This is a genomic window from Mesorhizobium sp. M0991 (assembly GCF_040318915.1).
Taxonomy (GTDB): Bacteria; Pseudomonadota; Alphaproteobacteria; order Rhizobiales; family Rhizobiaceae; genus Mesorhizobium.
Genome location: NZ_JAMYNE010000002.1, coordinates 227157 through 342499 on the forward strand (window position 1 = coordinate 227157; position 115343 = coordinate 342499).

The 115343-nt window shown below is 61.7% G+C and carries 100 protein-coding genes and 1 pseudogene (1 of these 101 only partly in view); 50 read left to right on the plus strand and 51 right to left on the minus strand.

What is annotated here, in order from left to right; genetic code table 11:
- From NKH70_RS04950 to NKH70_RS04970, 5 genes are all read right to left on the minus strand, one after another.
- A protein-coding gene (locus NKH70_RS04950; protein ID WP_352912882.1) for an SDR family NAD(P)-dependent oxidoreductase crosses the window boundary here: on the minus strand, window positions 1–505 show its 5' portion. 278 nt of this gene lie to the left of the window's left edge; only the first 505 of its 783 coding nucleotides appear in the window; the start codon lies at window positions 503–505; its stop codon lies off the left edge, out of view.
- 108 nt (window positions 506–613) lie between these two features.
- Window positions 614–1519, minus strand: coding sequence for a PfkB family carbohydrate kinase (locus tag NKH70_RS04955; protein ID WP_352912883.1), 906 nt, complete (start codon window positions 1517–1519; stop codon window positions 614–616).
- A complete protein-coding gene (uxuA, locus tag NKH70_RS04960; RefSeq protein WP_352912884.1) occupies window positions 1516–2715 on the minus strand; it encodes a mannonate dehydratase in 1200 nt (399 codons plus the stop codon). The genes NKH70_RS04955 and uxuA overlap by 4 nt, the downstream gene beginning before the upstream one ends.
- A 150-nt stretch (window positions 2716–2865) precedes the next feature.
- Window positions 2866–3525, minus strand: a complete 660-nt coding sequence (locus NKH70_RS04965; protein ID WP_353024874.1) for a ThuA domain-containing protein — start codon at window positions 3523–3525, stop codon at window positions 2866–2868.
- A gap of 11 nt (window positions 3526–3536) precedes the next feature.
- A complete protein-coding gene (locus NKH70_RS04970) occupies window positions 3537–4634 on the minus strand; it encodes a Gfo/Idh/MocA family protein (RefSeq protein ID WP_352715284.1) in 1098 nt (365 codons plus the stop codon).
- 266 nt (window positions 4635–4900) lie between these two features.
- On the opposite strand from NKH70_RS04970, the gene NKH70_RS04975 reads away from it, so the two are divergent.
- A complete protein-coding gene (locus NKH70_RS04975) occupies window positions 4901–5809 on the plus strand; it encodes a dihydrodipicolinate synthase family protein (RefSeq protein ID WP_352715285.1) in 909 nt (302 codons plus the stop codon).
- Here NKH70_RS04975 and NKH70_RS04980 read toward each other — a convergent pair whose 3' ends face one another.
- The 6 genes from NKH70_RS04980 to NKH70_RS05005 all read right to left on the minus strand — a co-directional run bounded on the left by NKH70_RS04980 (window position 5810) and on the right by NKH70_RS05005 (window position 8288).
- Window positions 5810–6208, minus strand: coding sequence for a DUF1801 domain-containing protein (locus tag NKH70_RS04980; RefSeq protein WP_292654454.1), 399 nt, complete (start codon window positions 6206–6208; stop codon window positions 5810–5812).
- 91 nt (window positions 6209–6299) lie between these two features.
- Entirely contained in the window at window positions 6300–6734 is a 435-nt protein-coding gene (locus tag NKH70_RS04985) for a DUF1801 domain-containing protein (protein WP_353024876.1), read from the minus strand.
- Window positions 6735–6774: 40 nt separating this feature from the next.
- Window positions 6775–7005 (minus strand): hypothetical protein, encoded by a 231-nt coding sequence (locus NKH70_RS04990; protein WP_292654431.1) that lies wholly within the window; start codon window positions 7003–7005, stop codon window positions 6775–6777.
- An 85-nt stretch (window positions 7006–7090) separates the two neighbouring features.
- Window positions 7091–7483, minus strand: coding sequence for a VOC family protein (locus tag NKH70_RS04995; protein ID WP_352715291.1), 393 nt, complete (start codon window positions 7481–7483; stop codon window positions 7091–7093).
- Window positions 7484–7557: 74 nt separating this feature from the next.
- The gene (locus NKH70_RS05000; RefSeq protein ID WP_352912885.1) at window positions 7558–7968 is read right to left on the minus strand and encodes an SRPBCC family protein; all 411 of its coding nucleotides are present in this window, start codon (window positions 7966–7968) and stop codon (window positions 7558–7560) included.
- Window positions 7965–8288 carry an ArsR/SmtB family transcription factor gene (locus NKH70_RS05005; RefSeq protein WP_023716560.1) on the minus strand — a complete coding sequence of 108 codons (324 nt, stop codon included), beginning with the start codon at window positions 8286–8288 and terminating at the stop codon, window positions 7965–7967. The genes NKH70_RS05000 and NKH70_RS05005 overlap by 4 nt, the downstream gene beginning before the upstream one ends.
- 198 nt (window positions 8289–8486) lie before the next feature.
- On the opposite strand from NKH70_RS05005, the gene NKH70_RS05010 reads away from it, so the two are divergent.
- The 3 genes from NKH70_RS05010 to NKH70_RS05020 are packed head-to-tail and all read left to right on the plus strand — an operon-like array spanning window position 8487 to window position 9312.
- Entirely contained in the window at window positions 8487–8729 is a 243-nt protein-coding gene (locus NKH70_RS05010; RefSeq protein WP_352715296.1) for a type II toxin-antitoxin system Phd/YefM family antitoxin, read from the plus strand.
- Window positions 8729–9154: a type II toxin-antitoxin system VapC family toxin gene (locus NKH70_RS05015; protein WP_352715834.1), complete on the plus strand. Its 426-nt coding sequence runs from the start codon at window positions 8729–8731 to the stop codon at window positions 9152–9154. The genes NKH70_RS05010 and NKH70_RS05015 overlap by 1 nt, the downstream gene beginning before the upstream one ends.
- The gene (locus NKH70_RS05020) at window positions 9151–9312 is read left to right on the plus strand and encodes a hypothetical protein (protein ID WP_352715298.1); all 162 of its coding nucleotides are present in this window, start codon (window positions 9151–9153) and stop codon (window positions 9310–9312) included. The genes NKH70_RS05015 and NKH70_RS05020 overlap by 4 nt, the downstream gene beginning before the upstream one ends.
- 87 nt (window positions 9313–9399) lie before the next feature.
- Here NKH70_RS05020 and NKH70_RS05025 read toward each other — a convergent pair whose 3' ends face one another.
- From NKH70_RS05025 to NKH70_RS05065, 9 genes are all read right to left on the minus strand, one after another.
- A complete protein-coding gene (locus tag NKH70_RS05025; RefSeq protein ID WP_352715301.1) occupies window positions 9400–10656 on the minus strand; it encodes an RNA polymerase sigma factor in 1257 nt (418 codons plus the stop codon).
- Window positions 10657–10741: 85 nt separating this feature from the next.
- On the minus strand, window positions 10742–11143 hold the full coding sequence (locus tag NKH70_RS05030) for a YciI family protein (RefSeq protein ID WP_352475767.1): 402 nt from the start codon (window positions 11141–11143) through the stop codon (window positions 10742–10744).
- Window positions 11144–11348: 205 nt separating this feature from the next.
- Entirely contained in the window at window positions 11349–12131 is a 783-nt protein-coding gene (locus NKH70_RS05035) for an ABC transporter ATP-binding protein (RefSeq protein WP_292654399.1), read from the minus strand.
- A 10-nt stretch (window positions 12132–12141) separates the two neighbouring features.
- Window positions 12142–12939: an ABC transporter permease gene (locus NKH70_RS05040; protein WP_353024878.1), complete on the minus strand. Its 798-nt coding sequence runs from the start codon at window positions 12937–12939 to the stop codon at window positions 12142–12144.
- 97 nt (window positions 12940–13036) lie between these two features.
- Window positions 13037–14038 (minus strand): ABC transporter substrate-binding protein, encoded by a 1002-nt coding sequence (locus NKH70_RS05045; protein ID WP_502908316.1) that lies wholly within the window; start codon window positions 14036–14038, stop codon window positions 13037–13039.
- Window positions 14039–14263: 225 nt separating this feature from the next.
- Window positions 14264–14995, minus strand: a complete 732-nt coding sequence (hutC, locus tag NKH70_RS05050) for a histidine utilization transcriptional repressor HutC (protein ID WP_352715306.1) — start codon at window positions 14993–14995, stop codon at window positions 14264–14266.
- Window positions 14996–15026: 31 nt separating this feature from the next.
- Window positions 15027–16049 carry a zinc-dependent alcohol dehydrogenase gene (locus tag NKH70_RS05055; RefSeq protein ID WP_352912888.1) on the minus strand — a complete coding sequence of 341 codons (1023 nt, stop codon included), beginning with the start codon at window positions 16047–16049 and terminating at the stop codon, window positions 15027–15029.
- Window positions 16050–16064: 15 nt separating this feature from the next.
- Window positions 16065–17387 carry a histidinol dehydrogenase gene (gene hisD, locus NKH70_RS05060; protein WP_352715310.1) on the minus strand — a complete coding sequence of 441 codons (1323 nt, stop codon included), beginning with the start codon at window positions 17385–17387 and terminating at the stop codon, window positions 16065–16067.
- Window positions 17388–17467: 80 nt separating this feature from the next.
- Entirely contained in the window at window positions 17468–18241 is a 774-nt protein-coding gene (locus NKH70_RS05065; protein ID WP_352715312.1) for an SDR family NAD(P)-dependent oxidoreductase, read from the minus strand.
- Between the two features lie 196 nt (window positions 18242–18437).
- Here NKH70_RS05065 and NKH70_RS05070 point away from each other — a divergent pair, with 196 nt between their 5' ends.
- Window positions 18438–20501: a N,N-dimethylformamidase beta subunit family domain-containing protein gene (locus tag NKH70_RS05070; protein WP_352715315.1), complete on the plus strand. Its 2064-nt coding sequence runs from the start codon at window positions 18438–18440 to the stop codon at window positions 20499–20501.
- A gap of 58 nt (window positions 20502–20559) precedes the next feature.
- On the opposite strand, the gene NKH70_RS05075 is transcribed toward NKH70_RS05070, so the two are convergent.
- Window positions 20560–21414, minus strand: coding sequence for an SDR family oxidoreductase (locus NKH70_RS05075; protein ID WP_352715318.1), 855 nt, complete (start codon window positions 21412–21414; stop codon window positions 20560–20562).
- A 134-nt stretch (window positions 21415–21548) separates the two neighbouring features.
- Here NKH70_RS05075 and NKH70_RS05080 point away from each other — a divergent pair, with 134 nt between their 5' ends.
- From NKH70_RS05080 to NKH70_RS05110, 7 genes are all read left to right on the plus strand, one after another.
- Window positions 21549–21899: a winged helix-turn-helix transcriptional regulator gene (locus NKH70_RS05080; RefSeq protein ID WP_353024880.1), complete on the plus strand. Its 351-nt coding sequence runs from the start codon at window positions 21549–21551 to the stop codon at window positions 21897–21899.
- 486 nt (window positions 21900–22385) lie between these two features.
- Window positions 22386–22739, plus strand: coding sequence for a hypothetical protein (locus NKH70_RS05085; RefSeq protein ID WP_352488411.1), 354 nt, complete (start codon window positions 22386–22388; stop codon window positions 22737–22739).
- Window positions 22740–22843: 104 nt separating this feature from the next.
- Complete coding sequence (locus NKH70_RS05090) at window positions 22844–23206, plus strand: ArsR/SmtB family transcription factor (protein WP_352912889.1); 363 nt, start codon at window positions 22844–22846, stop codon at window positions 23204–23206.
- Window positions 23187–23705, plus strand: coding sequence for an SRPBCC family protein (locus NKH70_RS05095; protein WP_352715324.1), 519 nt, complete (start codon window positions 23187–23189; stop codon window positions 23703–23705). Before NKH70_RS05090 ends, NKH70_RS05095 begins: the two co-directional genes overlap by 20 nt.
- 869 nt (window positions 23706–24574) lie before the next feature.
- Window positions 24575–25789 (plus strand): glycosyltransferase family protein, encoded by a 1215-nt coding sequence (locus NKH70_RS05100; protein ID WP_352468839.1) that lies wholly within the window; start codon window positions 24575–24577, stop codon window positions 25787–25789.
- A gap of 1 nt (window position 25790) precedes the next feature.
- Window positions 25791–27035: a glycosyltransferase gene (locus tag NKH70_RS05105; protein WP_352715326.1), complete on the plus strand. Its 1245-nt coding sequence runs from the start codon at window positions 25791–25793 to the stop codon at window positions 27033–27035.
- Complete coding sequence (locus tag NKH70_RS05110; RefSeq protein WP_353024882.1) at window positions 27032–28228, plus strand: glycosyltransferase family protein; 1197 nt, start codon at window positions 27032–27034, stop codon at window positions 28226–28228. The genes NKH70_RS05105 and NKH70_RS05110 overlap by 4 nt, the downstream gene beginning before the upstream one ends.
- 195 nt (window positions 28229–28423) lie before the next feature.
- On the opposite strand, the gene NKH70_RS05115 is transcribed toward NKH70_RS05110, so the two are convergent.
- Both NKH70_RS05115 and NKH70_RS05120 read right to left on the minus strand, forming a co-directional pair.
- Entirely contained in the window at window positions 28424–29095 is a 672-nt protein-coding gene (locus NKH70_RS05115; protein ID WP_352715836.1) for a class I SAM-dependent methyltransferase, read from the minus strand.
- A gap of 144 nt (window positions 29096–29239) precedes the next feature.
- The gene (locus tag NKH70_RS05120) at window positions 29240–29533 is read right to left on the minus strand and encodes a hypothetical protein (RefSeq protein ID WP_352715329.1); all 294 of its coding nucleotides are present in this window, start codon (window positions 29531–29533) and stop codon (window positions 29240–29242) included.
- A gap of 29 nt (window positions 29534–29562) precedes the next feature.
- Between NKH70_RS05120 and NKH70_RS05125 the strand changes: the two genes are divergently transcribed.
- The 3 genes from NKH70_RS05125 to NKH70_RS05135 all read left to right on the plus strand — a co-directional run bounded on the left by NKH70_RS05125 (window position 29563) and on the right by NKH70_RS05135 (window position 33861).
- A complete protein-coding gene (locus NKH70_RS05125; protein WP_352715332.1) occupies window positions 29563–32277 on the plus strand; it encodes an ABC transporter transmembrane domain-containing protein in 2715 nt (904 codons plus the stop codon).
- Window positions 32278–32435: 158 nt separating this feature from the next.
- On the plus strand, window positions 32436–32885 hold the full coding sequence (locus NKH70_RS05130; RefSeq protein ID WP_352468857.1) for a cyclic nucleotide-binding domain-containing protein: 450 nt from the start codon (window positions 32436–32438) through the stop codon (window positions 32883–32885).
- Between the two features lie 121 nt (window positions 32886–33006).
- Complete coding sequence (locus NKH70_RS05135; RefSeq protein WP_352912891.1) at window positions 33007–33861, plus strand: MBL fold metallo-hydrolase; 855 nt, start codon at window positions 33007–33009, stop codon at window positions 33859–33861.
- Between the two features lie 90 nt (window positions 33862–33951).
- Here the strand turns inward: NKH70_RS05135 and NKH70_RS05140 are convergent, their stop codons facing one another.
- Both NKH70_RS05140 and NKH70_RS05145 read right to left on the minus strand, forming a co-directional pair.
- Window positions 33952–34728, minus strand: coding sequence for a polysaccharide deacetylase family protein (locus NKH70_RS05140; protein ID WP_352715334.1), 777 nt, complete (start codon window positions 34726–34728; stop codon window positions 33952–33954).
- On the minus strand, window positions 34725–35813 hold the full coding sequence (locus NKH70_RS05145; RefSeq protein WP_353024884.1) for a glycosyltransferase family 4 protein: 1089 nt from the start codon (window positions 35811–35813) through the stop codon (window positions 34725–34727). Before NKH70_RS05145 ends, NKH70_RS05140 begins: the two co-directional genes overlap by 4 nt.
- Window positions 35814–35905: 92 nt before the next feature.
- Here NKH70_RS05145 and NKH70_RS05150 point away from each other — a divergent pair, with 92 nt between their 5' ends.
- From NKH70_RS05150 to NKH70_RS05185, 8 genes are all read left to right on the plus strand, one after another.
- Window positions 35906–37066 (plus strand): DUF3095 domain-containing protein, encoded by a 1161-nt coding sequence (locus NKH70_RS05150; RefSeq protein WP_352468858.1) that lies wholly within the window; start codon window positions 35906–35908, stop codon window positions 37064–37066.
- 105 nt (window positions 37067–37171) lie between these two features.
- Window positions 37172–38515, plus strand: coding sequence for a nucleotide sugar dehydrogenase (locus tag NKH70_RS05155; protein WP_352715337.1), 1344 nt, complete (start codon window positions 37172–37174; stop codon window positions 38513–38515).
- Window positions 38516–38566: 51 nt separating this feature from the next.
- Window positions 38567–39907, plus strand: a complete 1341-nt coding sequence (locus tag NKH70_RS05160) for an adenylate/guanylate cyclase domain-containing protein (protein WP_352715338.1) — start codon at window positions 38567–38569, stop codon at window positions 39905–39907.
- 149 nt (window positions 39908–40056) lie between these two features.
- Window positions 40057–41952 carry an ABC transporter ATP-binding protein gene (locus NKH70_RS05165; RefSeq protein ID WP_352715340.1) on the plus strand — a complete coding sequence of 632 codons (1896 nt, stop codon included), beginning with the start codon at window positions 40057–40059 and terminating at the stop codon, window positions 41950–41952.
- Window positions 41949–43847, plus strand: coding sequence for an ABC transporter substrate-binding protein (locus tag NKH70_RS05170; RefSeq protein WP_352715342.1), 1899 nt, complete (start codon window positions 41949–41951; stop codon window positions 43845–43847). Before NKH70_RS05165 ends, NKH70_RS05170 begins: the two co-directional genes overlap by 4 nt.
- Before the next feature lie 2 nt (window positions 43848–43849).
- Window positions 43850–44848: an ABC transporter permease gene (locus NKH70_RS05175; protein ID WP_352570080.1), complete on the plus strand. Its 999-nt coding sequence runs from the start codon at window positions 43850–43852 to the stop codon at window positions 44846–44848.
- Window positions 44845–46026, plus strand: a complete 1182-nt coding sequence (locus NKH70_RS05180) for an ABC transporter permease (RefSeq protein ID WP_352715344.1) — start codon at window positions 44845–44847, stop codon at window positions 46024–46026. Before NKH70_RS05175 ends, NKH70_RS05180 begins: the two co-directional genes overlap by 4 nt.
- Before the next feature lie 208 nt (window positions 46027–46234).
- Entirely contained in the window at window positions 46235–46714 is a 480-nt protein-coding gene (locus tag NKH70_RS05185; RefSeq protein ID WP_352715347.1) for a class I SAM-dependent methyltransferase, read from the plus strand.
- A 37-nt stretch (window positions 46715–46751) separates the two neighbouring features.
- On the opposite strand, the gene NKH70_RS05190 is transcribed toward NKH70_RS05185, so the two are convergent.
- Window positions 46752–48167 (minus strand): adenylate/guanylate cyclase domain-containing protein, encoded by a 1416-nt coding sequence (locus NKH70_RS05190; RefSeq protein ID WP_352715349.1) that lies wholly within the window; start codon window positions 48165–48167, stop codon window positions 46752–46754.
- Between the two features lie 203 nt (window positions 48168–48370).
- On the opposite strand from NKH70_RS05190, the gene NKH70_RS05195 reads away from it, so the two are divergent.
- The 3 genes from NKH70_RS05195 (at window position 48371) to NKH70_RS05205 (ending at window position 51386) form a co-directional block, all read left to right on the plus strand.
- Entirely contained in the window at window positions 48371–49195 is an 825-nt protein-coding gene (locus NKH70_RS05195; protein WP_352715350.1) for a hypothetical protein, read from the plus strand.
- Window positions 49196–49269: 74 nt separating this feature from the next.
- Window positions 49270–49794, plus strand: a complete 525-nt coding sequence (locus tag NKH70_RS05200) for a GNAT family N-acetyltransferase (protein WP_352715353.1) — start codon at window positions 49270–49272, stop codon at window positions 49792–49794.
- A gap of 206 nt (window positions 49795–50000) precedes the next feature.
- Window positions 50001–51386, plus strand: a complete 1386-nt coding sequence (locus tag NKH70_RS05205; RefSeq protein ID WP_353024888.1) for a hypothetical protein — start codon at window positions 50001–50003, stop codon at window positions 51384–51386.
- 496 nt (window positions 51387–51882) lie between these two features.
- Here the strand turns inward: NKH70_RS05205 and NKH70_RS05210 are convergent, their stop codons facing one another.
- Both NKH70_RS05210 and NKH70_RS05215 read right to left on the minus strand, forming a co-directional pair.
- Window positions 51883–54351 carry an adenylate/guanylate cyclase domain-containing protein gene (locus NKH70_RS05210; RefSeq protein ID WP_352715357.1) on the minus strand — a complete coding sequence of 823 codons (2469 nt, stop codon included), beginning with the start codon at window positions 54349–54351 and terminating at the stop codon, window positions 51883–51885.
- An 80-nt stretch (window positions 54352–54431) separates the two neighbouring features.
- Window positions 54432–55526, minus strand: coding sequence for a branched-chain amino acid ABC transporter substrate-binding protein (locus NKH70_RS05215; RefSeq protein WP_352482327.1), 1095 nt, complete (start codon window positions 55524–55526; stop codon window positions 54432–54434).
- A 278-nt stretch (window positions 55527–55804) separates the two neighbouring features.
- Between NKH70_RS05215 and NKH70_RS05220 the strand changes: the two genes are divergently transcribed.
- On the plus strand, window positions 55805–59104 hold the full coding sequence (locus NKH70_RS05220; protein ID WP_352715360.1) for an ATP-binding protein: 3300 nt from the start codon (window positions 55805–55807) through the stop codon (window positions 59102–59104).
- A 19-nt stretch (window positions 59105–59123) separates the two neighbouring features.
- Window positions 59124–59804 carry a redoxin domain-containing protein gene (locus tag NKH70_RS05225; protein WP_352715363.1) on the plus strand — a complete coding sequence of 227 codons (681 nt, stop codon included), beginning with the start codon at window positions 59124–59126 and terminating at the stop codon, window positions 59802–59804.
- Window positions 59805–59890: 86 nt separating this feature from the next.
- On the opposite strand, the gene NKH70_RS05230 is transcribed toward NKH70_RS05225, so the two are convergent.
- Together NKH70_RS05230 and NKH70_RS05235 are read right to left on the minus strand one after the other, a co-directional pair.
- Window positions 59891–62863 carry a trifunctional glycosyltransferase/class I SAM-dependent methyltransferase/polysaccharide deacetylase gene (locus tag NKH70_RS05230; RefSeq protein ID WP_352715366.1) on the minus strand — a complete coding sequence of 991 codons (2973 nt, stop codon included), beginning with the start codon at window positions 62861–62863 and terminating at the stop codon, window positions 59891–59893.
- Between the two features lie 81 nt (window positions 62864–62944).
- Window positions 62945–63076, minus strand: coding sequence for a glycosyltransferase family A protein (locus tag NKH70_RS05235; RefSeq protein ID WP_353024891.1), 132 nt, complete (start codon window positions 63074–63076; stop codon window positions 62945–62947).
- A 409-nt stretch (window positions 63077–63485) separates the two neighbouring features.
- Here NKH70_RS05235 and NKH70_RS05240 point away from each other — a divergent pair, with 409 nt between their 5' ends.
- The 5 genes from NKH70_RS05240 (at window position 63486) to NKH70_RS05260 (ending at window position 71418) form a co-directional block, all read left to right on the plus strand.
- Complete coding sequence (locus tag NKH70_RS05240; RefSeq protein WP_352715370.1) at window positions 63486–64151, plus strand: DUF3450 domain-containing protein; 666 nt, start codon at window positions 63486–63488, stop codon at window positions 64149–64151.
- Window positions 64152–64245: 94 nt separating this feature from the next.
- Window positions 64246–67224: an OmpA family protein gene (locus NKH70_RS05245; protein WP_352715372.1), complete on the plus strand. Its 2979-nt coding sequence runs from the start codon at window positions 64246–64248 to the stop codon at window positions 67222–67224.
- Window positions 67225–67240: 16 nt separating this feature from the next.
- Entirely contained in the window at window positions 67241–67732 is a 492-nt protein-coding gene (locus NKH70_RS05250) for a Rab family GTPase (protein WP_023716509.1), read from the plus strand.
- A 3-nt stretch (window positions 67733–67735) separates the two neighbouring features.
- Complete coding sequence (locus tag NKH70_RS05255; RefSeq protein ID WP_352715374.1) at window positions 67736–68806, plus strand: adenylate/guanylate cyclase domain-containing protein; 1071 nt, start codon at window positions 67736–67738, stop codon at window positions 68804–68806.
- Between the two features lie 320 nt (window positions 68807–69126).
- Window positions 69127–71418 (plus strand): mechanosensitive ion channel family protein, encoded by a 2292-nt coding sequence (locus NKH70_RS05260; protein WP_352912893.1) that lies wholly within the window; start codon window positions 69127–69129, stop codon window positions 71416–71418.
- Window positions 71419–71940: 522 nt separating this feature from the next.
- On the opposite strand, the gene NKH70_RS05265 is transcribed toward NKH70_RS05260, so the two are convergent.
- Entirely contained in the window at window positions 71941–72837 is an 897-nt protein-coding gene (locus tag NKH70_RS05265) for a LysR family transcriptional regulator (protein WP_352912894.1), read from the minus strand.
- A gap of 268 nt (window positions 72838–73105) precedes the next feature.
- Here NKH70_RS05265 and NKH70_RS05270 point away from each other — a divergent pair.
- The 4 genes and pseudogenes from NKH70_RS05270 (at window position 73106) to NKH70_RS05285 (ending at window position 76105) form a co-directional block, all read left to right on the plus strand.
- Window positions 73106–73819: pseudogene (locus tag NKH70_RS05270) on the plus strand (SDR family NAD(P)-dependent oxidoreductase).
- A gap of 204 nt (window positions 73820–74023) precedes the next feature.
- Window positions 74024–74623, plus strand: a complete 600-nt coding sequence (locus NKH70_RS05275) for an NADPH-dependent F420 reductase (protein ID WP_352912896.1) — start codon at window positions 74024–74026, stop codon at window positions 74621–74623.
- 3 nt (window positions 74624–74626) lie between these two features.
- Window positions 74627–75130: an SRPBCC domain-containing protein gene (locus NKH70_RS05280; protein WP_352912897.1), complete on the plus strand. Its 504-nt coding sequence runs from the start codon at window positions 74627–74629 to the stop codon at window positions 75128–75130.
- Between the two features lie 162 nt (window positions 75131–75292).
- On the plus strand, window positions 75293–76105 hold the full coding sequence (locus NKH70_RS05285; protein WP_352912898.1) for an SDR family NAD(P)-dependent oxidoreductase: 813 nt from the start codon (window positions 75293–75295) through the stop codon (window positions 76103–76105).
- Between the two features lie 117 nt (window positions 76106–76222).
- Here the strand turns inward: NKH70_RS05285 and NKH70_RS05290 are convergent, their stop codons facing one another.
- Complete coding sequence (locus NKH70_RS05290) at window positions 76223–77134, minus strand: LysR family transcriptional regulator (RefSeq protein WP_352912899.1); 912 nt, start codon at window positions 77132–77134, stop codon at window positions 76223–76225.
- An 88-nt stretch (window positions 77135–77222) separates the two neighbouring features.
- Between NKH70_RS05290 and NKH70_RS05295 the strand changes: the two genes are divergently transcribed.
- Both NKH70_RS05295 and NKH70_RS05300 read left to right on the plus strand, forming a co-directional pair.
- Window positions 77223–78242, plus strand: coding sequence for an NADP-dependent oxidoreductase (locus NKH70_RS05295; RefSeq protein ID WP_352912900.1), 1020 nt, complete (start codon window positions 77223–77225; stop codon window positions 78240–78242).
- 34 nt (window positions 78243–78276) lie between these two features.
- On the plus strand, window positions 78277–78579 hold the full coding sequence (locus NKH70_RS05300) for a putative quinol monooxygenase (protein ID WP_352912901.1): 303 nt from the start codon (window positions 78277–78279) through the stop codon (window positions 78577–78579).
- Between the two features lie 110 nt (window positions 78580–78689).
- Here the strand turns inward: NKH70_RS05300 and guaA are convergent, their stop codons facing one another.
- Together guaA and NKH70_RS05310 are read right to left on the minus strand one after the other, a co-directional pair.
- A complete protein-coding gene (guaA, locus tag NKH70_RS05305; protein ID WP_352912902.1) occupies window positions 78690–80252 on the minus strand; it encodes a glutamine-hydrolyzing GMP synthase in 1563 nt (520 codons plus the stop codon).
- Between the two features lie 55 nt (window positions 80253–80307).
- Window positions 80308–80841: a MarR family winged helix-turn-helix transcriptional regulator gene (locus NKH70_RS05310; protein WP_352912903.1), complete on the minus strand. Its 534-nt coding sequence runs from the start codon at window positions 80839–80841 to the stop codon at window positions 80308–80310.
- A gap of 101 nt (window positions 80842–80942) precedes the next feature.
- Between NKH70_RS05310 and NKH70_RS05315 the strand changes: the two genes are divergently transcribed.
- Entirely contained in the window at window positions 80943–81239 is a 297-nt protein-coding gene (locus tag NKH70_RS05315) for a hypothetical protein (protein ID WP_352912904.1), read from the plus strand.
- Here the strand turns inward: NKH70_RS05315 and NKH70_RS05320 are convergent.
- The 3 genes from NKH70_RS05320 to NKH70_RS05330 all read right to left on the minus strand — a co-directional run bounded on the left by NKH70_RS05320 (window position 81211) and on the right by NKH70_RS05330 (window position 83900).
- Window positions 81211–81861 (minus strand): 5'-methylthioadenosine/S-adenosylhomocysteine nucleosidase, encoded by a 651-nt coding sequence (locus NKH70_RS05320; RefSeq protein WP_502908319.1) that lies wholly within the window; start codon window positions 81859–81861, stop codon window positions 81211–81213. The two genes, NKH70_RS05315 and NKH70_RS05320, sit on opposite strands and share 29 nt — an antisense overlap.
- A 164-nt stretch (window positions 81862–82025) precedes the next feature.
- The gene (locus NKH70_RS05325) at window positions 82026–82484 is read right to left on the minus strand and encodes a PaaI family thioesterase (RefSeq protein ID WP_292654248.1); all 459 of its coding nucleotides are present in this window, start codon (window positions 82482–82484) and stop codon (window positions 82026–82028) included.
- A 126-nt stretch (window positions 82485–82610) separates the two neighbouring features.
- Window positions 82611–83900, minus strand: a complete 1290-nt coding sequence (locus tag NKH70_RS05330; protein WP_353024894.1) for an RsmB/NOP family class I SAM-dependent RNA methyltransferase — start codon at window positions 83898–83900, stop codon at window positions 82611–82613.
- A gap of 347 nt (window positions 83901–84247) precedes the next feature.
- On the opposite strand from NKH70_RS05330, the gene NKH70_RS05335 reads away from it, so the two are divergent.
- On the plus strand, window positions 84248–84925 hold the full coding sequence (locus tag NKH70_RS05335; RefSeq protein ID WP_352912907.1) for an MIP/aquaporin family protein: 678 nt from the start codon (window positions 84248–84250) through the stop codon (window positions 84923–84925).
- A 79-nt stretch (window positions 84926–85004) separates the two neighbouring features.
- On the opposite strand, the gene katG is transcribed toward NKH70_RS05335, so the two are convergent.
- A complete protein-coding gene (gene katG / locus NKH70_RS05340) occupies window positions 85005–87203 on the minus strand; it encodes a catalase/peroxidase HPI (RefSeq protein ID WP_353024895.1) in 2199 nt (732 codons plus the stop codon).
- A gap of 147 nt (window positions 87204–87350) precedes the next feature.
- On the opposite strand from katG, the gene NKH70_RS05345 reads away from it, so the two are divergent.
- Both NKH70_RS05345 and NKH70_RS05350 read left to right on the plus strand, forming a co-directional pair.
- On the plus strand, window positions 87351–88259 hold the full coding sequence (locus NKH70_RS05345; RefSeq protein ID WP_353024897.1) for a hydrogen peroxide-inducible genes activator: 909 nt from the start codon (window positions 87351–87353) through the stop codon (window positions 88257–88259).
- 504 nt (window positions 88260–88763) lie between these two features.
- On the plus strand, window positions 88764–90005 hold the full coding sequence (locus NKH70_RS05350) for a coiled-coil domain-containing protein (RefSeq protein ID WP_353024899.1): 1242 nt from the start codon (window positions 88764–88766) through the stop codon (window positions 90003–90005).
- Between the two features lie 893 nt (window positions 90006–90898).
- Here the strand turns inward: NKH70_RS05350 and NKH70_RS05355 are convergent.
- Window positions 90899–91501 (minus strand): cupin domain-containing protein, encoded by a 603-nt coding sequence (locus tag NKH70_RS05355; protein ID WP_352912909.1) that lies wholly within the window; start codon window positions 91499–91501, stop codon window positions 90899–90901.
- A gap of 370 nt (window positions 91502–91871) precedes the next feature.
- Here NKH70_RS05355 and NKH70_RS05360 point away from each other — a divergent pair, with 370 nt between their 5' ends.
- From NKH70_RS05360 to NKH70_RS05375, 4 genes are all read left to right on the plus strand, one after another.
- Complete coding sequence (locus tag NKH70_RS05360; RefSeq protein WP_353024901.1) at window positions 91872–93638, plus strand: adenylate/guanylate cyclase domain-containing protein; 1767 nt, start codon at window positions 91872–91874, stop codon at window positions 93636–93638.
- Window positions 93639–94574: 936 nt separating this feature from the next.
- On the plus strand, window positions 94575–95717 hold the full coding sequence (locus NKH70_RS05365; protein WP_292663629.1) for a TRAP transporter substrate-binding protein: 1143 nt from the start codon (window positions 94575–94577) through the stop codon (window positions 95715–95717).
- 107 nt (window positions 95718–95824) lie between these two features.
- Window positions 95825–96493 (plus strand): TRAP transporter small permease subunit, encoded by a 669-nt coding sequence (locus NKH70_RS05370; protein ID WP_292663631.1) that lies wholly within the window; start codon window positions 95825–95827, stop codon window positions 96491–96493.
- Window positions 96490–98241, plus strand: coding sequence for a TRAP transporter large permease (locus tag NKH70_RS05375; RefSeq protein ID WP_292663634.1), 1752 nt, complete (start codon window positions 96490–96492; stop codon window positions 98239–98241). Before NKH70_RS05370 ends, NKH70_RS05375 begins: the two co-directional genes overlap by 4 nt.
- Window positions 98242–98525: 284 nt before the next feature.
- On the opposite strand, the gene NKH70_RS05380 is transcribed toward NKH70_RS05375, so the two are convergent.
- The 6 genes from NKH70_RS05380 to hisS form a co-directional block, all read right to left on the minus strand.
- A complete protein-coding gene (locus NKH70_RS05380; protein ID WP_353024903.1) occupies window positions 98526–99629 on the minus strand; it encodes a calcium:cation antiporter in 1104 nt (367 codons plus the stop codon).
- 40 nt (window positions 99630–99669) lie between these two features.
- On the minus strand, window positions 99670–99888 hold the full coding sequence (locus NKH70_RS05385; RefSeq protein ID WP_353024905.1) for a cysteine rich repeat-containing protein: 219 nt from the start codon (window positions 99886–99888) through the stop codon (window positions 99670–99672).
- 60 nt (window positions 99889–99948) lie between these two features.
- Window positions 99949–101715 carry an AMP-binding protein gene (locus tag NKH70_RS05390; RefSeq protein WP_353024907.1) on the minus strand — a complete coding sequence of 589 codons (1767 nt, stop codon included), beginning with the start codon at window positions 101713–101715 and terminating at the stop codon, window positions 99949–99951.
- A 403-nt stretch (window positions 101716–102118) separates the two neighbouring features.
- A complete protein-coding gene (gene hisG / locus NKH70_RS05395) occupies window positions 102119–102820 on the minus strand; it encodes an ATP phosphoribosyltransferase (RefSeq protein ID WP_353024909.1) in 702 nt (233 codons plus the stop codon).
- Complete coding sequence (locus NKH70_RS05400) at window positions 102817–103938, minus strand: ATP phosphoribosyltransferase regulatory subunit (protein ID WP_353024910.1); 1122 nt, start codon at window positions 103936–103938, stop codon at window positions 102817–102819. The genes hisG and NKH70_RS05400 overlap by 4 nt, the downstream gene beginning before the upstream one ends.
- A 178-nt stretch (window positions 103939–104116) precedes the next feature.
- Window positions 104117–105679: a histidine--tRNA ligase gene (gene hisS, locus NKH70_RS05405; RefSeq protein WP_353024911.1), complete on the minus strand. Its 1563-nt coding sequence runs from the start codon at window positions 105677–105679 to the stop codon at window positions 104117–104119.
- Between the two features lie 209 nt (window positions 105680–105888).
- Here hisS and NKH70_RS05410 point away from each other — a divergent pair, with 209 nt between their 5' ends.
- Window positions 105889–106140 (plus strand): hypothetical protein, encoded by a 252-nt coding sequence (locus NKH70_RS05410; RefSeq protein ID WP_353024912.1) that lies wholly within the window; start codon window positions 105889–105891, stop codon window positions 106138–106140.
- A gap of 4 nt (window positions 106141–106144) precedes the next feature.
- Here the strand turns inward: NKH70_RS05410 and NKH70_RS05415 are convergent, their stop codons facing one another.
- Window positions 106145–106780, minus strand: a complete 636-nt coding sequence (locus NKH70_RS05415; RefSeq protein WP_352715425.1) for a DNA-3-methyladenine glycosylase I — start codon at window positions 106778–106780, stop codon at window positions 106145–106147.
- Window positions 106781–107002: 222 nt separating this feature from the next.
- Here NKH70_RS05415 and NKH70_RS05420 point away from each other — a divergent pair, with 222 nt between their 5' ends.
- Entirely contained in the window at window positions 107003–107737 is a 735-nt protein-coding gene (locus NKH70_RS05420) for a L,D-transpeptidase (RefSeq protein WP_353024913.1), read from the plus strand.
- A 281-nt stretch (window positions 107738–108018) separates the two neighbouring features.
- Window positions 108019–108939, plus strand: a complete 921-nt coding sequence (locus NKH70_RS05425) for a bifunctional 5,10-methylenetetrahydrofolate dehydrogenase/5,10-methenyltetrahydrofolate cyclohydrolase (RefSeq protein ID WP_353024914.1) — start codon at window positions 108019–108021, stop codon at window positions 108937–108939.
- A gap of 12 nt (window positions 108940–108951) precedes the next feature.
- On the opposite strand, the gene glcF is transcribed toward NKH70_RS05425, so the two are convergent.
- The 5 genes from glcF to NKH70_RS05450 form a co-directional block, all read right to left on the minus strand.
- Window positions 108952–110283, minus strand: coding sequence for a glycolate oxidase subunit GlcF (gene glcF / locus NKH70_RS05430; RefSeq protein WP_353024916.1), 1332 nt, complete (start codon window positions 110281–110283; stop codon window positions 108952–108954).
- A gap of 68 nt (window positions 110284–110351) precedes the next feature.
- On the minus strand, window positions 110352–110735 hold the full coding sequence (locus NKH70_RS05435) for a DUF4870 family protein (protein ID WP_353015884.1): 384 nt from the start codon (window positions 110733–110735) through the stop codon (window positions 110352–110354).
- Window positions 110732–111988 carry an FAD-binding protein gene (locus NKH70_RS05440; protein ID WP_353015882.1) on the minus strand — a complete coding sequence of 419 codons (1257 nt, stop codon included), beginning with the start codon at window positions 111986–111988 and terminating at the stop codon, window positions 110732–110734. Before NKH70_RS05440 ends, NKH70_RS05435 begins: the two co-directional genes overlap by 4 nt.
- A 193-nt stretch (window positions 111989–112181) precedes the next feature.
- Entirely contained in the window at window positions 112182–113678 is a 1497-nt protein-coding gene (locus NKH70_RS05445; protein WP_353015880.1) for an FAD-linked oxidase C-terminal domain-containing protein, read from the minus strand.
- 136 nt (window positions 113679–113814) lie between these two features.
- On the minus strand, window positions 113815–115149 hold the full coding sequence (locus NKH70_RS05450) for a DUF3422 family protein (protein ID WP_353015878.1): 1335 nt from the start codon (window positions 115147–115149) through the stop codon (window positions 113815–113817).
- Window positions 115150–115343: the final 194 nt, after the last annotated feature.

Below are 115343 nucleotides of genomic sequence, written 5' to 3' on the forward strand. Positions count from 1 at the left end.
CGGCCATCGATTTGACCAGGCCGATCAGGCCATGCTTGGCCGTGCTGTAGGCCAGAACCCCTTCCTGGCTGGCCAGGCCTTGCACCGAGCTCATATGGACGATGGCGCCGCGGCTTTGGCGCAACAGCGGCATCGCTGCGCGCGACAGCAGGTAGGCGGCTTTGAGGTTGACGTTCATCACCTCGTCCCAAAGCGCCTCGTCCGTGGTCTCCACCGTTCCGTAACGCTGGATGCCGGCATTGTGGGAAAGCATGTCGAGCCCGCCGAACGTGGAACGGGCAAGCTCGACGGCGCGGCCGCAGGCTTCAGTGTCGGCGGTCGAGCCAAGCACGGTGTGCACGGTCACGCCGCGCGCCGAAAGCCGTGCCGCGACCTCGTCCAGCTGATCGCCCGCCCAGTCGAACAGGATCAGGTCGACGCCTTGCTCGGCCAGCCTTTCGGCGACAGCACGGCCGATGCCCATGGCTGCCCCGGTGACCAGTGCGCGTTTTTTGAACTCAGCCATTTATCCTCCCACGAACAGTTGCGCAGCGATTGCCATGGTAGTCGATCAGCGACGCATGGCGTACCCTTTTCCGCCGAGCCGGCCCAAGCGTGTTCGGCATCATGTCGATCATTGCATGAAAGCCAGTGTTTCGGCGCGCGTCGGTGCGCCAAGACGTCCGCCAAAGCGTAGGCATTTCAGGGCGGCGGCAGCGCTGGCCACTGCTATGGCCCGCTCTTCGTCCCAACCTTCGGCCAGACCGAGGGCGAAGGTGCCGTGAAACACGTCGCCTGCCGCCAGGGTGTCGACGGCTTCGACCCGCGGCGACGGTAGATGACGGACATCATTGCTGCCCGAGTAGCGGAACGCGGTGCCGTTCGCCCCATCGGTGACGGCCACGAAGGCGCCGGTCCGTTCGCCGATAATGGCGACGGCGGAACCGGCGGATATCTCCGGACCGCAAAGGATGCGTGCCGCCGGCAGCGATGCAACGACGTGCGAGGCGAGCGGCAGCAGCCGGTCGAGCACCGGTCGCGACGCGACATCGGCGTCAAGGACCGCCGGAATGCCGCATTCTCGGGCCTTCGCCAGCGCCAGGGCGGCGGCTCCGGGCCAGCGGACATCAACCAGCACGGCGTCGAAGCGGGAAAAATCCGCGGGCGGAAGACGGTCCGGATCGGATTGCGTGACGGCATCGTAGAACGGCACAATCATACGCTCGCCGGCGGCATCGACCAGGATCGTGGCAATGGCCGAGCGGCCACCTTCAACCCTGCGCACGAGCGAACAGTCGACCCGCTCCGCCTCCATCTGGCCGATGACATCGCGGCCGACGGCATCGTCGCCGACGCTTGCCCATAGCCAGACCTGCCCGCCCTGGCGGCTGGCTGACGCGGCGGCGCTTGCCGCCATGCCGGCCGCGATCTGCACGGCCTCGCTTGGCAGGAACTTGCCGGCGCCGGAGGGCAGGACATCAAGGCGCAAGATCGTGTCGTAGGTGAGCGCGCCGACGCAGAGCAGGCGGGGCGCCGTCATTGCAGCCGGTAGCCGCGCTGATGGGCAATCGCCGTCATCACGCCTCTCAGTTCGGCAAGGCCGCGAAGACGGCCGATCACCGGGTAGCCGGGATGGGTGTGCCGCGTGGCATCATCGATCAGCTCGTGGCCATGATCCGGACGAAACGGCAACAGCGCCGCCTGTTCGCCGGCGTCGCGGCGGCGTTGCTGCTCGTCGAGCAAGATCGAGACCACCGACACCATGTCGACATCGCCGCTCAGATGCTCGGATTCCATGAACGAGCCGTCCGGGTCCTTGCTGACGTTGCGCAGATGCACGAAGTTGATCTTGTGCGCAAAACGTCTGGCGATGGCGGGCACGTCATTGGCCGGGTTGGCGCCCAGCGACCCCGTGCACAAGGTAAGGCCGCTATGGGCCGATGGCACGGCGTCCAGGATAAAGGCGATGTCGTCGGCGTTCTTGACGATCCGGCACAGGCCGACGAGATCGCGCGGCGGATCGTCCGGGTGGATCGCCAGCGTGACGCCCGCCTCTTCGGCCGCCGGCAACACGTTTTCGAGAAAACTGACGAGGTTCTCGCGCAGCCGGTCGTGCGACAGGCTCGACTGCTCGGCAACCACTTCGCGCAATTCCGCTATGTCGTAGCGCTTGAAGGCGCCCGGCAGGCCGGCCATGATGTTGGCGAGCAGACGCTCTTTTGACGTATCCGGCGTCGTCTCGAACCATTCGCTCGCCCGCTGGAGAACATCGGACGCATAGTCGCGCTCAGATCCCTTGCGCTGCAGTATGTAGCAATCGAACGCGGCAAGCTCGTGCATGTTCATGCGGAGCGCCCGTCCGCCGCCCGGCAGCGGCGCAGCCAGGTCGGTGCGGGTCCAGTCGAGGATCAGCATGAAGTTGTAGCAGACCGTGCGCACACCGCAGGCGCCGAGATTGCGTAAAGTCTGCCTGAAATTGTCGTAGAGCCGATCGAGATCGCCGCGGCCGAGCTTGATGTCCTCGTGCACGGGGACGCTCTCGACGACGCTCCATTTGAGGCCCATCGCCGGATCCGCCTCGATCAGCGCCTGGCGCTGCCTGATGGCGTCGATCGGCCAGACTTCGCCGTAAGGGATGTCGTGCAGTGCCGTCACTATCCCGGTCGCGCCGGCCTGCCTAGCATGGGCAAGCGTAGCCGCGTCGCTCGGGCCAAACCATCGCCACGTCTGCTCCATTCGACCCCAGCTACGGAATTCCTTATGAGACCGCAAATGTATTGAATACTACCATGGCAGTCAATCGGCTGCAGTTCGGGCCTGTGTGTCAGCCTTCGGACGGCCATTCTTTGAAAGATTACAACGATACGTGGCGTTCAGATCGAATGGCTACGCAAGATCCGCGTCTCGGCTGGCCCAAATCGCGCCGCGTTCGAACATCGTGCCCATTTGCGGCACGGTGAACTCGTCGGCGGTGTGGCCGAGCGCGCTGTAAAAGACGCAGCCGTTGCCGTAGCGGCGCTTCCAGACAACCGGCATGACGACGCCAGCGATGAAATCGAGATGCTCGCCGGTGAAAGTAGTCGTCGCCAGCACCTCGTTGGTCGGATCGACATGCATGTAATACTGCTCTGAACGGTAGGCGAAGCCGTCGATGCCTTGCATGATCGGATCGTCTGGCCTGGTGATGTCGACGTGATAGTCGATGATGTTGCCGGGATGGGCGACCCACTGGCCGCCCGTCATGAACTGATATTCCGGTTCGTTGCGGAAGCTGTCGCACATGGTGCCGTGAAAACCCGCAAGGCCGGTGCCGGCCCTGACGGCGCTGGTCAGGTTTTGCAGCTCCGACTTTTCGATCGTCGACATGGTGATCACCGGGACAATGAGATCGAGCTTGCCCAGCTGCGGATCGGCAAGTGCCGAAGTCCCCTGCTCCAGCTGCACGTCGAAGCCGTTGCCGGCCAGCATCTCCTTGACGATTTCGGCGCTTCGGGCCGGGGTGTGACCTTCCCAGCCGCCCCAGAAAATCAGTGCCGTCTTGCTCATCGCATTATTCCCTATTCCAGAATTCCGAAAGGCAGGTCGGCGCGCATCGGCGCCGGCCGGGCGCAGCCATATCTCAGGTCGATACGCTGCCCTATCTCTGCTGAAGAGATGATCGATTCCATGATTTCCAGGACATGGAGGGAAAGATCGAGACTAGCACGGTGCTGTCTGCCGGAGACGATCGCCTGCGCCATGTCGGCAAGGCCGAGGCCCCGGTAATTGCCGTCGCCATAGGAATGGATCTGATCGGCCACGGTCCAGTCGCCCTTGCGCTGGCTGGTCCTGATGTCGCCCTGGAACTGATTGGGATCGGAGACGATCATCGAGCCGGTGGTTCCGTAAAGTTCGATGTGATTGTGTTCATGCTTCCAGACGTCGAAGCTGGTGGTGATCGAGACCGCGGCGCCATTCTCGAATGTGAGCAGGCCGGAAATATGGGTCGGCACCTCGACCTGGATCGTTTCGCCCTGGCGCGGTCCAGAACCGATGGTGCGGGTGGGATAGGATGACTTTGCCTGCCCGATCACCGATTTTGCCGGACCCAGAAGGTTAACCAGGCAGGTCAGATAGTACGGTCCCATGTCGAGCATCGGCCCACCGCCGGGCTGATAGTAGAAATCCGGATTGGGATGCCAGAGCTCGTGGCCGGGCACCTGCATGAAGGCAGTGCCGGCGACAATGGTCCCAACCGTATCCTCATCGACCAGCCGCCGCGCCGTCTGGTGGGAGCCGCCAAGAAAGGTGTCGGGTGCGCAGCCGACACGCACGCCCTGTTCGCGTGCGGCCGCAACGAGCCGCTCGGCGTCGTTGAGCGTCGTTGCCAGCGGCTTCTCCGAATAGACGTGCTTGCCTTGCCCGACAGCCTGCAGGCCGACCGGCACATGATGCTGCGGCGTCGTCAGATTGACCACGATCTCGACGCGCGGATCGGCCAACAGCGCGTCGACCGGCATGGCAGCCAGGCCGTAGGCCGCTGCCTTGGCCTCGGCCGCCGTCCGATTGATGTCGGCGACGCCGACAATGTCGAGCACCGGAAATTGTGGCGACGCCTTCAGATAGGCATCCGAAATGTTGCCGCAGCCGATAATGCCGACACCGATCCTCCGCATGGGCTTCTCCTCAAAAGGCGGCATTGATGAAACAGCAGAACTCGTTTGTCACCCCCCTTTCGGCCAGACGACGTTGTCCCGTGACAAGGATATACCTCGAGGGCCTCAGAACCGCCGCCCGATCACAATCGCGCGTCTATGCGCGAGCCGCTTGCTTTCGAGGCCGAACGGCCGGTACTCAGCAACACTGCTTCATGTAGCTTGCTCGACACTCTTGTTGCCGGGCGTTGAGCACTGCACAGATTTTCACCGGTAGAAGGACGCACATGATCCGCCCGCAAGGAACCATCGCACCGATCCTGACGCCGTTCGAGAACGACGGCCGCATTGCCCGCGACCTCTGGATATCACACGCCAAGTGGGTGCTGGATCAGGGAGCGCATTTCCTGTCGCCGTTCGGTACCACGGGCGAGGCGTTGTCCGTCTCGTTGCGCGAGCGCATGCAAGCGCTGGAGTGGCTGGTCGAGGCTGGCATTTCGCCGGGCAGTCTGATGCCCGGCACTGGCGTCACAGCACTTGCCGAAACCGTCGAGCTGACCGCGCATGCGGTCGGTCTCGGCTGTGCCGGGGTGATGGTGCTGCCGTCGTTCTTCTATACGGCCGCCGGCGACAACGGTCAGGCCCGCTACTACAGCGAGCTGATCGGACGGGTGGCGAACCCGGCGATGAGGATGATCCTCTACCATATCCCGCAGAATTCCGGCGTACCGGTGAGCCCGGCGCTGACCGCCCGATTGAGCGAAGCGTTTCCCGATGTCGTGGTGGCTTACAAGGACAGCGCCGGCGATTGGAACAACACCGCCGAGGTCATTGCCGCGGCACCAAGGGTCGCGGTCTTCCCGAGCTCGGAAGCACAGCTGACCAAAGGCCTCGCCCACGGTGCTGCCGGCTGCATCTCGGCGACAGTCAATCTGAATGCCGCAGCGATCCGGGCCCTCTACGACGCAGCGCTGGCGGGAGAGGACACTACCGACGCGGATGCCGCCATCAAGGCGTTCCGCAAAATCATCCAGGACGCCGGCCTCATCTCCGCGATGAAGGCAGTGCTGGCGGTACGGTCTGGCGACAGTCGCTGGCTGAACCTGCGCGCGCCGCATGAGAACGCGACGCAAGCCACCGGCGAAGTTTTGCTCGCCGCTCTCGGCCCGCTAGCCGACCATATCGGCCGGAGCTGACTATCGGGCCGTGTTCAGGGCGGCAGCAGCGCGTATCAGCGCCTTGAACGCATTCTCATCTATGTCCTCGCCCTCACGGATATCGATGGCGCGCCTGGTGTTGCCTTCAAGGCTGGAGTTGAACAGGCCTGAAGGATCCGGCAGGGAGGCGCCCTTTGCGAAGGTCACCTTCACGACGTTCTTGTAGGTCTCGCCGGTGCAGATTATTCCGGCGTGCGACCACACCGGAACACCTCGCCACTTCCACTCCTCGACCACTTCCGGGTCAGCCTGCTTGACGAGAGCGCGGACATGGGAAAGCGTCTTGCCTCGCCAATCGCCCAGCTCACTGATCCTCGCATCGATCAGCTGAGAGGGAGAGCTCTCTGCATTTCCTTCCATAGAGCCACTCTTCATCATCATTGTCGCTTTCCCTGCGGTTGTTGCCGCTCGCCCGTCAGATGAATACCGCTAGTCGGCACCGGGTTTGCGGGAATGACTGGCATTCCACTCACATTCGCTCGCCAGGCAACTGGCTGGCTTGCTTTACCCAGTCGGTGAGTTGAGCTTCGTCGAGCTGGTCGTCCTCGCGGATGTCGAGGTAGCGCACGTCCTTGTGCTTGGACTCGCCTGGAGGGACAGGCTGCAGCGACGTGCCGCGGAAGAAGGCCAGCTTGATGTACTTTGTGAAGCAATGGAAGTTGAGGAACCAGCCTTGACCCTCTACGCCATAGAAGGGCGAGTTCCATTTGACGGCCTTGCGCAGGTTGGGAACGTTGTGCTCGATGAGTGCGTCGAGGCGGCGCCCGACGTCGCGTTTCCAGCCCGGCATGGCCGCGATGTAGGCCTGCACAGGAGCGTCACCATCACCCTTCGGGATCTGCGGGTTGCCGCCTGCGAGGAGGACCGGCTTTGCGGCTGCAGGCTTCGCGGCTGGCTTCTTCACGACCGCCGATTACTCGATAGACGTCTTATTGGCCATGCATTCACTCCAGTGCGCCGGTGCCCCCCGCGCTGCGCCACTTGGGCGCGTAAGGCAGCACGAACATGTACAGACCGGTAAGCAGGAGCAAGCCTAGCGGAAGCAGCGGCAAGAGGTATACCCAGTAGGCGGGTTCCTTGCCTGCTCCCAAGCTGATGAAGATAGCGGCGACGACCGCCGCAAAGATAATCGACAGCCAGCGGTGGATCTGCCGAACCCATTTGTTCCAATCCATTGAGACCTCCTCTGAAGACGAACGAGCGGATCGGGCGGCCCGTTTGGCGGCTCTCGCCGGGCAGCCACGCCACTGAACGCGTGCTTTACCAGCGCGCCAGCTGGGTGATTTGAACGAGATTGCCGCAGTTGTCGTTCAGCTGGGCGATGGTCGAGCCGGTTACTTCGGTCGGCGGCATGGTGAACTCGGCGCCGCGCGCTTTGATGCGCTCGTAGTCGCCCTTGATGTCGTCGGTGAAGAACATGACCGCGGGCTGGCCCTGCTGGAAAATGGCTTTCTGATAGGTCTTTGCGGCCGGGTTGTCATTGAGCGCGAGTTGCAGCTCGGCACCGTCCGGCCCGTCGGCTGATGCGACGGTCAGCCAGCGAAACGGCCCATTGCTGAAATCGGCCTTCTTCGTAAAGCCGAGCGTTTCGGTGTAGAAACCCAGAGCCTTTTCCTGGTCGTCCACGTATACTTTGGTCAACTTGATCTTCATTGGCTTGCCTCCATTATCGCCCCGCCATCTGCCGCTCTGTAACAGAGCCCTTGCTTGAATAGCGCCCGCGGATCTCAGTCCGTCCGCGCCAGAACCTGCTCCAGATCGTCAAAGAACCTCGGCCAGCCGACTTTGGCACCCCGGAAGTAAGGCTGCTGATCCGGCCGGAAGCCCGACTGTTCCATGCGCAAGCGGGCTCCGGTGCTCGTGGGGGTCAGGGTCCAGGAGACGACACTCTTGAGATCCTTGGTATCCCACGTGTAAGTCAGCGTTCTGTTCGGCTCGACCGTCTGGACCTGACATTCGACAGAGCCCCAGGCTGCGTGAAGATTGAAACGGTGGTCCGCGACAGGTTTGAAGTCGTTTTTCATGAGCCACTCTTCGATCAGATGTGGTTGGGTGAGTGCGCGCCAGATCTTCTCGGGCGGATAAGCGATTTCCCGTTCGACAATGACGGAGAGCGTTTCGGTCGCCATTTCGTTCACTGGTCCATCCTTTTGAGCAGGTCTTCGAGGTCGTCGAACCGGCTCTGCCAGAACCCGGTCATCTGGCTTGTCCAGTCGATCAGGGGGGCAAGCGCAGCAAGCTGCGCGCTATAATGGGTCTGCCGTCCTGCATGGCGGTCGCGCACGAGCCCGGCTTGCCTCAAAACGCCGAGATGTTTTGACACGGCCGGTTGCGAGATCCCGGCCTGAGCCGTCAGAGCCCCGACCGTCTGCTCTCCTTCACGACACAGTCGCTCAAAAATAGCGCGCCGAGTCGGATCGGCAAGCGTTCTGAAGAGCACATCGTGAGCGTTTGGCATTGGGATCGATAACCCTTCGGCTATTGATCGATGTATAACCATCGGGATATGTATGAGTCAAGCGGGAAGCGGCATAATTCTCGTTGCAGGAGCGATCACCTGCTTCGCTCACGCAGCCAGTTGCTCATTCGCCGTGCTCTGCACTGGAATTGTCACGCGTTATGCGCTACATGACCATCTACATGGTCAGGAGCTGAGATGGACGCGGTCAATTTGGCGGACGCCAAGGCACATCTGAGTGAGCTCGTCGACCGGGTCGAGGCTGGAGACTCGATCGACATAACCCGGCGTGGCAAGCCGGTCGCCAGGCTCACGGCCGTGGCCCGCCCTCGCAAACGGATCGACGCCGGCCTGCTCCAATCCCTGACCGCAACCATGCCTCTGCAGGCCCAGGTTGCCGCCGATCTGGTGCGATCGATGCGAGATGGCGATCGCTATTGATGTTCTATCTCGATACTTCGCTGATCGTCGCGGCGCTATCCAACGAAGCCATCACCGCGCGCGTTCAGGGCTGGCTGGCGGAGCAGGACCCAGCGCAACTTGTGATCAGCGACTGGACCATCACCGAGATATCCTCCGCCATGGCGACCAAGCTTCGGACCGGACAGATCGACCTGGAGCAGCGCGCTGCAGCGCTCGCGATGTTCAATAAGCTGGTCGCTGAGAGCTTCACCATGCTGCCGGTGACGGGCGGGCATTTTCGGGTCGCCGCGAAATTCGCCGATCAACATATGCTCGGGCTTCGTGCTGGCGACGCCCTGCACCTCGCGGCGGCATCGGAGCATGGCGCCACGGTGTGGACCCTCGACCAGCGGCTCGCCGAGGCAGGACCGATTATCGGCGTGCCGACGCAGTTGCTGGCATGATCGAGGCCCTCTCCTCCAAAATGAATATACCCAAGCCGCGAAAACCGATTGGCTCGATTCACGCTGGCTGCGATACACTTTTGTCAGAGGACATGCAGCACGCAATGGCGCTCGACGAAGGCTTGCGCATCGTTAATCCCTTTCGCGTTGCGAGCTGATCGCGCTCATTGAAGGGAGCTGGCCGTGAGCGAACTGGCGGCTTTCGATGTTGCCGAGCGGCGCTTCAGGCACGGAGAGCGATGCTGTCAACCACAAGCGTCTGCGCGGGCGAGGAGAAAGGCCGCCTCGCGCACGTTGCGGGTGAGCTTGGCCGCAGCCTCGAATTCGGCGCGGGCCTCGGCCAGCCGGCCGGCCCGAAACAGAAAATCGCCCCTCGCCGCTGGCAATGGCGCATAATTGCGCAAGGCGGCGGCGTCGGCAATCTCGTCTACCAGCCGCAGGCCCGCTTCGGGCCCGAAGGCCATGCTGTGGGCGATCGCCCGATTGAGATCGACCACCGGCGAGGGCATCACTGCACGCAGCCGGTCGTAGAGCGCTGCGATGCGGGGCCAGTCGGTATCGGCCGGACTGCGCGCCCGCGCGTGACAGGCTGCAAGCGCGGCCTGCAACACATAGGGGCCATCGCCCCCGAGGGCTTCGGCACGGGCCAGCGCGTCAAGGCCTCGGCGGATCAGCAACTGGTCCCAGCGCGCGCGGTTTTGCTCGGTCAGGGTCAAGAGGGCGCCGTCCGGCCCGATGCGTGCCGGCAGGCGCGATGCTTGGATTTCCATTAGAGCCAGCAGGCCGAACACCTCGGCATCCTCGGCCATCAGCCCCGCCAGCATGCGGCCCAGCCGTTGTGCCTCCAGGCACAGGCCCGGCCGGACAAGGTCGTCGCCGGCCGTGGCAGCATAGCCTTCATTGAAGATGAGATAGATGACCTCCAGCACCGAGGACAGACGCGCCGCACGCTCGGCGCCGCGCGGCACCTCGAAGCTGAGCCCGGCCTTTCCGATCGTCCTCTTCGCGCGGACGATGCGCTGGGCGATCGTCACCTCGCTTGACAGGAAAGCACGGGCGATCTCGTCCGTCGTCAGGCCGCCGATGACGCGCAGCGTGAGCGCCGCGCGGGCGTCGGCCGAAAGTATGGGGTGGCAGGCTGTGAAGATGAGGCCCAGCAGCTCGTCGCCAAGATCGTCGTTCATGGCCATTTCGTTTCCCTCGGCCGTACCGTCGCACTCGCCGTCCAGCTCCCGCGCGATCTCCTCATGCTTGCGCTCGCGCATCTTGTCGCGACGGATCGCGTCGATGGCGCGGCGTTTGCCGACCGTCATCAGCCAAGCGCCGGGATTGGCCGGAACGCCGGCCCTGGACCATTCGGACAGGGCTATGACGAGGGCGTCCTGCACCAGTTCCTCTGCAAGGTCGACATTGCGCACGAGGCGGACCAGGCCCGCAATGAGCCGGGCCCGTTCAATGCGAAAAATCGCCTCGATCGCCTGCTGCGTCTCGCCTGCGGTCATGCTGCCTTGTCGGCCAAAGCCATAATGGAGGCAAGCAGGTTGCGGCCGACAGTCTCAGTTGCCGCTGCGCTTCTCGCGCGTCCGGTCATGGATTTCCGTGACCTCCGGCGTCAGATTCCCATTGCCAATCAGCCATCTCGTACAGCGGCCGGATTTCAATCTCGCTCGGTCCCGGCATGGGATTGGGGCAGCGCTTCACCCAGGCGACCGCCTCGTCCATGTCCTTGACTTCCCAGAGCCAAAAGCCGGCGACCAGTTCGCGGGTCTCGGCGAAAGGCCCGTCGATGACCGTCCGGCGGGGACCATCGAACGCAACGCGCTTGCCCTGCGAGGAGGGCTTGAGGCCGTCGGCGTCGAGCAAGATGCCGGCATTGCGCAGCTCGTCGTTAAATCTGCCCATCGCCTCCATCGCTTCCTTCGCCTCGGGCGTGGGGAGAAAGCCCTTTTCGCTGTCCTCGGTAGCCTTCACGAGCACCATCACACGCATCGTCTGTCTCCTTGTTGAGCCGGCCTCACCGGCCGGCATCGAAACGACGAACGGAGTTTAGGAAATCGACATTGTCCTGCAAATTTTTTTCGAGGTTGAGGAGCAGGACGCCAATGGCGGCTCCCCTGGTCGGGAATTTGCGATGGCGCGATATCGAGATTGGGCGCAACGCTGGTCGCCGATTGTAAGTAATTGAGTGGCCCGCCTAAACCATTTCGGGACGTTTTGAGGCCTCGCGGATCGCCTTGTGCACGCTGCGCTGCAAATCCATGAAGGCCGGGGTTTCCATGACCTCTTCCCGGCGCGGGCGCTCGATGTCGACATTGAAGGTCTGCATGATGCGTCCCGGGCCGATCCCCATCACGATGATGCGGTCCGACAAGTAGACGGCTTCTTCCACATCATGGGTGACGAAGAGCACGGTGAGCCTGTGCTCCTCCCAGATCTGCGTCAGGAGTTCCTGCATCTGATGCCTGGTCAAGGCATCGAGCGCGCCAAAGGGCTCGTCCATCAGAAGCATTTTGGGTCGATAGGAAAGAGCACGCGCTATGGCCACCCGTTGCTTCATGCCGCCCGAAAGCTCGGACGGATAGCGATTGGCGCTGTGCGGGAGCTTGACCAGATCGAGATGCTCGCGTGCTATCCTGCGGCAGGTCGCGCGATCATGACCCGCGGCCTTGAGGGCGAACTCGATGTTCTGCTGCGCCGTCAGCCAGGGAAGCAGGGTGTAGGACTGGAAGACGACGCCGCGGTCGAGGCCCGGCTGCAGGATCGGCGCGCCATCGATGGCAAGATCTCCGGCGTCGAAATCCTGCAGTCCGGCAACGATCGACAGCAGCGTGCTCTTGCCGCAACCCGACGTGCCCACCAGCGAGACGAACTCGTTGTCGGCAAGATCGAGATTGATATCGCGCAGCACTTCCGTGCGCCGCGCGCCAGTGCCGAAGCTCTTGTGGAGACCTTTGATCCGCAGTTTGGGCAAACTCATCGGCCTGGCCTCATTGCACGTGGCCTTCCTGCCGGAACAGCACTTTTCCCAGTGCCTTCATGACCTGGTCGGTGATGAGACCAAGCACGCCCAGCAGCAGGATGTACCCAATGATGGTGTTGGTCTGGAAATAGCGCTGGGACACGGTGATGCGGTAGCCGAGGCCTGATGTCGCCGCGACAAGTTCCGCCAATACCAGCCAGGTCCAGGCCCAGCCGAGACTGATGCGCAACGTATCCCAGATGCCCGGCAAGGCGCTGGGAACCACAATGCGCGTCAGGATCTTGCGATCCGGCAGCCCGAGCGTCCTGCCAAGGCCAATGAAATCAGCGGGAACCCGCTTCACATTGTCCATGATCATCAGCACCTGCTGGAAGAAGGTGCCTATGAAGATGATCAGGAACTTCTGGGCATCGCCTGTCCCCGACCACAGGATGGAGAGGGGCACGAAAGCGACCACCGGCATGTAACGGATGAAATCCACAAGCGGCTCGATCGCCGCTTCCCAGGTCCTGAAGCTGCCGATCAGCACGCCAATCGGAATCGCCAATGCCGAGGCGATGAGGAAGCCAATGGAAATACGGTATATCGAGGTCCTGAGATCCAGCCACAGCGTGCCGTCACCCGAGAGCTTGCCGAGTTGGGTCACCACGCTTCCCGGCGAGGGCAGGAAAATTGGCTTTACCAGTCCCAGCCCCGTTGCCGCCCACCAGGCGAGGCCGAGGCCGGCAAAGACGGTCACTGCTATCATCTGGAAGCGCGAGCGTGCGATGGCCGCGCCGATCCCGGAGGAGCGGCGACGGAGCATCGGTTGCTTGGTCACCGGCCTCGGTACTGCGTGAGACGGGCTCGTTTTGGTGGCACGCTGCTCGGACATTTGCGTCACCACCGCGAGCCGGCCCTCGTCATTTCGCGGCCTTGACGAATGACGGGTCGATCATCTGCTCCGGCGTCACGTCCGCCTGAAGCAGCCCGGCGTTCTTGGCGGCCGCTTCGACATCGGCGAATATCTTGGTGGAGAATTCGCCCATCAGCGCATCCTTGTTTTCGGCGAGACTATAGTAACGCACGCCATCAAAGGCGGTGTTGAGGTCTTCGACGCTCGAACCAACCGCCTTGGAGATGATCGCCCGGCCGTCGGGCGTGTCGGCGTTGTAGGCCTTCAGGGCCGCATCCCAGGTCTTGATCATGGCAAGCACCTGGCCAGGACGCGACTTGATCACCTCATCGCGCACCACGAACACGTCGCTGATCAGGCCGGGATCTTCGCCTGCGGTGAAGAGTAGCTTGACATCCTTGTTCTGTGCCCTGGCGGCGGTGAGATAGGGCTCATAGGTCACCGCGACCGGGACCTGGCCGGCGATCAACGCACTGCCGGCATCCGCCGCCGGCATTGGTACCGGCTGGACATCGGCGATGGACATGCCGTTCTTGGCGAGCGCGTATTTGAGCAGGATGTCGCTCGTCGTGCCTTCCTCGAAAGCGACCTGTTTGCCCTTGAGGTCGGCGACGGAGGCGACGTCCTTGCCGGCGATCATGGCGTCTGCCGTCATGCTGACGTCGAGCAGAAGCACGATCTTCACCGGCAGGCCGGCCGCAACCATGCCCATAGCCGTGTGGGTCGCGATGTTGGCGGCATCGAGCTGGCCGCTCGCCAGGGCGGCGTTGATGTCCTTGTCCTCGGCGAAGTTCACGATCTGCACGTCGGACAGCCCGCTTGCCTTGAACAGGCCCTTGGCCTCGGCGACGTGCCACTGGCCATAGCCAAGCCATGGCTCGATGCCGATCTTGAATGTTCCTGCCTCAGGCGTCGCCGGAATTGTCGTGTCGGCCGCGTAGGCCGCCGGGGCAAACCCGACGGCAGCAGCCATAACGAGTGCCCGAAATTGTCCTGCTAGGTTACGCATCATCTTGTTCCCCTTGATGATCAGGCCGCTTTTTTGAACCAAACATCCGGCCTGGTGAGAATGCGGGCTTCTGCTCTTGCAGCACCGTGCCTCGGCATCTTAGCTGTCCGTTCAACGAAAGTGCGACGACACTTCAACGTCAGCAACGGCGGATGTCAAGGCTAAATACATACATGCATATACAAGTTAGACCCCTCCTTCCAACTCTGATTCGCTTCACTGCGATCAGGTCTTTTTGGACGGAGAATACCGACTGCCAAGCGAGTAGCGGCTTCCAACGTAAGTCAGCTTGCTGATCGTGGCAACGACGGCGCCCGTCCATGTCCGGCGATGCAGAAACAGGCAGCAGCTTGCGACATCGATGCCCAGATGCCGCGCCGTCTCGGCATCGGCAGGAGTCGCCGAGATGATGTGCTCGACCTCCGTCACCGGGGTTTTTTGCATGAGATAGTCGTAGGTCGCCGTCTTGGAAAAGTCCTGCTTGTCATAGTCGGGTATCAGGCTCGGGTTGACGAAGCGCTCTTCCAGTTGCACAGGCAGGTCGTTCTCGAAGTTGACGACGATGGAATGATAGACCGACGCGCGCCTTGCGAACTCGAAAGAAAGCGCGAGCTCCTTTGTCGGCATGATCTTTTCGAGGACGATAACCTCGGAGCGATGCCTGTTTCCCCGCGCGACAATTTCCGCCGCGATGTTGTTGATCTCGATCAGTGCGGATTGCGGTCGAGGTGGCGCGATGAATGTGCCGACGCCCTGGAGCCGGATCAAAAAACCCGCAGAGGTCAACTCCCGCAAGGCACGGTGGACCGTCATCCGAGACACGCCGAGTGTCGCCACGAATTCATTTTCGGACGGCAGCTTCCGGTCCTTGCTCCATCGCCCCGTTCCGATGTTCGTCAGGATGTAGTCCTTGACCTTCTCGTAAAGAGGGCTGGCGGTGTCGGGCAAAGTGATCATTTCAAAAATCCTTTCCGGCAACGTTCGGAAATCACACGCGCCCGGCAGACCGCATCTGGATGATTGTTTTCAAGCCATCGCCCTGCCCCGCCAACAACCGCTCATAGGCTGCGGGAACATCATCCAGGCCAATCTCGCGGTCGATCAGTTCGACCATGGGCTCGGTCAACTCGCCGAGCATCCGGATGGCGTCGGGAAGCTCATCGGCAAAGGCGTGGCATCCCAGCAATGCGATTTCGCGTTCAACCAGGATGTTGGGATCGATATCGAGGCGCCCATGGAATATGCCGACCATCGCAACGGTGCCGCCGGCATCGAGAACGCCGAGCAACTGGCTGAGTGCTGCGATGCTGCCGGTCGCTTCGACGGCAGCGAGCAAGGGGGCATCCGCGGTGGCGGCGGCAATGGCGTCCCGGTTCAAATCGACGATGCTGGCGCTGGTCACCCGCGCCACCCGAGCGCAGCGGCCCTGATTGCGATCGGCGACGAGCACGGTACCTGCGAATGTCCGGGAAAGCAGCAGTGCGGCAAGCCCGCCGATAGTCCCGCAGCCGACGACAAGAACGGAGCCGGCCGTTTTCGGCAGACGCCGCACTGCGTGCAACGCTACAGCCAGCGGCTCGGCCATCGCCGCGATCCGTTCGTCCAGCGCGGCATCGATGATGTGCAGGAGGCGCGCGGGCAGGACCGCCTGTTCGGCAAATCCGCCGTCGCATATCTCGCCGACGAAGCCCAGCGACGTGCAAAGATGCCGCCTGCCTGCATGGCATTGCGCGCACTCTCCACACCAGAAACGGGAATCGGCGACCACTCGGTCGCCAACGGCGACGGTATCCACGCCCTCGCCGATGGCGATCACCGTGCCTGTCAGCTCATGGCCAGCCGTCGAAGGCGATCGGCTTATCCATTGGCCCGTGCGAAAGTTGTGAAGATCGGAACCGCAAATGCCTGCGGCATCGACCCTCAGCTTCACCCAGCCTGGCTCGGGAGCGCCTGGCGCGGCGATATCCTCGACGCGCAAGTCGCCGGGTCCATGGAGTCGCGCCGCCCTCATCATCATCGTTTCCGCTCAGCCGGCGAGATAGCGATCGCGGATCTCCGAAACCGCGTTCTCATGCGAGCTGAATCCTTCGTAGCGGGCGAGCCTGCGGGCATGCAGGGCGAGTTCCGGATAGGCCGCCGAGGTCACATAGCCGACCGACGATCTCTTGACGAAATCCGTCACGGAAAGCGGTCCAAAGGTTCGCGCCCACCGGCTGGTCGGCAGCACCGCATTGGGCCCGAGGACGAAGTTGGCAAGGGTCACCGGCGTATGCGGACCCATGAGGATCTCGGCGGCTTCCGTAATACGTCCGAGATGCGCAAATGGCTCCGTTGACAGAATCTCGAGGTGCTCCGGCGCATAGTCGTTGATGAACCGGTAGCTGTCCTCCAGCGACTCGGTCAGCACGATGCCGCCGCGCTTCCCAGTCAGCACCGCGCGTGAGAACTCCACACGCTGTTCGCTCATCCTCGACCAGTGTTCCGGTATCGCAATCAATGCGGCTTCGGCGACCTTGCGGCTGTGCGTCACCAGGTAGGCCGAGGAATCCGGCCCGTGCTCGGCTTCGATCAACAGGTCAAGAGCGGCCAGGCCGCCGTCGACGCTGTCATCGGCAAAAATAATCGCTTCGGACGGACCGGCCGGGAGACCTGTGTTGATGATTGGGGACAACACGCTCTTTGCCGCCACCACCCACGGGCTCCCCGGCCCGACGATCTTGACGGCGGGCTTCACAGTCTCGGTTCCATAGGCGACGGCGGCGACCGCATGGGCGCCGCCGCACTTGTACACGGTCTCCACGCCGGCGAGGCGGGCAGCAACCAGCGTCGCGGCGTCGACGGAACCATCCGAAGTCGCAGGCGTCACGATCGCGATCTGGGGAACCCCGGCAATCACCGCCGGAACCGAGGTCATCATCGTCACCGAAGGGAAGGCGCCTTTGCCGCGCGGAACATAAAGCGCAACCGAAGCGATCGGTGTGTATCGGTCACCCGCATAGGCGCCCGGCCGAACTTCCTTGAGCCACATTGTTTCCGGACGCTGCTCCTCGTGAAAATGCCGGATGTTGTCGATGCCGAACCGGATACTCTCGACGACATCCTTGTCGACCTTGTCGAACGCCGCGTCGAATTCCGCCTCCGAAACTTTCAGTTCACCGTCGGCAACATCGGCTTTGTCGAGCTCGCGTACAAACCGGAGCAAGGCCGCGTCACCTTCATCCTTGACGGCCTGGATGATCGGACGGACCTTTTCGATGAAGGAAGACAGATCTCCTTCGGCACGTTTCAGTAAACTGGCCCGCTGATCGACACTGAGGGATGACAGGCGGTGAAAGCTGACGTCAGACATGGCGGCTCCTTTTCTTAGGACGCAATTACGATTAGCGCTTGTCGATCACTTCTGGGACACGTCTCCAGCCCCTGAAGCCTTCAAATCGATGCGAGAAAGCCTCCATCCACGGGAATGGACTGGCCGGTTATGTAGGCCGCCGCATCCGAAGCGAGGAACACCGCGATTCCGTGCAGGTCCGAGAGATCGCCAAAACGGCGCTGCGGAATCTTGGCGAGCATCGATTGTTGCCATGCCTCGTTGCTGTAGAACACGTCTGTCATCGCTGTCCTGAAATAGCCAGGCGCGATGGCATTGACCCGGATCCCGAGATCGGCCCACTCCGCTGCAAGCGCCCGCGTCATGCCGAGGAGGCCTGATTTCGACGAGCCGTATGGCACCGCCGTGGGAACCCCGACCTCGGAGGTCAGCGAGCAGAGATTGATAATGACGCCGGGCCGTCCGGCGTCTCTCATCTGCCGCGCGGCGGCTTGGGCGCAGAAGAAGGCGCCTTTGAGATTCGTATCGACAATCCTGTCCCACAGCGCCTCATCGACGTCGAGCGAGGGCCGGACCTCTTCCATACCTGCATTGTTGACGAGAATATCGAGACCTCCGAGCAGGCTGCCGGCCTCGGCTGTCGCCGCCCGGCACCGGTCGACATCGGTGACGTCCAGAGCGACGGCATGCGCGACCCCGCCGGCGATGCGGAGGGCGGCCATCGTCTCCTCGAGCGAGGCCACGCTGCGCGCCGTGATCGCTACGTCGGCGCCGGCCGCGCTGAGCGCCTCGGCGATGCTGCGCCCGATGCCGCGGCTTGCGCCGGTTACAAGCGCCTTCCTGCCTGACAGATCGAAGAGAGATGCGTTGCGCATGTCGTCCTCCTTGGTAATGTGGCGCTTGGACCGATCGCGTCGAGACTATCCGAATGCAGCTTATCTATACAAGCATGTACATCATGGCGGTAGTGCGCCATGCGGCCTTTGCTTGTCAGAGCGGCAGCGCATTGGCCGACATCGGACCGGTCTACGCGGTTCGCCCCAGCCCATCTGGAGTTCATCGGGAGGATAGATGAAGCGCGCAGTAGACCACGACGCGATGAGAGTGGTTGGTTATACCACCCCCTGGAGTGCCAAAGCAGGCCAGCAGATCAACCTCAGCCTGTCTTGCGATCGGCCGATAAAGGCCACACGAATTTGCCGGCTTGACAAGCCGGCTCCGGAATTTCTCGCTTGGCCCTTCGAAACGATAGGTGAACCACAGCATCGGTATTTCGACCAAGGGTCGTTCCTGTTCGTCCGACCCGGCGAGCTGGCCAAAGTACAAGCCGTCCACGGCATTCGTTTTGAGCTGTTCCTCACGCGCAACGAAGGTGCGCGTACGATCCTGGAAGCAGGCGTCCTCGGGCTGCGCCTCCGCGACGGCGCATTTGTCCTGGAAATCGGTGACGAAACCTTTGTCCAGAAGAAGGCGCCAACTGGTGTGTGGCTCACTGTCGAGTTGGATCTGCGGCAGGAGCAGCCGCGCCTGCGCATCAAATCGCATGATCTTCTCGCGCCTTACGAACTCCATGAAGGTTTTGGCAGCCCGGCGCGGAACCTCCAGGCGCACGGCATCCATTTCGGCGCAAGTGCTACCCACCACGAACCTACCCTCAACGCGAAATTTGCCGCGATCCGGCTCGACACACCACAGGGGACCGTTGCCTGGGATTTCCCGACGCTGTTGCCAACGCAGCCGATCCTGTCGTCGGGCGGAGCAGATCCGCTGCTCCTCGATGTGATCAATCAGCCAGCCTTCTGCATGACTTCGGCACGCTGGGACGGATCGAGCTTCGAGCCTCGCTTCGTGCCGTCGCACTACGACGCTATCCATTGCCACGACGACGACATCGGCCCGCTTGAGTGGCCGGCATCGCACCGCTTGACGATCCCTGAAAACGTACGCCCAGGCGTCTACGCGTTCCAGATCGAATGGGATGGTGGCTACGAACGCGTGGTGTTCTTCGTCACCTCTTCACAGGTTTCGTCGCCGCTGTTGTATCTCGTGCCGACGGCCACCTATCTCGCCTATGCGGACGAATATCTCCCAGATCATCTTTATGAATGGAAAAGCGACGACCGGGGACATCGCTTCGCGGTCGCCAACAATCTGAAATCTCTTTACGACTACCATTCCGACCTTAGCGGCGTTTCCATCTGCTCCTACAAAAAGCCGAAAGTGACGCTCAGGGACGATTACGATTATCCGCTCTGCGGCTGCCCACATAATTTGCCGGTCGATCTGCACTTCCTCCGCTTCTGCCACGACAATGGAATCGTGTTTGACGTCATGACCGATCACGATTTGCACGAATGCGGCATAGACGGTCTGCGTCGACATCAAGCCGTCGTCACCGGCAGTCACCCCGAATATATGTCGATCGAGATGGAGCAGGCGCTGCGGCAGTTTGTGGCCGAAGGCGGCAGCATCGCCTATCTCGGCGGAAACGGCTTTGCTGCCACTGTGGCTTTCAAGGACGATCTGATGGAGCTGCGGCGCTCGCCGCTGGAGGCCGGCCGAACCTGGGACGGCCCGGTCGCCGCACAGGCGCTGTCGATCACCAACGAACCAGGCGGCTATCTCCGCTCCCGCGGCCGAGGCGAATTCTCGCTGATCGGCGGCGCGATCTCACTGATGGGCTTCGAAGGCGCGCGTCCCTTCACGCGCACTGAGGAAAGCCATGAAGCAGGATGCGCATGGCTGTTCGAAGGCGTTGAAGATGCGACCTTCGGCACGGACGGCATCGTGCTGGGCGGTGCCGCGGGCTACGAAGTGGATGCGACGGATCCAGCCCTCGGCACTTCCGCTGACACCGTCGTGATCGCGCGTGCGACGGGATTTCCCGACAGCTTCTTCCAGGATCCGACGCGTTGGTATGAGGGCGGGGATACGCAACGCATCGCCTGCCGTTGCGCCGAAATGACCCTGCGAAAGCTCGCAGCAGGCGGCTTGATCTTTTCGGCAAGCTCGGTTGCCTGGTGCGGCGCGCTGCCAGCCGCAGGCGCCATGAACGATGCGGGCAGGATCACGCTCAATCTGCTCAACCGCCTCGGTGCGACGAAAGGAGAACCCAATCCAGTCGAGAAAATCTAAAGACCCGTATCCGCTTTCGACCGGCGGCGCTATGCACGTCGAGTTCTGAGCCCCGGCTTCAACCGCGCAATGCGGCCGCGACAAGGCTCTGCATCGAGGTGGTCGGACGACCGATCAGCCGCCCCAGGGCGCCTCCGTCATCGAACAACGCTCCGCGTGCGGCTGCAGCGTCGGTATCGGCCAGAAGCGCAGCGAAGTCGGCCGGTAGCCCGGCCCCCGTCAACACATCCTGATAAGCGGCCTGGGAAAGATCGTTGTAGGCGATAACCTTGCCCGATTGCCGCGAGACCTCCGCCGCAAGCTCGGCGAGCGTGAAGGCCTGGTCTGCGGCGAGCTCGTATGTTTTCCTCGCCTGGCCGTCGGTCGTCAGCACCACGGCTGCGGCCTCGGCATAGTCCCGCCGCGCGGCGGACGAGAAGCGCACGTCTTGCGCGGCGCCGACGAAGGCGCCGTGCTCCAGAGCCGCCGGAAGCGCCAGCAGATGGTTCTCGGTGTACCAGCCATTGCGCAGGATGACGGCGGGAAGGCCCGAGGCCGCGATGACCTCCTCCGTCTGGCGATGCTCGATTGCGAGCGTTGCGGGAGACGTGTCGGCGTGCAGCATGCTGGTGTAAGCGATCAGCGAAACCCCGGCGCGTTGGGCTGCCTCGATCACCGTCTGATGCCGCGGCAGGCGGCCGCTGACCTCGGTCGACGAAATCAGCAGCAGTTTCTGGACACCGGCGAAGGCTGCGGCGAGCGTGTCGGGATGGTCGTAGTCCGCCCCCCTTACGATGACACCGCGCTCTGCCAGATCGCTGGCCTTCGCCGGATTGCGAACCGCCGCGACGATCCGGTCGGCGGGAATGGTCTTCAGCAGTGCCTCGATCACCAGGCGGCCAAGCTGTCCCGTTGCTCCAGTTATTGCGTACATCATTCAGTCCATTTCGTGGTTTCGTGGATCGGAGAGCCTTCGAATAGCGGCCATCGTTACCATTGGAAACCACGTATCTTGTGGTTACCACCATTTTCCGGTAACCAACTGGAAACTCCCCATGGCGGACGGCGATGGTTCTCAAGACGCGAAAAAAGGTGAAGGCTCTCGCCGGCTGCCCCTTGTCGAGGTGCATGGCGCTGCTTGGCGGCTGCTGGACACCCGAGGTGCTCTGGTCCCTGAGCGAAGGCCCGCGTCGGTTCTCGGAACTCCGCCGCGATACCCCAGCCGTTTCGGCGAAGGTACTGACCAGCAGACTGCGGGACCTCGAGGAGCGCGGCGTCCTCTATCGCAACGTGATGCCGACATCGCCGCCGACCGTGGAGTATGAGCTGACGTCGCTGGGGCAGGAACTGCTTCCCGCTATCAGGTCTATTGTGGACGTCGGGTCGCGCCTGCTGCTCCGTGATTCTTCGGCTGAATGATCGTGAGCACATCGTTTGGCGGCCGGACTGCATTCGGGCTGTCCCCCGAACAGGGATGACGCTTGATGTGCCCGTTGATCTGGTGGTGGAGCAGTTCCGCCCGCCGGCAGGTCGGGCGTTCCAAATGGATGCCAGCTTCAGCCTCGGGTCATTGTTGGCCTGAACGCCCCTTCAGACCGGCCCGACGCAGCAATTGGGAGATCGGAGAGTGTGGCGAGGGTTACTTCGCCGAAGCGGGAAATCAGGAGTTGCTCCGCTCAAGCAAAGACTGGTCGAGGTGTGTTTACGGCAATGCGGCGCGCCGGAGCGATCGCCGAGGGTGAACAAGGCAGGGCCCGTAAACTCGGACCTGCGCTCACTGATAGGCATCGACAGGACTGACGCAAATAGCGGGCGGGCATTTAGAGGGTGGTAATGCGCAGTGACTTGGGTCCTCCAGGAGACTAAGCTAGCATGCTTCTGCCAGCATGAAGAAAAAACCGCCGCATGCCCCGTTTTCTTGCCGTCTACACCATGAAGCCCGAAGACCTCGCCCGCTTTCGTAGCCTGCCTAAGCCCGAGCAGGATGCGATTGATGCCGTCGGCCTACAGCAGTGGGCGGACTGGGAGGAGAGAAATGCCGCATTTTTCCCCGATCGCGGCGGCATGGTCGGTAAGACGAGGCGCGTTACCAGGGACGGCATCGCCGACGCCGTGAACCCTTTCTGCGGCTATATTGTCGTCGAGGCCGATACCATCGATGCCGCCGCCCGCCTGTTCGAGAACCACCCGCATTTCACGGTCTTCCCAGGAGACGGCGTGGACATCATGCCCTTCCTCACCGACCCTGCTCCGACTTGAACATCCGCTAATCGCTTGCGATTTACCAGAAGGGGCGGCCGGCAACGCAGCCCACTCGGCCTCCCCTTGCACGCCGCCAACCCGTCTGGTAAATACTGAACCATATGGTTCAGTATATTCAGACCCGTCTCGATGCCTCGTTCGCCGCACTCTCGGACGCCACCCGACGCGGCATTCTGGAGCAGCTCGGACGTACAGACGCTTCGATCACGGACCTTGCCGAAAAGTTCCACATGACCCTCACGGGCATGAAGAAGCATGTCGGCGTCTTGGAGCAGGCGGGGCTCGTCACCACGGAGAAGATCGGGCGCGTGCGGACCTGCAAGCTCGGCCTACGCGCACTGGAGGAAGAGGCGGCATGGATCGAGAGGCACCGCCAGCTCTGGGACGCACGCTTCAACGAGTTGGACAAGGTTGTCGAGGAATTGAAACGGAAGGAGAAAGTCGATGGACGAAACAAGAGCTAGTGAGCCCACCCCCATGAAGAACCGCACGACAGTGGAACGGAAGTCCGACCGGGAGCTGGTCGTTACGCGAACTTTTGACGCGCCGGCGCGCACCGTGTTCGAGGCTTGGACCAAGCCCGAGCTGTTCATGCGGTGGTGGGCACCGAAGTCGATGGGCATGTTCCTGCGTTCCTGCGAGATGGATGTTCGTGTCGGGGGCAGGTACCGTTTGGTGTTCGGCCACGATGCCTCAAACCCTGACGAGTTCTTCGGTAGGTATATCGAAGTGACACCGCACTCGCGCCTCGTCTGGACCAATGACGAAGGTGGTGACGGTGGACCCATCACCACGGTGACCTTCGAGGAAAAAGGTGGCAAGACGCTGCTGGTCATGCACGAGCTCTATCCCTCAAAGGAAGCTCTCGACGCTGCCGGCACCGGGGCGGCGGATGCGATGGGCGAGACGTTCGAGCAACTGGACGAGCTTCTCGTCACGCTAGGCGCGAGCGTGCGATGGTGATGAAGTCGTCGATCTCCCGGTCGGCCGCCTGGATCTTCAACTAGGCGGAAGAGAACCCCGACGAGATCGTCGCCGCCCTCTGTGAACCTACGAGGCCAATCATCAAACTCATTGAGGTTTCGCCAACTATCGGGACCAATCGAGCGATTTTCGCACCTCGCGACGTTCGGCGACGCGCTCAGGTCGTCTCAAAAAGTACCGTCACCGCCCCAGCTAAGGCATTAGCCAGAGGCCATAGCGATCGACAAGCAACCGGTGTTGCACACACCCTGCTGCAGGCGGTGTGTTGTGAGCGCTGGCATCCACTCGATTCCTGCCGAAATTCCGGCTAGCTTGGGCGATAGATGGCTCAGTTCTGGTCGGTGAATCATAATCAGACCGCCCGTCAAGAGATTGATGGGCAGCACCTTTGGTCCCCCAAGACCGAGAGCAATGGCGCGCGAAATGAGTTCTACAACAACATGCGCCGTGCGACGCCCGGCGACCCTGTCCTTTCGTATACCGATCAGGCAATTGACTATATGCGCAGGATAGCGGAATTCGCTTTCACCGCTCCGAGACCAATCGAGTTCGGAGAGACCGGAGCTTATTGGAATCAAGAGGGATGACTTCTGCCGATCTTTTGGACACCGCTTTCCCCGTCCATCCATCCCAAAACAACAACAGGGAGTCTCGGCCCGCTCCCGCCGAGGCGATATTCGCCAATCCATCTAGTTTCGGACTCAGGCAATCAGAAAGTTATCTGACAGGCATTCCACAGAAGTAATACAAATTGAAAATCGCGGCCTCATGTTTCAAAACCAGGATGGTTTCGAAGCCGTCGGGTCGCTCACGGTCCTCAAAGCGAGAATTCTAAGAGACGTTCAACAATGACCCAGCACGCAGAAAACGCTCGAATTCTCATGTACAGCCACGACACGTTCGGGCTCGGCCATTTGCAGCGCTGCCGGACTATCGCGCATTCGCTGGTCGAGGATTTCCGCGGACTTCAGGTGCTTATCATTTCGGGTGCGACTATCGCTGGCGCCTTCGACTACCGCGCCCGTGTCGACTTCGTGAAGATCCCCAGCGTCATCAAGCTGCGCAACGGCGAATACACCTCGCTGGAAAAGGACATCGATCTGCATGAGACGCTAAGGATGCGTCAGTCGATCATCCGCCATACAGCTGAGACCTTCCGGCCGGATATCTTCATCGTCGACAAGGAACCGCTCGGCCTGCGCGGTGAGATTGAGGACACGCTGTCCTACCTCAAGACGCGGGGCACTACTCTGGTGCTTGGCCTGCGCGAGGTGATGGATGCGCCGCATCTGCTCGAAGCAGAGTGGGCACGCAAGGATGTGATGCGCAAGATAGGCCTCTTCTACGACAAGGTCTGGGCCTATGGCCCGCCGGATTTCTACGATCCGTTGACCGGCTTGGATGTGCCGCCGGCTGTCAGGGCAAAGATGAGGTTCGTCGGTTTCTTGCAACGGAGCCTGCAGCGGAACGAGTTGCCCGGCCACCGGCCAGAGGGCGACTATATCCTCGTTACCACCGGTGGCGGCGGTGACGGCGCCGAACTGATCCACGACGTCATCGATGCCTATCAGCAGGATCCGCAATTGCAGCATAGAGCCCTGATCGTGCTTGGGCCTTACATGCCGGCGCGCAAGCGCAACAAGCTGCTCAAGAAGGGGTCCAAGATCCCCTACATCAAGATCATCGAGTTCGACAACCGCATGGAAGACCTGATTGCCGGCGCCAAGGCGGTAGTGGCGATGGGCGGCTACAACACCTATTGCGAGATACTGTCTTTCGACAAGCCGGCGCTGATCGTGCCGCGCGTCGAGCCCCGCCAGGAACAATTGATCCGCGCTCGGCGCGCAGCCGAACTCGGCCTCATCGAGATGCTTTTGCCGGAGGAAGCCAAGGATTCCCAGCGGTTTGCCGATGCACTGGTGGCGCTGCCGGACCGGCCCCACCCATCACAGAGCAATCCGCATCTGACGCTGGAAGGGCTGCCTCATATTTCCGAAATCGTCGCGGAACTGCTCGACCGGCGGGCCGGCCATCACCTTTCGGTCATTGAAGGAATGACCTGAGTTGCAACATCGCAAGATCGTCGTGGTTCTGAAGGGCTATCCGCGGCTGTCCGAAACCTTCATCGCGCAGGAACTCCTTGGTCTTGAGCGTGCGGGGTTCGACCTGATACTCGTCGCGCTCAGGCGGCCGACCGATGAAAAACGCCACCCTGTGCATGACGAGATCAAAGCGCCCGTCCATTATCTGCCAGAATATCTGCATGAAGAGCCGCTGCGCGTGCTTCGCTCGCTGTTTGCCTATCTGCTGCGGCCGGGCTTCTGGCGCGCGCTCGGATCGCTGGCTGCCGATATGCCCCGCGACTTTACGCGCAATCGCGCGCGCCGCTTCGGGCAAGCGCTCGTGCTGGCGGCCGAGTGGCCGGAAGACGCGGGCTGGCTGCATGCACATTTCGCGCACACACCGGCATCGGTGACGCGCTATGCCAGCCAGCTTCGTGGCCTGCCCTGGAGCTGCTCGGCCCATGCCAAGGACATCTGGACTTCGGCCGACTGGGATCTGGCTGGGAAGCTTTCCTCGGCGCGCTGGACGGTCACTTGCACGAAAACCGGCTTTGACCGTCTGAAAAAACTCGCTAACGGCAACTCGTCTGTGCATCTGAGCTATCATGGGCTCGACCTTGATCGCTTCGGCAGTTTCAGCGAGGCGCGAAAGCAGCATGACGGCTCGGCGCCGGACGAACCCGTTATCGTTCTGAGTGTCGGGCGCGCCGTTGAAAAGAAAGGTTACGACACGTTGCTGGAGGCCCTTGCCCTCTTGCCCGGTGATTTGGCGTGGCGTTTCGAGCATATCGGCGGCGGCGAGGAACTGGAACGGTTCAAGGCGCTGGCGCAAAAGCTCGGCCTGGATGGTCGAGTCTCTTGGAAAGGCGCGCTTGCGCAGGAGGAGGTGCTTGAGCACTACCGCCGCGCCGACATCTTCGCCCTGGCCTGCAGGATCACTGCAAATGGCGACCGGGACGGTCTGCCGAATGTTCTGGTGGAGGCGGCTAGCCAGCGGCTTGCCTGCGTGTCGACCGATATTTCCGGCGTGCCGGAGCTTTTATCGCCGGATGAAACCGGGCTGCTGGTTCCGACGGAAAACCCAATTGCCCTGGCACAGGCGCTGGAGCGCCTGATCCGTGATCCCGTGCTGCGCGACCGCCTCGGCGACGCCGCAGAGCGGCGCGTGCGCGGCAATTTCGATCATATGGCAAGCATTGGACAGCTCAAGGAACTGTTCGAGCGGGAGTGGCGGGCCGCCGAATGAAGCGGCTGCGCGCTTTCTTCTATGTCCAGCACCTGCTCGGTATCGGCCATCTCGCGCGCGCCAGCCGCATTGCGGCGGCTCTGGTCGATGACGGGTTTGACGTAACCGTCGTGACCGGCGGAGCGCCGATCGCCGGGTTTCCGGGACCCGGTGTAAAATCTGTAACCCTGCCACCTGTCACCTCCGGTGATGAAGGATTTTCCGGACTTGTCGACCTGCAAGGCAAACCCATCGACGATGATTTCAAGAAATGGCGTTCAGAGATGCTGCTGCAGGCATTCCGGGATTGCAGGCCTGATATCGTCATTGTCGAGGCGTTTCCATTTGGACGCCGGCAGATGCGTTTCGAACTCTTGCCGCTGATCGAGGCCATCGACGCGACGTCGCCCAGACCGCTGCTGGCGACGTCCGTCCGTGATATCCTTCAGGAGCGCGTCAAGCCGGGCCGAAACGAGGAAACGGTCGATCTCATCAACAGGCATTTCGACCTTGTTATGGTCCACGGCGATCCGGCTTTCGCAACCATCGACAAGACATTTCCACTGGCTGGGGCGATCAGGGCCGAGGTCACCTACACAGGGCTCGTTGCCGCGCCGCCCTCGCCCGCGGCCTCCGAGCGCTTCGACGTTCTGGTGTCGGTTGGCGGCGGGGCTGCCGGAAAGAGCCTTGTCAGCTCCGCCATCGCAGCGGCGCAGGATGCCAACAACGCTTGGAAATGGTGTTTGATCACCGGCCCAAACCTGCGGAAAGACGAGTTTGACGCGATCGCACGCGATGCCACGCCGGGCCTGTCCATCTTCCGGTTCCGCGAGGATTTCGCTAGCCTGCTGACCGGCGCGTGCCTGTCAGTCTCGCAGGCGGGTTACAACACGGTCTGCGATGTCCTGCGCGCGGGTTGTCGCTCCCTGCTGGTTCCATTCACAGCCGGCGGGGAAACCGAACAGACGGTTCGCGCCCTGATGCTCGAAGAACTCGGTCTTGCAACGGTGCTGATGGAAAAGGACCTAACGCCTGAAGGTTTGGTGCAAGCGATCGAACAGGCGCTTGTAGGACCGACGCCATCTGCGCATCGTCTCGATCTGGAAGGCGCGCGTCGCTCCGCGCAAATCCTGCACGAGCGATATCGAACATGGTCCCTAAAAGTGGGGCCCGGTTTCGGAAAAGTTCATGATCAAACAGACGATAGATCCTAGAGCGGTTCATCGTTTCACGCAGAACCGCTGTATCTCTTTGTTTTGATGCAATTCCGGACGGAAAACCGTTTCACACTTTTCCTGGAATTGCTCTAACGCGCGTCGCGTCTGGTGAGATTCGTACGACGCGCTTCAAGTCCTGTTTTTATGCATGTCGTTGTCCCAAAACCGCTACGCACTTTTGGGCGAAATGCATTAAACAGTTCCAATCAGCATGAAGCGCGTATAGTTTTTTGTCGGCAGTTCGCCGGAGAACCGCACCTCCCGTAGCGCCGCCATTGCTTCGAAGGCTGCAAGTGAAGCCACGCAGTTGATGTGCGTCGGCTCGCTGAAATAATCGTTCGATTGCAGCAGTACATTCGTGCCCCGCGGAAGCAGAGCAAGCCAGGCGCGCAGATCGGCTATGTGTTCGCAGCTCGTATTGACCATCAGGTCGGACCGCCCGGCCGCATAGTCGAGTGCGTACATATCTGCCGTTAGCGCCCGGAACCGGTCGCCGGCTTCCCGGTTGAGGGTCCGGGCGACCGGCGCGACTTCGGGATCGATGTCGATGCTATCGATCGCCGCGATGTCGAAGCGGGCGTCGTTGAAAAGCATTGCCGGCAATACGCCGTACCATCCACCCAGAACCCATATGCGCCCGAACCGGCCGCCGCAGCTTTCGAACAGCCTGTCGAGCGCCCACATCTTGCAGGCGACCTGCTTGTGGTTGAAGGCGTTGGCGATATCGGCCTTCGGATGCTTGGTGACGACGCGCGCCAGCCCTGCCACGAGAGGGCAGTTGACATAAGCAGCAATTCCCCGCGTGAGGTCCAAGGCTTGCTCGTGCCAGTCCATACCGGCATTGCGTGGTTGCGTGACATCCATCATATTTGTCTTGTATGTTGGGATTTCGGGCGACACAACGCAATCTTGCCTCCCGCAAGACTGTTTGATTCCGCGGACGTGATTATGCTGCAAGCCGCTTGGCTATTGCCCGGTGCCGGAGAGAGCCTGTTGCATCTGTCCGGATCATCGGCGTCCATCCACCAGCACCAGCCGCGCAGCTGCGGCCTCGTGCTGCTCAGCTATTCGCCAAAACCCTGCCGAAGCCGCGAACCGTTTGGCCAGCTGCTTTCTTCGCTGGTCAACAGTGCCCGTGTCGTTGTCATCGACCATGCGCCGGAACTGGATCGCGCCGCCTCGCGGGTCCCTTGCATCGTTGAGCGCAGGACAATGTCCGTGCACAGCAGCTTCGAACTTGTCGTTGGCGACGAAGAAATTGCCGATACGCCATTCGCCAGCAGGTGCTTTTACATCCTGCATCCTTTCAACTGAAGGGTCCGCAGTCGCATATGGAACCCAGCCTAGCCCGCTATATCTGGACGCACACCAAGAAGCAGCAGCTCTGGATATTGATGATCGTCGTGCTTTCGATGATCCCGTATTTCATGTCCTTCGACCTACCGAAGCTGATCGTCAACGGCCCGATCCAAGGTAGGGGCTTCGAGCAACCGGGCGCGACCCAGCCATTCATGAGGCTACACTATAACCTGCCGTTCATTGGAGAGGTCCAGTTCTTCTCCGGTTTTCAGCTCGATCGCACGGAGACCCTGTTTGCCCTGAGCCTCGTGTTCCTCTTGCTAGTCGTCATCAACGGCCTGTTCAAATTCTACATCAACACCTACAAGGGCCGCCTCGGCGAACGCATGCTGCGACGTATCCGCTTCGATCTGGTCGACCGTGTGCTGCGTTTTCCGCCGGTTTACTTCAAGCGGGTGAAGTCCGCCGAAGTGGCGACCATGGTGAAGGACGAGGTGGAGCCGCTGGGCGGCTTCATCGGCGACGCCTTCCTGCAGCCGGTACTGCTCGGCGGCCAGGCGCTGACGGCCATGCTGTTCATCATGATCCAGAACGTCTGGCTCGGAATGATAGCGGTCGTGATCGTGGTGATCCAGATCGTGCTCATCCCGCGAATGCGGCGGCGGCTGATCGTGCTCGGGCGCCAACGGCAGTTGACGGCGCGCGCGCTTTCGGGCCGGGTTGGCGAAATCGTCGACGGCATCGGCGCGGTTCACGTCCACGATACATCAAACTACGAGCGCGCCGACATAGCTGCCCGGCTCGGGCTCATCTTCAAGATCCGCTTCGATCTTTACCAATGGAAATTCATGGTGAAGTTCCTCAACAATTTTCTCGCGCAGCTCACGCCCTTTCTGTTCTACATGATCGGCGGGTATCTGGTCATCCAGGGGCGGCTGGACGTCGGCCAGCTCGTGGCCGTGATCGGCGCCTACAAGGACCTGCCCGGACCGATGAAGGAACTGATCGACTGGGATCAGGATCGGCAGGATGTCCAGGTCAAATATCAACAGGTCGTTGAACAGTTCACCGTCGAGGGTCTCATCGCGCCGAAAATCGGGGCATTGACGATCGACGATCCCGATCCGATGACCAGCCCCCTGTCGGCGATCAATCTGTCCATAGCAGACGATGGCGGTGCAATGCTCCTCAACCGTATCTCCCTCCAGGTCAAGCCGGGTGAGACGGTGGCGCTGGTCAGTACCGCAACAGGTGGAGCGGAGGCGCTTGCAGAAGCCTTCGCGCGGCTGAACTGGCCGGACAGCGGAAGGGTCGCTTCGGGCACCGACGACCTGCTTGAACTCCCCGAAGCAGTAACCGGCCGGCGCATGTCGTATGCCTCTTCGGATGTTTTCCTGTTCCAGGCAAGCCTCCGCGACAACCTGCTCTACGGGTTGAAGCATGCGCCGCTGACATCGGTGCCTTATGACGGTGCTGCGGCAGACCAGCACCGCTGGAACATCCACGAGGCGCGCCGGTCGGGCAATCCGGATCTTGATATCCACAGCGACTGGATCAACTATGCTTCCGCTGGCGCTACCGGCCCGCACGACCTCTTTGAAGCCGTGCGCCGGGTGCTCGACGCGGTTGTTCTGTCGCGCGACATTCTGGATCTTGGCTTGCGCTCTTCGGCCGACCTCACGCGTCACACGGAGCTTGCCAGGCGGATCGTCGAACTGCGTGCGGCGCTGCGAACCCGGCTGGAACAAGAGGGGCTGAGCGGACTGGTGGTTCCTTTCGAACCGGGCGCCTACAACAAGGAAGCAACGATCGGCCAAAACCTGCTCTTCGGCGCTGCCGCCGGCCCCGAACTGGCCGACAGGGCCCTGGCGGCCAATCCCTATTTTGCTTCTGTGCTGAGGCAAGCCGGCCTCGACCGCACGCTCTACGAAATGGGCTTGGAGATCGCCAAACAGGCGATCGAGCTGTTTGCCGACCTGCCGCCCGATCACCAGTTCTTCCAGCAGCTCGCCTTCATGAGCGCCGAGGAGATACCCGCCTACGAAACCTTGCTGCAACGGCTCAAGAACCGTCCTCACGAGGCGGTTTCGGAGAACGATCGCGCCATGATCGTCACCTTGAGCTTTGCCTACATCGAGCCCCGGCACCGCTTCGGCCTGCTGAGCGACGAGCTGATGAGCAAGATCGTCGCTGCACGCAGCCGGTTCTATGAAAACCTGCCGCCCGAACTGCACAATGCGGTCGAACGGTATGATCCTGCCAAATACATTGCCGCGGCCACCGTCATGGATAACGTCCTGTTCGGGCGTGTGGGCAACAACCATCCCGACGCGCCGGACCGCATACGCTCCATCGTCTATGACATTCTTGACGAACTGGGGCTTTATGCCGAACTTCTGGATGTCGGCCTGGACTTCAACGTCGGCTCCGGCGGCAGGCGGCTGACCGGTGGACAGCGACAGAAGCTCGATGTTGCCCGGGCCCTGCTCAAGCGTCCCGATTTTCTCATTCTCAACCGGCCGCTGTCGGCGCTCGACCAGCGCATGCAGGATAAGGTGCTGCGAAATGTGCTGGAGGAAGCCAGGTGCGACGGCCATTCGCCGGCAATTGTGTGGGTCGTGACGAATCCGGCAATGGCGATGATGTTCGATCGCGTTATCGTCTTCGACTCGGGTCAATTGGCGGAAGACGGAACACACGAGACACTTTTGGCAGGGAACGGTATCTTCAAGGAACTGCTGTCATAGAGCAACGGACATTCAGATGGGATCATTCTGCCGGTGCACGACATCGGGCTCGCCACCTTTCGCGTGGTTTGTCTCGCCATCCCGAAAAGAGAATTGATTCCATCTGGGCGTCCGTTGCTCTAGTCTGGCAAACGCGAATTTTGGGAAGGTTTGCGACAATGCTGCTCAAGGATGAAGTTGGAATGCTGCAACGCATTCCCTTGTTCTCTGCCATCGAGCCGACAAAGCTCAAGCTGCTTGCGTTCACATCCGATCGTGTCAGCTACAGCGCCGGCCAGATCCTTTTCCGGCAGGGCGATGAGGGAGACGCCGCCTATGTCATCCTTTCAGGCAGGGCGGATATTCTGGTCGATTCCGACAGCGGGCCGATAAAAGTTGCCGAACTGGAGCCAAATTCGATTGTTGGCGAGATCGCCATATTGTGCAACAGCTCCCGCACTGCCACCGTCAGAGCGGCAAGTCCGCTGGAAGTCTTGAGAATCCGCAAGGATCATTTCCTGAGGCTTATGAGGGAGTTCCCGGAAATGACCATCGAGATATTGCGGGTTCTTGCCGATCGCCTAAGCCATACGACCGCGGATCTGATCGACGCACGAAGTGCCAAATAACGAAGACGTGCGCTCGATCCTCGTCGTCGTGATGGCACTGTCCTCTTGCTGAGAAGGTCACCCGGAGAAAGCCTGTCTCGCGTAGCAGCAGTTGTTTGGCTAAGATGGGCGAAGGGGTAGCATGGTCGACGACGTTTTCCTGGTCAGGTTTTGGGGTGTCCGCGGCAGCATTTCGGTATCAGGGCCAGAATTCTCTCGCTATGGCGGCAACTCAATCTGCATTGAGATGCGATGCGGTAAGCATACGCTTCTGTTCGACGCAGGCTCTGGCCTACGGCCTGCCGGCGGGGCGCTTCAGGCGTTGGGCGTGACCGATTTCGACCTGCTGTTCACCCATTGCCATTACGATCACATCATCGGGCTGCCGTCTTTTGCGCCGATCTATGACCCGGGCGTCAAGGTTACGCTTTGGTCCGGGCATCTTGCAGGACACATGACGACCCGGCAGATGGTCGATGAGTTCATGCGGCCGCCGTGGTTTCCGGTGAAACTGGAGATCTGCAAGGCAAGCCTCGACTATCGCGATTTCGTATCCGGAGACGTGCTTCGCCCGCGCGAAGGGGTGGTGGTCCGAACCGGCAGTCTTATCCATCCGGGCGGTTGCATAGGCTACCGGGTCGAATGGGGCGGCCGCGTCGTGGCGGTGATCACAGACACTGAGCACGAGCCGGACAAACTCGATCAGGCGGTGCTCGGCCTGATCGAAGATGCCGACCTCGTCATTTACGATTGCACCTACACCGAGGAGGAAATGGAACGCCGCCGCGGTTACGGGCACTCGACATGGCAACAGGGCGTCAAGCTCTGTGAGGCGGCCGGTGCGCGCGGGCTTGCGCTGTTTCACCACGATCCGACACGCACCGACAAGGAACTGGACAAGATCGAGAAACTGGCCAAGGACAGGTTTACCGGCGCTTTTGCCGCGCGGGATGGCCAGACGCTCAAACTTCCAGTCTCATTGCGCAAAAAGCGCTGAGCTATTTTCCTCTAGAGCGCTTCACCGTTTCACAGAAACGGCGAAGCGCTCTATCTCTTTGTTTTGACGCAATTCCGGACGGAAAACCGTTCACACTTTTCCTGGAATTGCTCTACCGGCGCTGCGCCCGATCAATGTCCTGATCGGAAGCCATGCGCAGGCTTCAGTCTGTACGGTGACGGTGAACAGCCGTTCGAGGAAAAGCCAGGCCGATTCATCATGTACGAGATGATGGGTGAGCAGGCCGACCGGTTCGCCGCCATCGAATGCATGCTGCAATTGCGCGATGATAGCCTGAACCAATAGGCCGTGATCGCGGCAGCCGCGCGTGCCATGCCAATCCATGATGTCGACATTGCTGTTGATGACCGCCAGTGAAGCCCGCCTCGGCGGCCCATAGACCGACAATGCCGCAAATCCTATCGATCCAAGGTCGGATACCAAGCCGGCGTCGATCCTGTTCCAGGGTGGCACCAGCATCGGCACGGCACGTGCGCCGTGCAGGCCGGTTACGTGCGACAGCCCGCGAGCCAGATCATCGAGCACCGCCTCGCGTGGCCGATGCGCGCCGAGCTCCTGCTTTTTCTGGCCCTCGGGCGCATGATTTCGGTGCGCCCAGCCATGGATGGCGACCGTGGCATGCGGCGCCTCGTCAAGCCGAACGACAAGCTTCTCGTCGGTCAGGGCGGGAATGACGGCCAGAGTCACCGGAACCGCGAATTTACCGGTGAGGTCGAGCAGCCGATCAAGCGCAGGCGTCGGATCCACGGCGTCATCGTCGCGCAGCCAGAACTCTGCCTTACGGTCCGCCCGTTGCCGGCTCGCCAGTTCCTCCACCAAGGGTTGCCAGATCTGGTCGGATGTCATGAAACCGGGATCTTCGCGAGAAGTTCGGCCAGACGCGCCGCCGCAGCACCGAGAGAACGTTCTACGAGGATGAAACGTCTGGCTTCTGTGGCCATGATGGATCTTTCGTCGTTACGGGCCAGAAGCCTTTCAATGGCAGAAGCGAACGCCGCCACATCGCCCGGCGGGGTGAGAAACCCGGCCTGGCCATCCCGCACGACCTCCGGCACGCCGGCGATGTCCTGAGCCACAACCGGAAGGCCGGCGGCCTGTGCTTCAAGATAGGCAACGCCAAAGGCCTCGCCGAAACCCGGCCAGACGTAAATTCCCCCACTGTAGAGGACATCCGGCACGGCGGCTGGCTCAATCGCGCCAAGCCATTCGATACGGTCGGCGGGCAAGCCGGCGAATTGCGCTTTGACCTCTTCGCGGGCAGGTCCGTCCCCGACGACCGACATGGTCCAGGGCAGGTGACCGATCGAACCGAGCGCTTGCGCCAGCATGCGATAGCTTTCGACTTTGTCGCCCAGGCGCATCATGGCGACGGTAACGAGGCGCGTCGGACAACCCCGTGCCGGCGTTTCCCGGAATACCGATGTGTCGATGAAGGGCGAAAGCATGCCGAAAGCGGCGTCGGGTATCGCATCTGCCAGTCCCTGACGATCCCTTTGCGTGAAGCAGATGTTCAGCGCCGCCTGTTCGACGGCTCGCGCCACCAACGCTTGCGTATCGGCCCACAAACCGGTGTTGCGCCGCCTCGAATATGAGGCTTCCGCTGTCACATAGGGGACACCAAAGGCCAACGCCAGCTCGGGCCCGATCAGGTCGGGCGCCTTGTAATAGGGATGATAGGTGAACCACAGATCGGGCTTGCCGTCACGATCCCAAAGCCTTGCCAGCCGCGCGGCTTCCTCCCGGGCCTCGATCTTGAGCGCATCGAAACTTTTCGAATCCGGTTCGCGTAGATAGAAGCGTAATTCGGATGCCAGTTCGACGCTATGCCCTCCATGCTCCAGCGCCTTGACCAGCATCCGTGCCATCTGGCGGTCGCCGGAGGCAACGGGATGGTTGGGTGACTTTAGCGGCGCGTAGAAAGCAATTCGCATCGCCGGACCGTATCATCGGAAAGCCTGCGCAAGTCAATTTCGAAGCATGATCGACTTCACCTTCAAGCAGTGGAATGTGCTATCTGATGCTCATGGAAACAGTTGCCGCGTCCGATCCGTTTGTCGCTTCCCTGCCGGTCTTCGCAAAGTTCGAAAGCGTTGCCGATATCGATAACTATCGGCCTCTCCCCGATAACTGGGCGCTGGCCACCGCCGACATCGTCGGCTCGACCAAGGCGATCGAGGCGGGGCGCTATAAAACCGTCAATATGGCCGGCGCCAGCGTCATTTCGGCGCTGCTCAATGCGCTGGGTAGGCAAGATCTTCCCTTTGTCTTCGGCGGCGACGGCGCGCTCGTGGCGTTTCCCGGCTCGGCGCTGGAGATCACCCGCAACGCGCTGGCGGCTGTCCAGAGATGGGTGGCGGACGAACTGGATCTGACCTTGCGTGCCGCAATCGTGCCGATAAAGGATATAAGAGCGCAAGGCCTCGACGTTCGCGTGGCGAGGTTCCAGGCCTCCGATGCGGTCTTCTATGCCATGTTCGCCGGCGGTGGCGGCAGTTGGGCGGAAGCCGAGATGAAAGCGGGGCGCTACCGCATCGATCCTGCGCCGGCCGGCACGCGGCCGGATCTGACCGGCCTCTCGTGCCGCTGGAACCCGATCGAAGCCCGGCATGGCGAAATCGTCTCGATCATAGCCATACCGGGGGCGTCGCGCGACTTGCGCGGTTTTCAGTTTCTGGTTTCCGACATCATCGCCCTTGCCGGCAGGCAGGAACGCGATGGCCACCCGGTGCCGGTGAACGGGCCGGACTACAGTGTGCTGCCCGCCGGCCTCGATATCGAGGCGCGTGCCACGGCGCCGGCAGGACGGCGGTGGCTGTCGAAGCTGTGGATAGTGTTCCTGATGACGCTTACGGCCGTCACCGATAGATATGGCTGGACGATCGGCAGATTCGATCCGAAGATCTACAAACGCGACGTGGCCAGCAATTCGGATTTCCGGAAGTTCGACGACGGCTTGAAGATGACCATCGACGTTGACGCGGATGTGTTGCGACGGATCGAGAACCGGCTGAAGCAGGCGGAAGAGGCGGGCATCTGCAACTATGGCCTGCACCGCCAGAAATCGGCCTTGATGACATGCCTCGTCGCCTCGCCGCTGCAGCGCGATCACGTTCATTTCATCGATGGCGCCGCCGGCGGCTATGCGATGGCTGCCGCAAGCCTGAAGGCGAAGGTGCCGGTCTGACGGCTTGCGGACATCGATTTTCCGCAATATGCCTCGGGGTTCTTGGGACCGGTGAGCCTCGCCATGGGCGCGGACAGCCTGTCCGAATTGACGGGAAGCAGATTTTTGGACGCCTCACGATCGACATATGACCGTCTTCTGAACCGGATTTCGACGCGTGCCGCGCAAGTCGGCGTGATCGGACTGGGCTATGTCGGGCTGCCGCTGGCGGTTGCGATCGCACGCGCCGGCTTCCCGGTTTCCGGCTTCGACGTCGAAGCCCAGAAGGTCGAGAGCCTGAACAACGGCCAATCCTATATCGAGGCGGTGACGTCGACAGCCCTTGCCGGCCAGGTGGCGAGCGGACGGTTCCGCGCCACTGCGGATTTTGCCGAACTGGCCGTCTGCGATGTCATCATCATCTGCGTTCCGACACCGCTGACGAAACACCGCGAGCCGGACCTCTCCTTTGTCAGGAACACGGCAGGCACCATCGCGAAGCATTTACGTCTCGGCCAGCTGATCGTGCTGGAATCGACTACCTATCCTGGCACCACCGACGACGTGATCAAGCCCATCTTGGAAAAAACGGGCTTGCGGTCGAAGATAGACTTCTTCCTCGGCTTCTCGCCCGAACGCGAGGATCCCGGCAACCGCAGCTTTGAAGTCGCGACGATTCCCAAGGTCGTGGCAGGTGACGGCATCGAAGCGGCGACGCTCGTGCAGGCTTTCTACCAGGGCGTGGTCAAGACCGTCGTTCCGGTTTCCACCACGGCGACCGCCGAGGCGGTCAAGCTGACGGAAAACATCTTCCGCTCGGTCAACATAGCCCTCGTCAACGAGTTGAAGGTCTTGCTCGGTGCGATGGGAATCGACATCTGGGAGGTGATCGAGGCGGCAAAGACCAAGCCCTTCGGCTACATGCCTTTCTATCCTGGCCCTGGACTTGGCGGGCACTGCGTTCCGATCGATCCCTTCTACCTGACGTGGAAGGCGCGCGAATACGAACTGCCGACCCGCTTCATCGAGCTGGCGGCAGAGATCAACACGGCTATGCCGCGTCATGTGGTCGACGAACTGGCGAAGGCGCTGGACCAGCGCTGCGGCAAGGCGCTCAGCCGCTCGCGCATTCTCATCATCGGGCTCGCCTATAAGAAGAATGTGCCCGACATCCGCGAAAGCCCCTCATTGCGGCTCATTGAACTCATCGAGGAATGGGGCGGCAAGGCGGAATTCCACGATCCGCATGTTACCGAAATCCCGACCACACGGGAGCATATGGCGATCAAGGGGCGTCGCTCGGTCGAATTGACCGACGTGGCCTTGAAGGATTTCGACGCTGTCGTCGTTGCAACCGACCACGACGCGATCGACTATCAGGCGATCGCGGATCACGCTCTACTGATTGTCGACACACGCAATATTTTTGGCCGCCTCGGGCTAGCCCGAGAGACGGTGGTGAAGGCCTGACGGCGTCCGAGCCGGCGAATTTGTGGCGAATCAAGGAGATTTCGAGATAGCATGAGCACAGCGCAAGCAGAAATTTCTGCCATTCTCATGGACAAGGTTGCCGATTGGCTGACCCAATCGGCGTTGGCCGGCGACGACCTGGAGACACTGGTAAAGGGCTTTTGTGAACGGCTGGCTGCTGCCGGCCTGCCGTTGAAGCGGGTGCATTTGAGCTTTTCGATGCTCCATCCGCTTTATGACGCGCTTGGCTTCACCTGGCTCCGCGGCCAGGGCCTGGAAGTGGAAGGCTTCCGCCATGAGGACGGCGTTCCTTCCGACAGATTCCTGACCAGCCCATACTACCATCTGCTCAGCCACAAGCTCGACCATCTGCGGCGCCGGCTCGACCCGTCGGTGCCGTCGGAATTTCCTGTTTTCGATGACCTCAAGCTTATGGGCGTCACCGATTACATGGCTTTCGTCCATCCCTTCAGCGGCAACACCAGTCAGGGCATGATCGGGTCTTGGTCCACCGACAGTGCTGCAGGCTTCAGCGACAACATGATTTCGGCGCTGCTGCGGATCCAGAACCATCTCGCTATCGCAACCAAGATGGCGGTGCTCACCAAGCTTGCCGACAACATGATGACCACTTATCTCGGCGGCGACGCCGGCAGGCGGGTGCTGGACGGCCAGATCAAGCGCGGCGAGGGCGACACAATCCGGGCTGCACTGGTCATGGCCGATATGCGCGGGTCGACAAGGCTTGCCGAAACCTCCGGCCGCGAAATCTATATCGATACGCTGAACCAGTTTTTCGATGCCATTGCTGCACCTTTCAATCGCAGAGGCGGGCAGATCATGAGTTTCCTGGGGGATGGCTTCATTGCCGTCTACCCTTGCGAAAGGCACCGTGCGCAGTCCGAGATCGCCTGCCGGGCTGCCCTTGCGGCAGCGCACAAGGCCACCGCGCGCATGATGGATCTCAATCTGCGCAGAAAGGAGCAGCGGTTGGGCGACATTAAATTCGGTATCGGCCTGCATGTCGGCAATGTGATGTTCGGCAATGTCGGGCTTACCGACCGGCTCACATTCTCTGCCTTCGGCTCGGCTGTAAACGAGGTCCAGCGCCTTCAGACCCTGACCAAGAAATATTCGCACAGCGTTCTCGCCAGCGAAGATTTCGCCGGCTATTGCAGCGCCAATAGCTGGCTGACGCTCGGCAAGGAGGAACTGGCGGGCACCAAGAAGAAGCTGACGGTGCTTTCACCCGATTTGTCGGGTGCTCTCGCACTCGATGAAGACGGTGCGCTGGAGCCGATTTACGACCGAATATCGGACGCCGAGCAGGTCATGCTGCTTCATCGCGATGCCGCGCGGCTGTCGGCGGGCGACCCGAGGAAGCTCCAGTAACCGCCACGATCTGATCCGAACGCGTTTGGTATGCAGTCCGGTCGCCGGTTCCGCCAGGGAACTGGCGACTGTTCGAATCCAAGTTGCTCTAGGCTGGCAATGCGGTAGTCTCGCCTTCTGGACCTGCCAGAGTGGGGGCTGGTGTGAGAATGAATTTGGGCGTTGATCTGCTGCGAATCGAGGATGTTGGCATCTCTTTTGCCATTATAGGGGGACCGTTGCATGCCGTCAGGCGTGCAAATCTTCGCGTCCTGCCCGGCAAGGTTACCGCGCTTGTGGGCGAGTCCGGTTCCGGAAAATCGGTTCTCAGCCAGGCAGTGATGGGCATTTTGCCGAACACAGCCCATGTTCGCGGCCGTATCCTGTTTTCCGATCCTGAAAAGCCCGGCACGACGCAGGATATCCTGCAGATGCCGCGTGACGGACCCGAAATCCGGGCGTTGAGAGGCAGCCGCATCGGCAAAATATTTCAGGAGCCGATGACATCACTGTCGCCGCTGCATACGATCGGCAATCAGGTGAGCGAATCCCTGCAGATTCATACGCCCATGGCTCGGGTGAAGCGCAAGGCGCGGACCGAGGAAATGCTCGGACTTGTCGGCTTTCCCAACCCCAAGCGCGCCTATGACATGTATCCCTTTGAACTTTCGGGAGGATTGCGTCAACGCGCAATGATCGCCATGGCGCTTATCTGCCGGCCCGCCCTGTTGATCGCCGACGAGCCGACGACGGCGTTGGACGTCACCATCCAGGCGCAAATCCTGCAATTGCTGCGCGAGCTTCAGACGAAGCTGAACATGGCGATGCTGCTGATCACACACGACCTTGGCGTAGTCGCCAATGTCGCCGACGAGGTCGTGGTCATGTACCATGGCGAGATCATGGAAGCGGGACCTGTGGAGGCGATATTCCGCCGGCCAGGCCACCCTTACCTGAAGGGCCTGATGGCAGCCGTTCCGCATTTCGACCTGAAGCCCGGCGAAAGGCTAAAGGCGCTCCGCGAGGTGCCGGTGAATGTCGGGAACCTGCTCGGCAAGCAGACGGCGCCGGCATCGAAGGGGCCGGACGACCTCCTGCTGTCGGTCAGGGATCTGACAAAGACCTTCACGATCCGCAAGTCCGGATGGTTCGGCGGAGATCATCAAACCTCTGTTCGCGCCGTGGACGGCGTGAGCTTTGATATCAGGCGGGGTGAGTGCCTGGGTCTTGTCGGCGAAAGCGGCTCCGGCAAAACCACCGTCAGCAAGATCCTCATGCGGGCTGTCACCCCTAGCGGCGGCTCTGTGATCTTCAACGGCCGGGATGGTCCGATCGACGTCTTGGAAGCCGAGGGAGACGCGCTGCGCCTGTTGCGCGCGAAAATCCAGATGGTCTTTCAGGATCCGGTTTCGTCGCTTTCACCTCGCATGACGGTGGAGAACATCTTGAGCGAGCCGCTGGAAATCCATCAACGCGGCAATGCCGCGTCCCGACTCGCCACGGTCAAGAGCCTGATGGAGGCAATCGGGCTCGATCCGCGCTTCATCAAGCGTTATCCGCACAGTTTCTCCGGCGGGCAGCGTCAGCGTATCGGCATCGCGCGCGCGTTGGCGCTGGGGCCTGAACTCCTGATCTGCGACGAGCCGGTTTCGGCGCTCGATGTCTCTGTCCAGGCGCAGATCCTAAACCTCCTGAAGGACCTGCAGAAGGAGCTGGGCCTGACCTACCTGTTCATATCCCACAACCTGGCGGTGGTGGACTACATGGCAGACCGCATCGCGGTGATGTGCGGCGGGCGTATCGTCGAGCTCGCGCCGCGCGAAATTCTGCTTAGGAAACCTATCCACCCCTACACGCGCTCACTGGTCGCCGCAGTACCTTTCCCCGATCTCGACAGGCCGATGGATTTCAAGACGCTGAAACTCAGCGGCGCTTCCGACACCAGCGCATGGGGGCCGCAATTCCGCGACGAGGGCGACGAGGATATGCTGTCGCCGCTCGATCTTGGCGGCGGCCACCTCGTGCTGGCCCGACGTTCGGCCGATGTCAGCGAGCTACGCCATTGATCAGCCGGCGCACCGTCCTTGGACTCATGGCTTCGGCATTTCTGCCGGGCACGTTGCACGCCGGCGATTTGGAGCCGGAATTTCTTGAGCCGCAGCTGAAGGCCAGAGCGCTGCCGGCACTCGCCGAACGCCTGCCCAAGCGCCCGCGCGCGTTGAATCTCGCTGCGATGGGCCGGCAGCCCGGCCAATATGGCGGCACGCTGCGCACGATCATCGGCAGCCAGAAAGATATCCGGATGATGACGATCTACGGGTACGCTCGCCTGGTCGGCTATGACGAAAAGCTTAACCTGCAAGCCGACATTCTCGAAAGTTTCGATGTAGCGGATGATCGTGTATTCACTTTCAAGATACGAGAAGGACATAAATGGTCTGACGGTAGCCTGCTGACGTCGGAGGATTTTCGCTATTGCTGGGAAGATGTCTGGCTGAACGATGAGCTTTCGCAAGGCGGGCTCGCCCCGGCCCTGCTGGCGGACGGCAAGCCGCCACGCTTCGAGATCGTCGATCCGTTGACGGTCCGCTATAGTTGGGATGCGCCCAATCCCGACTTCCTGCCCAAGCTCGCCGCTGCTTCGCCCCTATCGCTTGTTCTGCCAGCCGCCTATCTCAAGCAGTTCCACAAGAAATACCAGGATCCATTCCGGCTCGCCGGCCTAATGAAGGAGAACCGGGCCCAGAAATGGACGCTCTTGCATATCCGCATGTCGCGGCAGTATCGCCCGGAGAACCCGGAACTGCCGACGCTCGATCCCTGGCAGAACCGGACCAAGCCGCCGGCTGAGCAGTTCGTCTTCGAGCGGAACCCGTTCTTTCATCGAATAGACGAGAATGGCCGGCAACTGCCCTATGTTGACCGGATTGTCATGAATGTCAGCTCGTCGGCGATCATTTCCGCCAAGACCGGTGCGGGCGAGAGCGACCTGCAAGCCATGGGAATTGACTTCAGCGATTACTCCTTCCTGAAGGATACGGAGAAGCGCTACCCGGTGAAGATGCATCTCTGGAAACGCACACAGGGTTCGCGGCTGGCGCTGCTGCCCAATCTGAATTGTGCCGACCAGGTGTGGCGTGGCCTTTTTCGTGACGTGCGGGTGCGCCGCGCACTTTCGCTCGCTGTGGACAGGCGCGAGATCAATTTGGCTGTGTTCTACGGATTAGCGCAGGAAAGTGCCGATACGGTCCTGCCTGAGAGCCCGCTCTACCGGCCGGAATTCGCGAAAGCCTGGGTCGCCCATGATCCCGACCAGGCCAATGCCCTGCTCGACGAGGTCGGGCTTCAGGCGCGTGACGATGACGGCCTGCGGATACTTCCCGACGGACGCTCGGCGCAGCTGGTAGTGGAAACGGCCGGCGAAAGCACGCTGGAAACCGACGCGCTCGAGCTCATCACCGATCACTGGCGCAAGATCGGCATCGCCCTGTTCATCCGGACTTCGCAGCGCGACATCTTCCGCAGCCGCGCGCTTGGTGGCCAGATCATGATGTCGATGTGGTCGGGCATCGACAATGGTGTGCCGACCGCCGACATGAACCCGTACCAACTGGCCCCCACCGTCGACGACCAGCTGCAATGGCCGCTCTGGGGTGCTCACTACTTGTCCCGTGGCAAGGTCGGTGAAGCGCCCGATCTTCCGCCTGTGGTCGAGTTGATGGCTTTGCTCAAGCGCTGGAACGCATCGACCGAAGCCACGGAGCGCGCCGAAATCTGGAATTCAATGCTGTCGATCTATACCGATCAGGTGTTTTCGATCGGCACGGTGAACGGGACGCATCAGCCGATTCTGGCATCCTCGCGGCTGCGCAATCTGCCTGACAAGGCGCTCTACGGCTACGACCCGACCGCCTATTTCGGTGTCTACATGCCGGATACATTCTGGCTTGGAGAGTCCTGAGCGTGCTTCGATATTTTGTCTGGCGCATCGCCGTGATGGTTCCAACGCTGCTGGTCATATCGGCACTGGTGTTCACGATCATCGAACTTCCCCCAGGCGACTATTTCGACAGCTATGTTGCCGAGCTTCGGGCTCAGGGCGAAGCGGTGGATTCCGATCGCATCGAGATGATGCGCAAGGAATATGGTTTCGACAAGCCACCGGTCATTCGCTACTTCTACTGGGTCGGCGGGATGCTGCACGGCGATTTCGGCTATTCCTTCGAATATGAGCTGCCGGTTCGCGACGTCGTCGGGGACCGAATGTGGCTGACGGTGCTGGTTTCCTTCGTCACGATCATCTTCACCTGGCTCATCGCCTTTCCGATCGGCATGTACTCCGCCACGCATCAATACAGCTGGGGCGACTACGGCCTGACTTTCTTCGGCCTTCTCGGCCTTGCCATTCCGAACTTCATGCTGGCGCTGATCCTGATGTATTTCGCCAACATCTGGTTCGGCACGTCCATCGGCCATCTCATGGACCAGCAATATCTCGGCGAGCCGATGAGCTGGGCCAAGGCGAAGTCGATCCTCGCCCATCTCTGGATCCCGGTCTTGATCATCGGCACCGGGGGCACGGCAAGCATGATCCGGCGGCTGCGCGCCAATCTGCTCGATGAGCTACATAAGCAATATGTCGTGACCGCGCGCGCCAAAGGCCTTCATCCCTTCAGGGCGCTGGTCAAATATCCGCTGCGCATGGCGCTCAATTTCTTCATTTCAGACATCGGCTCTATCCTGCCCGCCATCATCTCCGGCGCCGAAATCACGGCGATCGTGCTGTCTTTGGAAACGACCGGGCCGATGCTGATCAAGGCGCTCCAAAGCCAGGACATGTATCTGGCAGGGTCGTTCCTGATGTTTCTCGCCTTCCTGACGGTCATCGGCGTCCTGATTTCCGACCTGGCGCTGGCGCTACTTGATCCGCGAATTCGTTTGCAAGGCGGCAGCACCAAATGAACACGCAATCGCCGCTGCCCGCTCCGGGTGCCCCACTGCAACACTACGTTTCCATCGAGCCCTTTGACCTGCAGTCCGTCGAGGCGATGACGCCGGAGCAGGAGAAGGTCTTTCAGGCGTCGCAGTTGCGGCTGATGTGGTGGAAATTCCGTCGGCACCGGCTTGCCCTTGTATCCGGCATATTCCTGGCAGCGCTCTATTTCGGGATACTGATCTGCGAGTTCCTGGCGCCCTACGATCTGCACACGCGCAACATGGACTACATCTATTCGCCGCCGCAGCGGGTGCACCTGTTCCACAACGGCCAGTTCGTCGGGCCGTTCGTCTATGGCCGCCAGATGAGGCTGGATATGGACACGCTCAAGCGGAACTACATCGAGAGACAGGATGATGTTCAGCGGATCCGTTTCTTCTGCAAGGGCGACAGTTACCGGTTCTGGGGCCTGATCGAAGGTGACAGGCATTTTGTCTGCCCCGCCGAAAACGGCCAGCTCTTTCTAGCCGGCACTGACAGGCTGGGGCGCGATGTGCTCTCGCGCATCATCTATGGCGCACGCATTTCACTGACAATCGGCCTCGTCGGCATCAGTTTCAGCTTCCTGCTCGGCATTGTCATCGGCGGACTGGCCGGCTATCACGGCGGTATCTTCGACCTGATCGTTCAACGGATAATCGAAGTTCTGCAATCGATCCCCAGCATTCCGCTATGGCTGGCTCTGGCGGCGATCATGCCGATAACCTGGAGTCCGATCCTGATCTATTTCGGCATCACCGTCATCCTCGGGCTGCTCGACTGGACCGGACTGGCGCGGGCCGTGCGTTCAAAGCTTCTAGCCTTGCGCGAGGAGGATTACGTTCTGGCCGCGCAGTTGATGGGCGCCAGAAGCAGCCGCATCATCGGGCGGCATCTCATTCCCGGCTTCATGTCGCATCTGATCGCGACGGCGACGATCTCCATACCCGGCATGATCCTGGGCGAGACGGCGCTGAGCTTCCTCGGGCTCGGCCTGAGGGCACCGATAACCAGCTGGGGCATCCTGCTCACCGAGGCGCGCAGCGTCAGCGTGATCGCGTTCTATCCATGGCTGCTTTTGCCGATGCTCCCCGTCGTTCTCGTCATCTTGGCGTTCAACTTCCTCGGCGACGGCTTGCGGGACGCCGCGGACCCGTACAAGTGACATCGCTATTCCGCCGCGCCAGTGCCGCCGACTCCACCCGGTACGATCCTTGTCGGCAGCCTGTTCGCTTGTTGCAGTGTTCATCGTTCGCCTCTACACGCGGCAAGACTCGATCGGGGTTTAACACGTCGGCCTCCGGTTTCAGCCGCGAAACGCTCTGGTCGGGGGCATTTGATTTCGTGGACTGGTTCAGGACATACAATCGCACATGAGTCGCCTCGACAGTTTCATCCGGAGGATGACCGCACAGCGCGACATACTCGATCATGTCTGCGCCGAGGTGGCGAAGATGGAGGGACCCGTGCTCGAGCTCGGCCTCGGCAATGGCCGGACGTTCCACCATCTGCGGGAGCGCCTGCCCGGGCGCCGGATCGTAGCGTTCGACCGCGCACTTGCCGCACACGCCAGCTCAATTCCTGAAGCTGAAAACCTCGTGCTCGGCGAAATACGCGAGACCGCGAGCAGGTTCATTGGCATCGACGCCGCTCTTGTTCATGCCGACATCGGCACTGGCTATGAAGATCGCGATGCAGTGACCCTTACCTGGCTTCCCGATCTGACCGCGCGCCTGCTTCGCGTCGGCGGCATCGCGGTCAGCGGCATGCCGCTCGATCACCCGCAGTTGCAACGCCTCCCGCTGCCCCCTTCGGTGCCCGCCGATCGTTATTTTATCTGTAGGCGCGTGTGAGGGGCCGAGACGACCCAAATCTTCAGGGGCCAAGTCTTCAGGGGATCGTATAGACTGCTATCTCCCGCTCAATGCCGCGCAGCGAGACATCGTGGGGCACGGGCGTCAGCGCGTTCCTGCGCAACAGATCGGCGGTGAGATTGTCGTCGACCACCGCCCGAGTGGCGAAGATCGCCTGTGCGTTGGCAAGGTTCTGGACCCGCGAAGCAATGTTGACCGTCTGGCCGAAATAGTCCTGTCGCTCGTTCATAGATACGGCGATGCAGGGGCCGGCATGGACTCCGATCTTGAGCAGCAGATCCTCGCGCCCGCTCTTGTCGTTGAGCGTACGCATGGCATCGCGCATCCTGAGGGCCGCAGCAATCGCACGATCAGGCGTCGCGAAGGTCGCCATCACCGCATCACCGATCGTCTTCACCACGGCGCCTGCCTCCGCCGCGACGATCTCGTGCAGAACCTGGAAATGCTCGCGCACGAGATCGAAGGCTGAAAGGTCGCCCACCCGCTCGTAAAGCTCGGTCGATCCGCGCAGATCGGTGAACAGGAAGGTCAGGCTGGTGATTTTCAGGCGCTGATTGATGTCGAGCGTATCCGTGCGATAGAGATCGCGGAACGTCTGGTTGGTGAGCAGGCGCTTGGCGGTCAGGAAGGGCCGGCGTTTACCCAGGAAATCATGCAATACCTGGCCGGCGATGAAGACCGTCGGCAGCACGCGGGTGTCGGTCCTGTTCTCCAGCGAAATGCGCAACGGGCCGGGTTGCATCTCCAGCGTCTGGTTCTGGACATGGTCGCGATCGAAGACCAAAGAGAGGCTCCGGCGCTCCTTTGTTGGTTCGCCCTTCCCGTCGATGAACTGCGCTGAATGGGTGACCGGCTCGAAGACGATGATGAATTCAGACGGAAGCTGTATGGGCAGAACCGCCTTTTCACCGGGGGCAAGCTCGATATCCTCCAGCGAGAACGCTTCTATCTTTTTCGCGAAATCCTCTTCCGGCAGATCGACGCCGGACGCCCAGTAGATCTGGCGGAAATATTCCACCAACGGCAGTTCGTGTGGATTGTGGGCGGCAATCCTGCGCACGCGGGGACTGACGGTGAATGTCACCTCGACCATCTCGTCGAGGGTCGGCGAATAGCCCTCGGAGCACAGCGCGCAGGTGTATTCGTCCTTCTGCAGGGTTTTCAGCGTGGCGTTGGTGTCGAGCACGCCGCCACAGCCGGGGCACAGAACATTCCAGGAAATGTCGAAGATGCCCACCCGTGCCGCATGGAGAAAGGCGCTTATGGCGCGTTCCTCGTCGAGGCCATGCTTGCTGGCGAAGGCTGGCGCATTGATGCGGCAAAGTTCGCGGTCCTCGCCCTCCGCGATGGTTCGCTTGATCGCGTCGATCGCCTGTGGATCGACATCGGCCGATTGTCGCAGAAGCGAGAACAGATCCTGAGCTTCGTTCATCGTGCAGGCTCCGGAAAATGCGCCCCGAGGCGTTTTGACCCGACCGGTCTTTGGTCCGACTGCTCCATCTTACTTCGAAACGGACCGTACGGCCATTCGAATGGCTAAGCCTGGTGACCGTTCAATTCCATTCGGCGGATTTTAACCGGCCGCAAGCAGCACTATGATGCTCCATGGAGCATTCATCTTTGGGATTTTCTCCCATGCCGACATCCGACAACCCGCCATTTCCCGCGGCCCTGCGCCTTTTCTCTGTGGTGGTCATCATCGTCCTGATCGTAGGCGCCGGCCTGTTTTTCGTGCCTGTTCTGGTCAAACCGGGCTGGCCTTGGGCCGTCACGCCGTTCAATGCGCGCTTCCTCGGCGGCTTCTACACCGCCGAAATGGTCGTGATGGCGGCACTGCTGGTCTGGAATCGCTGGTCGCCCGGCAGGCTCGTGCTCGTCATGGCCTTCATCTTCACCGTCATCGTGTCGGTGGCTTCGTTCATCAATCTCGGCTATTTCAACTTCGAACGCAAAGCGCCCTGGCTGTGGTTTTTGGTCTATCTTGCTTCCGTCGCGGTATCCGGGCTGTTCCTGTGGCGGGCCAGGGCCCGTCCTTCTGCAAAAGGCGTGACCTTGAATCCCGCATGGCGCGGCTACATGCCGGCGGAATCCGCGATCCTTGGGCTGTATGGCGTCGGCCTGTTGCTGTTTCCCCTGACATTCAGTGGCATCTGGCCATGGCCGATCGATGCCTTCCACGCTCAGGTCTACAGCGCCATCTTCCTCACCGGTGCGGGCGGTACATATCTCGTCTGGAGAAGCGCCCCGCGCGAGGAACTGCTGGTGCTCGGGTTGGCGCAGTTTCTGGTTGGCCTGCTTGCCATCCTCGGCGTGGTCATCACCGACGCTGCGGTGCACCGCATCGACTGGACGGCGACCGGGACATTGTGCTGGCTCGCCCTTTTCGGCTGGATCGGCATCAGCGGCGTCTTCAAACTCTACACCGCCTCCCGGTATTTTAGCTCGCAATCGGCATCATAGGTTGCAGAGACGGCTGGATTTTCAGGTGACGTCCGGTGCATCGTACCGGGCCGATTGCCTTCGCCGGGAACGCCATGACCAGCACGACCTCGCCACCCTCCGAGAAAATCCAGCCGCTGCTCCGGTCCGTCCGGCCAAGCGATGCGGAGGCGCTTTGCGCTATCTTCAACATGCCGGGCTTCCGCTGGGGCACTCTCAGGATGCCTTTCGAGATGGTGGAGCAGGTGGCGCGGCGCATCGCCAAGTCCGGCCAGGAAACCACCTGGATCGTTGCCGAGCTGGACGGCAAGGTCGTCGGCCATGGCAGCCTGGTCGTGCAGGGTTCGCCGCGCCGTTCGCACATCGGCGAGATCAATATCGGCCTTGACGATGCCTTTGTCGGCAAAGGTATCGGGTCTGCCATACTTAGCGCGCTGCTTGACGTAGCCGACAACTGGCGCGCCCTGAAGCGGGTCGAATTGACCGTCTATGCCGACAACGAACCGGCCCTCCGTCTCTACAAAAGCCACGGCTTTGAGATCGAAGGCCGGCATGTGAAGGCCGGCTTTACCGACGGGCAGTACCACGACCTCCTGAGCATGGCCCGGCTGCGGTTCTAAGATCAGCTGTTTGCCTTAGCTGTTTAGCCAATCTGACAATTCGTGCCTGGTCAGCGAACAGGTGATTGCTCATGGAGAACTGCGTAGGATACGGCCATTTCGTCTCACACCATCTTAATCGAGTTGACGATCTATGTGTGGGCCGGCCGCATCGGGCAAGTCTGGTCTCGCTTGGCGTTTGCACCGCAAGCGGCTAGACGGGACCAATGACCGCCGTCTTTGACCCAAGCCCTACGCCTCCGGCGGAAATTCTGGCTGTGCTGTCGCTGCTCTGCCCGGAGGTCGTGCGCGACATCGAGCAGAACTGGAATGCACCGATTTCCGACTACGCCCGCCATCTGTGGCGGCCGGTGGCAAGGCCTGCATCCGGCCCGGCGATCGCTGCCCGCTCGATCCTGCGCGAAGTCCTGCATCAGCGCCTCGGTAGGATCATGCAGCCTGAGGAGATCGGCAAAGCCCTCGACGAGTTCGAGCACAGACCGGTGATTCAGTCCGGCCTGCACTGCCTGCTTCTGATGGACCGGATCACCTTCGATGCCCTCCTGCTTGCCTGGCTCGGCGCGGTCGAAAACGGGCTGTCGGCCTTCGTCGGCTTCATGGGAACGACGATGACCATGGAGACAGTTGGCCGGGAGGGGCCGGGATGGCTCGATGTCGGCGACGACAAGGTCAACCTGTTTGGCATGGGGCGCCACAAACTGTGCCGTAAAAGCGCCTGCGTGGCCGGTCCCGTCTCCCTCAACAAGCGCGCGCTCGAAGCGGTGGGCGATGAAACGGATGCCAGCCGCTGGCTGGGCACACTGCTTGCCAGCCAGGACAAGGTGTTTGAAACCGCCGCCGATGCGCTGACAGCCCTCAACGAGGATCTGGTCGCCAATTGGGATCGTGCCGGCATGGCCCTGCCGGTTTTCATCGATGATCGGGCCGCCGCGGCTGCCATGGCGCGGCATCTAGAATATGACGGCGGCCTTCTTTCCAGGCTGCTCCTTGAACCCGCAAGACGCCAGCGTCTCGAACATGCCCTGCAAGAGGCCGCATCGAGCCCATTTGGCAGATTCCTGCCCAATGCTACGGACTATTTCTGGGGCATCCGCGAGGAGCGCGTGCGCAAGCTCGTTCTCGAGAACGGGCACCTGATCGAGCCCGACAGGCCGCAAGGTCTTTCCATCCCGTTCGAGCGGCCGCATCTCAAGCAGGCGCTGCTGGACGGCGTGCTGCTGCCGAACTTGTTCCTGACATTCCTCGTCCTTGCCATATTGCCGCGCGTGCGGGTTGTGGGCGGCCTGAGACAGATTGGCTATGTAGCACTTTTCCACTCGATCCTTCTGGCTGTGCTAGACGAAAACGCGCCGGAAGAGCGCGATCTGGCCGCGGAGCTGCAGGTTCGGGAAAATGCCTGGGGCATGCGGGTCATCGATGAAAAGATCTCGGTCCGCGAGCAGCTTGCCAGCCTGCCGGAAGGGGCGCTCTTCCCGGACCTGCTCCGACAATACCGTTTGCGGACATTTGCCGAGACGACCGACGACCTGAAACTGCTTTGCGAAAACGCCCGATGGCGCAAGATCGGCCGGGCAGAGATCAAGGCGACCTGAGCCTTACTTCAGGTTGATTTTCTGGTGCGCAACCGCAAGCGACGGCGATTTATCGGTGAGCCTCTGGCGTCTGATCCGGCCGCTTCCTTGACGCTGATGCCTGCCTGCGAGCTGTCTGCAGTTCAAGGCCTGACCTGACATAGCCTCACCTGTCATTGCACGACACCGGCCTTGCGGAACCCGTCCACCACGAGTTCGAAATCGGCAACGACAGCTCTATCACGCTTTCGGACGTACGACACTGTCGCGCCGAGCGGCCGCTCTGGGTCAAACTTTGCCGTTTAAGGCGGCGCCCCAGAACGGGCAACTTGCGCCATATCCGGACCTTGCCAGTGATGCCGTGAATGTTAAGTCTCGGCTCCGATGCGGACGTTCCGCCTGAGTTCGAAGACTGACCGCGACCGTTCTGCGGCCTTCGCATCGATAGCGCCAATGAGCGGCGTCCCACATCCCACTTCTTGCGTCCATTGGGAGGGTCATTGTGGACCAAGCCCTACTACCCGGGCTTGTGACAAAGCCGATCCAGCGCGTCTCGAAGTGCAGTGGCGGCATCGCCACGCTCGTCAGGGGACATCAGCTCCGGTTCAAGTTCCAGCCTGAAGTGCGGCAGCTCGGTTCGAACGGCGCGACAAGCGCCGGCTAGATTGGCCTTCAGATCGATGACGCGGTAGGTGGCGACGGGATAGGCGATCCCCTTGACCTGGACATGCCCCATCTCCTCACAGTCGATCGTGTTCTTCACTTGCGCAAACGTCTCGTAGGAAATGAGGACGGTCCCCGGTGGCGCCTCCTGTTCCAGGCGCGAGGCGAGATTCACGGCGCCGCCGATTATCGTGTAATCCATCCGGTCCTCGCTGCCGAAGTTACCGACAGTGCAGTAGTCGGTATGGATGCCGATGCGGCAGCGCAGCGGTGTCTCAATTCCAATGTCACGCCAGATTTCGGCAAGTTCGCTCATCCGCTTTTGCATGGTGAGAGCCATCTGCACACACGCCAGCGCGTCCTCCTTGACGCCGCGCGTCTCAGGGTCGCCGAAAAACATCAGGATCGCGTCGCCGACATATTTGTCGATCGTCGCGCCGTGATCCGAAGCAATTTTCGACATTTCCGTCAGATAGTGATTGAGGAGCTGGGTGAGATCCTCGGATTCCATTTTGTCAGTGGTCTCGGTAAAGCCGGCGATATCGGAGAAGCATATTGTCAGTTTCTTCCGCTGGCTGGCGATTCTAACGTCTTGGCGGCCGGCGAATATCGAGCTGTACACTTGCGGCGCCAGGTATTTGGCCAGCTTGTTGGAAAGCGCCTCGAGAGCCGTGGATTTCTCTGCGAGGTTCTCCTCTCGTTGCTTCAGCTCAGTGATGTCCGAATAGACCGCGACCGTGCCGCCGGCGGTGATCCGCCGCTCGCTTATCATGATCCATCGCCCGTCGCCTCGCCGCTGCACCCACGGTTCGCCTGGGTTGCGGTGCCGGGAGAGCCGCTCGGCGACCCATTCCTCGAGCCGCCCCTCGGCATCCTTGATGTAGCCGCGCTCAGCGGATCGGCGAATAATGTGCTCGAATGTCGTGCCGGGCATCAGTTCGATCGCAAGGTCGCTGTAGAGCAGTTCGCGGTAGCGGCTATTGCTGAGGACAAGCCGGTCCTCCCCGTCGTACAGCGCGAATCCCTCGGAGATACTCTCGATCGCATCGATGAGCCGTTGGCGCGCCTCAGCGACATCGCGCAGGTTCTTTTCCTCGACCTCGACTGCGGTGTCCCGGAAGAGCCTAAGCGCTTCGGCCATCCGGCCGATCTCGTCGCGGCCCGCGGCAGGCAGCGGCGCACGAAGATCGCCGCCGGCGATTGCGAACATGCTTTGGCTCACCTCTCCCAGACGGGCGAGAAGGCTACGGTCGACATAGAGCCAGACAACCAGAACGGAACTCAAGAGGGTGAGAAAGGCGGAGCCAAGGACAACTCCGGTACCGTAGCGCTGGACCGTCGCGGCTTCGAGACCGGACGCGGTGATCTCGCGGTCTGCCGCGGCGACCAGGCGATCGACGGCAGCGGTGAGACTGCGCGACAGCCGATTGTTTTCGGCCAGAAGCTTTTCGCCCTCTGCGAGCACTGCTAGCTCGTCCTTGCGCGCCTTCGGGATGCTGTTCCCGCCGTCGATCAATGCCTTGAACTCGCCGACCCGCTGTTGGAAACGGGTTCGCAGCCTCTCGTCGATCTCGGTGGAAACCGTGTCGAGAACGGCGAGCGACCGGCGCAGCGGAAACAGGATCAACGTCAGATCGTCTGGCGTTGGCGCGTCCGTCGTCTTGACCAGCACGTCATTGACCGCCGATATCTCCTGCTGCGCTTTCTGCTGCGGAATGTAGGCCGCAATTGCCTGGACCAGGTCGGCCGCCGCCGCCGCACCGCGATCCGGCGCGAGCGACGTGTCGGCTGTAACCGCCTGCCATTGCTGGAGCTTGGAATTCATCACGAGGATACCGGGCGCCACAAGACGCTGGCTTGCATTTGTCGTAGCCGACAAGCGGCGTAACAGTTCTTCTTTGCGCGCCACCACTGTGAGGCGGGCGACAACAAGGTCGTCGAGGGCGTTGAGGTTGCGCCGCAGACCAAGAACTGCAGCCTCGATCTCAGCCACCACCGCCGTGCTAAGCGTGGCACCTTTGAGTGCGGCAAGCAGTTCCTCGAGGCGCGTCATCTCGACCCCGACCGCAGCGGAAACCTCGCCGTGCTGAGCTTTGCTGGTCGAAGTAAGTACGGCGGGCGCAGAGGCGGCTACCCGCTCTGCCTGGCGCGACAGCTGGAGGGACGCGAGCGCCAACGGTACCCGATCCTTGGTGATGCGGTCGACGACCTCTCCTACCTGGAGGAAGGCATAGAGAGCGGCCGCTGTCGCGAGTACGGCGAAGGTGCTGATGCCGAAAAAAGCGAGCAACAGACGGCCACGTATGCCGAAGCGTTCAAGCATAACGGCGACACATAGCTCTGAACGGTCCAGCTAACTCGATCTCCATCAGCTGTCTCAAGCGGCGACGGCATCGGCGGTCCTTATTCGACCGGCACGTACTCTCCACCTCGCCAGACGTACCATACCCAGTTTTGGCTCGTGAGATCGCCCTTGTTGTCAAAGTCGATACGGCCCAACACAGTATCAAATTGATTGCCGCGCAGCGCCGCTATCACGGCTTGGAGCTCTAGTGAGCCGGCCTTGTCCACTGCCTGCGACCAGGCCTGGACGGCGGCGTAACTGAGCAGCGTGTAGCCTGCGGGCTCGAAGTTTTCAGCCCGGAACCGCTCGACGACCGAGGCGGCTTCGGGATTCCGGCGAGCGTCCGCGGGGAACGTGAAGAGGGTACCCTCAGCCGCGGGGCCGGCGATCAAAGCAAATTCCTCGGTCGCCATGCCATCGCCTGAGACTAGCTGAACCGTGTAGCCGCGGTCGCGCGCAGCGCGAACCATGAGTGCGACCTCGGCATGATATCCGCCGACATATGCCACGGCGATGTTCGCAGCCTCTAGCGCAGCGATCTCGGCCGAATAGTCGTTCTTCGCGGGTGTGTATTCCTCGTAGATCGCTTCGACTACGCCGCGCTTGTTCAGCTGTTTTCGAGTCTCGTCAGCAAGACCCTTTCCATAAGTGGTGCCGTCATGAAGGATCGCAATCTTGCTGTTGCTCCAATGCTCGGCCAGGTAGTTGCCGGCCACGATCCCCTGCGTGTCGTCGCGACCAATGACTCGAAAAACGTTGGCGCGGCCTTGTTCAGTCAACAGCGGATTGGTTGATCCTGGTGAAATCTGCAAAACGCCCGCCGCCTCGTACACCTTCGATGCTGGGATCGAGGCTCCAGAGCAGTAGTGCCCGACGACGAGCACCACACCATCACCCACCAGTTTCTGGGCTGCGGCGACCGCTTGCTCGGGATCACAGAAGTCGTCGGCCGTGATGAGCCTCATCTGCTGGCCGAGTACGCCACCCGTCGCATTGATGTCGGCCACGGCCATCTCGGCGCCACGCTGCGCCTGCTCGCCGAACCAGGCGAGCCGTCCCGTCATCGCAGATGAAACCCCAATCAGCACCTCCGCCCGCGCGGAGCTGAACGCGGCCGCGAGAACTAAGATCGCCATGGCAATGATGCGGTGCATGTGTGCACCCCCTTAACTGTAGCTTACGCCAATCCCGTCAGAGCCGACAGCCCCATCGGCAAGCGCGGCTGTCTCGGCGGCGTTCGCGGATCCGACAACTATTGCGCCTTCAACAATGCCTGCCCGCAGCGCTCTGCCGCAGGACCCGCACGAATCGCTCGATGCCCGTTTGCGCTGCCGCTTGCCCGTCGACGGCTATCGGTGCATCCTTGTGAATAGCCTGGCCGTGAAGTGCGGGCGAGATCACGCCGTCACGGCCACTAGTGAGGTCTTGTTCGATGGACTGCTCGGGCTGCGGTTTCGAGATTGAGGGTGGTTACGCCTTCTGTCCGAGGTGTGGCAGGCGCCAGCCCGTGCCATGCGCCAGTTGCGGCTATCCCTGCGCACCTGATTTCGAGTTCTGTCCGAAATGTGGGGCAAGCGTCGGTGCGTCCGCAAAAGCCGTCGAACGGCCTGCTCCGACACCAAGCCGGACCATTGTGCCGCCTTCTCGAACTCCGTCGCTGCTTCCGAACATCGAAAGCGAAGAAGGGCTGCATCCCGTCTCTGACGCCGATCGCCGGACGGTAACGGTGCTGTTCGCCGACCTTTGCGGCTTCACGACACTCAGCGAGCAGCTCGACCCCGAGGTCATGCAAGCGCTGCAGAACAAACTGTTCAAGGAATTGACGTCGGCCGTGCGAAACTTTGGTGGTTTCGTCGACAAATTCATCGGCGATGCGCTGCTGGCTTTGTTCGGTGCGCCGGTCGCGCATGAGGACGATCCGGAACGTGCGCTTCACGCCGCTCTCGACATGATCGCCCGGACGGCGCGGCTCGGCGAAAGCACCTCCCACTCCGGCTCGCCTCTGTTACTCCACATCGGCATAAACACTGGTCCGGTCGTTACTGGCGGATTGGGCATCGGCACCGCCAAATCCTATTCGGTGACCGGCGACACAGTGAATACGGCGCAACGCCTGCAATCGCTGGCCGCACCGGGTGAGGTGCTGGTAGGCGAGCTCACTCACAGGCTGACCCGGCATGCCTTCTCTTACGAGTCGATGGGTGATGTCGTGCTTCGCGGCAAGGCTGGCAGTGTGCTCGTCCATCGACTGGACGCACCGCTAGCGGTGCCGCGTGCAGCGCGTGGGCTCGAGGCGCTCGGCCTCAGTGCGCCGCTAATAGGTCGTGGTGCGGAGCTCAATAGAATGCTGGCGAGCCTTGACCAGGCGTGCGGCGGCTCGGCCCAACTTGTCCGCCTCGTCGGAGAAGCCGGCATCGGGAAATCGCGGCTGGTGAAGGAGTTCGTCGCCCGCGTCGGCGACGAGGATCGTTTTCGCAACGTCGCCGTGCGGCAGGCCACGTGCTCACCGCTGGGCGAACAATCTTTTGGCGCCTTGGGCGCAGTGGTGCGCAGCGCTGCCGGGATGATGCAAAACGACAATGGGGACGAAATGCGGGGGAAGCTCGCAGGCTTGCTTACCGATCTCGGCCTGCAGGGCGAGGAGGCGAAGCGGCTGATGCCTTTGCTCTACCATGTGCTTGGCCTTGGCGACCCCGATGCCACCTTGCAGCATGTCGAACCCGAGCAGCTGCGGCGGCAAATTCTCTACGCAGTCCGCACAATCATCGAACGACGGCTTGCGTTGTCGCCGCTGTTGATTGTCGTCGAAGACCTGCACTGGGCCGACGCCGTCTCGCTTGAGGCACTACGTTTCGTGATGGACCGGTTGGAACGCACGCGGTTGATGTTGCTGGTCACGCATCGTCCGGCGCCGGCCAACGACCAGCTCGACTCAAGTCGGGTCAGTCACACAGCGCTCAGGCTTCCGCCGCTCAACAGTGATGACGGACGCAGCCTGCTGGCGGCGCTTTTCGGCGAGAGCTGGGTAAACTCCGCAGGAGGGCTTCTCGACCAGATCCTCGAGCGCGCGGGCGGCAACCCCCTTTTTGTAGAGGAGATCGTTCGCGGCCTTATCGATCGCGGTGTATTGATGCGAGAGGGCCAGCGATGGCGGACTGTGGCAGGCGAAGTCGCAACCGGCATTCCCGCCACTATCCAGGCAATGTTGCTTGCTCGCGTCGACCGGCTGCCCCAAGAGGTGCGCCGGTTGGCACAGGAAGCTGCGGTAATCGGCCCGCGCTTCGACGCCACATTTCTGAAAACCGTGACAGCCGACCCCGCCCGGCTTGAAGCCGGCTGCGAACTGCTTTGCGATGCGGAAATCATCGAGGAAGTTGCCGGATCAGGCTCGGTCTCGTCGCAAAGCTACCGCTTTACGCAAACATTGCTGCAGGACGTGATCTACCAGAATCTGCTCCTGCAACGCCGGACCGACATCCACGGGCGGGTCGGTGCTGCCTTGGAGCAACTGTACGGCGACAAGCCGGAACGGCTCGAGGATTTGACCGTACTCGGTCATCATTTCGCACTGAGCGCCGAGCGGGAGAAGGGCGCGCACTACCTGCAGGCGGCAGGCGATCGCGCTCGCATGATATACGCCAACGACGACGCCCTTCGTTTCTACGAGCGAGCACTGACTGCATTGGACGCGATCGGGCAAACACCGCTCAAACTGGCAATTGCAGAGCGCATTGCCGATTTGAGCGGCCCGGCGGGCCGCCGCGAGATCGCGCACCACCACTACGAGACGGTGTTGCAGGCATACCGCGAGTCAGCCAATCGCGTCGCGTCGGCGCGAGTTTTGCGTAAGATCGGTCGGCTGCTCTGGGACGTCGGCAAGCGGGACAAGGCAGAACCCCGCTATGCTGAGGCGGCAGCGCTCCTCGATGGAGCGGATGCCCCGATCGAGCAGGCGCATCTGTGGCAAGAGCGTGGCCGACAGGCGTTCCGTAGCGGAGATCACGCTCTCGCGGCAAAATGGGCAGACGCGGCGCTGGATTGCGTACGCACTCTGACAACGGAGCATGTCTCCGAGGTAGGGCGTGATGCCACTCTTGTGACCGCCGAGGCACTCAATACCAAGGCTGTCGCGCTGGCTCGCCTTGGGCGAAACCGTGAGGCCGTGCGTCAGGTTGAGCGTAGCATTGAATTGGCCGAAGCCGCTGGTCTACTGGGCGCGGCCTGCCGCGGCTACACCAATCTCGGCGTGCTTTACACGACCATCGATCCGGCACAGGCGATGGAGGTCTGTCGGCGCGGTCTTGAAGTGGCGCGCCGTATTGGTGATTTGGGTTTCCAGGCGCGCCTCCTCGCCAATCTGGCGGTCGCTTGTTGTACTTTCACGGATCGCTGTCCAACGGAGGGCGTGCCTGCTGCCGAGAAGGCCATCGAGATCGACCGGGCGCTCGACCAGCGCGAGCACCTGCCGGTGCCGTTGATCGTGCTTGGGCAGATCCACCAGTGCAACGGCCGTCCGGACCTGGCGGTTGGGTTGTTCCACGAAGCACTGGACGTAGCCCGCGAAACGGGCGAACCCCAACTGCTGTTTCCGTGCTATGATGGTCTTGCAACGCTTAATCTCGACCTCGACAATCTGGCCGAAGCCGAACGCTACTTTTCCCTGGCGCAGGGTATATGCGCCCAGCACGGGCTCGACCCGGAAGCGCTTGTGGTGCTGCCTTTTCTCGACTAGCCGGGGTTGGAGGTTGGAAATGTCCGCGCGTAGTGACTTGGTGCCGCTTCAACCGGGCGACCGTGCGCCAAACATCGTACTCGACGCCATTACCCAGGAAGGCAAGATCGCGCTTGACGACTTTCGCGGCCAAAAACCGGTGCTGGTCGGCCTGTTTCGAGGTCTGCATTGTGCGTTTTGCCGGCGCCATATCGCCGCCCAGGCGCGGCTTGATCCGGAGCTGCGCGAAAAGGGCGTGGGGAGCCTGACGGTGGTCAACACGCCGATCGAGCGGGCGCGTCTCTATTTCCGCTACCATCCGATGCCGAATCTGCTTGCGGCCTCCGACCCTGAACGCGCTTCACATCGTGCTTTTGGACTGCCCAATCTCGAATTCACCCAAAACGAGACGAATTGGCCGTACAAGGTCTCGATGGCAGCGGCAATGGATATGCGGGTCGACATACCAGGCGAGTTGCCCGGTCCTATGGATCCTATTGCGGCCAGCGAAATCCTCAACAAGAGGGACCATTACGAACTGACCGAAGCCGACGAGCAGATGATGGCAACGGGACACGGACAACTGGTCGGTCAGTTCCTACTGGACCGGCAGGGGATCGTCCGCTGGAGCTTCACGGAGGTTCCAGAGGGCGGGCGATACATGTTTGGGGCGCCAAGCCCACAGGAGCTGATGTCAGCCATATCTCAAGTCGCCCAATAGACTTGCGAAACGAGATAAACGGGCGGGACACCGAATAAAAAGCGGAACCAATTTGTTACAAATCTAGACACTGACAAGTTCACCGTTCATGCGAGCACTGCCTCGACAATGGCAACAAAGTCATCGAGCGAGCGATCTCCGCGAATCTCGATGCGCGGAAGGTCGATGGGATCGCAATCGAGGTCCGCCGGCCCGTGTCTGCCGCCGAAGCCGATTCGATAGCCGCACTCCTTGGCCAGCCTGCCAAGCCGTCGGTCGGTGACAGAGAAGGGTGCCGCGAACGCCGTGGTTGGCCGACCGGTCCACCGTTCGATGAACATACGAGAGCGCAGGAGCTCGGCGGCCAAGTCAGAGCTCGACAGACCATCGATCGCGCGATGCGTCGCCAGATGGCTTCCGAAGAACGCACCTTCGCCCGCGAGGCGTCGCACCGTCCCGGCGTCCATAAGCTGCGTCGGCGGGCCGCTGTAGGCGTCCCACTGTGCACTTTCACCCACCAAGTCCGTCACCAGGAACACTTCCGCGGTCAGGTCGTTCGCGCGCAAGGTCGGCCAGGCATGGTCGGCAAAGTTCTGGAAGCCGTCATCGAACGTGATGAGCACTGGGCGGCCAACGAAAGGCTGACGGTTGGCGATGAACCATTCCAGCTGCTCAGACCTAATCGCGTGAAAGCCATTGGCGCGCAGCCATGCCATTTGGCTGGCGAATGCGGCGGGCGTGAGCCGAAAACGGGCGAGCGCGGCCGGACCTTCATCGGAGACGCTGTGATACATGAGGACAGGGATACGCTGTCGCCGCTCGCTACGTGCGACGTCGCGGCGCAAGGCCCGCGCCCCGCCCCAGACGATATTTCGCGCGACCCCGATTTCGACGGGTGCGCGGATTGGCACATGATCTATCATCGGTTCCGTCGCCACGTCGCCTGGTGACAGGCGGCGGAAGCGGTCAATGCGGTAGAGCTCGGTCTGGATCGATTGCTCGAGGACGAGGCCGTCGGTCGCTGCCAGCGTCTCTGAGATCGCTCGTGCACCGAATGTGTTCCAGTCGAAGCCCGTCCTTTCAACATTGTCACGTAGCACGAATGCGTGTGCGCTGATGAAACTGCCGCCAGGCGCCAACGCCTCAACGAGTTTTTTGGCGATGCGCCGCAACTCGGCGAGATCATCCAGGTAGTAGAGCACTTCCGAACAGACGATCAGATCCATCTCGCCCGGCAGAGTGTCCGCAGAAAAATCCAGTACGCCGAACTCAACATTCGGCTGATCGCTGCATCGCGCGCGCGCCCGCCCGACGGCTACGGCGGAGATGTCAGTTGCGGTCAAATGGCCCACGCGCGGCGCCAGCTGCCGCGTGAAGTGGCCCTCCGCGCAGGCCAGCTCAAGCGCCCGTCCGATGGGACCGGCAGGCAGAATTTCGAGCTGCCGCTCATATTTTTCCTGCTCATAGGGCGAACCGTAGTTCCAGGGATCCTCGGTCGCGAAATGGCGATTCCAGAAAGACGTGCGATCATTGTCGTGCCCATCCGCGGCCCGTGCACGGCGCGGCGCTGCAAAAGGCTCTTTAGTTTCGGCGCTCGACCGAACCAGCGCCTCCGCTTCCGCGGCCAATCCCGCGAGTTTGCCGAAGTGGCTGTCCCGATCGGACCGGCGTCCCGCTATGGACAACAATGCCTCGGCTGCAAACATGTTTGACTTGTCGGCACCGGCGCCCTTTTGCGGTGCATGTACAGGCGATCGCCTCGCAAGCCGCGCGGCACTGTGCATAAGCCGCTCAGGGGGCACGAAATTCAGGATCAATTCAATCCAATGACGCCTTGTCACTTTCCCGAGTACGCCGAACTGCACGAGAGCCTCGATCTGGCCATCCATCATCAGATAGGCATAGATTTGATCGATTCCTTCCGGCACTTCGATCGAGGTCGGATTTCGCGCGTCGACACGAATTCCAAGTGTCCGCGCGAGCCTGCGCGGCGCGGCAAGATCGTCGACGTCGAGAAGCATTTGCTCAAGGTGATACTGGACGCGGCGAGCCGCGACGGGATTGTCCCAGACCTTGCCGAGTTCGATGATCAACTCGGTGAGGGAGCCGCCGAACCTGTCCCACCTGGCAGCCAATTGCGCTGGCACCGACAGGCTTCCTGCCATAAGGCCATCGATGGCCACCTTGGCGATCTCACGCGCCCACTTCCGTCCTGGCGGGAGCGCGCGCAGGGACTGCGGGTTGATCGAGCGCGAGCCGCAGCCGCAATCCGATGCGGCGTTCCACAACGCGAACCACGCGAGTGCTTCGGAAGCGGTGCCGCCGTTCGCCTCGATCGCTCCATTGGCGTGAGCCGATGCCGGGTGTTTGACCCTGGGATCAGGAGAAAAGCCGCGGGCGATCACGATTTCCGCATCTACCAGCATCTGCATCGAATTGCGGGAGAGCGCGTTGGGGCTGGTCCGATAGAAGGCGAGCGGCTCGTCGACCATCACCCAATTTTTGCCCAGACGTGCGAGGCGCTGCCACAGATCCCAGTCCTCGCAGGTGCGCAGCGACACATCGAAACCGCCCAACTCGACAATTGTCTCCCGGTCGACCAGCATCGCGTGAGTGCGAATGGCACACCGGCGGGCGAATGTTTCGAAGGGCTGGATCGCGACCTCCGTTGCGATGCTCGACGGGGTGAGTTCGCCATCGGGCATCACGCGCCGGGAACCGCAATAGGCGGCCACTGCATCGGGAGCGGTTTTCAATGCGGCCAGCATTTTCGCAAGAAAGCTGGCGTCCACCCAATCGTCCGCATCCAGAAACATTAGCCAGCGGCCGCGCGCTGTCGAAATCCCGCGATTGCGCGCGCCGGCGGGGCTATGCGCGCAAGACCCCAACGTCCGAAATCGGGCATCGTGCTCTACATAACCGGCGATGATCGCGGGGGTGCGGTCCGTGGAGGCGTCGTCGACGATGATCGCCTCCCAATCCACTATTTCCTGATCGAGAAGGCAATCAAGTGCGCGCGCCAGCGTTACCTCCGCGTTGTGCGCAGGAACCACGATTGAAACCAAGGGATCATGCGCCACGCCGTCTCACCCGCGCCCGGTTCGAAGGTAGAACAAGATGCGTTGATCTTTCTCGGCATAGGCCGTCACAATCGACGCCGATCAGCCCGTCGACCCATCGTCCATCAAGACTATATCTAGTATCTGGTAGGTCTGCCGGTGGATGCCGGCAAGCGTTGCGCCGACGGTTTGCTCGGCATTGAACATCGGTACCACACCGCCTTGCGGTAGCATCCTGGATCATCGAGCTTTCGTTTTCTTCGGCAAGAGTCGGCGAAATGTCAAAACCGGATGACGGCATCGGCTGGCAGCACTGCCCTGTCAAGATCGGGGCGAATTAGAGGCAGGCAAAAAAGACTTGAAGACAGGCCGAATGGCAAGCGCGCATGCCCGACAGCTTAGAGCTGAGGTCGATACGCCGGGACATTTCCTTTCGCGCATTTCATCTGCAAAAAGATGATCGCGGGCGAAGACGGGAGCGCAAGCTGATCAGGATCGAGCCGCATGTCGAAATCTACCCGAATGGGGACGCACGAACCGACTTAAGCCGAGAAGATTCCGGCTTGCGGGTCGGCTATTTTGCTGACATGTTTATCAGTTGCTAAATTAGCGCTGTGACAATGTTCAAAAGAAGGGGCATGGGATGGCCAAGGAATCTTCGAGTACCGCTTCTTCGGCAAATAAAGCGGACGCAAATCTGATAAGTAATGCAGACGGAAGCGGGCTGACCTTCATGGCGGGCCAGGCTCGCGAGAGCGGGGCCTCCGGCGACGCTGTAGGTGTCGACAAGATACGTGATCTGCTGTTCGGCAACCAGATGCAGGACTATGACCGCCGCTTTTCCAAGCTTGAAGAACGGGTCTTGCAGCGCTTCAAGGATGTCGAATCCGAGGCCAAGCGCAATCTTGAAATGTACGAGTCAAATGCAAAGAAGCAGGTCGACTCGCTTGCGGCGCAATTGCGGAACGAAAAAGACGCGCGAGCCGACGCCGACAAGGAGATTGATCGGAATCTTCGGGAGCAAAATCAGGCGCTCGAAAAGCAGGTGCGCGCGTTGTCGGATCAGTTGAGCGAGCTTGAGCGGGAAGTTGCGGACCGGATAAATCGAAACGATCATTTGCTGCGTGAGGAAATCAAGCAAAAGAATGAAAGCATTCAGATGCTGATGGAGAAAATGTTTTCCGATCTTGGCAATGTCAAGACCGACCGAAATCTTTTGGCTGGCCTGTTTGTCGAGGTTGCAAAATGTCTAAATCAGGATCCCGCAGGCAGCAAGAACAACTCGGAGCGTACGTGGAAAGTGAGTTGATCGGAACTTGACGTCGACTGTCGACCCAATCAGCCTTCCTCAACGAGCAGCTTCGAACGATACAGAGATTGATCGCGAGGCTCTGGCTCGCCTTTTGATCGAAATTGCCCGGAACGTTGATCCGGACTATCGTGCGCGTCTCGACGGAATCCCAACCGCCGATCCTCGCATGGAAAAGCTTCGCCAGTTGCTGGTCGGCCGCGAAATTTCGGAGCTTTCACGAGTTACGCATCTGCTCGACGAACCCGAGCAGCTTGCGGCTGCAGTTGGGGGTGTTCTCCCCAGTGCAGCCGCACGTGCGCCTCATGCGCAACTCGGAGAGGCCCTTGCGCCAGCTGTCGAGAGGGCCGTGCAACGGTCCATCCAGAAGAGCCCGCGTACGCTTACGGATATATTGTACCCGGTGTTTCTGCCGGCTATTCGCAAGTCGATCGGCGAAAAGATCGACCAAACCTTTCAATCGCTGAATGAAACTTTAAGACATATATTTACCTGGCATGGGCTCAAGTGGAGGCTTGAAGCTTGGAGAACTGGTGCAAGCTTCTCAGAAGTTGTTCTTAAGCATTCTCTTGTCTATCGTGTAGAACATGTTTTTCTCATCAATCGCAATTCCGGGCTTTTGATAGCGCATGTAACCGCTGATAATGCAACTAGCGAAGATCCTCAACTCATTTCTTCTATGCTTAGTGCAATTCAAGATTTTGTAAAAGACTCATTTAACGAGAAAGAACAGAGCGGCCTGGACACGATCCGTTTCGGGGAGCTTCGTCTCTGGTCGGAAGTTGGACCGTTTGCGACCTTGGTTGCGGTGATCCGGGGAAATCCGCCCGAGGAATTACATGAAATAATTCGCGATGTATTGCTTCGCATCCATGATGAATACTCACAGGCTCTAGAGCAGTTTGACGGCGACAGTTCGCAGTTGGCCGGCGTAGAGTCGCAGTTGCAGACCTGCGTTGAACTGAAGCAGGAGGAATCAAACCAAGGATTTCCCTGGCTGGTCTTGGCTGCAGTCCTGCTGGTTTTGATTCCCGCAGGCGGTTGGTTCTTTCTTTCCTGGCAATCCGGGCAGCGCTGGCAGGCGTATGTGTCGCGACTGGGGACCCAGCCGGGCATCATCGTTGCCGAACAAAAGTTGCGTGATGGCCAATTCTATATTGCCGGCCTGAGAGACCCGCTTGCCGCCGACCCGCAGTCGCTGTTGGCCGGAACGCAGGTCGATCCCGCCCGCGTTCATTCACGCTGGCAATTCTATCAGAGTCTTGAGCCGGAGTTCGTGTTGAAGCGGCTAACGGCGTCGCTGGCTCCGCCGGATTCAGTACGACTTTCGATCGTCGATGATCGCATCGTTGCCGAGGGGGAGGCTCCCGACACCTGGATAGATCGGGCGCGCGCAGCGGCCCAACAACTTTCGGCAGGCGGACCGGAATTCGATATCTCCAGGGTTCGTGATGTGAGTCCCGAAGCACGCGCGGCGGAGCGCTGGCAGGCCTATGTGTCGCGACTGGGGAGCCAGCAGGGCATCATCGTTGCCGAACAAAACGTGCGCGATGGCCAATTCTATATTGCCGGCCTGAGAGACCCGCTTGCCGCCGACCCGCAGTCGCTGTTGGCCGGAATGCAGGTCGATCCCGCCCGCGTTCATTCGCAGTGGCAATTCTATCAGAGTCTTGATCCGGAGTTCGTGTTGAAACGGCTAACGGCGTCGCTGGTTCCGCCGGATTCAGTACGACTTTCGATCGTCAATCATCGCATCGTTGCCGAGGGTGAGGCTCCCGACACCTGGATAGATCGCGCACGCGCAGCGGCCCGACAGCTTTCGGCAGGCGGACCGGAATTCGATATCTCCAGGGTTCGTGATGTGAGCCCCGAAGCACGCGCGGCGGAGCACTGGCAGGCTTATGTGTCGCGACTGGAGGCCCAACCGGGAATCATCGTCGCCCAACAAACGGCGAGGAGCGGACATTTCTATATTTCCGGCCTGAGAGACCCGCTTGCCGCCGACCCGCAGTCGCTGTTGGCCGGAACGCAGGTCGATCCCGCCCGCGTTCATTCGCAGTGGCAATTCTATCAGAGCCTTGATCCGAAGTTCGTGTTGAAGCGGCTGATGGTGTCGCTGGTTCCCCCGGATTCAGTACGACTTTCGATCGTCGAGGATCGCATCGTTGCCGAGGGTGAGGCTCCCGACACCTGGATAGATCGCGCACGCGCAGCGGCCCGACAGCTTTCGGCAGGCGGACCGGAATTCGACATCTCCAGAGTTCGTGATGTGAGCCCCGAAGCACGCGCGGCGGAGCACTGGCAGACTTATGTGTCGCGACTGGAGGCCCAAGCGGGAATCATCGTCGCCCAACAAACGGCGAGGGGCGGACATTTCTATATTTCCGGCCTGAGAGACCCGCAGGCCGCCGACCCGCAGGCTCTGCTGTCCGGAACAGGGGTCGATCCTGCTCGCGTTCACTCGCAGTGGCAATTCTATCAGAGCCTTGATCCGAAGTTCGTGCTGAAGCGGCTGGTGGCGTCGCTGGCTCCGCCGAAATCGGTTCGGCTTATGATCATCAAGGATCGCATCGTTGCCCAGGGTGAGGCTCCTGCCGCCTGGATAGATCGGGCGCGGCTCGCCGCCCAACAGCTGTCCGCGGACGGACTCTCTCTAGAAATCTCCGAGCTGCGTGAGTTGACCCCTCCGGAACTCACTCATTTGAGGGAGGCTATTCAAGCGGTCGACATTTTCTTCGATTCTGGCAAGGCTGTACCGGGACCAGAGCAACTGCCGGTTCTCGACAAATTGGCGAATCAGTTGAAGCAATTGGCCAAGGACGCCCGCAAGGCAGGCGTAACAGCACAGTTCATGTTGACCGGCCATTCGGACGAGACGGGCCGTGAAACGGCCAAATTGTCGATCAGCGCCGCGCGCGCGGAAACAGTTCGTGCGCTTCTCAAGAAGCGCGGCGTCGATCCGGAATTGCTCTTGGTTCGCGGCGCCGGCACCTTTGAGCCAGCGGAGACTGAAAATAGCCGAACCGGGAGCTCGGCCAATCGCAGAGTTTCGGTTACGGTAAACTTCCACTAGGGCGGAGCCCAGGATATTGCAAAAGAAGATCTGCATGTTGGGCGGGTTCGCTGTCGGAAAGACGAGTCTGGTTCGCAGGTTTGTGCAAAGCATCTTTTCAGAAACCTACTTGACCACGGTGGGAGTGAAAATCGACAAGAAGAGTGTCGCATTCCCGGACAAGACCGTGGATCTGATTTTGTGGGATTTGGCCGGCGAAGACGATATCGGCTCATTCCGCGTCAGCTATGTGCGAGGTGCCAGCGGGCTCGTGCTTGTCGTCGATGGAACGCGCGCCGCCACTCTTGCCGTGGCGCTCACGTTGCGCGAGCGGGCCGAGGCTGAATTCGGCGCTATGCCGTTTGTATTGCTGCTCAATAAATCCGATCTGGCCGATCGGTGGGCAATATCGGATAGTGAAATTAACGAACTGAGGCAACTTGGATGGCAAATCTATCTAACGAGTGCGCTTTCGGGTGAACATGTTGATGATGCGTTTCGTCAGCTTGCTTCGATGGTCGCAAAATAGACCATGCATGAATTGCCAAGAGAAGTCAGAAGCTGGATTTACGATTTCTTCTACAACGAGCGCTCCGTCGCATATCTGAAAATCGACGCCCAGCTTCGCATAGCTGCGAAGGGCGGCAGCGTCAAACATTACGGACTCTCATCAGTTCGCATTGGTAAGCCTGTTGCCGAGCAGCTTGAATTCATGGAAGGTTTGCTGCCCTGCCCGGAGCTTCCATATCATATGGCCATGGTCGAACTGCCCAGCGGGCGTGTCGCGGACCTCCATCTTTTTGCTGACAATGCCTGCGTGTGGCTGCTCTTTCTTGACGCCACTGCCGAACGCGACAATAGGCAGCGACTTCAACAGAAGGCTTATGAAATGACGCTCCTGCAAGAGAGGGAGCGTCAACTCAACGAGAAATTACAATCGATGAACGAGGCGTTGAGGGCGAGCCAAGAGGGATTGTCGCGTGAATACCAGCGCGCCGAAGCCCTGCTCCTCAACATTCTTCCGGCGTCTATCGCGGAGCGGCTAAAAGCGCACGAAGAAATTGCAGACAACTACGCAGAGGTGAGTGTGCTTTTTGCCGACATCGTCGGTTTTACGGAAAGAGCGCGGAGCGTCGGAGCCGTGACGACGCTCGCTATTTTAAATTACTTCTTCAAGGCGGCGGATCTGCTCTCGGAGCGATACGGCTGCGAAAAGATCAAGACAATCGGCGATTGTGTGATGGTGGTCGCTGGCCTGCCCGCCGCGCGATCCGATCATGCGGAAGCCCTTGCGCACTATGCACTTGAACTGCGGAAGGCGGTTAAGCTCGAACGCTTCGCAGGAGAACCGATAAGACTCAGAATTGGAATTCACTCAGGACCAATTGTGGCGGGCGTTATAGGCAAAAGGCGGTTTGCCTATGACCTATGGGGTGACACCGTTAATCTCGCCGCACGTATCCAAACGTCCGCGGAGCCCGATGAAATCCGTATTTCGGATGCAACTCATCAACTGCTTGGACCAAATTTTGCTTGCGATCCACTCGCGGAAACGGAATTGCGTGGTACAGGTCGTGTGCGAATGTGGCGGCTCCCGGCCTGATTTGCCGCATGGCAGTGCCGACCCTGGAGCGCGTTGCATCTCAAGCAACATCATGGTTTCGAATGTCCGCAGCGGTGCGCGAAGCAATCGACCACCGAGCGACCGATGCCCAGTTCATAGAACGGCCGGAGGCCTGGGCCGAGGTCGGAATGCCCTGCCCCCGGCGGCTGAATAAACACCGCCAAGTACCCGGCGCAAGGTCTAGCTCGGAACGATGACGTCTTGCACCACCACATCGGTTTCTCCAAGGTAGGAGCAACGGCGGACATAGATGTCGTTGCTTGCCGATTTGACCTGAAGGTTACAGCACGATGCCACTTATGATTCGACGATTGGAAGCCAGGAATCTGGCGCGCCCGGCACGACGTCTCCGACATCTGATTGCGATGTTTGTCCTGATTGCCAGGCCGCTCGTCTTTGGTATCGCCCTCTTGTTGGCCGGTCCGGCACAGGCGCAGGCGCCGGCGACGGTCCCGCCTGAAAGGGTCAAACAGCTATTCGAGCTTCTCGACGATCCGTCAGTGAAGGCCTGGGTGGCCGAACAGCGAAATCAGGACGCCGGGTCAACGGGAGCGCCTGCCGAGGCAGGAGCTTCGCCGGCCGACGCATCGTCCGACGCCGTCGCCGCACCCGGCCAGATGAATACGATGGCATCCTCGACGCTCGATCGGATCAGGCATCATATCGAAAGAATCGTGCGAACTTTGCCCTTGCTGCCAAGCCAGTTCGCGCGCGTTCGGGCAGAGACGATGGAGGATATGTCCAGCAAGGGGTCTGCCGGCGTATTTGTGCTGATTGCGATGTTCATCGCTGCCGGCCTGGCACTCACTTGGGCAACGTACAAGTTCACCCGTCCATTTCGTCTTTGGATTATCGCGCAACCGAAGGATACGCCCGTTGGGCGAGCCAAGAAGATTGGGGGGCGCGCGCTTTATTCCAGCATGCTGATCGTCTCTTTCGCACTGGGCAGCGCCGGCGCGTTCATGTTGTTCGATTGGCCAATGCTTATCCGCGAGATTGTACTGACATTTCTGATGGCGGCGGTCGTTACATGGGGTGTGCGCATGTACGTCATGGCCATGCTCGTCCCTTCCTTCATGAACGTCGAGAACGCCGTCGAGGTTCGTGCTTTGCCGATCACCAACGAAGCGGCTGACCATTGGTCCTATTGGCTACCTCGGATCGTCGGCGTCTTCGCCTTCTTCGGCGCCGCGTTTATCCTCTTGCCAGGTCTCGGCATCGATCAGGACGGAATGATGGTCCTGTCACTGGGCGCCGATTTCGTGCTGCTGTTGCTCCTGCTGCTCGCCATTTGGCTTCGGCCAAGAACGCAGCGAGACGGTGCACGCCACATCGGTCACACGGAAGCGACATGGCTATTGACTGCTTATTTCGTCGTCCTGTTCCTGCAGCGCATCGCCGGCCTTTATACATACTTCTGGTTTACCTTCGCCGCATTCTTCCTGCCTTTGGCGATCGTGATGACGCAGCGCGGGGTTAATTTCGTTCTGCGGCCAGGTTCGGAAGATGTGGGCCGGCCTACGATCCCGGCGGTGACGATCGCTGTCATCGATCGCGGAATCCGAATGATTTACATCCTGGTGGCGGCTTACTTTCTCGCACGTGTCTGGGGTCTGGACATGCAATCCATGCGGGACAGCGATACGACGACGACGTTCATATTGCGCGGCTTGATCAATGTCGTGGTCATTGCCCTCGCAGCCGATTTCGGCTGGTCGATCATCAAAGCTTTGATCGAACGAAAGCTGGGCATCGAAACACCGCACCCTGTGATCAGCGACGAGGACGTCCCGATCCTCGATCCGCAGCAGGCGCGGCTGCACACGCTCTTGCCGATCCTCCAGAATATTCTGCTCGCATCGATCATCGTGATGGCGGTGCTTATGATGCTCGCCTCGCTGGGTATCCAGATCGGCCCATTGATCGCCGGCGCCGGCGTCGTCGGCGTCGCCGTGGGCTTTGGGGCACAAACCATCGTCAAGGACGTCATTTCAGGCGTGTTTTTTCTGCTCGATGATGCGTTTCGTGTTGGCGAATACATTTCATCGGGCAATTACAAGGGTACTGTGGAAAGCTTTTCGCTGCGCTCGGTGAAGCTGCGCCACCATCGTGGTCCGCTGTTCACGGTACCTTTCGGTGAACTCGGGGCAGTCCAGAACCAGAGCCGTGACTGGGTTATCGACAAATTCAACATCACCGTTGGCTATGACACCGATATCGACTTCGCTCGCAAGCTGATCAAGCGGATCGGGCTAGAACTGGCGGAAGATCCCGAGTTCAAACACTGGGTGCTCGACCCGATCAAGATGCAGGGCGTACAGGAGTTCGGCGAGTACGGCATCGTATTGAGGGTCAAGGCCACAACCAGACCGGGAGGCGCCTTCGGTATGAAACGCAAATTCTATGTACGCCTCCGCCAAGTCTTCAAGGAGCAGGGCATCGAACTTCCATTTCCAACGGTCCAGGTCCAGGGGCTACAGAACCCACATGGGGCAGAGAATGCGCCGTTGGAGATCACACCCGAGTTGAAAATGGCCGTCGCGCAGTCGCACACTATTCGGCGCAGAAAAAAAGCTAGCACACCGGAGTAGGAAAGCTGCGACACCAACTCGGCTTTCCGCGCATCGCCCGTGGCAGGGATACTCTTCTATCTTCGACCGTTAAGACGAAAAAAATATTGTGGCGTACCATAACGCATTTTCGGATACGTTCAGACGGGCCTGAATCATTCCCACTCGATTGTTCTGAAGCATCATAACACATTGATCCATCGACAAAAATCTTTCCGCTGATGACGAAGAACCGTATCCCGGATCCGTCAGAAATTCTCGCTCTTGAATTCAAAGGAGAATTTCGGCGATCCGCGATTTGCTCGGTTTCAAAGACTATCGATATCGGTTGGTCTATTTTCCTCGGAGTTCTCCGCAAAGGCGGCGTCTCCAGCCTGCCAAAAAGACCGTCAGCGATGGTGAAGTCCGTCGCCGTCAGTAGTGTGGCCCTCGCGCCGGTTGCGATACGGCGCAACATTCGCGGATTGAACGACGCCGCTTCAAGCGATCGCAGCTCGGCTTCCGACCGGATTACGGCAAGCGCCGCCGGCGACCTGCCGGGCGTCAGTCGCGCGATATGGACAGCCCCGCGAGAAGCGGAGCGTACGCGGCGAGCCTGCGGGATACGAACTCCGTGAAGAGCCGCACGCGCTTCGTCTTGCGTGTCTCCCCCTGTGTGAGAAGCCAGAGCGTTCCGTACATGTGCAGGTCGGTGCCCGGCACCCTCACCAGTAGGGGGTCGGCATCTCCGACGAAGCACGGCAGTGTCGTCATCCCGAGCCCTTGCCGTACTGCAACGATCTGCGCCTCGCCGTCCGTGGTCCTGAACGGAACCCCCGTGGTACGAACCTCACCCTCGCTGGCCCAATCCGGAATTCCATGAATGCTAATGACGATCCACCGGATGGGATCAGGCGCACCCGCACGCCACGCGGCTAGTCGATCGCGAGACATGTAGACGCCGCCGAACAGCTCCGGTCCCTTCAGGCCGTGAAGATTGAGCGGCAGGGTTTTGCGGTCGTAGACGACGCGGATCGCCACGTCGGCCTCTCGGTTGGTCAGATTTGCCAGCTCGCCGGACGACAAGATTTCCATCTCGATGTCCGGATGCAGACGCGCGAAATCGGCGAAGTCCGGCATGAGCAGGTGTGTCGCGAGGGGCGGTGCCAGCGTCACCCGCAGAAGCCCGCGCACGCTCTGGTCGCGCCCGAAGACGCGCGTCTCCAGCTGGTGCGACGACGCTTCCATCTGGTTCGCGAGCTCGAGGACCTCCTCGCCCGCAGCCGTCAGGCGGTAGCCCGAAGGCAGCTTTTCGAACATCTGCGCCCCGAGGCGTTCCTCGAGCTGTGCGATGCGTCGCAGCGCGGTCGAGTGATACACTCCGAGGCCCTCGGCGGCAGCCCGCACTGAGCCTCCGCGCGCCACCGCAAGAAAGTAGCGAATGTCATCCCAGTCGATCATGGTGCAATCCGGCACCGCGCGGTGCGCCTTCCAAAGCCCGTATCTAACGCATCGTACAGCAGTAAGGGCGGCCATCATAGCTTATGTCGACGAGCGCGGCCCAATTCCGAACGGCGGACACCGATCGTCGCGGCTGGCGTCAGTCGTCCAGCCGGATCGATTTTGCACCACCGATGTGCGCGCTTCCGCACTCAACAACGGACGCCGGCGGACCCATTTCGAGGTTCTCGGAGGCAGATGCTGTCCCGACACCACGAAAGGAGAAGTTATGGGAAAGCTTGAGGGTAAGGTTGCAGTCATCACAGGTGGATCGAGCGGCATGGCGTTGGCGAGCGCCAAGCGGTTCGTTGAAGAAGGCGCCTATGTTTTCATCACGGGCCGGAGACAGGAGGCGCTGGACGAGGCCGTCAAGCTGATCGGCCGGAACGTGACCGGCGTGCGCAGCGATGCGTCCAATCTCGACGACCTCGACCGCCTGTTCGATGCAGTCAAGCGCGAAAAGGGCAAGATCGACGTCCTGTACGCGAGCGCCGGCACGGGCGAAGCCGTCCCACTGGGCGAGATTACCGAGCAGCATTTCGATGCGACCTTCGGCCTGAATACGCGCGGCACGCTGTTTACGGTTCAGAAGGCGTTGCCGCTGTTCAACGATGGCGGATCGATCTTCATGACCGGGTCAGTTGCTTCGATCAAAGGTTTTCCTGGCTACAGCGTGTATGCGGCGAGCAAGGCGGCGCTGCACGCATTCGCACGCGGGTGGCTCAACGAACTCAAACGTGCTGCACCCGGGGCCGATCGCCACACCGATGCAGGACCAAGTTCTCACCGAGGAGGCGAAGCAGATGTTCGAATCCCTGATCCCGCGGGGAAAGATGGGTCGTCCTGAGGAAATGCGGCGGCCGCGCTGTTTCTTGCTTCAGACGATTCGAGCTTCGTGAATGGGCTGGAGTTGTCTGTCGACGGAGGCTTCTCGGCCATCTGAAATCGCGGCGGATCGCGGGAAGCGGCTGATCGGCGGGAACTAGCGTGTCCATGGTGGAACGACTTCCCCGCTGAATGGTCGGCCCGGCCGCGCTGAAGTCGTTCACGACGGGACGTCTACGCAAAGGACGCCACACAGCAGAACGGATAACCCAGCGCCGTTGAAGGCCGGGGAATCAAGACCAATACGGATCGGAGAAGTTTTATGAGCTACGCTATTGTAGGATTCGGTAAGATAGGCCAGGCCCTCGCCCACGCCTTCGCCCGTAAAAACATCGACGTGACCGTCGCGAGCCGCCGGCCGCCCGAGGCGTTGGCGCCGCAGGCTCGGGCGATTGGACCCACGGTCATCGCCAAGTCGCTGCGGGATGCACTCGAGGCCGACACAATCATCTTGGCGGTCCCGTTCGGGCAGCATCGCGAGGTTGCGAAGGTCCTGCCGAGCTGGAAAGGCAAGACGGTCATCGACGCGATGAACGCGTTTCCAGTCCCTGAAGAGCTGGATGGTCTCCCGTCCTCCGCCTTCGTCGCGAAGGCGTTCACCGGCGCCAAATTCGTGAAAGGTTTCAATCACCTGGTTGCGGCCACCCTGGCTGCCGATCCGATCGTCGAGGGCGGGCACCGGGTCGTTTTTCTGTCGAGCGACGACGAGGACGCGATCGCTCCCGTGGCGGCCTTGGCCAAACAACTCGGGTTCGCACCCGTCAAGCTGGGAAAGCTCAACGAGGGTGGCGCGCTGGTGCACGCACGCGGCCGCGCTTGGGGCCAGCTCATCTTCCAGGATTTGTTCAAGAAGGAGCAGTAATCGATGTATGACCATGTGATTTGGCCCGAGCGATATGATCCGAAAACGTCGGCCATCTACGCACTCAACGACATTGACGTGAAGGCGCCGCCTGAAGTGGTCTGGAAGCTGCTCGTCGATGCCGAGAATTGGTCGAGCTACTTTCCCGCCGAAGATCAGGTCAAGATCCTGACCGGCAAGCCGGAACTGGCGCTTGAAACCAGATACAGCCGGGTGACGGTTGGCTTTCCGATGAGTCTGGTCGTGACGGAGTGTGAACCCTTCCGCAGGCTCGCGTGGACGACGACCGTCGATGGCGACGAGACCGGCTCGAGCGCGTACCACGGCTGGGTCATCACTCCTACGGTCGATGGCTGCCATGTGCTGACCGAAGAAACGCAGCAGGGCCCTTGGTTCCTTGAGGAACTCGGGCGCAAGCATCCCGGTGCACTCTACCGCTATCACCAGGAATGGGTCGAAAGCCTCGCCCGCGCTGCGGAGGCGGAAGTGGTAAGCAAGGCAACTTGATGCGCTTGTCTTGAGGCCTGGCCCGTTGCTTGGGCCGCAACGCTTTCGACCGAACAGTACTGGGCCTGCCTTCGTCCGAATATTGTCTGTACTCAACAGACGACGGGCGCTTCCAACCTGGATCGGCGGATGATCACCCACCTACCATTGGAGATAAATGATATGAATATTGAACTCAGGGGCCGCAAGGCGATTGTCACCGGATCCACCGCCGGTATCGGCCGCGCGACGGCGGAGGGGTTGGCCCGTGCCGGTGCATCGGTCGTCGTCAACGGCCGTGGGAATACCCGGGTCGACGAGGCGGTGCGGCAGATGCGGCAGGCCTTTCCCGGAAGCGACATCTCGGGCATCGCCGCCGATCTTGCGACAGCGGAGGGTGCCGAGGCCTTGATCGCGCAGGCGCCGGACGCCGATATCCTTGTGAACAATGTTGGTACGGCTCACATCCGGAGCTACAGTGGCGTCGAGGACATCGCGAAGATCCCCGACGAGGACTGGCTTAGCCTCTTCCAGTTGAACGTAATGAGTGGCGTGCGCGTGACCCGTCATTACCTGCCGCGGATGGTGGCGAAAGGCTGGGGCCGCGTCGTGTTTGTGAGTAGCGAGTCCGCAGTCAACATCCCCAAGGAAATGCTCGACTACGGCATGACCAAGACCGCTCAACTCGCGGTGTCGCGCGGGCTCGCCGAGGCGGTCGCGGGCACGGGTGTCACAATCAACGCCGTCCTGCCGGGACCTACCCGCTCTGAGATCCTGGGCGACTTCATGGCGAAGCAGGCTGACGCAAACGGAATCACTCAGCAGGAGGCCGAACAGGGCTTCTTGAAGGCGATGCGTCCGACCACCCTCATCCAACGCTTCGCGACCACCGATGAGGTGGCCAACATGATCATCTACGCATGCTCGGAGCAGGCTTCGGCGACAACCGGCGCGGCTTTGCGGGTGGATGGCGGCGTGGTCCGCTTCGTCGCGTAGCTGCCGAGACGGTTATGGCGCCAATGGCGCCGACCAGCGGACGGTCGACACCAGCGGCTGAGCGTCCCTTGAGTTTCTCCTGCCCGGCGTCTTCAGGCCGAATGCTGGCCGTGACCTTCACCTGTTTCTCGACACACCCTGCAACAGGTCGAGGAAGGCGCGCACAGCGGGATTGGCGCGCCGGCTTTCCGGCCAGACCGCCGTGATATTGTGCCGCTCGACCGCATGGTTGGAAAGCACCGGCACCAATTCGCTGCGCGCGACATGGGGCGCCGCGATGAAGTTTGCGCTGATGCCGATGCCGCCGCCTGCAACCAGCGTTGCGATCAGCGCTTCGCTGGCGTCCACGACAATGCCGGATGGAGGCATGATTTCGATTTCGCGATCGCCGACACGGAAAGGCCAGCGCAACACTTGGCCGCTGCTTTGATAGCGCAGGGTCACAGTGTCGTGTCCTTCCAGTTCGTCCGGATGCGAAGGAGTGCCCCGTGCGGCCAGATAGGCTGGCGACGCGAAGCAGCAGAGCCAATGCGGTGCGAACTGGCGCGACAACAGCCGCGAGTCAGCGAGATCGCCGATCCGCACCGCAATGTCGATTCGCTCTTCAATGATATCGACGAACTGGTCGCTCAAGCGAAGGTCGACTGCGACCTTGGGGTGCAGCCGGCGAAAACTCGGCAGCGTGGGTGCGATCATATGGATGCCGATCGGCAGTGAGGTGGCGATCCGCAGAGTGCCTGACGGTTCCGAGCGCGCCATCGTCGCCAGCTGCTCGATCTCCTCTGCTTCGCGCAGCAGCCTAAGCGCGCGCTCATGCAGGTCGCGCCCTTCTGGTGTGAGGGTCAGCGAGCGGGTCGTGCGGGTAATGAGGGATATGCCCAGGTTCTGCTCCAGCCGCTGGATGCTTTTGCTGATAGCTGAGGGCGAAATCGACAAGGATCGGGCGGCCGCGGTGAAGCTGCCCATCGACCCGACACGGGCAAAGGCGATCAGCCCCGTTAGCCTTTCGAGTGCTATTTGTTCCCTCATGGAATTACTAAAGCGAATTCGAGCATAATTATCAATCTTGTACGATTTGACTACATCACGTTTCAACCTTGGCACACCTAACGGAGTGATGATGAGCGATGTGATGAAAGCAGTCCGTCTGCACGAGTTCGGCGGTCCAGACTTGTTGCGCTACGAGAATGCGCCCCGCCCCGCTGCGACGCCGGGTGAGGTTCTGGTCCGGGTCCACGCCGTCGGCCTCAATCCGCCGGACTGGTATCTGCGGGATGGCTACCGGTCGCTCCCTCCGGAGTGGCAACCTTATCCCGCCTTTCCGCTGATCCTCGGATCGGACATGTCGGGCGTTGTCGAGGCTGTCGCCAGCGACGTGCGGGGCGTTGGCGTCGGCGACGAAGTCTACGCCATGGTGCGTTTCCCAGAGCATGTCATGGAAGGCAGCAAAGCCTATGCCGAGTATGTCAGCGTGCCAGCTTCGCAGCTGGCGCGGAAACCAGCCAACATCGATCATGTCCGTGCGGCCGGCGCGCCCATGTCGCTGCTTACCGCCTGGCAGTTCCTGATCGAGTTGGGTCACGACGAACCCAACCCGTTCCAATCGTTCACGCATGTGCCGGTGCCCCTTGAGGGCAAGACGGTTCTCGTCAACGGCGCCGGAGGTGGCGTCGGGCACTTGGCCGTGCAACTCGCAAAATGGAAGGGTGCGCGTGTCATTGCCGTGGCATCGGGCAAGAATCGGGGTCTGATGGGCGACCTCGGCATCGATCAATTCATCGATTACACCAGAACGTCGGCCGACGAGGTCGTGCGCGATGTTGATCTCGTCCTTGATGCCGTGGGCGGTCCGGACACCGGCCGCTTCCTCCGCACCTTGAAGCGGGGTGGTGCCCTGCTACCGGTGTACCCGCTTGGCTTTACCGGCCACGACGAAGCCGAAACGCGTGGTATCACGGTTTCGACCACGCAGGTCCGTTCGAATGGCGCACAACTAGCGCAAGCCTCTCGCCTGCTGGACGATGGCACCGTCCGCATCGTCATCGACAGCACGTTCCCCCTCGCCGAGGCGGCAAGAGCACACGAGCGCGCCGCTCGCGGGAACATCCAGGGCAAGATCGTCCTGACCGTTGCATGATCGAAAGGATGGGGAAGGCTCAGGGGAAAAAACGATGCTTATCGTGACCGGATATGTCCACGTCGAACCATCCGCGATGGCCGAGTTCGTCACCGATATCGAGGCGCTTGCGCACAGTGCCAAGCAGCGTGACGGGGGCCTGTTCTACGCTGTTGCCGTGGATGGTCGTGCCGCCGGGCGTCTGCTCGTCGCAGAGCGGTGGAGAGATCAAGCATCCCTCACTGCTCATCTTCATGCGCCCGAAACTCTGACATTCGTGGAGCGGTGGCGGGACCGGATGAGAGGCGACCTCCGCAAATACGACGCGGCGAACGAACGGACGCTCTTCGATGAATAACGGCGTTATCTTATGTTCTATACGCCCGCCGGGAGTGAGATCCGGACTGGAACGGCAACTGCGCGGCAGCGAAAATCGCTGCGGAGACACCCTACTGCCGCCGCTTCCCTTCACTCCCACTCGATCGTGCCCGGCGGTTTGCTCGTCACGTCGTAGACGACGCGGTTGATGCCGCGCACCTCGTTAATGATGCGGGTGGCGGCTGCTCCGAGGAATGCCATGTCGTAGTGGTAGAAATCCGCGGTCATGCCATCTACCGAGGTGACGGCACGCAGCGCGCAGACGAATTCGTAGGTGCGGCCGTCGCCCATCACGCCGACGGTCTGCACCGGCAGCAGCACGGCGAAGGCCTGCCAGATGGCATCGTAGAGGCCGGCCTTGCGGATTTCGTCGAGATAGATGGCGTCAGCCTCGCGCAGGATCTCCAGCTTTTCGCGGGTAATGCCGCCCGGGCAGCGGATGGCGAGACCGGGACCGGGGAACGGATGCCGGCCGATGAAGCTGTCGGGCAGGCCGAGCTCCTTGCCGAGCGCCCTCACCTCGTCCTTGAACAATTCGCGCAACGGCTCGACCAGCTGCATGTTCATGCGTTCGGGCAAGCCGCCGACATTGTGGTGCGACTTGATGGTCACCGACGGTCCGCCGGTGAAAGAGACGCTTTCGATGACGTCGGGATAGAGGGTGCCTTGCGCCAGGAAATCGGCGCCGCCGAGCTTCTCGGCCTCCTCCTCGAACACTTCGATGAACAGCCGGCCGATGGTCTTGCGCTTCCTCTCGGGGTCGGCCTCGCCCTCCAATGCCGAGATGAACCGGTCCGAGGCATCGACCAGGATCAGCGGCAGATTATAGTGCTGGCGAAACATCTCAACCACGCCGGCCGCCTCGTCCTTGCGCATCAGCCCGTGGTCGACGAGGATGCAGGTGAGCTGGTCGCCGACCGCCTCGTGGATCAGCAGGGCCGCGACCGAGGAATCGACGCCGCCCGACAGCGCGCAGATCACCTTGCCCTTGCCGACCTGTTTGCGGATCGTCTCGACCGCGTGCTCGCGGTAGGCGCGCATCGTCCAGTCGCCTTCGATGCCGGCGATGTTGTGGACGAAGTTGCGGAGCAGCCTGGCGCCGTCCGGCGTATGCACGACTTCGGGGTGGAACATGAGGCCGTACATCTTGCGCTCGACATTGCCGAAGATGGCGAAGGGCGAGCCCTCCGATTTTCCGAGCACCTCGAACCCCTTCGGCAGGGTGATGACGCGGTCGCCATGGCTCATCCACACTTGGTGGCGCTGGCCGGGCGCCCACAGGCCCTCAAACAGCGGGCTGTCCTTGGCGATCTCGACGAAGGCGCGGCCGAATTCGCGATGGTCGGAGCTTTCGGCGACGCCGCCCATCTGCACGCACATCGCCATCTGGCCGTAGCAGATGCCGAGCACCGGCACGCCGGCATCGAAGACGATCTGCGGGGCGCGCGGGCTGCCGATGTCGCTGGTCGAGGCCGGGCCGCCGGACAGGATCACCGCCTTCGGGTTGATGCGCTTGAACGCCGCCTCGGCCGACTGGAAGGGCACGATCTCGGAAAAGACGCCGGCCTCGCGGATGCGGCGGGCGATCAGCTGGGTGAACTGGCTGCCGAAATCGACAATCAGGACGGTGTCGGGATGATTGGCTGTTTTCATGGCGAGCGTTTAGAGAAAGAAACGAGTCGGCGCAATGGGCTGCGAGGTCGCGCTGTCACTTCGATTCCGGTGCGTCATCCTGAACGCCAGAGGCTTTGTCCAATGCATCAGTTTGCGTTGTATCGAGTGACCGCAAGGCGCCCATCAGTGCCGCGAAACGCTCATGGCCGAGGCGGGCAACATAGCTCCGTTCGATCTGCAGCTTGATGCGATCGCCATCGCGCAGGGCGTCCAGCCCCTTGCGCGTGTAGCGCACAAACTTGCCGCGGCCGTCTTGCGGATCGGGGAGACGCTGCAACACACCTTCCGTCTCCAAGCCATCGAGCAATTGCTGAACCGCCTGTTTTGAGATCGCCGAGCGCTCGATCAGCGCCGACTGGCGCATGCCACCGCGCGGGATGTGTCCAAGCAGGCCGGCACGCGCTTCGGTGAACCAGTGATGGCCGGCAGCGCGCATCGCCGCGGCGAACTCGGTCTGCCAGGCGCGGCTCGCCTGCCACAGCCGCCAACCTATGTGATCCGGCAGCGCTTCGGGTTTTTCGTCAAGGCTCTTGACCAAATTCTTCTCGCCCGATAGATAGTCAAGCATCTTGACTACTAGTTCACTCTAAGTGGCGACGCCGGTCAAGGCAATCGGCGACTTCAATTCAGGAGGAAATCATGGCAGCACTTCGGAAGGAAACCCTTGCAATGCTCATTCCGGGCATGACCCATGTGTTGGAACGAAACGGCAAGGAGGCTTACGTCTATTTTGAAAGAGAGGGTGCCGCGCACATGCTGCTCGACGATGGCGAGGCGCGAAGCGGGCGCTGGCGGATGCTCGATGACGGTTATGTCGCCGACTGGGACACCGGCGCGACCGGACGCTGGACTCTCGATCATGAGCCCGGGTCAGTCACTTACGTCAATCGCGACAACGCCGTTCGCTTCAGGATGATCGGCGTGCTGTTCGGCAACGCTAAGAACCTGCCGCCCCAACAACCTTGAAGTCGATCGCGCCGGAGGCGATCGCCTGTTCCAGCAGTTGCACCGCCCCGGCCAGCTTCTCGTCGATGACGTGCAGATATTCGGTCCAGTCGCCAACGTGTCTCAGATCGGCCGCGCCGTCGGAAATGCCGCGCAGGCCGATAAGCGGCACGTCGAACAGCTGGCAGGCGCGCAGGCAGGCGAAGGTTTCCATGTCGACCATGTCAGCGGCGATCGCGTCGTAGGCGGCGCCGGTGACTATTGCCGCCCCGGTCGACAGCGTCGCCGGCCTGATGCCTGGTATGCTGAACGGCAGCGGCACGCTGACAGGCAGGTCGAGAAACGGCGTGGCGCCTTTCTCGAACCCCAGGGGCGAAGCGTCCATATCGCGGTAGGCGACTGAAACGGCCTGGTAGATCTCCGTCTGCTCCAGCGTCCGGCTGCCCGCCGAACCGAGCGACACGACGAGATCCGGCAGCGCGTTTTCGGCCGCCCGCCGGGACAGTTCCGCGCCGAGCACGACACCGGCCTCGACCGGCCCGACGCCGGTCAGCAGCGGCGTGAACAGCCGTTGCAGGTGTGGACCGTACTCGGCCTCGGCCGCCATGACGAAAAGAACGGACCTGCCGGACAGGCGAGACATTTTACCGGTCACGACGATCTACTCCTTTCTGGCCCTACCACCGGAGCCGGAAGGTAAGAAGGGCGACGTGCCCTCACCGGCCCCCGGCCCTTCGCTATGGCTCCGGGCGTTCGTCGCTCGAAAAGCCCATTTAGGGGCTTTTCGTCCGCTGCGCGGACCGCTCCTCACCCCTCGATACCGTCGCGGCCGAGCACCGTCATCATCGTTCCGGTCATCGTGGCGATCAGCTTGGCCTCGCCGTCGGTGGCGAACGCATAGGCCTGGCCGTCGGCGACGATGATGGTGCGGCCGGGCTTGGTCACCGAGCCGCGGAACAGGAAGCGCTCGCCCCGGCCGGGCGCCAGCAGATTGACCTTGAACTCGATGGTCAGCACGCCGGAATTTTCCGGCATCAGCGAGAATGCTGCATAGCCGCAGGCCGAGTCGAGAGCCGTCGAAATGACGCCGGCATGGAGAAAGCCGTGCTGCTGGGTCAGTGCCGCAGAATAGGGCATTTCGATCTCGATGATGCCGGGCGTCACCAGCGTCAGCTCGGCGCCAATGGTCATCATCGCGTTCTGGCGCGCAAAGGACGTCCTGACGCGGTCCTCATAATCGGGAGCAGGAACGATCTTTGCTGCCATGGCCGTCGACCTTCGTTTCTCCGACAAATCTTATTGCAAAGGCATTTATCGCAGAGGGGTGGGCGGCAGGCAATCGCAAATGCTGCACTGCAGCATTCGACCCGGCCCCGTATCGATGGCAAAGGTTCAGCCGGCGCGGCGCAGCGCGCAGAAGTAAAAGCCGTCGGTGCCGCTCAGAAACGGCGACAGCGAAATGCCGCCCGCAGCGCCAATACGCACTGCCGCTTCGTGGCCCGCAAAACGGCTGTCCCAAAGCTGGCGGTGATCGACCGGGACAAAGCCGGGATGGCGGTCCCGGAACGCCGAAACCTGGTCGCCATTTTCCTCGTCGAACACCGAACAGGTGATGTAGACCAGCAGGCCGCCGGGTTTGACGAAGTCCCTGGCGGCATCGAGGATCGTCTCCTGCTCGCCCTTGCGGGCGTCGAGCTGCCTTTGCGTCAGCCGCCATTTGGCATCCGGCCGGCGCCGCCACGTGCCGCTGCCGGTGCAGGGCGCATCGATCAGGACGATGTCCATATGCTTGCCGAGCGGCGCGAGCTCCGCCGGCTTGGTGACGATCTGCACATTGCGGTTTTCCGAGCGGCGGATGCGGTCGAAGATCGGCGCCAGCCTTGCCTTCTCGGCATCGTGGGCGAAGATCTGGCCGCGATTGTCCATCGCCGCAGACAGCGCCAGCGTCTTGCCGCCGGCGCCGGCGCAAAAGTCGAGCAGCTGCATGCCAGGTTCGGCGCCGGCCAGTTCGGCCGCAATCTGCGAACCCTCGTCCTGAACTTCGAACCAGCCTTTCTGGAAGGCCGGCTCGGCCTGCACGTTCGGGTGCCTGCCATCGCCTTCGATCGGCCGGATGCGGATACCGTGCGGCGCGATCCGGGCGGGCTTGGCGCCGGTCTCCGCCAATTCCGCCAACACCTTGCCACGATCGGCCTTCAGCGTGTTGACCCTGAGGTCGAGCGGCGGGCGAGTGCCAAGCGCGGCACCCTCTTCCACCCAGGCCGTGCCGAACGCCCGTTCGAACAGCGGCATGCACCAGTCGGCGATGTCTGCCCTGACAGCCGGCGGCGCATCGGCAAGCCGGCGAGCCGCAAGCGTTGTCAGTTCGTCGGCGGTAAGCAGCGGCGGCGCGAACTTGTCGCCCTCGAGCGCCTGGTTCAGCGACTGCGCCGTCTGGCCCCATTCGAGCAGCAGCGCGCCGAAGCCGATGGCGCGCGGCGTATCCTCGCCCAAGAGCCAGCCAGCGGAGCGCTTGCGGCGCAGCGCGTCATAGACGATGTTGCCGATCGCAGCGCGGTCGCCGCCACCGGCGAAGCGGTGCGACAGGCCCCAGTCCTTCAGCGCATCGGCCACCGGCCGGTGGCGCCGGCCAATGTCGTCAAGCACTTCGATGGCTGCCGCCAGCCGCCCGCCCAGTCTCATTGTCGTCTTCCATTACTCAGCAAACTAATTCCGGCCCTGCTCTTAGAGCTTTTCGTGTCCTGATTGAAACAGTTCTGTTTCCCCGACGGCGAGACAATCCATGCAAGGGGGGTGACGAATGTGGGTTGGTGCATCGCGAGCCGCCGCCACCAAGCGGGCGTCGGCATGCGGAACCAAATAATTCGATCAATATATAACAAGTCTCTAATGTGCTTGTTTGGCGCGCGCAAGCACGCCGACAGATGCAACTGCTCTGCTTTGCAACTTTTGCGGTTGCGAATACTCTTTGCGCGGTGATTCGCGTCGCAGAAAAAGGCGGAGCCGCGGGTCGATACGAGGAGAGGGCAATGAAGACTTATCTGGCGGAAGTTCTAGGCACGTTTCTATTGGTGTTCATCGGCACGGCTTCGGTGGTGACGGGCGGCTTCGGCGGCGCGCTGCCGCTTGGCCAGGAAGGTATCGGTCTGGCGTTCGGCATCGGCCTCATTGCGGCGGCCTATGCGATCGGCCCGATTTCGGGCGCGCACCTCAATCCGGCGGTGACGCTCGGCGTGTTTCTTGCCGGGCGGATGCCGGCCAGGGACGTCATTCCCTACTGGATCGCGCAGATCATCGGCGCCATCATCGCGTCGCTGGCACTGTGGATCATCGTCTCCGGACAGGTCGGCGGCCACACCGGCGGCATCGGCGCCAATGGCTGGGACGTGACGAAATGGGGCGTCAGCTCGGCCTTCCTGTGGGAGCTGATCGGAACCTTCACCTTCGTCACGGTGATCCTCGGCGTCACCAACGCCAAGCACACCACGGCCTTTGCCGGCCTGGTCATCGGCCTGACGCTGGCCGGCCTGCACTTCGCCATCATTCCGGTGACCGGCACATCGCTCAACCCGGCCCGTTCGATCGGCCCGGCGCTGTTTTCGGGAACTGCGGCGATCGGCCAGCTGTGGCTGTTCATCGTCGCGCCGTTGATCGGCGGCGCCATTGCCGGCGTGGTCGCCAAGGCCGGTATCTTCGAGAAGGACTGACTTTTCGGAAGCCCAACGAAAAAGGCGCGGGTCGAGGCCCGCGCCTTTTTTGTTGCGTCGAGAAGTTCGTGTGCCCGGATCAGGCCGCAAGGTCAAAACGGTCGGCGTTCATCACCTTGGTCCAGGCGGCGACGAAATCCCTGACGAACTTCTGCCCCGCGTCGGCCGATCCGTAGACCTCGGCAAGCGCACGCAACTGTGCGTGCGAGCCGAAGATCAGGTCCGCGCGGGTGCCGGTCCACTTGACCGCCCTGGTCTTGCGGTCGCGTGCTTCGTAGACTTCATCGGAGCCGGCGGCCGGATCCCAGACCGTGTTCATGGAGAGCAGGTTGACGAAGAAATCGTTGGTCAAGGTGCCCGGCCTGTCGGTGAACACCCCGTGCTTCGATTGGCCGGAGTTGGCGCCGAGCACCCGTAAGCCGCCGACGAGCACCGTCATCTCCGGCGCCGTCAAGGTCAGCAACTGCGCCCGGTCGACCAGCATCGCTTCGACCGACATCGGCGGCTTGCCCCTGACAAAATTGCGGAAGCCATCGACTTTCGGCTCGAGCGCGGCGAAGGATTGGACATCCGTCTGTTCCTGCGAGGCGTCCATGCGGCCCGGCGTGAACGGCACCTTGACGTCATGGCCGCCGTCTTTGGCTGCCTTCTCGACCGCGGCGACGCCGCCGAGAACGATGAGGTCGGCAAGCGAGACCTTCTTGCCGCCGGACTGCGAAGCATTGAACTCCTTCTGGATGCCTTCAAGCTTTTCTAGCACCTTGGCCAGCTGCGCCGGCTGGTTGACCTCCCAATCCTTCTGCGGCGCCAGGCGGATGCGGGCGCCGTTGGCGCCGCCGCGCTTGTCGGAGCCGCGGAAAGTCGAGGCCGAGGCCCAGGCGGTCGAGACCAGTTCGGACACGGACAGGCCGGAGGCCAGGATCTTCGCCTTCAGCGAGGCGATATCCTGCTCGTTGACCAGCTCGTGGTCGACTGCCGGTATCGGATCCTGCCAGATCAGCTCTTCCTTCGGCACGAGCGGGCCGAGATAGCGGACGGCCGGACCCATGTCGCGGTGGGTCAGCTTGAACCAGGCGCGGGCAAACGCGTCCGCGAGCTGATCCGGATTCTGATGGAACCGCCGCGAGATCTTCTCGTAGGCCGGGTCGACGCGCAGCGCGAGGTCGGTGGTCAGCATCGCCGGCGCGCGGCGCTTCGACGGATCGTGCGCGTCCGGCACGGTGCCTGCACCGGCGCCGCCCTTCGGCGTCCACTGATGGGCGCCGGCCGGGCTCTTGGTCAGCTCCCATTCGTAGTTGAACAGATTGTCGAAGAAGTTGTTGCTCCATTTCGTCGGCGTCGTGGTCCAGGTCACCTCGAGGCCCGAGGTGATGGCGTCGCCGGCAATGCCGGTGGCATATTTGCTCGACCAGCCGAGGCCCTGCGCCTCGATGCCGGCGCCTTCCGGCTCCGCCCCGACCAGCGATGCATCGCCAGCGCCGTGGGTCTTGCCGAAGGTGTGGCCGCCGGCGATCAGCGCCACGGTTTCCTCGTCGTTCATGGCCATGCGCGCGAAGGTTTCGCGGATGTCGCGTGCCGCGGCCAATGGATCGGGCGTGCCGTTCGGCCCTTCCGGGTTGACGTAGATCAGCCCCATCTGCACGGCGCCGAGATGGCCGTGAAGTTCGCGGTCGCCGGAATAGCGCTCGTCGGCGAGCCACTTGGTTTCCGACCCCCAGTCGACGTCCTGCTCGGGCTCCCAGACATCGGCGCGGCCGCCGGCGAAGCCGAACGTCTTGAAGCCCATCGATTCCAGCGCGACGTTGCCGGCGAGGATCAACAGGTCGGCCCAGGAGATTTTCCTGCCGTATTTCTGCTTGATCGGCCACAGCAGCCGGCGCGCCTTGTCGAGATTGGCGTTGTCCGGCCAGCTGTTGAGCGGCGCGAAACGCTGCTGGCCGGCGCCGGCGCCGCCACGGCCATCGCCGATACGATAGGTGCCGGCGCTGTGCCAGGCCATGCGGATGAAGAGCGGGCCGTAATGGCCGAAATCGGCCGGCCACCAATCCTGCGAATCGGTCATCACCTGGTGCAGATCCCTGATCACCGCATCGAGATCGAGGCTCTTGAATTCCTTGGCATAGTCGAAGTCCTCGTCCATCGGGTCCGAGAGGTTCGACTGCTGGTGGAGGACACCGAGGTCAAGCTGGTTCGGCCACCAGTCACGGTTGCTCCTCCTGGCCGATCCATGTGGGACCGGGCATTTGCCGGCGCTGTTGTCGTCGGTTTTCGCGTCCATCTTTGCCTCCGATTTTGTTGATTTTCTGCGATTTGTTGATTTTCCGGGCTGGGCCAGCGGCCGCGCCATTCTGGAATGGTTCCAGACTAGCCTGCCCGGCCGATAAAGACAAATTGCCTTTGCTGTTTATTCTGATAGGTTTTCCTTATGATCGGCTTGACCGTCCGGCAGATGCATTATTTCGAAGCGCTGGCGCAGACGCTGCATTTCGGCCGCGCGGCAAAACTCGCCGGCGTCAGCCAGCCGGCGCTGTCATCGCAGATCGCCGAGATGGAGCTGCGGCTCAATTGCCGGTTGTTCGAGCGCGGCGGCAAGGCGGTGCGGATGACCGACGAGGCGCAGGTCCTGCTGCCGCGCATCGAGCGCATTCTTGCCGACGTGCGCGACGTCGAGGCCACCGCCCGGCGCGGCCGCCCGGCGCTGGAGGGCCGCTTCCGGCTCGGCATCATCCCGACGGTGGCGCCCTATCTGCTGCCGCATGTGCTGCCGGAGCTGAAACGGCATTTCCCGGCCTTGCAGCTCGAATTGCGCGAGGCGGTGACCGCGTCGCTGGTCGAGGACACCAGTTCGGGAAAGCTCGACGCCTTCGTCGCCGCGCTGCCGCTCGATTACCCAGGCCTGGTCACCGAGGAACTTTTCTCCGACCGGTTCTTCCTGGCCGTGCCGGCCGGCGACCCCGCCTTCGCCTCACCGCCGGTGCCGCCGGAAAGCCCGGCGCTGGAGCGGCTGATGCTGCTGGAGGAAGGCCATTGCCTGCGCGAACAGGCGCTCGCCGTCTGCGGCAGCGTGCGTCCGGTGGCGATGGCAAGCTACGGCGCGACCAGCCTGACGACGCTCTTACAGATGGTGGCGCATGGGCTCGGCGTCACGCTTATCCCGGAAATGGCGGCCGGGCCGGCCAGCACTCTCCCCGATTTGAAGATCGTGCCGTTCCAGGAACCAATGCCGCAACGCACGATCTGCCTCGCCTGGCGGCGCAACAAGGTGCGCCACGACGAATGCGTGGAACTGGCGAAGATCATTCGCAGGTTGGATGCGGCGGTGCTGGCGGCTTGAGCGGCGGATGTTGGGTCGGTTAGCCCCGAAGCGGACCCGCAAGCCAAGCCCCTTCGAATGGAACGGCTTCAATCCTTGCTCCAGGCTGCGAGCAAGCCGCCATGCGGCTCCACACCAAGGTCCGGCACGATGAATGTATCGAGCCGGCGAACATCATCCGCGGGTTGGAGGCGGCGGTACTGGCTGGGTGAGGTACGCCGTACCATCCAGCGGAAGTTTGGTGTTGACCCGAAGTCGACCTTCGCAGACCTGAATGGCTGCTTTGCGCCGCATCACAGCCGTTGGGTAGGGAAGATGGTCATCCCGAAAGCCGAAAGTTCCGTTTGTTCGAATGATGACAACCAAGGAAATAGGAAACAGCCTTTGCGCGCTATTCCCGTGCTTTGGCGTTGCCGAGGGTGCTTCACCAGCATTGATCTTTTTGATGCGGCATCCAGGGCGCCGCGGCGTGCAGTAAGTGGAGAATACAATAGCGGTGAGGGCCGCGATCGGTGAGGTTCAGTGATGAATCATGCGCAGAGTACCAAGTCAAAATGTCTCCGCTGTGACTTCACCTTTATTAAACGACGGCCCTTGATTTTACTTCACGAGATACGCGGCATGAGGTGCAACGCCACGCCATCCCTCATTCCGTTATGCTTCGTTCTGCTGTTGGCATCTCCGGCAAATGGTCAGTTGGCGCCCGAAGCGTCAGCGGTTGCCACAGCTAACGACAGCTCGTCGGTCGTGGTTACCAAACACACCGAGGTCGGCAAAGAACCGGGCAAGCCACAACCGAACGCGCTCGGATCCCATAAATCTAGAGAGCTGGTGCTCAGCGAAACACAGGCACTCAAGAAGGGCGCGCAAACGCCGCTCGGCCAGCATGAGGAGGCTTTACGCCGCGAATTGGCCGCAGCACGAGCGGAGCTAGACGTTATGCAGCGCGGCGCACGTGAGCTAAGCGCCCAGGCACACGTACTGGCAGACACGGTGGCTCAGCAAGCACAAGCCCTAAATGAGCAGCAGCGAACAGACGAAGCGCTCGCGCTCGATCTGGAGACGGCGCAGCGCGTTATCGAAAGCTACAGGGCCGAAGCCAGTCTCTGGAACAGCGAGAAGGCTGCCGCGCTTGGAGCGCACCCCTCTATGGAAGCCTCTCAGCTTGCTGCGAAGCAAACGCTTGATGACGAGCGGCACAAGGTTGAGCTCTTGGAACAAGAACTTACCACGGCTCGCCAAACTATCGATGCTCTTAAGAAAGGCGTAAATCTGGCAGCCGTCGAGCAGGCGAACGCCATAAGGGACCGACAGGTGGCCGAGGCCGCTCTAAAGCAGGCTCGAGAAACACTCGAACGGGGACGCGAACGAGCAGATTCAGCTGTACGTGACCTCGATATTGTTCGCCAGGAACGCGATGCTTTAAAGCAGAACTCGGTAGAATTGAGTGCCGCGCTGGACCAAGAGCGTGAAAGGGATATCGGTCTAGCCCGCAGCCTCAGTGCAGCGCGTGAGGCAATTGATATTGTCAAGGGTAAGCGTCGCAGTGCGGCTGTGGAGCGCGCGCCGAAAGCACGTACCCCCGCACTTGCAAGTAGGTTATCGCGTTCGGGCGCCCAACCAGCCCGTAAACCGGGCTTGCCGGAAAAACAGAAAGTGAAGGTCCAAAAGCCGCCGCAAACTGCTCTGCTGGCAACCATACCTCTTCCTGCAGCATTGCTTCCAACACGGCCATCAAAAAGCTCGAGCCGCGCCAGTGAAGACTAGGGAGCGAAATGGATGCCGCAGGGAGACGACAATGAAGAAGTATGTCGCAGCCGCGTTGACAATCGGGATCACAATTGGACCTGCCTCAGCTCTTGAAGCAGGTGTGGGCGGTGGGGCGGGCGGTGTCGGGGTCGGTGCTGGAGTGAGCGCCGGTTCGCAAGGCGTATCTGTGGGGGCGGGCACGAGCGTCGACGGCGTAGGCGGGGCAAATGTTGGAGCTTCGGTCGGTGCGGATGACGGATCAGTCGACGCAGGCGTTAGTGCCAGCGGCAACGTTGGTGATACAAGCACAAGTGCCACTGTGGGCGACGATCCGTCCGCCGAAAACGAAGCGGCTACCGCACCCGACAGTTCGACTGCAGTGACAGCCCCTTCCTCTGCCAAGACCGCTGGGCAATCAATCGTCCTGCCACCCGTCCTCAGGCCTTCCAAAGCCGGTGACGGTGACTCCACCAAGGGATATCCCTTTGTATCTCCGGGACCACTGACAGCGAAACCCGGTACGCCGATTGTGATCGTGCGAGCCTGCCGCGCGGCGATCATGGCCGCTGCGATGCCGCTTGGGGCCGTCCGTGTCCACGCGGCAAGCGCAGGCGCGTTGGATCAACGTCGGGGTGCACTCACGGCGCCGATCGAGGTGCGAATAGACTATGCAAGAAAAGGCGGCATCGAAGTCCGGCAGGCGCAAGTCAGTTGTCGTCTCGATGCATCGGGCAGGGTCACTGCAATAATATAGCGCCAAGCCTGATTTGCCAGCCTGCGCACACCGACAGCGGCACGATCCGCTTTTCCATCTACAAGGCGGCCTCCTTCGGCGGTGGCGCCGGAGGTGTTGGTCAAAGGTTCGGTTTGAGCCCCGAAGCCAACCCGCAGCCCCTTCGAAAGGGACGACTTCAGTCCCTTTCCCAGGCGGCGAGCAATGGGCCTTTGCTCCCATAGACAGGGTCCTTGCGCGGGCGGCCTATCCTGGGGATCGTCACCACCGCCCTGGCATGATCGGCGGCGGTCGTGCACAGGTCATAGGTGCCGGAAGGAGGATAGGCGCCGACGACCAGAAAATCGTCGGACGCGGAAAGACGCTGGTGCCCGGTGCCGGCCGGAAGCACCGCGACGTCGCCGGCCTTCAGCGACAGCGTTCGCCCCTTGCTGCCGCCAAAGCGGACCTTGGCCGTGCCGCGCGCAACGCCCAGCACCTCGTGTATCCGCGAATGGTAGTGGACGTAGTCGTAGATGCCATTGCGCCAACTATCGCCCCAGCCATTTGCGTCGAAAAGCGCCTCCATGACCGCCGCCGGATCGAATTCCTCGGGCAGCTTGACGGCGCCGCGATAGACGACAAGCGGCCAGGACGGATGATTGGGCACGAGGCCATCATCCCCAAAACGAAATTCGTTCGGTTTGCGCGGTCTGACCAGATCGGCGACCTCTCGCCTGCCCGGCCTGGCGACACCGGTGACCTGCTCGACGGCTTTCTTGGTGGTTTGCAGGATGCTCATGGGGTGACCTTGGGTATGGGGCGAGCTTCATGCGGATTAACCGGTTGCGTGGCGGTCAGTTCCGTTGACGGCAGAGATCTGCGATCTGCGCCACGGCGGCTCCGCAACAAGATCCGGCAAATCCTGAATGGCTGCTTTGCGCCGCATGGCAGTCATTCCTGCGGTCCCGTCCATTCAACAAAAGCGGACATCGCCAATGGACAGGCCACAGGCAGCTATGCGCCCGACATTTTGCCTCGAACGACGGGAGTAGATCCTAAGCAGACCATCCGACCAATGGCTCGGAGCTATCTTCCTTTGGCCTAACCGCTCTATGTTGAGACAGCGTGCCTGGTCGGCAGTAGTGTCAGACTGGAGGGAGGAGCATCACATGAGTGAGACCCGCAAAATTGCAGCGATCCTGGTCTCGGATGCGGTCGGCTACAGCCGGCTAGCCGGCGCGGATGAGGATCGCATCTTGGCACGGCTGCGGGCGCTGCGCAGCGATCTCATCGACCCCACCATCGCCGTTCATCGTGGCCGCGTCGTCAAGCGCACAGGCGACGGGAGCCTTGTCGAGTTCAGCAGCGTTGTGGAAGCAGTGCGCTGCGCGCTGGAAGTGCAGAACGCCATGCTTGAGCGCAATGCCGGGGTGCCGGATGATCGCCGCATCGAGTTCCGGATCGGCATTCACTTGGGCGACGTCGTGCAAGAACGCGATGGCGACCTGATGGGCGATGGCGTCAATATCGCCGCGCGCCTAGAAGGAATCTGCGAACCTGGCAATATCTGTCTTTCCGAGCAAGCCTATTGGCAGGTTAAATCAAGGCTCGATATCGCGATCAACGATCGCGGTGCGGTTCAGCTCAAGAACATCGCCGAGCCGGTCCGGGTTTATTCGCTACAGGTCGGCATTCCCGCGAAGGCCAGACCCGCGGCATCGGCGGAGGCCCTCGTGCCGGACAAGCCTTCGCCGCAGCTCGCGCTGCCCGACATGCCTTCGATTGCCGTGCTGCCCTTTGTCAACATGAGTGGCGACGCCGAACAGGAGTTCTTCACTGACGGGCTGACGGAGGACATCATTACCGATCTGTCGAATGTGCCCGGCTTCTTCGTCATCGCCCGCAACTCCACCTTTGCCTACAAAGGCAAGCCCACCGACGTCCGTCAGATCGCTCGCGATCTGGGCGTCAAATATCTCCTCGAGGGCAGCGCGAGGCGGTCCGTCAAGCGTTTGCGCGTCAATGTGCAGCTGATCAACGCGGCCGAAGGCGGCAATCATGTGTGGGCCGAGCGCTTCGACCGCGAAATTGTCGACATCTTTGAAGTTCAGGACGAGGTCACGCGCCGCGTTGTTGAAGCGATCTCCGGCAAGATTGGTGCGAAGAATATTTCTGCCCGTTCTAGGCCATCAAATCTAGAAGCCTATGACCTTTGTGTTAGGTCACGGGAGAAATGGACCATGTCCAGATCAGACAACAGCGACGCGCGTTCAGCTTTGGAACGCGCCGTTTCGCTTGAACCAAACTATTGTGAAGCGCACAGCAATCTTGCCCTTGTGCTGTTATTTGGCTGGGTTGATTGGGGAGAACCACAGATACCCGATCGCGCAAATGCTCTGATGCACGCGCAACGAGCCATGGAAATCGATCCCGGCGATTCCAACGTTCGCAGGATCCTGGGCTGCGTTCAGCTTTTTGAGCGCAATTGGGATGAAGCAAAATTCCAATTCGATGCTGCCATACGGATAAATCCCAACAATGCAGATGCGGTAGCATGGATTGGGGAGCTTCAAATCTACTTGGGCAAGCCGCAAGCGGCGCTGACAGCTTGTGAAGAGGCGTTCCGATTAAATCCTCGTCCACCTGGTTGGTACTTCTGGATCGTGGGAATGGCGCAGATTTCCACCGGTCACTACGAAGAAGCTGTTGCGACCTTGAGCCTGGAGGAAACATATGGGACCGGTTCAAGGGTGAACCTGATTGCCGCGCTTGCTCTTGCCGGCCGCTTGCCTGAGGCACAGGAGGAAGCCCGCCTATTTCTTACGGGCAATCCAGGTTGGACGATCGGTGAACTGACAGCGAACTTGCCCTTTAGGAGCATGAGTGCTGCGCAGCCCTTTGTCGATGGCTGGCGTCTGGCGGGCTTGCCAGACTAGGCGGCACGGCAAGGGGGCCGTTTCCAAAGGCAATGGCGTAAGCTAACTACGGCTCCAGCAGTGTCGACAAGCCAATGGCCCTTTCTAGATAGCGCAAACATGCTGGCGCGCTGTTTCGACATCGCATAACTTGTTGCCAGTTTCCTTGGCTGGTCGCATGGGATCGCGCTGCACGATGGGTAAGAACACTTGGACCGCAGAGCAGGATCGGCTGCCTTGATGCCGATGCGGAATTCAATGGGCCTGTCGGACGGCACTTCTGCGTTACGCTCGTGCATCTTGTGCTGGATTTCGACGGCGCAGGCCCCCGCATTTAGCACGCTCGGGAACTCGACCAGTAAGCCGTCGCCGGTCAGCTTGACTATCCTGCCCTGATGCTCAGCGATCTTGGCGTACACCAGTTCGTGGCGATGCGCCTTGAAAGTCGACAGGGTCCGCTCTCGTCGAGATCCATGAGCCTGGAGTAGCCGACCACATCGGCCGCGAGATGGCGGCAAGGCTAGGCTGACAGCGTTCTTGGCCATTGGCAATGTGCTGACGAGCAAGGAAATCGTGCGGATTGTATGGGCCCTCAGGCGTGGTGTCTATCGCGCCCCTTGGCTGTTATTGGGTTAGCTTAAGACCTTGGTCGCGCCACGCCGAACGTCCGCTCTCTTTTTTCGGACGCCATAAGCCGACCTTCCGAATTCGGCCCCCATGCTGCCGGGCGGCAATGCGCCCGAATGCGGACCTTTGTATCCTTCGCAAGAGCGGTCATTCAATGGCGCGACGCGTAACTGCTACTCGCCCATTGCTTGGGAAAATACCCCCACCTGTCCTTAAGAAAGAACCGCACTAGTTTAGGCGATGGGACGCGCGCTGCAATTTTTGCTGGGCCGTCGTTGAGAAGTATTGTCGGACGTGGGCTTGAAAAGCCAACACCTTCGGGAGGAACCGATGACCAAAGCAAGTATCCAGACCAATATGAGGTCGCGCCGCAAGTTCCTTGGCGAGGCGGCCGTGGCAGCTGCGGCGATCGTTGCTGCGCCAAGCGTCGTCAAGGCGCAAGGGCCGGTCAGCATGCGCTGGCAGAGCACATGGCCTTCCAAGGATATCTTTCACGAATTCGCGCTTGATTTCGCCAAGAAAGTCAACGACATGACGGGCGGCGACCTCAAGATCGAGGTGCTGCCGGCGGGCGCCGTGGTGCCTGCGTTCGGCCTGCTTGACGCGGTGTCGCAAGGAACGCTTGATGGCGGCCACGGCGTGCTCGTCTACCACTACGGAAAGCAGACGGCTCTAGCGCTCTGGGGATCCGGCCCGGGCTTTGCCATGGACGCCAACATGCTGCTGGCCTGGCACAAATACGGTGGCGGGAAGGAGCTCCTTGCAAAGCTCTATGATTCCATAGGCGCCAATGTGGTTTCCTTCCCCTATGGACCGATGCCGACACAGCCGCTCGGCTGGTTCAAGAAACCGGTTTCCAAGGTCGAAGACATCCAAGGCCTCAAGTTCCGTACCGTTGGCATCTCGATTGACGTCTTCACCGGCCTGGGTGCGGCCGTCAACGCGCTACCTGGCGGTGAAATCGTTGCGGCATTGGATCGCGGCCTGCTCGACGCGGCCGAGTTCAACAACGCCTCGTCCGATCGGGTGCTTGGTTTTCCGGACGTGTCCAAGGTCTGCATGCTGCAGAGCTATCACCAGAATGCGGAGCAGTTCGAGGTCCTGTTCAACAAGGCGAAATACGACGCCCTGCCCGATCAGATGAAGGCAATCATCACCAATGCGGTCGAGGCAGCCTCGCAGGACATGGCCTGGAAGGCGATCGACCGTTATTCGAAAGACTATTTGGAGATGCAGACGCAGGACAAGGTCAAATTCTACAAGACACCGGAAGCAATCCTCAAGCGACAGCTGGAGGTCTATGACGAGGTCGTGAAGAAGAAGGCGGCTGAAAACCCGCTGTTCAGGGAGGTTCTTGAGTCGCAGATCGCCTTTGCCCGGCGGACAACACAATGGGAACAGGACGTAGTCGTCAGCCGCCGCCTGGCCTTCGATCATTACTTCGGACGTGGCGGGGCAGCAAAGAATATCTGAAGCACAGTTTGAGCCGGCAAGGCACCATCGGGGCCATGACCGAACGGTGCCTTGCCTTCTTACCGACACTCACTCTGGCCAACACTCTGGCCATCCGGCTGCCTCGCATGAACGTCCAGCAGTTCCTGAATACAGTCGATGCAATCAGCGCGTGGGTCGGCAAGGCCGCGGCGTGGCTGATCATCGGGCTGATGACGCTGGTCTGCGCCGAGGTCTTCAAGCGCTACATCCTGAACATGCCCACGGCGTGGATATTCGACGCCAGCAACATGTTGTACGGCTCGCTGTTCATGCTCGCCGGAGCCTATGCGCTGGCGCAGAATGCCCATGTGCGCGGCGACTTTCTCTACAGCTCGATGCGACCCCGGATCCAAGCCGCGCTCGATCTTTTGCTGTACGTGGTTTTCTTCCTGCCGGGGATCGCGGCCCTCGTCTATGCAGGCTACGACTATGCCGCGATTTCATGGCGGATCGGGGAGCATTCGACCGTGACAGCGGAGGGTCCGCCGATCTACCAATTCAAATCGGTCATTCCGCTGGCCGGCGCCCTGGTGATGCTCCAGGGCGTGGCCGAGATCGTGCGCTGCATCGTCTGTCTCAGGACTGGGCAATGGCCCAGCCGGCGCAAGGACGTTGCAGAGATCGACGTCGTGGAGGGACAGCTCGCGCTCAGCGAATATGTGGATGAAGGGACGCGCAAGACCGCCATCGAGCGCGCACAAAAGATAGACGAGGAAGCACGCCAGCGCGGAATGGGTGGAGACCTGCAGAGTTGAGCGATCCAGCCCTCGGACTCACGATGCTCATGCTCATCGTGGTCGTCATCGTCATGGGTTTCCCGACAGCCTTCACGCTGATGGGCCTTGGCATGTTTTTCGGGTTCTATGCGTTCTACAACCCGGCGGAGCACTGGATCGACAACCGCGTCTTCGATCTGATGGTCGAGCGCACTTATGGGGCAATGACCAATGACGTCCTGATCTCCATCCCGCTTTTCGTGCTCATGGGATATGTGATGGAACGCGGGGCGCTGGTCGACAAGATGTTCTACAGCATCCAGCTTTCGTTCCGACGGGTACCGGCGTCGCTGGCCATTGCTACGCTTATCGTCTGCACCTTCTGGGGCATCGCCAGTGGCCTCGTCGGCGCCGTTGTGGTCCTGATGGGGGTGATTGCCTTCAATCCGATGCTGCGCGCCGGATACGATGTGAAGCTCGCTTCCGGCGTGATCACCGCGGGCGGCACGCTGGGCATCCTGATCCCGCCCTCGGTCATGATCATCGTCTATGCGGCGGTTGCAGGCCAGTCCATCGTGAAGCTCTATGCCGCGGCGATGTTCCCCGGTTTTTTCCTCGCTTTCCTTTATCTCGTCTACATTCTTGGCTGGGCGATAATCAATCCGAAGATCGCCCCGCCTTTGCCGGAGGATCAAACAAGGGTTCCGGTGCCGGCGTGGATGCGAAGCTTTCAGACAGTTTACTCGCGCAACATGCTTGTTGGACTTCTTTCCGCATTGTTCTCGCCGTCCAAGGCGACGGCGCTCGAGACGGAGAGCGGACGCCTCACATATTGGAAGCTGTTCAAGAATTTCTGCGCTGCGCTGGTGCCCTTCGCCTTGATAGTACTCACCCTCTTGCTGGTGTGGTGGTATGTCGTCATCTATCCGCAAGCATCGGCCGACGTCGAAGCTCCAGCCGGATTGGAGCAGCTCGGTGCTCCGGCGGTGGAGGAACTCGGCGCACCCGCGGTGGATGCAGGGCCGGCAACCAGCTTCTACGTCACCTTCGGCATCATCGCGGCACTCGCCGCGGTGGTGCTCGTCCGCTACTACCGGAACATGACCGCCGAACGGCTCGAGATCCTGAAGCTCCTGGTCTCGTCGGTCATGCCGCTGGGCATACTTACCGTCGTCGTGCTCGGCGTCATCCTATTCGGAATCACGACGGCGACCGAGTCCGCGGCAGTCGGCGCCGCTGGTGCCTTTCTGCTGGCGTTCCAGGCCCGAACGCTCGACTGGAAGCGCATCAAGGAAGCAGTGTTCCTGACGGCGAAGACCACAGCCATGGTTTGCTGGCTCTTTGTCGGCTCGGCGCTGTTCTCCGCCGTTTTTGCGATCCTCGGCGGCCAGGCACTTCTCGAGCAATGGGTGCTGTCGCTCGACTTGTCGCCCGTGCAGTTCATGATCCTGTCTCAAGCGATCATATTCATTCTCGGTTGGCCGCTCGAATGGACCGAAATCATCATCATCTTCGTGCCGATCTTCCTGCCGATGTTGAAGCACTTCAACATCGACCCGATCCTCTGGGGGGTTCTCGTCTTCGTGAATTTGCAAGCGGCGTTCTTGTCACCCCCGGTAGCGATGTCGGCGTTCTATCTCAAGGGCGTTTCCCCACCGCACGTCACCCTCAACCAGATATTCGCAGGCATGATGCCTTACATGCTGATCGTCATCCTCTGCATGATCCTCATGTATATCTGGCCCGGCATGGCGCTCTGGCTTCCGAACTATCTTTACGGCGGCTGAGAAAGACTCGGTTCTCGGACGCCTTCCGCGACAGCGCGTTTTCGGCCGCTTTGACCCACGGGATGTCCTTTTGAACGCCAAAGCAGGATCTCGGAGATACAGGTGATCGGAAGGTCTACTTTCGGGCTACAATCGGCGCGAGCGAATGACGGGTCACAGTTCACGTCGACGCACGCAGGGCATGAAGGTCCGCTTCTGGCCTTCCGAGCCTCGAAGCCGCAAGTCCGCTTTCGGCCCTATTGAGACGTTCAAGCAGTTTTCCTACCTATTCGCACCCAGCACTCTCACGGCACAAAAATCAAAAACACATACGTGCAAAACACCACCAGATGCACCAGCCCGGTCAGGAACGTCGTTCTCTCCGTACTAAAGCTCACATTGCAGATAAAAAGCGCCAGAACCAACAGCACCGTGTCGGTCGCCGGCAGCCCCAAGGTCAGCCCTCTTCCGGTCAGCAGGCTGGCGGCGGCGATGCCCGGTATTGTCAGGCCGATCGTGGCGCAGGCCGAACCCATCGCGACGTTCAGGCCGCGCTGCAGCTCGTTGCTGAGGGCGGCGCGAACCGCCGAAATCGCTTCCGGCATCAAGACCAGCCCGGCGATCATTGCGCCGACAATGGCGTCGGCCTGGGGCACCTGGTAGGCGACGAGCGCGTCTTCGACGCTGGCGGCGACCTGCTCGGCCAGCATGACGATGCCGATCAGCCCGATCAGCAGGAGAACAACGCCGGCGGCGATGCTTTCGTGGGCGTCGGTTCGCGCTGCTGCGCCATGCGCTTGTGCGTCGATAAAATCGTCGCGGTGGCGGACAGTCTGCGCGAACAGAAAGCCGGCATAGAGCAGCACCGAAAGGACGCTGACGAAGCCGAGTTGCGCCGCCGAGAACGTGCCGGGATCGGTGGTTTTCGTGTAGGTCGGCAGAATGAGCGTCATGACGCTGAGCGCGACCAGCACCGCCAGATAGGCGCTGGTCCCTTGGCGGACGATCGCCTGCTTGCGATGGCGCCAGCCGCCAAACGTCAGGCACATGCCGACGACGCCGGTGGAGGTGATCATCACTGTCGAGAAGACGGATTCGCGCGCAAGCGTCGGATTGTTCGCGCCGTGCAGCATGATGGAAACGATGATCGACACTTCGATTGCCGTCACGGCGATGGTCAGCACCAATGTGCCGTACGGCTCGCCCACCCGCCTGGCCACCGCTTCGGCGTGGTCGAGCACGACGAAAATGGTGATGAACATGATCGCGCTCGACAGCGCGCCGATGAAGATCCTGGTGCCCAGCGACCCTTCGTCCACGGATACCCCGCTGGCCCTGACAGCGACAGCCATCGCCAGGGCGGCCAACGGCATGCCGTAAGAAACCGCCGATCTTGCGAAACCACTCATTGTCACCTTTTTGCGTTCCACCCGCAGGGAAGCTCGCGCGCTAGCCGGTGTTGGCCTTGACGACCTTCTTGCATTCGGGCGTCAGCTCGCTCATGTGACCGGCCAGGCATTTGACGACGCGGCCACCGCCCGGCAACACGCCCTTGCACAACTTTTGGTAATCTGCCTGGCAGGCCTCACGCTCGGCCGCCGTCTGCGCCAGCGCCGCGGTGGCTGCCAGCTGAGTTGCCAGGAAAAGCACGCTTAACCCAATCCGCATGGAACACCCCCTCAATATGTTGCCCAAACAACGCCTCCGTCACGCGTAGACGCAAGTCTTTCACGCCGTCTTCTGCGTCACCAGTCCCAGTTCATCGATCATCGCCTGGCGCATCAGGAATTTCTGCGGCTTGCCGGTCACCGTCATCGGCAATTCGGTGCGGAAGCGGATGTAGCGCGGGATCTTGAAATGGGCGATCTGGCCGGCGCAGAAGGCCTTGATCTCCTGCTCCGTGGTGATCTGGCCGGGCTTCAGCACGATCCAGGCGCACAGCTCCTCGCCATATTTCGGGTCGGGAATGCCGAACACCTGCACCTCCTTGACCTTGGGGTGGCGATAGAGGAACTCCTCGACCTCGCGCGGATAGACGTTCTCGCCGCCGCGGATGACCATGTCCTTGACCCGGCCGACGATGTTGCAATAGCCCTCGGCATCGATGGTGGCGAGGTCGCCGGTGTGCATCCAGCCGTCGGCGTCGATGGCCTCGCGAGTCTTCTGCTCGTCGTCCCAATAGCCCTTCATCACGGAATAGCCGCGCGTGCAGAGCTCGCCCGGCGCGCCGACCGCGACGGTGGCGCCTTCGGCGTCGATGGCCTTGACCTCGACATGCGGATGGACGCGGCCGATGGTCGAAACGCGCTTTTCCAGGGGATCGTCGACGCTGCTCTGGAACGACACCGGGCTGGTTTCGGTCATGCCATAGGCGATGGTCACCTCGGCCATATGCATCAGCGACACCACCTTTTTCATCACCTCGATCGGGCATGGCGAGCCGGCCATAATGCCGGTGCGCAGGCTGGTGAGATCGAAGGAAGCGAACTCCGGATGGTCGAGCAGGCCGACGAACATGGTCGGCACGCCGTAAAGCGCGGTGCAGCGTTCCGTTGCCACGGCCTTCAGCGTGGCGCCGGCATCGAAACCCTCGCTCGGGAAAACCATGGTCGCGCCCTTGGTGACGCAGCCCATCGTGCCCATCGACATGCCGAAGCAATGGTAGAGCGGCACCGGGATGCACAACAGGTCGTCGACGGTGAGCCGGATTGCCGCGGTGACGAAATTGCCGTTGTTGACGATGTTGTTGTGGGTCAGCGTCGCTCCCTTGGGCGCACCGGTCGTGCCGCTGGTGAACTGGATGTTGATGGCATCGTCCGGTTTCAGCCCGTCGGAGATGCGGTCGAGCCTGTCATGCTCGTCGCGCCCGGCCATCGCCAGCACGTCGGCGAAATTGAACATGCCCGGCGAACTCTCCTCGTCCATGCGGATGACGATCTTCAGCGCCGGCAGTCTGTTGGCTTCGAGCTTGCCGGGCGCAGCCTGTGCGATCTCCGGCGCCAGCGTCTCGACCATGCCGAGATAGTCGGAGCTTTTGAATTTGGCGGCGGTGACCAGCGCCTTGCAGCCGACCCTGTTCAAGGCATATTCCAGTTCGACCAGCCGATAGGCCGGGTTGATGTTGACCAGGATCAGGCCGATGCGGGCTGTGGCGAATTGCGTCACCAACCATTCCCAGCGGTTCGGCGACCAGATGCCGACGCGGTCGCCTTTCTCGAGGCCGAGCACCAGGAAGCCGGCGGCGAGCGCATCGACCGTGTCCGACAGTTCCTCCCAGGTAAAGCGCTTGTCCTGCTCGAGGAAGACGGCGGCATCGAGCGTGCCGTATTTGCCGACCGTATCGGCAAACAGCGCCGGGATGGTCAGGTTGAGCAGCGGGACGCTGCGCTCGCCCGAGACATGCGCCGTGCCGTCGACCGGCGCAATGAACGAGCCACCCTCGCGCTTGCCGCGCAGGCCGGTGGCATTCTTCAACTCGTCGAGATTGATCGGCATCGCCGTGTCCTCCGCAGACGAGCCGAGCCTATCAGCCCGGCGGGGTGGTGGAAATCCCGTCGATGGTGGGCTGGGGTGGGAACTCGCCTGCCCGGGCCGAAAACAAAAAACCCGCCTCGGCGGGCGGGTCTTCGGGGCCAATTGGCACCATAGCGAGATTAATAGCATAGCTGCCGGCACAAAGCAAGAACAAAATTGCTGTGCCTCGGAAAAATCACGTCAGGCGCCAGCGGCCACGCTGCTGATCTCCCTCCTTGAGGGGGAGATGGCCGGCAGGCCAGAGGGGGTCGTCTCGCGTGGAGCACCAGCTTGTTCTGTCGCCCAAGAGAGTCGCGTCAAGACGAACCGACCCCCTCTGTCGCCTACGGCGACATCTCCCCCTCAAGGGGGGAGATTGGCCGCGTCAGCCTGCGTCCACCGACGCCATCCTTGCCGCGACATCTCGCAAAGTCGCCTCGTCGGCCGCAGCGCGCATCTTCCTCGACGCGACGAGGCAGGCCTGCGAGCGCAGGATCACGCCGTCGGCCAGTACTTTGAGATGGTTGGCGCGCAGGGTCGAGCCTGACGTGGTGATGTCGACGACGATGTCGGCCAATCCCGCAGCCGGCGCGCCTTCGGTGGCGCCGAGGCTTTCGACGATGCGGTAGACCTGGATGCCATGCTTTTGCGAAAAGAACTGCTGGGTCAGGCGCCAGTATTTGGTGGCGATCCTGAGCCGCCGGCCGTGGCGCTGGCGAAAATCTGCGGCGACGTCGTCGAGATCGGCCATCGTATCGACGTCGAGCCAGATGTCGGGCACGGCGACGACGACATCGGCATTGCCGAAATCGAGACGGGCGATGATTTCGGCGCGCGCCTCGCAGTCGGCGAGGTTTTCGCGCAGCAGATCCTCGCCGGTGATGCCGAGATCGACCGAGCCCTGGCCGATCTCGCCGGCAATCTCGGAGGCCGACAGGAACGCTATCTCGACGCTGTCCAGGCCATCGATGCGGGCGCGGTATTTGCGCTCGTCGCCGGGCAGGCTGACGGTAAGCCCCGCCTTGGCCAGCACCTCCAGCGCCTGCTCCTTGAGCCGGCCTTTCGACGGCAGCGCCAGCGTGATCATGGCGCCGTCTCCCGCAGCGCCTCGATGCGGTCGAGCCAGACGGAAAAGCCGACGCCGGGGATCGGCGTTTTTGCGCCGAGCAGCGTCAGCAGCCGGTCGTAGCGGCCACCGCCGGCCAGCGGCCGGTCGCCGTCCTGCGCCGCGATCTCGAAGACGAGGCCGGTGTAGTAATCGAGCGGACGGCCGAAGGCGGCGTCGTAGCGGATTTCAGACATCGGCAGGCCGAGGCTTTCGATCGCCGCGGCGCGGGCAGAAAAATTCTCCAGCGCAGCCCCCAGCGAAAGCCCGGCATCGGCCGCGAAAGTTTCTAGCGCCGGGGCGGCGCTATCGAGCGGCACGTCGATCGCCAGAAACCCCTTCAGCGCCGCAAATGCCTCGTTCGACAGCCGCACGCTGCGCAGCTCGGCCTTCTCGATCAGGCGCCGCGCAATCTCGGACGGCGAACGCCCGGCTGTTGCCGACAGGCCGGCCTGTTCCATGCCGCCGGCGATATGCGCCGAAAGAGCTTCCAGATCGCCGTCGAGGACAAGGGCGGCGACCGGGCCGGCGAGCTGGCTGTTGCGCGGCGGATTGGCGAGGTCGGCAAGGGCAGCCTCGAGCATCGGCGCCGAGCCGAAGGCGCGGGCCAGCCGCATGCGCCAGCCGCGCGGCAGGCCAAGCGCTGCCAGCACCGCCTCGAAAATGGTCTGGTCGCCGAGCGTCACCGCCAGCTCCCGGCCGGGCAGCACCAGCGAAAGCAGCGCATGCGCATCGGCCAGCGAGCGCGCGTCGGCGGCGGCCGTGTCGCGGTCGCCGAGGTCCTCGATGCCGGCCTGGAAGAACTCGTTGCCGCCCTCGCGGCGCTGGCGAAACACCTCGCCGAGATAGGAGTAGCGGCGCGGCGTGCCGGCCTGGCTGGCAATGTGGTCGAGGCAGACCGGAATGGTGAATTCCGGCCGCAGGCAAAGCGTCTGCCCGGTCTCGCTTTCGGTGAGAAAAATTCGGCGCCGCAAATCCTCGCCGGCCATGTCGAGGAACGGATCGGCCAGCTGCAGCACAGCGACTTCGACCGCATGAGTGTTGCGCGCGGCGAAGAGCGTCGCGATGTCGGATGCGATGGCGGGATAGCGGGAGGTCATAGGGAAGATGGGCGCGAGGCACCCCCCTCTGGCCTGCCGGCCATCTCCCCCTCAAGGGGGGAGATTGGCAGCTTCGGCCTCGGCGTCTTCTCTCCAACGCTGAAGATTGGCGAAAGCAGGCGCGATATCCAATCTCCCCCCTTGAGGGGGAGATGGCCGGCAGGCCAGAGGGGGGTGCTCACGCGCCACCTTTCGCCCGGTCGGCCGCCTGCGCCGCCAGTATCTTCTTCACCTCGGCGACCAGCTCGCCTTCCGCCACCGTCACCTGCGCCGGTCGTGCGGCGCGCCATTCGGCGTTGTCGGCGATCTCGGCCGACATCTTCGCGCCCTCGATCAGGTCCTTGATCTGCAGCTCGCCCTTGGCGCGCTCGTCGCCGCCCTGGATGATGGCGACCGGGCTGCCGCGGCGGTCGGCATATTTCAGCTGCGCCTTCATGCCGGCGCCGCCGAGATACATTTCCGAGCGGATGCCGGCGGCGCGCAGCTCGGCCACCATCTTCTGGTAGCGGCCGAGGCTTTCCGTGTCCTTGTCCATGGTCAGCACGACGACCGGCGCGATGACATCGGAAGTATCGAGCTTGCCGAGGTTCTTCAGCGCCGTCATCAGGCGGGAGACGCCGATGGAAAAACCGGTCGCCGGCACCGGCTCGCCACGGAAGCGCGAGACCAGACCGTCATAGCGACCGCCGCCGCCAACCGAGCCGAAGCGCACGATCTGCCAGTCCTCGTTGGGGATCTCGGCCAGCAGCTCGGCCTCATAGACCGGGCCGGTGTAATATTCGAGGCCACGCACGACTGAAGGGTCGATGCGGATGCGATCCTCACCGTAGCCGCTTTGTGCGACCATGGTTCTTATCTGCTCCAACTCTGCAAGGCCCTCAACAAACGAGGCGTTCGTGATGCCCAGATGTTCGAGTTTCCTTTCCTCGATAAGATTGCTGAGGCCGGGGTTGATGGATCCCAGTGTCTGGACAATTTTTTCGGGATCGTGCTGCGCCATGACTGTGAAATAGCTGATGACAACGTCGATTTGCGTATTGTCCAGCCCGGCGCCCTTGGTGAAATCACCGCTCTCGTCCTTGCGCCCCGCGCCCAGAAGCAGGCGCACGCCCTCGACGCCAAGCTTGTCCAGCTTGTCGATCGCCCGCAGCACCTGGAGCCGCCGGCCGATATTCTCGTCGCCGCCGAGGCCGATCGCCTCCAGCACGCCGTCGAGCACTTTTCGGTTGTTGACGCGGACGACGTAGTCGCCGCGCTTGATGCCGAGCGCCTCCATCACGTCGGCCATCATCATCGCCATCTCGGCGTCGGCGGCGACGCCCGGCGTGCCGACCGTGTCGGCGTCGAACTGCATGAACTGGCGGAAGCGGCCGGGACCGGGCTTTTCGTTGCGGAACACCCAGCCGGAGCGATAGCTGCGATAGGGTTTCGGCAGGCGCTCGAAATTTTCGGCGACGAAGCGCGCCATCGGCGCGGTCAGGTCGTAGCGCAGCGACAGCCACTGGTCGTCGTCGTCCTGGAACGAGAACACGCCCTCGTTCGGCCGGTCCTGGTCGGGCAAAAATTTGCCGAGCGCATCGGTATATTCGATCAGCGGCTGGTCGACCGGCTCGAAACCGTAAAGCTCGAAGACCGAGCGGATCGTCGCCATCATCTTCTCGACGGCGCGCAGATCGTCGGCGCCGCGGTCGACAAAGCCGCGCGGCAGCCGCGCTTTCATCTTTTCGGATTTGTCGGCCATGGGATGGGTACTTTGCTGGGTAAACGATGACTTATTTCGGGTCGGCGTGTCCTACCGATGCAGCCCGGAGAAGGCAAGGGTTAGCGCTTCTCCCCGCTCCCCCTGCGCGACAGGGCAAGAAAAAGAAGCTGAAACAATTGCGCCACGCGCGCGGCATCGTGCCGACACAATCCGGGCCGATAAGCGCGCCGAAACAAGGGTTCGGGGCCATGGCCACGATACAGAAGTTAGACATCATCGATAGCGGCGCACGCGACGCCTCGGTCCGGCTGCGGCCGGCCGATGGTTATGCGCCGAAGACGAAGCAAATCGCCGGACCGTTCGAGATCGCGGCGCAACAGCGCAGCGGGCCGACCATGCGCGACGTGCTGATGACCGGCCTGCTGGTGATTTATCCGGTGTTCGCCGCGCTGGCGGCCATCCTCGCCGGATTTTTCCTGGCCGGCGCCGGCGGCGCCTGAGCCGCTACTTCGGCCGCTTGAACGCTTTCCGCTCCGCCTCGACCGGCTCGCGGCAGACGCAGCCCTCGAGATGGTCGTTGACCAGCCCCATCGCCTGCATGAAGGCGTAGACGGTGGTCGGGCCGACAAAGCTCCAGCCGCGCTTCTTCAGCTCCTTCGAAATGCGGACCGAAACCGCCGTCGTCGGATTGGCGCGCAGATGGGCGAGGTCGACGATCTCGGGCCGCTCGTCCGGTCCGGGCTCGAACTTCCAGAACCAGGCGGCCAGCGAGCCGGCCTCGTCGATGAGTTCGCGGGCGCGCTTGGCGTTGTTGATGGTCGAGACGATCTTGCCGCGGTGGCGGATGATGCCGGCATTGCCGACCAGGCGCTCGACGTCTTCATCGGTGAAGGCGGCGATCTTGTCGACATCGAAGCCGGCAAACGCCTCGCGGAAATTGTCGCGCTTGCGCAATATGGTCAGCCAGGACAGGCCCGACTGAAAGCCTTCGAGGCAGATCTTTTCGAACAGCCGGCGGTCGTCGGCGACCGGCCGGCCCCATTCGTGATCGTGGTAGTGCAGATAATCCGGCAGGTTGCCGTGCCAGAAGCAGCGGGCGATGCCGTCGGCACCGGCAAGCAGACCTGTCTTTTCGTCCATGGCGGAATTCCGTTCGTGTCTTGGCGTTAACGCGTTTTGACGCGGCCTTTACCGCGGCTTTACCAGATTCCTGAACCCGGCGGTAACCACACCAAAAGCTTTACTGACAGATCGGCATTTTACGCATTCCGATTCATGTTTCGGTTGCCGCTTCGCGCCCAATGTCGGCGAAATCGGGGAGGCTTTGCACCCCGGCATGTTCGACGATCAAGGTGCGTTGCGATGAAGACATTGTTGTTCCCACTGTTCGGCGCCGCGGCCGTGCTTGCGGCCGGCGCCGCCAATGCCAACGACCGCTATGCCGAGAGGCCGCCGGTGGTGGTCAGCCCAGATCTTTCGGCGCCCTGGGTGCTGCAGCTCGGCCATGCGCCGGGCATCGTGCGGCAGAGCCGGCAAGAGGCGCAGCCGCAACGGCGCTACCGGCGGCTGGCGGAACCGGATCAGCTGCGCACCGCAGCGCTGCAGGCACCGGCCAAGCGCATGGTGATGCGGCCGCAGATCGACCCGATCTATTTGCCGCAGGAAGTCGCCTATGACGGCCCGCAGAAGCCGGGCACGATCGTCATCGATACGCGAGAGAATTTCCTCTATCTGGTCGAGAAGAACGGCAAGGCGCGGCGCTATGGCGTCGGCACCGGCAAGCCGGGCTTCGAATGGTCCGGCACCCACAAGATCACCAACAAGCGGGTCTGGCCGGACTGGCGGCCGCCGACGGTGATGATCGCCCGCGAAGCCGCCAAGGGCCGTTATCTGCCGACCTATCTCGCCGGCGGCATGGAAAACCCGCTCGGCGCGCGCGCGCTCTATCTCGGCTCGACCGAGTACCGCATCCACGGCACCAACCAGCCCTGGACGATCGGCGGCGCGGTGTCGTCGGGCTGCATCCGCATGCGCAACGAGGACGTGGTCGATCTTTACGAACGCGTGAATATCGGAACAACGGTGGTGGTGATATAGTTGCCGCAGCGAATCATCTGGTCTAGAAAGACATTAGCTTTGGCTTTCTGAGGCCAGATGAATGAATAACGGGGGACGGGCCGTGTGGGGATACGGCCAGTCACGAAAGGGCAGCGCGGCAAGCCGTGCTGCCCTTTTTGTTTCCGCCAACGCCAGCAAGAATTGCCGGGAAGATTTCGCCGGCACGTCGCGCGACGGGCATAGCGGTTCGCTTTTCGCGCTGCCTTTTCGCGGTTCCTTTGCTATGTGGCGGCTAAAATCCAGATAAAGGCCCCATCTCGATGTCCCTTTCCGATGACAGCCGCTATCTCAAGGGCGGCCCGGTTGCCCAACGCATCATCGCCGGCGTGCGCGAGGACGCGACGATCGCCACAGCCGAAGGCTTTCCGCCCAAGCTGGTGTCGATCACCGTCGGCGATACCGCGGCGGTCGACGTCTATGTTCGCAACCAGCGCGCCAAGGCCGGGTTGGCCGGCATCGGCTTCGAGGAAAGGCGCTTTCGCGCCGACATCACCGCCGGCGAACTGGAAGCGGCGATCCACGGCCTGAACGCCGACCCGCGCGTCACCGGTATCATCATCCAGCGGCCGGTGCCGGTGCACATTCCGATCAAGACCCTGCAGGCGGCGGTGCATCCGCTCAAGGACGTCGAGGGCATGCATCCGGCCTCGATCGGCAACATCGTCTACAACCAGCTCGACCTGGCGCCCTGCACCGCCGCCGCTTCGGTCGAACTGCTCAGGGAAACCGGGCTCGACCTCAAGGGGCTCGAAGTGGTGGTCGTCGGCCACTCCGAGATCGTCGGCAAGCCGATCGCCTTCCTGCTGATGAGCGAAGGCGCGACGGTGACCGTCTGTCACCACATGACGCGTTCGGTGGCGGCACACGCACGCCGCGCCGACGCGCTGTTCGTCGCCGTCGGCAAGCCGCGGCTGATCAAGGCCGACATGGTCAAGCCGGGCGCCGCCGTAATCGACATCGGCATCAATTCGGAGATCGGGCCGGACGGCGAAAGCCGCATCGTCGGCGACGTCGATGCCGAGAGCGTCAGGCATGTCGCGTCGTGGATCACGCCGGTGCCGGGCGGCGTCGGCCCGATCACCGTGGCGATCCTGCTGCGCAACACGATGGTGGCGCTCAGCCGCCAGCGCGCCCGCTACCAGGCGACCTACGGCACGGCGGACCGGCTGGCGGCGGAGTAGGCGACTGGCGGATCACTTGGCCGTGACAACTGCCCTCTCTTCGCGAACGCCTTCGGGCTTCGGCCCACCATAGGCCCAGTCGAGCAGCTTTATCGTATGCACCACCGGCAGCTTGGCGGCGGAGGCGATCTGGGTGATGCAGCCGATATTGCCGGTGGCGACGATTTCAGCACCGGTCGCTTCGATATTCCTGACCTTGCGGTCGCGCAGCATCGCCGAAATCCCGGGCTGCAGGATATTGTAGGTGCCGGCCGAACCGCAGCAGAGATGCCCCTCGCGCGGCTCGCGCACGACGAAGCCGGCTCTGGCCAGAAGCTCCTTCGGCTGGCGGGTGATCTTCTGGCCGTGCTGCATCGAGCAGGCCGAGTGATAGGCGACAACGGTGCCCGGCTTCCGCACCGGCTCCGGCAGGTCGAGGCTTGCCAGATATTCGGTGATGTCCTTGGCCAGCGCCGAGACGCGCGCCGCCTTGTCGACATAGGCCGGATCGAGGCGCAGCATGAAGCCGTAATCCTTGATGGTGGTGCCGCACCCGGAGGCAGTAATGATTATCGCGTCGAGCCCGCCTTGCTCGATCGCGCGCGTCCAGGCGTCGACGTTCCGCCGGGCGGAGGCCAAGGCAGCGTCCTCGCGTCCCATGTGATGCACCAGCGCGCCGCAGCAGCCCTCGCCCTGGGGCACCACGACCTCGACGCCAAGCCGGGTCAGCAGCGAAATCGCAGTTTCGTTGATGCCAGGATCGAGCACGGATTGCGCGCAGCCGGTGAGGATGGCGACGCGGCCATTTTTCTTCGCGCCCTGCCCGGCATGGACGCCCGGCGAGGCCATCGGCGAGACTGCCGGGACCGACGCCGGTGCGAGCCTGAGCATGGCGCCCAGAGGCCTCAATGCCTGGATTTTCTCAAACAGGCCGGCGAGTGGCTGGCCGAGCTTCGCCAGCTTGAGCGCGGCGCGGAAACGCGAGGGATAGGGCAGCACGAAGGCCAGCATGGCGCGTGTCAGGCGATCGGCCAGCGGACGCTTGTAGGTCTCCTCGATATGGGCGCGGGCGTGGTCGACCAGATGCATGTAGTTGACGCCCGACGGGCAGGTGGTCATGCAGGCAAGGCAGGACAGGCAGCGGTCGATATGGCTGACGATCTCCTTGTCTGCGGGACGGCCGTTTTCCAGCATGTCCTTGATCAGGTAGATCCGCCCACGTGGCGAATCCAGCTCGTTGCCGAGCGTCACATATGTCGGGCAGGTGGCGGTGCAGAAGCCGCAATGCACGCATTTGCGCAGGATCTTCTCCGATTCCGCGACATGCGGATCGGCGAGCTGGGCAAGCGAAAAGGAGGTCTGCACGTAAACGAATCCTTACCGTTTGAGCATGATCTTTTCCAAAAACCGGTACCCACTTTTTGGGATCATGCTCATAGCCCGAGGAACCAGCTTTCCGGGTTCTTGACCGGCTCGCCGCGCTGCAGCGCTTGCAGGCCGAGAATGCAGCGGGCGATGAACCAGACGGCAACGGCGACCATCAGCACGACGCCGACGACCACGATCATCAGCAACGCCGAGATCAGTGCATAGAGCAGGCCGATCCAGAAGGTGCGGATCAGGAATGTGTAATGGCTCTCGACGAAGCCGCCGGCCTTGCCGCGATTGATATAGGCCAGGACGATGCCGACAATGCCGCTGACGCCGATGGCGAGGCCGGCGAGATAGAGGATGTAGATGACCAGCGCATTGGTCGGACCGGGCTCCAGCCAGCGGTCGGTCTGGCGTGAGGTACCGTTTTGACCTGGATCGCTCATTGTGCTTCTCCCTCGGTTGCCGGGGCGAGAGTAGCAGAGCCTGCGCCCGGCGCCATACGCCCGGGATTGAGGATGTTCTTCGGGTCGAATTCGGCCTTCAGCCGCGCCGACAGTGCTGCCAGTTGCGGCGCTTGCGGTTCGAACACCGGTATCGCAGCGCGGTGCGCAGGGGCGGCACGCACCAGCGTCGCATGGCCGCCGCCATGTTTTTTGATCAAGCCGCGCAACAGGCCGGCCTCGGGATCGTCCTGCTGCATGCGCAGCCAGATCAGCCCGCCCTGCCAATCGTAGAGGGCATCGACCGCGGCCTGCATGCGCAGCGCCAGCACCATACGGTGGCCCTGCGACGGCGCCATCGAGACGCGCCACACCGGCCTTTCGCTGCCGTCGGCGAACGGCGCGCAGTCGCGGATATCGCGCCAGACCGAATACGAGACCGAACCGGAAATCTCCTGCAGCGGCCCGGCGTTTTTCAGCAGGTCTTTCAGCGCGGCGATGCGGTAGGCGACCGATGGGCCGAAACCCTCGATGCGCAGCAGCGTCGCCGCATCTGTGCCGAGACTGCCACCGGCGACGCGCGCGGCGACCCGTTCGGGAAGATGGGCCGCACTCGACACTTCCGCGCTCGTGCCCAGCGCCAGCGCCATGGCGGCGGCGGCATGATCGTCGAGCAGGCCGCGGATTGCGAGCGTGGCCTCTGTCTCGGCTGAAGGCAGCACCTTGAAGGTGACGTCGGTGAGCACCGCCAGCGTGCCCCAGCTGTTGGCCATCAGCTTGGACAGATCATAGCCGGTGACATTCTTGACCACGCGACCGCCCGACTTGAAGGCCTCGCCGCGCCCGGAAACGGCCGCTATGCCGAGGATATGGTCGCGCGCAGCCCCGGCCTTCAGCCGGCGCGGCCCGGAAAGGTTCGCCGCCAGCACACCGCCGATGGTGCCGTTCCCCGGTTCGCCGCCGAGCAGCGGGCCATAGTCCATCGGTTCGAAGGCCAACTGCTGGCCGTTTTCGGCAAGCAGGCTTGCGATCTCGGCCAGCGGCGTGCCGGCCTTCGCCGACAGCACCAGCTCGGCCGGCTCATAGAGCGTGACGCCCAAGAGTTTGGAGAGGTCGAGCGTATGTTCGGTTTGCTGCGGGCGGCCGATGCCGCGCTTGGAGCCGTGGCCGAGGATTTCGAGCGGCGAGTCTTCCGCGGCTGCCCAAGCGATGGTGGAGAGGGTTTCCGCCGCGGTGGAGGGGGTGAAGGTGGTCATGGCGATACGCCGCGTTCCTTCGCGCCCCCCTCTGTCCTGCCGGACATCTCCCCCTCTAGGGGGGAGATTGGCAGCCTTGCGGACGGAGCTCTTTTTTGAAGATTGGCGAAAGCCGAAGTGACATCCAATCTCCCCCCTTGAGGGGGAGATGTCCGGCAGGACAGAGGGGGGTGTTCAAGCGCCAACATACCCCTCAAAACCTCGGAATGTCCGGGAACGCCAGTTGCCCGCGATGCACATGCATCCGCCCGAGTTCGGCGCATCGCCTCAGCTGCGGAAATACCTTGCCCGGGTTGAGCAGATGGTTGGGGTCGAAGGCGCATTTGACGCGCATCTGCTGGTCGAGGTCGATCTGGTTGAACATTTCCGGCATCAGGTCGCGCTTCTCGACGCCGACCCCGTGCTCGCCGGTCAGCACGCCGCCGACCTTGACGCAGAGCCGCAATATGTCGGCGCCGAAACTCTCCGCCTTGTCGAGTTCGCCCGGCACATTGGCGTCATAAAGGATCAGCGGATGCAGATTGCCGTCGCCGGCGTGGAAGACATTGGCGACGCCGAGCCCGTATTTCTCCGACAGTTCGCGCATGCCGGCGAGCACGCGCGGCAGTTCTTTGCGCGGTATGGTGCCGTCCATGCAGTAGTAGTCGGGCGAGATGCGGCCGACCGCCGGGAAGGCTGCCTTGCGGCCGGCCCAGAAGCTCAGCCGCTCCTGTTCCGACTGCGACGTGCGGCATGTGGTCGAGCCGTTCCTAAAGGCAATGGCTTCGACCAGGCCGATCAGATGGTCGACCTCGACACCCGGCCCATCCAGTTCGACGATCAGCAGCGCCTCTACATCCAGGGGATAGCCGGCCTGGACGAAATCCTCGGCGGCGTGGATGGCCGGGCGATCCATCATCTCCATGCCGCCGGGGATGATGCCGGCGCCGATAATGTCGGCGACGCACTGGCCGGCCTGCTCGCTGGTCGGGAAGCCGACCAGCAGGGCACGCGCCGTCTCCGGCTTCTTCAGGATGCGCACGGTGACCTCGGTGACGACGCCGAGCAATCCTTCGGAGCCGGTCATGACGCCGAGCAGGTCGTAGCCTTCCGCGTCGAGATGGCTACCGCCGAGGCGCACCACCTCGCCATTCATCAGCACCATCTCGATGCCGAGCACATTATTGGCGGTGAGACCGTATTTCAGGCAGTGCACGCCGCCGGAATTTTCCGCGACATTGCCGCCGATCGAGCAGGCGATCTGGGAGGATGGATCGGGGGCGTAGTAAAAGCCCTCCTGCTCGACGGCGGTGGTGATGCCGAGATTGGTGACGCCGGGCTGGGCGACGACGACGCGGTTCTGAAAATCGATCTCGAGGATGCGGTTGAAGCGGCTCATGACCAGCAGCACCGCGTCTTCGAGCGGCAGCGCACCGCCGGAGAGCGAGGTGCCGGAGCCGCGCGGCACGACGCGGATGTTGCGGTCGCTGCAATATTTCAGCACGCGCGAGACCTGCGCCACGGTTTGCGGCAGTACGACGACCAGCGGCAATTGCCGGTAGGCAGTGAGCCCATCGCTCTCGAAGGCGCGCATTGCATTGGCGGCGTCGACGACGCCCTCGCCCGGCACGATGATGCGCATATCGGCGACGATCTCGTCGCGCCGGCGCATCGTGGCGTCGTCTGGTTTCGGCATGGCAAGGCCGGACATCGACAGCCTCCTTCGATCGACTGGTAAAAATCTTTTACCAGCGACGGCGGTCGGTTGCAAATGCCGCTTTGGCCGGGATGAGAGGCCTATGGCCGGGACAGCCTTCCGCAGCGGCAATCTGCCGCTGCGCCCCACACTACTCGCCCGGCTGCTTGCCGGGTTCGGAGTGCATGCGGCGGACACGGCGCACGCCCCACCAGACGAGCACGACGGCGAGCGGCACCGAGGCGGCGGTGACCATTTCCGGCGCGAAGGCATGGCCGAAGATCGAGGCGCCCTTGGCGACGTAGCCGATGAGGCCGACGACATAATAGGAAACGGCGGCGACCGAGAGCCCCTCCACCGTCTGCTGCAGACGCAATTGCAGGCGGGCGCGATTGTTCATCGATGCCAAAAGATCGCGGTTCTGCTTCTCGACCTCGACGTCGACCCAGGTGCGCAGCAGCGTGGTGGCACGGGTGAGCTTCGTCGACAGGTTGGCCTGACGCTCCTCGACCGAACGGCAGGTACGCATCGCCGGCGCGACGCGGCGCTGCAGAAAACCACCCCAGGTGTCGTAGCCGGGCACCGCCTCTTCCTCGAGCGCCTCCAGCCGTTCGCGGACGATGCCGTCATAGGCGCGGCTGGCGCCGAAGCGGTAGAGGCTGGAGGCGGCATCGGCCTCCAGCTCGGCGGCCAGTTCGGTCAAGTCGGCAAGTAGCGTCTGGCTGTCCCGGGTCTCGGCGACCTTCATTTCCAGCGTGGTCTGGGCCAGCCTGTCCTCGATGCGGCGGGCGCGACCGGACAGCGTCAGCGCCAGCGGCAGGCCGAGCATGGCCAGCGTGCGGTAGGTCTCGATGTCTATCAGCCGCTGCGACAGTGCCCCGGTGCGCGCCGGCGTCAGGCCGCGGTCGAGCACAAGCATGCGGGTCAAGCCGTCGCCATCCTGACGGAAATCGGTGACGATGGCTGCGTTGCCGCGCTCGACCAGCGAGTAGCACAGGCTGGTCGGGTCGAAGCCGGCGATCAGTTTTTCGTTCGCCGGCGTCCATTTGCGGATTTCCAGCCTGATGCCGGAAATCACCGTGCCCGGCGGCGAAAACCCGTTGCCGAACGGTGTGTCTTCTTGCCCCCTGCCGTTTTCGGCGAGCGGCCCTTCCCAGAGATAGGTCGAGAACTCCGTGTGCCGTTCCCAGCGCAGCGAGCCTTTGCCCCATTTCATCGCGTGGTGGCGGGCGTGAGGGTCGGGCGCGGCGATGCCGAGGCGTCGCGACAATTCGGAAAGCACGGCCTGATCGACGCCGGATCCAGCTTCGGTCATGAAGGAAAGTTGCACCAGCACGCGCGGCTTTTCGACCAGCGGGTGCGGCCGGGCGTGGACCTCGCCAAGCGCGCCCGGCCGACCTTCATGCGCCGGAAAGCCCATGACGCTGCCGCCCACGGCTTTGGCGCGCAGCTGGAATTCGAGCTTGGACGGGTCGGCGTCTGGCACGGCTGGTCCCCCAGGCTTCTCTGAGCCCTTTGGCAATGATGTCCCTCTAGAGCGGTTCATCGTTTCACGGAAACGCCGAACCGCTCTATCTCTTTTATTCTGCGCAATTCCGGACGGAAAACCGTTTCACACTATTCCTGGAATTGCTCTAGAGGCAATCTCCAGAGGACGCAAACAGCCAGTTTAGCTGAAGG

Bases quoted from the DNA above. Each gene is read 5' to 3' on its own strand.
- NKH70_RS05100 (WP_352468839.1), top strand. From the start codon at position 24,575: ATGACCCAGCACGCAGAAAACGCTCGAATTCTCATGTACAGCCACGAC.
- NKH70_RS05095 (WP_352715324.1), top strand. From the start codon at position 23,187: ATGGACGAAACAAGAGCTAGTGAGCCCACCCCCATGAAGAACCGCACG.
- NKH70_RS05195 (WP_352715350.1), top strand. From the start codon at position 48,371: ATGCCGACATCCGACAACCCGCCATTTCCCGCGGCCCTGCGCCTTTTC.
- NKH70_RS05285 (WP_352912898.1), top strand. From the start codon at position 75,293: ATGAATATTGAACTCAGGGGCCGCAAGGCGATTGTCACCGGATCCACC.
- NKH70_RS05325 (WP_292654248.1), bottom strand. From the start codon at position 82,484: ATGGCAGCAAAGATCGTTCCTGCTCCCGATTATGAGGACCGCGTCAGG.
- NKH70_RS05330 (WP_353024894.1), bottom strand. From the start codon at position 83,900: ATGAGACTGGGCGGGCGGCTGGCGGCAGCCATCGAAGTGCTTGACGAC.
- NKH70_RS05055 (WP_352912888.1), bottom strand. From the start codon at position 16,049: ATGAGGGCGGCGCGACTCCATGGACCCGGCGACTTGCGCGTCGAGGAT.
- NKH70_RS05425 (WP_353024914.1), top strand. From the start codon at position 108,019: ATGTCCCTTTCCGATGACAGCCGCTATCTCAAGGGCGGCCCGGTTGCC.
- NKH70_RS05235 (WP_353024891.1), bottom strand. From the start codon at position 63,076: ATGCTACCGCAAGGCGGTGTGGTACCGATGTTCAATGCCGAGCAAACC.
- NKH70_RS05380 (WP_353024903.1), bottom strand. From the start codon at position 99,629: ATGAGTGGTTTCGCAAGATCGGCGGTTTCTTACGGCATGCCGTTGGCC.
- NKH70_RS05350 (WP_353024899.1), top strand. From the start codon at position 88,764: ATGAATCATGCGCAGAGTACCAAGTCAAAATGTCTCCGCTGTGACTTC.
- NKH70_RS05215 (WP_352482327.1), bottom strand. From the start codon at position 55,526: ATGCACCGCATCATTGCCATGGCGATCTTAGTTCTCGCGGCCGCGTTC.
- NKH70_RS05030 (WP_352475767.1), bottom strand. From the start codon at position 11,143: ATGCGTGTGATGGTGCTCGTGAAGGCTACCGAGGACAGCGAAAAGGGC.
- NKH70_RS04995 (WP_352715291.1), bottom strand. From the start codon at position 7,483: ATGAAGATCAAGTTGACCAAAGTATACGTGGACGACCAGGAAAAGGCT.
- NKH70_RS05255 (WP_352715374.1), top strand. From the start codon at position 67,736: ATGCATGAATTGCCAAGAGAAGTCAGAAGCTGGATTTACGATTTCTTC.
- NKH70_RS05310 (WP_352912903.1), bottom strand. From the start codon at position 80,841: ATGCTTGACTATCTATCGGGCGAGAAGAATTTGGTCAAGAGCCTTGAC.
- NKH70_RS05125 (WP_352715332.1), top strand. From the start codon at position 29,563: ATGGAACCCAGCCTAGCCCGCTATATCTGGACGCACACCAAGAAGCAG.
- NKH70_RS05355 (WP_352912909.1), bottom strand. From the start codon at position 91,501: ATGAGCATCCTGCAAACCACCAAGAAAGCCGTCGAGCAGGTCACCGGT.
- NKH70_RS05140 (WP_352715334.1), bottom strand. From the start codon at position 34,728: ATGACATCCGACCAGATCTGGCAACCCTTGGTGGAGGAACTGGCGAGC.
- NKH70_RS05345 (WP_353024897.1), top strand. From the start codon at position 87,351: ATGATCGGCTTGACCGTCCGGCAGATGCATTATTTCGAAGCGCTGGCG.
- NKH70_RS05070 (WP_352715315.1), top strand. From the start codon at position 18,438: ATGAAGCGCGCAGTAGACCACGACGCGATGAGAGTGGTTGGTTATACC.
- NKH70_RS05200 (WP_352715353.1), top strand. From the start codon at position 49,270: ATGACCAGCACGACCTCGCCACCCTCCGAGAAAATCCAGCCGCTGCTC.
- NKH70_RS05265 (WP_352912894.1), bottom strand. From the start codon at position 72,837: ATGATCGACTGGGATGACATTCGCTACTTTCTTGCGGTGGCGCGCGGA.
- NKH70_RS05295 (WP_352912900.1), top strand. From the start codon at position 77,223: ATGATGAGCGATGTGATGAAAGCAGTCCGTCTGCACGAGTTCGGCGGT.
- NKH70_RS05365 (WP_292663629.1), top strand. From the start codon at position 94,575: ATGACCAAAGCAAGTATCCAGACCAATATGAGGTCGCGCCGCAAGTTC.
- katG (WP_353024895.1), bottom strand. From the start codon at position 87,203: ATGGACGCGAAAACCGACGACAACAGCGCCGGCAAATGCCCGGTCCCA.
- NKH70_RS05015 (WP_352715834.1), top strand. From the start codon at position 8,729: ATGTTCTATCTCGATACTTCGCTGATCGTCGCGGCGCTATCCAACGAA.
- NKH70_RS05080 (WP_353024880.1), top strand. From the start codon at position 21,549: ATGGTTCTCAAGACGCGAAAAAAGGTGAAGGCTCTCGCCGGCTGCCCC.
- hisS (WP_353024911.1), bottom strand. From the start codon at position 105,679: ATGGCCGACAAATCCGAAAAGATGAAAGCGCGGCTGCCGCGCGGCTTT.
- uxuA (WP_352912884.1), bottom strand. From the start codon at position 2,715: ATGGAGCAGACGTGGCGATGGTTTGGCCCGAGCGACGCGGCTACGCTT.
- NKH70_RS05315 (WP_352912904.1), top strand. From the start codon at position 80,943: ATGCTCATTCCGGGCATGACCCATGTGTTGGAACGAAACGGCAAGGAG.
- NKH70_RS05075 (WP_352715318.1), bottom strand. From the start codon at position 21,414: ATGTACGCAATAACTGGAGCAACGGGACAGCTTGGCCGCCTGGTGATC.
- NKH70_RS05260 (WP_352912893.1), top strand. From the start codon at position 69,127: ATGATTCGACGATTGGAAGCCAGGAATCTGGCGCGCCCGGCACGACGT.
- NKH70_RS05390 (WP_353024907.1), bottom strand. From the start codon at position 101,715: ATGCCGATCAATCTCGACGAGTTGAAGAATGCCACCGGCCTGCGCGGC.
- NKH70_RS05225 (WP_352715363.1), top strand. From the start codon at position 59,124: ATGTCCGCGCGTAGTGACTTGGTGCCGCTTCAACCGGGCGACCGTGCG.
- NKH70_RS04965 (WP_353024874.1), bottom strand. From the start codon at position 3,525: ATGAGCAAGACGGCACTGATTTTCTGGGGCGGCTGGGAAGGTCACACC.
- NKH70_RS05240 (WP_352715370.1), top strand. From the start codon at position 63,486: ATGGCCAAGGAATCTTCGAGTACCGCTTCTTCGGCAAATAAAGCGGAC.
- NKH70_RS05205 (WP_353024888.1), top strand. From the start codon at position 50,001: ATGACCGCCGTCTTTGACCCAAGCCCTACGCCTCCGGCGGAAATTCTG.
- NKH70_RS05275 (WP_352912896.1), top strand. From the start codon at position 74,024: ATGAGCTACGCTATTGTAGGATTCGGTAAGATAGGCCAGGCCCTCGCC.
- NKH70_RS05320 (WP_502908319.1), bottom strand. From the start codon at position 81,861: ATGTCTCGCCTGTCCGGCAGGTCCGTTCTTTTCGTCATGGCGGCCGAG.
- NKH70_RS05210 (WP_352715357.1), bottom strand. From the start codon at position 54,351: ATGCTTGAACGCTTCGGCATACGTGGCCGTCTGTTGCTCGCTTTTTTC.
- NKH70_RS04980 (WP_292654454.1), bottom strand. From the start codon at position 6,208: ATGATGAAGAGTGGCTCTATGGAAGGAAATGCAGAGAGCTCTCCCTCT.
- NKH70_RS05035 (WP_292654399.1), bottom strand. From the start codon at position 12,131: ATGAGTTTGCCCAAACTGCGGATCAAAGGTCTCCACAAGAGCTTCGGC.
- hisD (WP_352715310.1), bottom strand. From the start codon at position 17,387: ATGTCTGACGTCAGCTTTCACCGCCTGTCATCCCTCAGTGTCGATCAG.
- NKH70_RS05135 (WP_352912891.1), top strand. From the start codon at position 33,007: ATGGTCGACGACGTTTTCCTGGTCAGGTTTTGGGGTGTCCGCGGCAGC.
- NKH70_RS05040 (WP_353024878.1), bottom strand. From the start codon at position 12,939: ATGCTCCGTCGCCGCTCCTCCGGGATCGGCGCGGCCATCGCACGCTCG.
- NKH70_RS05420 (WP_353024913.1), top strand. From the start codon at position 107,003: ATGAAGACATTGTTGTTCCCACTGTTCGGCGCCGCGGCCGTGCTTGCG.
- NKH70_RS05410 (WP_353024912.1), top strand. From the start codon at position 105,889: ATGGCCACGATACAGAAGTTAGACATCATCGATAGCGGCGCACGCGAC.
- NKH70_RS05220 (WP_352715360.1), top strand. From the start codon at position 55,805: ATGGACTGCTCGGGCTGCGGTTTCGAGATTGAGGGTGGTTACGCCTTC.
- NKH70_RS05435 (WP_353015884.1), bottom strand. From the start codon at position 110,735: ATGAGCGATCCAGGTCAAAACGGTACCTCACGCCAGACCGACCGCTGG.
- NKH70_RS05335 (WP_352912907.1), top strand. From the start codon at position 84,248: ATGAAGACTTATCTGGCGGAAGTTCTAGGCACGTTTCTATTGGTGTTC.
- NKH70_RS05290 (WP_352912899.1), bottom strand. From the start codon at position 77,134: ATGAGGGAACAAATAGCACTCGAAAGGCTAACGGGGCTGATCGCCTTT.
- NKH70_RS05110 (WP_353024882.1), top strand. From the start codon at position 27,032: ATGAAGCGGCTGCGCGCTTTCTTCTATGTCCAGCACCTGCTCGGTATC.
- NKH70_RS05150 (WP_352468858.1), top strand. From the start codon at position 35,906: ATGGAAACAGTTGCCGCGTCCGATCCGTTTGTCGCTTCCCTGCCGGTC.
- NKH70_RS04975 (WP_352715285.1), top strand. From the start codon at position 4,901: ATGATCCGCCCGCAAGGAACCATCGCACCGATCCTGACGCCGTTCGAG.
- NKH70_RS05300 (WP_352912901.1), top strand. From the start codon at position 78,277: ATGCTTATCGTGACCGGATATGTCCACGTCGAACCATCCGCGATGGCC.
- NKH70_RS05045 (WP_502908316.1), bottom strand. From the start codon at position 14,038: ATGCGTAACCTAGCAGGACAATTTCGGGCACTCGTTATGGCTGCTGCC.
- NKH70_RS05090 (WP_352912889.1), top strand. From the start codon at position 22,844: ATGGTTCAGTATATTCAGACCCGTCTCGATGCCTCGTTCGCCGCACTC.
- NKH70_RS05120 (WP_352715329.1), bottom strand. From the start codon at position 29,533: ATGCAGGATGTAAAAGCACCTGCTGGCGAATGGCGTATCGGCAATTTC.
- hutC (WP_352715306.1), bottom strand. From the start codon at position 14,995: ATGATCACTTTGCCCGACACCGCCAGCCCTCTTTACGAGAAGGTCAAG.
- NKH70_RS05185 (WP_352715347.1), top strand. From the start codon at position 46,235: ATGAGTCGCCTCGACAGTTTCATCCGGAGGATGACCGCACAGCGCGAC.
- NKH70_RS05165 (WP_352715340.1), top strand. From the start codon at position 40,057: ATGAATTTGGGCGTTGATCTGCTGCGAATCGAGGATGTTGGCATCTCT.
- NKH70_RS05010 (WP_352715296.1), top strand. From the start codon at position 8,487: ATGGACGCGGTCAATTTGGCGGACGCCAAGGCACATCTGAGTGAGCTC.
- NKH70_RS05025 (WP_352715301.1), bottom strand. From the start codon at position 10,656: ATGACCGCAGGCGAGACGCAGCAGGCGATCGAGGCGATTTTTCGCATT.
- hisG (WP_353024909.1), bottom strand. From the start codon at position 102,820: ATGATCACGCTGGCGCTGCCGTCGAAAGGCCGGCTCAAGGAGCAGGCG.
- NKH70_RS05005 (WP_023716560.1), bottom strand. From the start codon at position 8,288: ATGCCAAACGCTCACGATGTGCTCTTCAGAACGCTTGCCGATCCGACT.
- NKH70_RS05360 (WP_353024901.1), top strand. From the start codon at position 91,872: ATGAGTGAGACCCGCAAAATTGCAGCGATCCTGGTCTCGGATGCGGTC.
- NKH70_RS05385 (WP_353024905.1), bottom strand. From the start codon at position 99,888: ATGCGGATTGGGTTAAGCGTGCTTTTCCTGGCAACTCAGCTGGCAGCC.
- NKH70_RS05415 (WP_352715425.1), bottom strand. From the start codon at position 106,780: ATGGACGAAAAGACAGGTCTGCTTGCCGGTGCCGACGGCATCGCCCGC.
- NKH70_RS05400 (WP_353024910.1), bottom strand. From the start codon at position 103,938: ATGACCTCCCGCTATCCCGCCATCGCATCCGACATCGCGACGCTCTTC.
- NKH70_RS04955 (WP_352912883.1), bottom strand. From the start codon at position 1,519: ATGACGGCGCCCCGCCTGCTCTGCGTCGGCGCGCTCACCTACGACACG.
- NKH70_RS05180 (WP_352715344.1), top strand. From the start codon at position 44,845: ATGAACACGCAATCGCCGCTGCCCGCTCCGGGTGCCCCACTGCAACAC.
- NKH70_RS05160 (WP_352715338.1), top strand. From the start codon at position 38,567: ATGAGCACAGCGCAAGCAGAAATTTCTGCCATTCTCATGGACAAGGTT.
- NKH70_RS05085 (WP_352488411.1), top strand. From the start codon at position 22,386: ATGCCCCGTTTTCTTGCCGTCTACACCATGAAGCCCGAAGACCTCGCC.
- NKH70_RS05445 (WP_353015880.1), bottom strand. From the start codon at position 113,678: ATGTCCGGCCTTGCCATGCCGAAACCAGACGACGCCACGATGCGCCGG.
- NKH70_RS05020 (WP_352715298.1), top strand. From the start codon at position 9,151: ATGATCGAGGCCCTCTCCTCCAAAATGAATATACCCAAGCCGCGAAAA.
- NKH70_RS04970 (WP_352715284.1), bottom strand. From the start codon at position 4,634: ATGCGGAGGATCGGTGTCGGCATTATCGGCTGCGGCAACATTTCGGAT.
- NKH70_RS05370 (WP_292663631.1), top strand. From the start codon at position 95,825: ATGAACGTCCAGCAGTTCCTGAATACAGTCGATGCAATCAGCGCGTGG.
- NKH70_RS05440 (WP_353015882.1), bottom strand. From the start codon at position 111,988: ATGACCACCTTCACCCCCTCCACCGCGGCGGAAACCCTCTCCACCATC.
- NKH70_RS05115 (WP_352715836.1), bottom strand. From the start codon at position 29,095: ATGGATGTCACGCAACCACGCAATGCCGGTATGGACTGGCACGAGCAA.
- NKH70_RS05130 (WP_352468857.1), top strand. From the start codon at position 32,436: ATGCTGCTCAAGGATGAAGTTGGAATGCTGCAACGCATTCCCTTGTTC.
- guaA (WP_352912902.1), bottom strand. From the start codon at position 80,252: ATGAAAACAGCCAATCATCCCGACACCGTCCTGATTGTCGATTTCGGC.
- NKH70_RS05145 (WP_353024884.1), bottom strand. From the start codon at position 35,813: ATGCGAATTGCTTTCTACGCGCCGCTAAAGTCACCCAACCATCCCGTT.
- NKH70_RS04990 (WP_292654431.1), bottom strand. From the start codon at position 7,005: ATGGATTGGAACAAATGGGTTCGGCAGATCCACCGCTGGCTGTCGATT.
- NKH70_RS05190 (WP_352715349.1), bottom strand. From the start codon at position 48,167: ATGAACGAAGCTCAGGATCTGTTCTCGCTTCTGCGACAATCGGCCGAT.
- NKH70_RS05065 (WP_352715312.1), bottom strand. From the start codon at position 18,241: ATGCGCAACGCATCTCTCTTCGATCTGTCAGGCAGGAAGGCGCTTGTA.
- NKH70_RS05280 (WP_352912897.1), top strand. From the start codon at position 74,627: ATGTATGACCATGTGATTTGGCCCGAGCGATATGATCCGAAAACGTCG.